This window comes from Streptomyces sp. NPDC046557 (assembly GCF_040645975.1).
GTDB lineage: Bacteria > Actinomycetota > Actinomycetes > Streptomycetales > Streptomycetaceae > Streptomyces.
Genome location: NZ_JBEYZH010000009.1, coordinates 113,734 through 221,309, shown reverse-complemented (window position 1 = coordinate 221,309; position 107,576 = coordinate 113,734). Strand labels below are relative to the sequence as shown.

The 107,576-nt window shown below is 71.8% G+C and carries 100 protein-coding genes and 1 tRNA gene (1 of these 101 running past the window's edge); 36 read left to right on the top strand and 65 right to left on the bottom strand.

Annotated features, from left to right (window positions below; translation table 11 throughout):
• Positions 1 to 100 precede the first annotated feature (100 nt).
• Positions 101 to 847 carry an N-acetyltransferase gene (locus ABZ934_RS19050; protein ID WP_361314319.1) on the bottom strand — a complete coding sequence of 249 codons (747 nt, stop codon included), beginning with the start codon at positions 845 to 847 and terminating at the stop codon, positions 101 to 103.
• A gap of 60 nt (positions 848 to 907) precedes the next feature.
• Entirely contained in the window at positions 908 to 2,353 is a 1,446-nt protein-coding gene (locus ABZ934_RS19045; RefSeq protein ID WP_361314316.1) for a PLP-dependent aminotransferase family protein, read from the bottom strand.
• Here ABZ934_RS19045 and ABZ934_RS19040 point away from each other — a divergent pair.
• On the top strand, positions 2,352 to 3,272 hold the full coding sequence (locus tag ABZ934_RS19040) for a DMT family transporter (RefSeq protein ID WP_361314313.1): 921 nt from the start codon (positions 2,352 to 2,354) through the stop codon (positions 3,270 to 3,272). The genes ABZ934_RS19045 and ABZ934_RS19040 overlap by 2 nt on opposite strands.
• Before the next feature lie 56 nt (positions 3,273 to 3,328).
• Complete coding sequence (locus ABZ934_RS19035; protein WP_190185235.1) at positions 3,329 to 3,526, top strand: DUF1918 domain-containing protein; 198 nt, start codon at positions 3,329 to 3,331, stop codon at positions 3,524 to 3,526.
• A 40-nt stretch (positions 3,527 to 3,566) separates the two neighbouring features.
• Here the strand turns inward: ABZ934_RS19035 and ABZ934_RS19030 are convergent, their stop codons facing one another.
• Positions 3,567 to 4,841: a family 10 glycosylhydrolase gene (locus tag ABZ934_RS19030; RefSeq protein ID WP_361314310.1), complete on the bottom strand. Its 1,275-nt coding sequence runs from the start codon at positions 4,839 to 4,841 to the stop codon at positions 3,567 to 3,569.
• A gap of 154 nt (positions 4,842 to 4,995) precedes the next feature.
• Here ABZ934_RS19030 and ABZ934_RS19025 point away from each other — a divergent pair, with 154 nt between their 5' ends.
• Positions 4,996 to 5,889, top strand: coding sequence for a 3-hydroxybutyryl-CoA dehydrogenase (locus ABZ934_RS19025; protein ID WP_361314308.1), 894 nt, complete (start codon positions 4,996 to 4,998; stop codon positions 5,887 to 5,889).
• Positions 5,890 to 5,958: 69 nt separating this feature from the next.
• On the opposite strand, the gene ABZ934_RS19020 is transcribed toward ABZ934_RS19025, so the two are convergent.
• The 9 genes from ABZ934_RS19020 to infC form a co-directional block, all read right to left on the bottom strand.
• Complete coding sequence (locus tag ABZ934_RS19020) at positions 5,959 to 6,489, bottom strand: NUDIX hydrolase (protein ID WP_361314305.1); 531 nt, start codon at positions 6,487 to 6,489, stop codon at positions 5,959 to 5,961.
• A 52-nt stretch (positions 6,490 to 6,541) separates the two neighbouring features.
• A complete protein-coding gene (locus tag ABZ934_RS19015; protein ID WP_361314302.1) occupies positions 6,542 to 7,879 on the bottom strand; it encodes a transcriptional regulator in 1,338 nt (445 codons plus the stop codon).
• Between the two features lie 939 nt (positions 7,880 to 8,818).
• A complete protein-coding gene (gene pheT / locus ABZ934_RS19010) occupies positions 8,819 to 11,347 on the bottom strand; it encodes a phenylalanine--tRNA ligase subunit beta (RefSeq protein WP_361314299.1) in 2,529 nt (842 codons plus the stop codon).
• Positions 11,347 to 12,498: a phenylalanine--tRNA ligase subunit alpha gene (gene pheS / locus ABZ934_RS19005; protein WP_361314297.1), complete on the bottom strand. Its 1,152-nt coding sequence runs from the start codon at positions 12,496 to 12,498 to the stop codon at positions 11,347 to 11,349. Before pheS ends, pheT begins: the two co-directional genes overlap by 1 nt.
• 141 nt (positions 12,499 to 12,639) lie before the next feature.
• Complete coding sequence (locus ABZ934_RS19000) at positions 12,640 to 13,803, bottom strand: ATP-binding protein (protein WP_361314294.1); 1,164 nt, start codon at positions 13,801 to 13,803, stop codon at positions 12,640 to 12,642.
• 58 nt (positions 13,804 to 13,861) lie between these two features.
• Entirely contained in the window at positions 13,862 to 14,722 is an 861-nt protein-coding gene (locus ABZ934_RS18995) for an RNA methyltransferase (protein WP_361314291.1), read from the bottom strand.
• A 186-nt stretch (positions 14,723 to 14,908) separates the two neighbouring features.
• Positions 14,909 to 15,295: a 50S ribosomal protein L20 gene (gene rplT / locus ABZ934_RS18990; RefSeq protein ID WP_007263143.1), complete on the bottom strand. Its 387-nt coding sequence runs from the start codon at positions 15,293 to 15,295 to the stop codon at positions 14,909 to 14,911.
• Between the two features lie 103 nt (positions 15,296 to 15,398).
• The gene (gene rpmI / locus ABZ934_RS18985; RefSeq protein ID WP_030387121.1) at positions 15,399 to 15,593 is read right to left on the bottom strand and encodes a 50S ribosomal protein L35; all 195 of its coding nucleotides are present in this window, start codon (positions 15,591 to 15,593) and stop codon (positions 15,399 to 15,401) included.
• Positions 15,594 to 15,696: 103 nt separating this feature from the next.
• Positions 15,697 to 16,431 carry a translation initiation factor IF-3 gene (gene infC, locus ABZ934_RS18980; protein WP_361314288.1) on the bottom strand — a complete coding sequence of 245 codons (735 nt, stop codon included), beginning with the start codon at positions 16,429 to 16,431 and terminating at the stop codon, positions 15,697 to 15,699.
• 354 nt (positions 16,432 to 16,785) lie between these two features.
• Between infC and ABZ934_RS18975 the strand changes: the two genes are divergently transcribed.
• The gene (locus ABZ934_RS18975; RefSeq protein ID WP_361314285.1) at positions 16,786 to 17,163 is read left to right on the top strand and encodes a DUF1844 domain-containing protein; all 378 of its coding nucleotides are present in this window, start codon (positions 16,786 to 16,788) and stop codon (positions 17,161 to 17,163) included.
• 99 nt (positions 17,164 to 17,262) lie between these two features.
• On the opposite strand, the gene ABZ934_RS18970 is transcribed toward ABZ934_RS18975, so the two are convergent.
• From ABZ934_RS18970 to ABZ934_RS18960, 3 genes are read right to left on the bottom strand one after another with little or no spacing between them, the layout of a single operon-like run.
• Positions 17,263 to 18,003, bottom strand: coding sequence for an SseB family protein (locus tag ABZ934_RS18970; RefSeq protein WP_361314282.1), 741 nt, complete (start codon positions 18,001 to 18,003; stop codon positions 17,263 to 17,265).
• 2 nt (positions 18,004 to 18,005) lie between these two features.
• Positions 18,006 to 19,184: a type VII secretion-associated serine protease mycosin gene (gene mycP / locus ABZ934_RS18965; protein ID WP_361314279.1), complete on the bottom strand. Its 1,179-nt coding sequence runs from the start codon at positions 19,182 to 19,184 to the stop codon at positions 18,006 to 18,008.
• Positions 19,181 to 19,972 (bottom strand): hypothetical protein, encoded by a 792-nt coding sequence (locus ABZ934_RS18960; protein ID WP_361314276.1) that lies wholly within the window; start codon positions 19,970 to 19,972, stop codon positions 19,181 to 19,183. The genes mycP and ABZ934_RS18960 overlap by 4 nt, the downstream gene beginning before the upstream one ends.
• A gap of 155 nt (positions 19,973 to 20,127) precedes the next feature.
• Between ABZ934_RS18960 and ABZ934_RS18955 the strand changes: the two genes are divergently transcribed.
• The gene (locus ABZ934_RS18955; RefSeq protein WP_361314274.1) at positions 20,128 to 21,321 is read left to right on the top strand and encodes an amino acid deaminase/aldolase; all 1,194 of its coding nucleotides are present in this window, start codon (positions 20,128 to 20,130) and stop codon (positions 21,319 to 21,321) included.
• Positions 21,322 to 21,392: 71 nt separating this feature from the next.
• Positions 21,393 to 21,914 (top strand): FBP domain-containing protein, encoded by a 522-nt coding sequence (locus ABZ934_RS18950; protein WP_361314271.1) that lies wholly within the window; start codon positions 21,393 to 21,395, stop codon positions 21,912 to 21,914.
• Positions 21,915 to 21,923: 9 nt separating this feature from the next.
• Here ABZ934_RS18950 and ABZ934_RS18945 read toward each other — a convergent pair whose 3' ends face one another.
• From ABZ934_RS18945 to ABZ934_RS18930, 4 genes are all read right to left on the bottom strand, one after another.
• On the bottom strand, positions 21,924 to 23,231 hold the full coding sequence (locus ABZ934_RS18945; protein ID WP_361314268.1) for a haloacid dehalogenase-like hydrolase: 1,308 nt from the start codon (positions 23,229 to 23,231) through the stop codon (positions 21,924 to 21,926).
• Between the two features lie 125 nt (positions 23,232 to 23,356).
• Positions 23,357 to 24,142: a 3-oxoacyl-ACP reductase gene (locus ABZ934_RS18940; RefSeq protein WP_361314265.1), complete on the bottom strand. Its 786-nt coding sequence runs from the start codon at positions 24,140 to 24,142 to the stop codon at positions 23,357 to 23,359.
• Positions 24,143 to 24,147: 5 nt separating this feature from the next.
• Complete coding sequence (locus ABZ934_RS18935) at positions 24,148 to 25,518, bottom strand: aldehyde dehydrogenase family protein (protein WP_361314366.1); 1,371 nt, start codon at positions 25,516 to 25,518, stop codon at positions 24,148 to 24,150.
• A gap of 38 nt (positions 25,519 to 25,556) precedes the next feature.
• Entirely contained in the window at positions 25,557 to 26,921 is a 1,365-nt protein-coding gene (locus ABZ934_RS18930; RefSeq protein WP_361314262.1) for a glutamine synthetase family protein, read from the bottom strand.
• Positions 26,922 to 27,007: 86 nt separating this feature from the next.
• On the opposite strand from ABZ934_RS18930, the gene ABZ934_RS18925 reads away from it, so the two are divergent.
• The 3 genes from ABZ934_RS18925 (at position 27,008) to ABZ934_RS18915 (ending at position 30,182) form a co-directional block, all read left to right on the top strand.
• Positions 27,008 to 27,745 (top strand): FCD domain-containing protein, encoded by a 738-nt coding sequence (locus tag ABZ934_RS18925; protein WP_361314364.1) that lies wholly within the window; start codon positions 27,008 to 27,010, stop codon positions 27,743 to 27,745.
• A 191-nt stretch (positions 27,746 to 27,936) separates the two neighbouring features.
• Positions 27,937 to 29,406: an ethanolamine permease gene (gene eat / locus ABZ934_RS18920; protein ID WP_361314259.1), complete on the top strand. Its 1,470-nt coding sequence runs from the start codon at positions 27,937 to 27,939 to the stop codon at positions 29,404 to 29,406.
• A gap of 44 nt (positions 29,407 to 29,450) precedes the next feature.
• Positions 29,451 to 30,182 (top strand): gamma-glutamyl-gamma-aminobutyrate hydrolase family protein, encoded by a 732-nt coding sequence (locus tag ABZ934_RS18915; protein ID WP_361314257.1) that lies wholly within the window; start codon positions 29,451 to 29,453, stop codon positions 30,180 to 30,182.
• A gap of 67 nt (positions 30,183 to 30,249) precedes the next feature.
• Here the strand turns inward: ABZ934_RS18915 and ABZ934_RS18910 are convergent, their stop codons facing one another.
• Together ABZ934_RS18910 and ABZ934_RS18905 are read right to left on the bottom strand one after the other, a co-directional pair.
• Positions 30,250 to 30,441: a DUF1059 domain-containing protein gene (locus ABZ934_RS18910; RefSeq protein ID WP_361314254.1), complete on the bottom strand. Its 192-nt coding sequence runs from the start codon at positions 30,439 to 30,441 to the stop codon at positions 30,250 to 30,252.
• Positions 30,442 to 30,537: 96 nt separating this feature from the next.
• On the bottom strand, positions 30,538 to 31,461 hold the full coding sequence (locus tag ABZ934_RS18905; protein WP_361314251.1) for a LysR family transcriptional regulator: 924 nt from the start codon (positions 31,459 to 31,461) through the stop codon (positions 30,538 to 30,540).
• 70 nt (positions 31,462 to 31,531) lie between these two features.
• Here ABZ934_RS18905 and ABZ934_RS18900 point away from each other — a divergent pair, with 70 nt between their 5' ends.
• Complete coding sequence (locus ABZ934_RS18900; RefSeq protein ID WP_361314249.1) at positions 31,532 to 32,650, top strand: TDT family transporter; 1,119 nt, start codon at positions 31,532 to 31,534, stop codon at positions 32,648 to 32,650.
• On the opposite strand, the gene ABZ934_RS18895 is transcribed toward ABZ934_RS18900, so the two are convergent.
• Together ABZ934_RS18895 and ABZ934_RS18890 are read right to left on the bottom strand one after the other, a co-directional pair.
• Positions 32,647 to 33,375, bottom strand: coding sequence for a helical backbone metal receptor (locus ABZ934_RS18895; protein WP_361314362.1), 729 nt, complete (start codon positions 33,373 to 33,375; stop codon positions 32,647 to 32,649). The two genes, ABZ934_RS18900 and ABZ934_RS18895, sit on opposite strands and share 4 nt — an antisense overlap.
• Positions 33,372 to 33,920 carry an XRE family transcriptional regulator gene (locus tag ABZ934_RS18890; protein ID WP_361314360.1) on the bottom strand — a complete coding sequence of 183 codons (549 nt, stop codon included), beginning with the start codon at positions 33,918 to 33,920 and terminating at the stop codon, positions 33,372 to 33,374. The genes ABZ934_RS18895 and ABZ934_RS18890 overlap by 4 nt, the downstream gene beginning before the upstream one ends.
• 279 nt (positions 33,921 to 34,199) lie before the next feature.
• Between ABZ934_RS18890 and ABZ934_RS18885 the strand changes: the two genes are divergently transcribed.
• The 4 genes from ABZ934_RS18885 to ABZ934_RS18870 all read left to right on the top strand — a co-directional run bounded on the left by ABZ934_RS18885 (position 34,200) and on the right by ABZ934_RS18870 (position 37,489).
• Positions 34,200 to 35,105: a 5'-3' exonuclease gene (locus ABZ934_RS18885; RefSeq protein WP_361314358.1), complete on the top strand. Its 906-nt coding sequence runs from the start codon at positions 34,200 to 34,202 to the stop codon at positions 35,103 to 35,105.
• Between the two features lie 49 nt (positions 35,106 to 35,154).
• A complete protein-coding gene (locus ABZ934_RS18880; protein ID WP_361314246.1) occupies positions 35,155 to 35,991 on the top strand; it encodes a siderophore-interacting protein in 837 nt (278 codons plus the stop codon).
• Between the two features lie 187 nt (positions 35,992 to 36,178).
• Entirely contained in the window at positions 36,179 to 36,496 is a 318-nt protein-coding gene (locus tag ABZ934_RS18875; protein WP_361314244.1) for a hypothetical protein, read from the top strand.
• Between the two features lie 30 nt (positions 36,497 to 36,526).
• Positions 36,527 to 37,489 carry a pseudouridine synthase gene (locus ABZ934_RS18870; protein WP_361314241.1) on the top strand — a complete coding sequence of 321 codons (963 nt, stop codon included), beginning with the start codon at positions 36,527 to 36,529 and terminating at the stop codon, positions 37,487 to 37,489.
• A gap of 31 nt (positions 37,490 to 37,520) precedes the next feature.
• On the opposite strand, the gene ABZ934_RS18865 is transcribed toward ABZ934_RS18870, so the two are convergent.
• From ABZ934_RS18865 to ABZ934_RS18810, 12 genes are all read right to left on the bottom strand, one after another.
• Positions 37,521 to 38,177, bottom strand: coding sequence for a helix-turn-helix domain-containing protein (locus ABZ934_RS18865; protein ID WP_361314238.1), 657 nt, complete (start codon positions 38,175 to 38,177; stop codon positions 37,521 to 37,523).
• 90 nt (positions 38,178 to 38,267) lie between these two features.
• Positions 38,268 to 41,120 (bottom strand): DEAD/DEAH box helicase, encoded by a 2,853-nt coding sequence (locus ABZ934_RS18860; RefSeq protein ID WP_361314234.1) that lies wholly within the window; start codon positions 41,118 to 41,120, stop codon positions 38,268 to 38,270.
• Positions 41,121 to 41,242: 122 nt separating this feature from the next.
• Positions 41,243 to 42,199 (bottom strand): twin-arginine translocase subunit TatC, encoded by a 957-nt coding sequence (tatC, locus tag ABZ934_RS18855; protein ID WP_361314231.1) that lies wholly within the window; start codon positions 42,197 to 42,199, stop codon positions 41,243 to 41,245.
• Between the two features lie 56 nt (positions 42,200 to 42,255).
• Entirely contained in the window at positions 42,256 to 42,549 is a 294-nt protein-coding gene (tatA, locus tag ABZ934_RS18850; protein ID WP_361314229.1) for a Sec-independent protein translocase subunit TatA, read from the bottom strand.
• A 208-nt stretch (positions 42,550 to 42,757) separates the two neighbouring features.
• Positions 42,758 to 42,979, bottom strand: a complete 222-nt coding sequence (locus ABZ934_RS18845; protein WP_361314227.1) for a hypothetical protein — start codon at positions 42,977 to 42,979, stop codon at positions 42,758 to 42,760.
• Between the two features lie 26 nt (positions 42,980 to 43,005).
• Positions 43,006 to 43,239, bottom strand: coding sequence for a hypothetical protein (locus ABZ934_RS18840; protein ID WP_361314224.1), 234 nt, complete (start codon positions 43,237 to 43,239; stop codon positions 43,006 to 43,008).
• Positions 43,240 to 43,247: 8 nt separating this feature from the next.
• On the bottom strand, positions 43,248 to 44,216 hold the full coding sequence (locus ABZ934_RS18835) for a WYL domain-containing protein (RefSeq protein ID WP_136211111.1): 969 nt from the start codon (positions 44,214 to 44,216) through the stop codon (positions 43,248 to 43,250).
• An 87-nt stretch (positions 44,217 to 44,303) separates the two neighbouring features.
• Positions 44,304 to 45,260 (bottom strand): WYL domain-containing protein, encoded by a 957-nt coding sequence (locus ABZ934_RS18830; protein WP_361314222.1) that lies wholly within the window; start codon positions 45,258 to 45,260, stop codon positions 44,304 to 44,306.
• Positions 45,261 to 45,399: 139 nt separating this feature from the next.
• Positions 45,400 to 45,795: an FKBP-type peptidyl-prolyl cis-trans isomerase gene (locus tag ABZ934_RS18825; protein ID WP_361314219.1), complete on the bottom strand. Its 396-nt coding sequence runs from the start codon at positions 45,793 to 45,795 to the stop codon at positions 45,400 to 45,402.
• Between the two features lie 54 nt (positions 45,796 to 45,849).
• Positions 45,850 to 46,791, bottom strand: coding sequence for an FKBP-type peptidyl-prolyl cis-trans isomerase (locus ABZ934_RS18820; RefSeq protein WP_361314218.1), 942 nt, complete (start codon positions 46,789 to 46,791; stop codon positions 45,850 to 45,852).
• A gap of 132 nt (positions 46,792 to 46,923) precedes the next feature.
• Positions 46,924 to 48,285 (bottom strand): Pup--protein ligase, encoded by a 1,362-nt coding sequence (pafA, locus tag ABZ934_RS18815; RefSeq protein WP_136211119.1) that lies wholly within the window; start codon positions 48,283 to 48,285, stop codon positions 46,924 to 46,926.
• Between the two features lie 58 nt (positions 48,286 to 48,343).
• Positions 48,344 to 49,630, bottom strand: a complete 1,287-nt coding sequence (locus ABZ934_RS18810; RefSeq protein ID WP_361314216.1) for an MFS transporter — start codon at positions 49,628 to 49,630, stop codon at positions 48,344 to 48,346.
• A gap of 146 nt (positions 49,631 to 49,776) precedes the next feature.
• Between ABZ934_RS18810 and ABZ934_RS18805 the strand changes: the two genes are divergently transcribed.
• Positions 49,777 to 50,778 carry a LacI family DNA-binding transcriptional regulator gene (locus ABZ934_RS18805; protein ID WP_361314213.1) on the top strand — a complete coding sequence of 334 codons (1,002 nt, stop codon included), beginning with the start codon at positions 49,777 to 49,779 and terminating at the stop codon, positions 50,776 to 50,778.
• A 55-nt stretch (positions 50,779 to 50,833) separates the two neighbouring features.
• Here the strand turns inward: ABZ934_RS18805 and prcA are convergent, their stop codons facing one another.
• From prcA to arc, 6 genes are all read right to left on the bottom strand, one after another.
• Complete coding sequence (gene prcA, locus ABZ934_RS18800; RefSeq protein WP_136211123.1) at positions 50,834 to 51,598, bottom strand: proteasome subunit alpha; 765 nt, start codon at positions 51,596 to 51,598, stop codon at positions 50,834 to 50,836.
• 45 nt (positions 51,599 to 51,643) lie between these two features.
• Complete coding sequence (prcB, locus tag ABZ934_RS18795) at positions 51,644 to 52,483, bottom strand: proteasome subunit beta (RefSeq protein ID WP_361314210.1); 840 nt, start codon at positions 52,481 to 52,483, stop codon at positions 51,644 to 51,646.
• Positions 52,435 to 52,668, bottom strand: a complete 234-nt coding sequence (locus ABZ934_RS18790) for an endonuclease VII domain-containing protein (protein WP_361314355.1) — start codon at positions 52,666 to 52,668, stop codon at positions 52,435 to 52,437. The genes prcB and ABZ934_RS18790 overlap by 49 nt, the downstream gene beginning before the upstream one ends.
• Positions 52,669 to 53,068: 400 nt before the next feature.
• A complete protein-coding gene (locus ABZ934_RS18785; RefSeq protein WP_361314353.1) occupies positions 53,069 to 53,281 on the bottom strand; it encodes a ubiquitin-like protein Pup in 213 nt (70 codons plus the stop codon).
• A 204-nt stretch (positions 53,282 to 53,485) separates the two neighbouring features.
• Complete coding sequence (gene dop / locus ABZ934_RS18780; protein ID WP_361314208.1) at positions 53,486 to 54,997, bottom strand: depupylase/deamidase Dop; 1,512 nt, start codon at positions 54,995 to 54,997, stop codon at positions 53,486 to 53,488.
• A gap of 251 nt (positions 54,998 to 55,248) precedes the next feature.
• Positions 55,249 to 57,015, bottom strand: a complete 1,767-nt coding sequence (gene arc / locus ABZ934_RS18775) for a proteasome ATPase (RefSeq protein ID WP_361314205.1) — start codon at positions 57,013 to 57,015, stop codon at positions 55,249 to 55,251.
• Between the two features lie 264 nt (positions 57,016 to 57,279).
• Between arc and ABZ934_RS18770 the strand changes: the two genes are divergently transcribed.
• Positions 57,280 to 57,609 carry a ferredoxin gene (locus ABZ934_RS18770; protein WP_361314202.1) on the top strand — a complete coding sequence of 110 codons (330 nt, stop codon included), beginning with the start codon at positions 57,280 to 57,282 and terminating at the stop codon, positions 57,607 to 57,609.
• Between the two features lie 4 nt (positions 57,610 to 57,613).
• On the opposite strand, the gene ABZ934_RS18765 is transcribed toward ABZ934_RS18770, so the two are convergent.
• The 3 genes from ABZ934_RS18765 to ABZ934_RS18755 all read right to left on the bottom strand — a co-directional run bounded on the left by ABZ934_RS18765 (position 57,614) and on the right by ABZ934_RS18755 (position 60,868).
• Positions 57,614 to 58,219: a hypothetical protein gene (locus ABZ934_RS18765; RefSeq protein WP_361314199.1), complete on the bottom strand. Its 606-nt coding sequence runs from the start codon at positions 58,217 to 58,219 to the stop codon at positions 57,614 to 57,616.
• A 225-nt stretch (positions 58,220 to 58,444) separates the two neighbouring features.
• On the bottom strand, positions 58,445 to 59,353 hold the full coding sequence (locus ABZ934_RS18760) for a tRNA (adenine-N1)-methyltransferase (protein ID WP_361314196.1): 909 nt from the start codon (positions 59,351 to 59,353) through the stop codon (positions 58,445 to 58,447).
• Between the two features lie 18 nt (positions 59,354 to 59,371).
• A complete protein-coding gene (locus ABZ934_RS18755; RefSeq protein WP_361314194.1) occupies positions 59,372 to 60,868 on the bottom strand; it encodes a site-2 protease family protein in 1,497 nt (498 codons plus the stop codon).
• Between ABZ934_RS18755 and ABZ934_RS18750 the strand changes: the two genes are divergently transcribed.
• Complete coding sequence (locus tag ABZ934_RS18750) at positions 60,867 to 61,667, top strand: RecB family exonuclease (protein WP_361314191.1); 801 nt, start codon at positions 60,867 to 60,869, stop codon at positions 61,665 to 61,667. The two genes, ABZ934_RS18755 and ABZ934_RS18750, sit on opposite strands and share 2 nt — an antisense overlap.
• A 74-nt stretch (positions 61,668 to 61,741) precedes the next feature.
• On the top strand, positions 61,742 to 62,413 hold the full coding sequence (locus ABZ934_RS18745) for a response regulator transcription factor (protein ID WP_361314188.1): 672 nt from the start codon (positions 61,742 to 61,744) through the stop codon (positions 62,411 to 62,413).
• Between the two features lie 92 nt (positions 62,414 to 62,505).
• Here the strand turns inward: ABZ934_RS18745 and ABZ934_RS18740 are convergent, their stop codons facing one another.
• From ABZ934_RS18740 to metH, 4 genes are all read right to left on the bottom strand, one after another.
• A complete protein-coding gene (locus ABZ934_RS18740) occupies positions 62,506 to 64,086 on the bottom strand; it encodes an ABC transporter substrate-binding protein (protein ID WP_361314185.1) in 1,581 nt (526 codons plus the stop codon).
• 71 nt (positions 64,087 to 64,157) lie between these two features.
• Positions 64,158 to 65,762 (bottom strand): ABC transporter substrate-binding protein, encoded by a 1,605-nt coding sequence (locus tag ABZ934_RS18735; RefSeq protein WP_361314182.1) that lies wholly within the window; start codon positions 65,760 to 65,762, stop codon positions 64,158 to 64,160.
• Positions 65,763 to 66,245: 483 nt separating this feature from the next.
• The gene (locus ABZ934_RS18730) at positions 66,246 to 66,947 is read right to left on the bottom strand and encodes an HAD family phosphatase (RefSeq protein WP_361314180.1); all 702 of its coding nucleotides are present in this window, start codon (positions 66,945 to 66,947) and stop codon (positions 66,246 to 66,248) included.
• A 111-nt stretch (positions 66,948 to 67,058) separates the two neighbouring features.
• Positions 67,059 to 70,583 carry a methionine synthase gene (metH, locus tag ABZ934_RS18725; RefSeq protein WP_361314177.1) on the bottom strand — a complete coding sequence of 1,175 codons (3,525 nt, stop codon included), beginning with the start codon at positions 70,581 to 70,583 and terminating at the stop codon, positions 67,059 to 67,061.
• A 263-nt stretch (positions 70,584 to 70,846) separates the two neighbouring features.
• Between metH and ABZ934_RS18720 the strand changes: the two genes are divergently transcribed.
• From ABZ934_RS18720 to ABZ934_RS18700, 5 genes are all read left to right on the top strand, one after another.
• A complete protein-coding gene (locus ABZ934_RS18720; protein ID WP_361314175.1) occupies positions 70,847 to 71,614 on the top strand; it encodes an IclR family transcriptional regulator in 768 nt (255 codons plus the stop codon).
• Positions 71,615 to 71,931: 317 nt separating this feature from the next.
• A complete protein-coding gene (locus tag ABZ934_RS18715; RefSeq protein ID WP_361314172.1) occupies positions 71,932 to 72,714 on the top strand; it encodes an MIP/aquaporin family protein in 783 nt (260 codons plus the stop codon).
• Between the two features lie 74 nt (positions 72,715 to 72,788).
• Positions 72,789 to 74,330: a glycerol kinase GlpK gene (glpK, locus tag ABZ934_RS18710; RefSeq protein ID WP_361314170.1), complete on the top strand. Its 1,542-nt coding sequence runs from the start codon at positions 72,789 to 72,791 to the stop codon at positions 74,328 to 74,330.
• Between the two features lie 39 nt (positions 74,331 to 74,369).
• Positions 74,370 to 75,980 carry a glycerol-3-phosphate dehydrogenase/oxidase gene (locus ABZ934_RS18705; RefSeq protein ID WP_361314167.1) on the top strand — a complete coding sequence of 537 codons (1,611 nt, stop codon included), beginning with the start codon at positions 74,370 to 74,372 and terminating at the stop codon, positions 75,978 to 75,980.
• A 126-nt stretch (positions 75,981 to 76,106) separates the two neighbouring features.
• Positions 76,107 to 77,090, top strand: a complete 984-nt coding sequence (locus ABZ934_RS18700; RefSeq protein WP_361314165.1) for a PAC2 family protein — start codon at positions 76,107 to 76,109, stop codon at positions 77,088 to 77,090.
• Between the two features lie 447 nt (positions 77,091 to 77,537).
• Here the strand turns inward: ABZ934_RS18700 and mshC are convergent, their stop codons facing one another.
• From mshC to ABZ934_RS18680, 4 genes are all read right to left on the bottom strand, one after another.
• Positions 77,538 to 78,767 carry a cysteine--1-D-myo-inosityl 2-amino-2-deoxy-alpha-D-glucopyranoside ligase gene (gene mshC / locus ABZ934_RS18695; protein ID WP_361314162.1) on the bottom strand — a complete coding sequence of 410 codons (1,230 nt, stop codon included), beginning with the start codon at positions 78,765 to 78,767 and terminating at the stop codon, positions 77,538 to 77,540.
• Between the two features lie 120 nt (positions 78,768 to 78,887).
• On the bottom strand, positions 78,888 to 79,682 hold the full coding sequence (locus tag ABZ934_RS18690) for an SCO1664 family protein (protein WP_361314160.1): 795 nt from the start codon (positions 79,680 to 79,682) through the stop codon (positions 78,888 to 78,890).
• A gap of 5 nt (positions 79,683 to 79,687) precedes the next feature.
• On the bottom strand, positions 79,688 to 80,278 hold the full coding sequence (locus ABZ934_RS18685; protein ID WP_361314158.1) for a DUF3090 domain-containing protein: 591 nt from the start codon (positions 80,276 to 80,278) through the stop codon (positions 79,688 to 79,690).
• Positions 80,279 to 80,361: 83 nt separating this feature from the next.
• Positions 80,362 to 81,051 (bottom strand): histidine phosphatase family protein, encoded by a 690-nt coding sequence (locus ABZ934_RS18680; RefSeq protein WP_361314156.1) that lies wholly within the window; start codon positions 81,049 to 81,051, stop codon positions 80,362 to 80,364.
• A gap of 55 nt (positions 81,052 to 81,106) precedes the next feature.
• Between ABZ934_RS18680 and corA the strand changes: the two genes are divergently transcribed.
• Positions 81,107 to 82,108, top strand: a complete 1,002-nt coding sequence (gene corA, locus ABZ934_RS18675; RefSeq protein WP_361314154.1) for a magnesium/cobalt transporter CorA — start codon at positions 81,107 to 81,109, stop codon at positions 82,106 to 82,108.
• A gap of 15 nt (positions 82,109 to 82,123) precedes the next feature.
• On the opposite strand, the gene ABZ934_RS18670 is transcribed toward corA, so the two are convergent.
• Both ABZ934_RS18670 and ABZ934_RS18665 read right to left on the bottom strand, forming a co-directional pair.
• Positions 82,124 to 82,912 (bottom strand): ferritin-like domain-containing protein, encoded by a 789-nt coding sequence (locus tag ABZ934_RS18670; RefSeq protein WP_361314151.1) that lies wholly within the window; start codon positions 82,910 to 82,912, stop codon positions 82,124 to 82,126.
• A gap of 202 nt (positions 82,913 to 83,114) precedes the next feature.
• Entirely contained in the window at positions 83,115 to 84,164 is a 1,050-nt protein-coding gene (locus ABZ934_RS18665; protein ID WP_361314149.1) for an LLM class F420-dependent oxidoreductase, read from the bottom strand.
• A gap of 100 nt (positions 84,165 to 84,264) precedes the next feature.
• Here ABZ934_RS18665 and ABZ934_RS18660 point away from each other — a divergent pair, with 100 nt between their 5' ends.
• The gene (locus ABZ934_RS18660) at positions 84,265 to 85,257 is read left to right on the top strand and encodes an aldo/keto reductase (RefSeq protein ID WP_361314147.1); all 993 of its coding nucleotides are present in this window, start codon (positions 84,265 to 84,267) and stop codon (positions 85,255 to 85,257) included.
• Complete coding sequence (locus ABZ934_RS18655; protein WP_361314145.1) at positions 85,254 to 87,506, top strand: helix-hairpin-helix domain-containing protein; 2,253 nt, start codon at positions 85,254 to 85,256, stop codon at positions 87,504 to 87,506. The genes ABZ934_RS18660 and ABZ934_RS18655 overlap by 4 nt, the downstream gene beginning before the upstream one ends.
• Positions 87,507 to 87,569: 63 nt before the next feature.
• On the opposite strand, the gene ABZ934_RS18650 is transcribed toward ABZ934_RS18655, so the two are convergent.
• Positions 87,570 to 88,232, bottom strand: a complete 663-nt coding sequence (locus ABZ934_RS18650; RefSeq protein WP_361314143.1) for a hypothetical protein — start codon at positions 88,230 to 88,232, stop codon at positions 87,570 to 87,572.
• Positions 88,233 to 88,279: 47 nt separating this feature from the next.
• Between ABZ934_RS18650 and ABZ934_RS18645 the strand changes: the two genes are divergently transcribed.
• Positions 88,280 to 88,468: a DUF5703 family protein gene (locus ABZ934_RS18645; RefSeq protein WP_112452273.1), complete on the top strand. Its 189-nt coding sequence runs from the start codon at positions 88,280 to 88,282 to the stop codon at positions 88,466 to 88,468.
• 72 nt (positions 88,469 to 88,540) lie between these two features.
• Here ABZ934_RS18645 and ABZ934_RS18640 read toward each other — a convergent pair whose 3' ends face one another.
• From ABZ934_RS18640 to ABZ934_RS18630, 3 genes are all read right to left on the bottom strand, one after another.
• Positions 88,541 to 89,317 carry a chaplin family protein gene (locus ABZ934_RS18640; RefSeq protein ID WP_361314140.1) on the bottom strand — a complete coding sequence of 259 codons (777 nt, stop codon included), beginning with the start codon at positions 89,315 to 89,317 and terminating at the stop codon, positions 88,541 to 88,543.
• Positions 89,318 to 89,470: 153 nt separating this feature from the next.
• The gene (chpH, locus tag ABZ934_RS18635; RefSeq protein ID WP_361314137.1) at positions 89,471 to 89,704 is read right to left on the bottom strand and encodes a chaplin ChpH; all 234 of its coding nucleotides are present in this window, start codon (positions 89,702 to 89,704) and stop codon (positions 89,471 to 89,473) included.
• 137 nt (positions 89,705 to 89,841) lie between these two features.
• Positions 89,842 to 91,167, bottom strand: coding sequence for a M20/M25/M40 family metallo-hydrolase (locus ABZ934_RS18630; RefSeq protein WP_361314135.1), 1,326 nt, complete (start codon positions 91,165 to 91,167; stop codon positions 89,842 to 89,844).
• Between the two features lie 165 nt (positions 91,168 to 91,332).
• Here ABZ934_RS18630 and ABZ934_RS18625 point away from each other — a divergent pair.
• A tRNA-Leu gene (locus tag ABZ934_RS18625) sits at positions 91,333 to 91,420 on the top strand.
• A 127-nt stretch (positions 91,421 to 91,547) separates the two neighbouring features.
• Here the strand turns inward: ABZ934_RS18625 and ABZ934_RS18620 are convergent.
• The 4 genes from ABZ934_RS18620 to ABZ934_RS18605 all read right to left on the bottom strand — a co-directional run bounded on the left by ABZ934_RS18620 (position 91,548) and on the right by ABZ934_RS18605 (position 98,583).
• Positions 91,548 to 92,987, bottom strand: a complete 1,440-nt coding sequence (locus tag ABZ934_RS18620; RefSeq protein ID WP_361314132.1) for an amino acid permease — start codon at positions 92,985 to 92,987, stop codon at positions 91,548 to 91,550.
• 219 nt (positions 92,988 to 93,206) lie between these two features.
• Complete coding sequence (locus tag ABZ934_RS18615; RefSeq protein ID WP_361314129.1) at positions 93,207 to 94,751, bottom strand: APC family permease; 1,545 nt, start codon at positions 94,749 to 94,751, stop codon at positions 93,207 to 93,209.
• A gap of 76 nt (positions 94,752 to 94,827) precedes the next feature.
• Complete coding sequence (locus ABZ934_RS18610) at positions 94,828 to 95,775, bottom strand: hypothetical protein (RefSeq protein ID WP_361314127.1); 948 nt, start codon at positions 95,773 to 95,775, stop codon at positions 94,828 to 94,830.
• A gap of 1,152 nt (positions 95,776 to 96,927) precedes the next feature.
• Positions 96,928 to 98,583, bottom strand: coding sequence for an FAD-binding dehydrogenase (locus ABZ934_RS18605; protein ID WP_361314124.1), 1,656 nt, complete (start codon positions 98,581 to 98,583; stop codon positions 96,928 to 96,930).
• A 74-nt stretch (positions 98,584 to 98,657) separates the two neighbouring features.
• On the opposite strand from ABZ934_RS18605, the gene ABZ934_RS18600 reads away from it, so the two are divergent.
• The 7 genes from ABZ934_RS18600 (at position 98,658) to ABZ934_RS18570 (ending at position 103,746) form a co-directional block, all read left to right on the top strand.
• Complete coding sequence (locus ABZ934_RS18600; protein WP_361314122.1) at positions 98,658 to 99,191, top strand: NUDIX domain-containing protein; 534 nt, start codon at positions 98,658 to 98,660, stop codon at positions 99,189 to 99,191.
• A gap of 4 nt (positions 99,192 to 99,195) precedes the next feature.
• A complete protein-coding gene (locus tag ABZ934_RS18595) occupies positions 99,196 to 99,594 on the top strand; it encodes a DUF202 domain-containing protein (protein ID WP_361314120.1) in 399 nt (132 codons plus the stop codon).
• Positions 99,591 to 99,923, top strand: a complete 333-nt coding sequence (locus ABZ934_RS18590) for a DUF202 domain-containing protein (protein ID WP_361314117.1) — start codon at positions 99,591 to 99,593, stop codon at positions 99,921 to 99,923. The genes ABZ934_RS18595 and ABZ934_RS18590 overlap by 4 nt, the downstream gene beginning before the upstream one ends.
• 83 nt (positions 99,924 to 100,006) lie before the next feature.
• Positions 100,007 to 100,303 carry a hypothetical protein gene (locus ABZ934_RS18585; protein WP_361314114.1) on the top strand — a complete coding sequence of 99 codons (297 nt, stop codon included), beginning with the start codon at positions 100,007 to 100,009 and terminating at the stop codon, positions 100,301 to 100,303.
• A gap of 94 nt (positions 100,304 to 100,397) precedes the next feature.
• A complete protein-coding gene (locus ABZ934_RS18580) occupies positions 100,398 to 101,309 on the top strand; it encodes an MBL fold metallo-hydrolase (protein ID WP_361314111.1) in 912 nt (303 codons plus the stop codon).
• A gap of 145 nt (positions 101,310 to 101,454) precedes the next feature.
• The gene (locus ABZ934_RS18575; protein WP_361314109.1) at positions 101,455 to 102,498 is read left to right on the top strand and encodes a phosphotransferase family protein; all 1,044 of its coding nucleotides are present in this window, start codon (positions 101,455 to 101,457) and stop codon (positions 102,496 to 102,498) included.
• A gap of 9 nt (positions 102,499 to 102,507) precedes the next feature.
• Positions 102,508 to 103,746, top strand: a complete 1,239-nt coding sequence (locus ABZ934_RS18570) for an acyl-CoA dehydrogenase family protein (RefSeq protein WP_361314106.1) — start codon at positions 102,508 to 102,510, stop codon at positions 103,744 to 103,746.
• Positions 103,747 to 103,796: 50 nt separating this feature from the next.
• On the opposite strand, the gene ABZ934_RS18565 is transcribed toward ABZ934_RS18570, so the two are convergent.
• From ABZ934_RS18565 to ABZ934_RS18555, 3 genes are all read right to left on the bottom strand, one after another.
• A complete protein-coding gene (locus ABZ934_RS18565; RefSeq protein WP_361314104.1) occupies positions 103,797 to 104,408 on the bottom strand; it encodes a TetR/AcrR family transcriptional regulator in 612 nt (203 codons plus the stop codon).
• Positions 104,409 to 104,470: 62 nt separating this feature from the next.
• Complete coding sequence (locus ABZ934_RS18560) at positions 104,471 to 106,210, bottom strand: AMP-binding protein (protein WP_361314102.1); 1,740 nt, start codon at positions 106,208 to 106,210, stop codon at positions 104,471 to 104,473.
• Positions 106,195 to 106,965, bottom strand: a complete 771-nt coding sequence (locus ABZ934_RS18555) for an SDR family oxidoreductase (RefSeq protein ID WP_361314350.1) — start codon at positions 106,963 to 106,965, stop codon at positions 106,195 to 106,197. The genes ABZ934_RS18560 and ABZ934_RS18555 overlap by 16 nt, the downstream gene beginning before the upstream one ends.
• A 91-nt stretch (positions 106,966 to 107,056) precedes the next feature.
• Between ABZ934_RS18555 and ABZ934_RS18550 the strand changes: the two genes are divergently transcribed.
• A protein-coding gene (locus ABZ934_RS18550) for a DUF1343 domain-containing protein (RefSeq protein WP_361314099.1) crosses the window boundary here: on the top strand, positions 107,057 to 107,576 show its beginning. The gene runs 725 nt beyond the window's last position; 520 of the gene's 1,245 nt are visible here — the first part of the coding sequence; the start codon lies at positions 107,057 to 107,059; its stop codon lies off the right edge, out of view.

Sequence of the window (107,576 nt, the reverse complement as noted above, 5' to 3'; positions counted from 1 at the left end):
GAGCCCGTGTACCCGAGGGCCCGCGCGACGATCCCCAGCTCCAACAGCTCCGGATGTGTCAGCGGGTCGCGGCGCCCGGCAGACCTTCCCGGCCACAGCACTAGAGCGGGTGACGGACCCAGACGTTCGGCTCGACGTAGACCGCGTGGTCATGGTCCGGTGCGCAGTGGACGGGGACGAGTGCTCCGGGTACCCGCACCGGACCCGGCGCGTCGAACGGCAGGCCCGTCCACTCGCGCCACTGCGCCAACGAGCCGCTGATCGTCATGGACAGCGGGGCCACCGAGTCGATGACCGCCCCCGCCCGCACATGGACCCGTAGCCACGGGTCGTACGGGAGCCCGTCCTCCCGGATGCGGAACGCGTACTCCCCCATCGGGGTGTCCGGCTCCGCCGGCTTGCCGTTCGGCCGTACGGGCGCCACCACCTCCGCGAAACCGTGCGCGCGGGCGTTGTCCCGCATCGCCGCGAGCATCCGCCCGGACAGGCCCTCACCCTGCCGGTGGGGGCCGACCGTGATCTCGATGGCGCTGACCGTGTCGGGCTCCACCCCGGCCCGGCGGTCCGCGAAGGCCCACATCAGGACCTGATCCCAGCCGCGCGCGGGCAGCGCCCCGCCGCGGCCGTCCACGTGCAGGGCGAAGGGCACGCTGAACGCCCGGGCAACCACCTCCTCGCCGTCCGTGGCGATGAACACGTACTCCGGCAACTCGGCCACCATCCACGGGTACAGCAGCGCGGAGACGGGGTCGTGGGCGGCAAACGCCGGCCAGGGGTTCTTCATGTCCCAGAGCCGGTCGGCGAGTTCGGGCCGCCGGTCGAGCGTGGTGATCAGGATGCCGGTCATGCCCGGAGGCTAGGACGCGGAGGCGGCGGCCACAATCGCTTTACCGCGCGGGCCCGGCGCTCAGACCTGTCCGCCCAGGCCGCCGCCGCGCAGGCGCCGGGCCGCCTCCGTCAGTTCCGCGGCGGCCGCGACCCCGGCGAAGCTGAGCCGGACGTACGGGCCCGGCGGTTCCGCGCAGAAATACGACCGGCCCGGGGCGACCGCCACCCCGGCCCGCAGGGCGGCCGCGACGAAGGCGGCCTCGTCGGTGCCCTCCCCCGGCCGGACCCACAACTGGTAGCCCCCGCGCGGCAGGTGCGGCACCTCCAGGGCGGGCAGCTCCCGGCGCAGGGCGCCCGCGAGCACCTCCCGCCGGTGGCGCAACTCGGCGGAGACGGCCCGCAGGTGGCGCGGCCAGGCCGGCGCGCCGACCAGTTCCAGGGCCGCCTCCTGGAGCGGCCGGGGCACGAAGAAGCTGTCCACGACCTGGATGGCGCGCAGCCGGTCCAGCACCGGCCCCCGGGCGGCCAGCGCCCCCACCCGCATGCTGGGCGAGGTCACCTTGGTCAGGGACCGCACGTGGACCACCACCCCGTCCTCGTCCTCGGCGGCGAGCGTCGGCGGCAGCGCTCCGGCGTCCTCGTGGGCCAGCGCCCGGGCGTAGTCGTCCTCGACGACGAACGCCCCGGCGGCCCGTGCGATCCGGAGCACCTCGGCGCGCCGCGCCCCCGCCAGCACCGCGCCGGTCGGGTTCTGGAACAGCGGCTGGCATACGAAGACCCGCGCGCCCGTCGCTTCGAAGGCGGCGGCCAGCAGCTCCGGCCGGACCCCGTCGGAATCGACCGGGACGGGTACCGGCCGGCACCCCGAGGCGCGCGCGATCGCCAACATGCCGGGGTAGGTCGGTGACTCCACGAGGATCGGGGCCCCGGGCGGCGCCAGCGCCCGCAGCGCGGTGGTCAGCGCGCTCTGCCCACCGGCGGTGATCAGGACGTCGGCCGTGGTGAGCGCGCGGGTCGCGCCGCCGATCTCGCGGGCGAACCAGTCGCGCAGCTCGGGCAGTCCCTCCACCGGTGTCCGCCCCCACGCGCCGGGCCGCCGCCCGGCCCGGGCCAGGGCAGCCGCCATGGCCCGCTCGGGCTGGAGCGAGGGGTGCAGGTAGCCGCTGTGCAGCTCGATCACCCCGGGCGGCGGCGCCGCCAGCGTCACCAGGACCCCGGACGCGTCGACGGAACGCGGCACGACATCGCCGGCGCCCTCGGCGGTCAGGGCGACCTCCTGCCAGGAGGTGTCCCCGGGCGCGGGGACCGACGTACGGGGCTGCGCGCGGTATACCCCGGCACCGGGCCGGGTGACGACGAGCCCCTCCGCGGCGAGCTGGGCGAGGGCCCGGGAGACGGTGACGGGGCTGACCCGGTAGCGCTCGACCAGGGCCCGACTCGACGGCAGCTTTCCACCTGCCGAGTAGCGGTTCAGCTCGGTCCGGAGAGATTCTGCCAGGGACGCCACACTGCTACGCTCGTACATGACAGCACAGAATAGCGCTACTCTCACCGCCTCGATAGCGGTCCGGAAATCGGCGGACCGGAGATCCGCGAGGGGCGGAACGGCTCTGGCCGCCCTCGGCGTCACCATGTTCTCCCTGACCTTCCCCGGGACCGCCTGGGGCCTGGAGAGCTTCGGCCCGTGGTCGCTCGTGGCCCTGCGCGGCGTCCTCGCGGCCCTGGTGGCGGGCGGCCTCCTGCTCGCCCTTCGGGTCCCGCCGCCCGCGCGGGAGCATTGGTCGGGGCTGCTGGTCGTCGCGGCCGGGGTCGTCGTCGGCTTCCCCCTGCTGACCACCCTCGCGCTGCGGACCTCCACGACCTCGCACGCCGCCGTGGTGGTGGGGCTGCTGCCGCTGACCACGGCGGTGGTGTCCTCGCTGCGCACCGGGGCCCGGCCCTCGGGCCGCTTCTGGGCCGCGGCCGTCGCCGGGGCGCTGGTCGTCCTCGGCTTCACCCTCGGGCAGAGCGGCGGTTCCGTCTCGGCCGGCGACCTGTACCTGTTCGGCGCGCTGCTGGTGTGCGCGGCCGGCTACACGGAGGGCGGACGGCTGGCGCGGGTGCTGCCGGGCTGGCAGGTGATCGGTTGGGCGCTGGTGCTGTGCCTGCCCGTCGGGCTGGTCGGCTCGGCGGTCGGGCTCGCCCACGAGCCGGTGCATCCGACCTGGCACGGGGTGGCCGGGCTCGTCTGGGTGGCGGCGGGGTCGTCCTTCTTCGGCCTGTACGTCTGGTACCGGGGCATGGCGGAGATCGGCGCCGTCCGGGCCAGTCAGCTCCAGCTCGCCCAGCCGCTGCTGACGCTCGTCTGGTCGGTCGCGCTGCTGGGCGAGCGGCTGTCGCCGGCCGCGCCGGTGGCCGCCGGCGCGGTCCTGATCTGCATCGCCGTTACCCAACGGGTCAAATAGGGGCCTACCGGCCTAAACTGCTAGCACGGATCGGACCGCCACCGAGGAGGTCAGCTATGCGCGCGACCGAGGGCGACCAGCTGGTACAGCACGGCAGGATCGTGGGCCAGCACGACAAGGTCGGAGAGATCACGCAGGTCCTGGGAGAGAACGGCACCCCTCCCTACCGGGTCCGCTTCCAGGACGGGCACGAGGCCGTGATGTCCCCGGGCCCCGACTGCGTGGTGAAGCACCCGACCGAATCCCCCCAGTGAATCCTCCTCTTCCTCCGTCTGCGCACGGCCGCAGCCGGGTTCAGCGCGGTGGCACCGGCGTCGGATAGTGATCGGCGACCACCCGTGCCATCGCCCCGTTGGGGTCCGCGACCACCTGCTTGGCCGAGAAGTAGACATGGCCGCGGACCTCGGGGTAGCCCTTGGCGAAGCTCACGTGCCGTGACAGTTCCGCGGGGTCCCTCCAGGCTTCGGTCGTGCTGTCGGCGTCGCAGCGGTACAGCGCCTCCCCCACGTACAGGCTCACTCCCGTCCCCGCCACCGTGCGGGCCCACCAGGGGACGATCTCGGCGTAGTCGGCGCTCGGGTGTCCGAGCTGCCAGTACGCCTGCGGCACGATGTAGTCGATCCAGCGCTCCTTGACCCACTTGCGGGTGTCCGCGTACAGGTCGTCGTACGTCCCCACTCCCGCCCGGGTGCGCGAACCCCGCGGGTCCACGTCGTCGTTGCGCCAGACGGCGAACGGGCTGACGCCGAACCGGACCGCCGGCCGGATGCGGCGCAGCCGCTCGGACATCTCCCGGACCAGGGTGTCCGTGTTGTCGCGGCGCCAGTCCGCGCGGGAGTCGAAGGCGCCGCCGTACTCCTCGAACGCCGCGTCGTCGTCGAAGTCCTCGCCCTCGACGGGATACGGGTAGAAGTAGTCGTCCCAGTGCACCCCGTCCACGGGATAGCGGGCCACGGCGTCGGCCATGGCGTCCTGGACGAATCGCCGCACCTCGGGCATGCCGGGGTTGTAGTACAGCTTTCCGCCGTACGCGACCACCCACTCCGGGTTCCGTCGGGCCGGGTGCGTGTCGGCGAGCCGGTCGGGATCGGTGTGGTTGGCCACCCGGTACGGGTTGAACCAGGCGTGCAGCTCCAGCCCCCGCTCGTGGGCGGCGGCGACCGCCGTACCCAGCGGGTCCCAGCCGGGATCACGGCCCTGCGTCCCGGTCAGCCACTGGGACCAGGGCTCCAGCGGCGAGGGCCACAGCGCGTCGGCCGCCGGCCGGACCTGGAGGACGACGGCGTTCAGCCTGCGTTCGACGGCGGTGTCGAGCAGGGCCAGCAGCTCCGCGCGCTGCCGGTCTGCGGACAACCCGCTCTTCGAAGGCCAGTCGACGTTCTCCACGGAGGCGATCCACATGCCGCGGAACTCGGCGGGGGCGGCGGGGGCGGCGGGCGAGCGCCCGGGACCACCCGTGCGGCGCTCGACCCCGGTCTCCCGCGCGGCCCGCGCGGGGCCCGCCGCGGCTCCGGCGGCCAGTAGGCCCGCCGCTCCGGCCAGTAGCCTGCGTCGTCCGATGTGCGCCATGTGACGGCTCCGTTCCGTTCTGTGACATCGCTCGCGTCCGCCCAGCATGCCCGCCCCGGGCCGTCACCCGGTGGAAGGTCGGGGGTAACGTCGTGGGGCGTGGCGGGCGCCGGACAGCAGTTACCACTGCCGAGGACGGGGGACCCGCCGACGGATGAGCAGCGAAAGGCACGAAGTGACTGACCTCCCTTCCGACATCACTCGAGTCGGCGTAGTGGGCTGTGGCCAGATGGGCGCGGGTATCGCCGAGGTGTGCGCCCGCAGTGGCCTTGAGGTCAAGGTCGCCGAGACCACGGGCGAGGCCCTGGAGATCGGACGTACCCGGCTGTACAACTCCCTGACCAAGGCCGCCGAACGCGGCAAGATCAGCGAGGAGGAGCGGGACGCCACCCTGGCCCGCCTCACCTTCACCACCGACCTCGGCGAGTTCGCCGACCGCGACCTCGTCATCGAGGCCGTCGTCGAGAACGAGCAGGTCAAGACGGAGATCTTCCAGGTCCTGGACCAGGTGATCACCCGCCCGGACGCGATCCTCGCCTCCAACACCTCCTCGATCCCGCTGGTCAAGCTGGCCGTCTCGACCTCGCGGCCCGACCAGGTGATCGGCATCCACTTCTTCAACCCGGCCCCCGTGCAGCAGCTGGTCGAGCTGATCCCCGCGCTGACCACGAGCGACGAGACCGTGAAGCGGGCCGAGGCCCTGGTGCGGGACGTGCTCGGCAAGCACGCGATCCGCGCCCAGGACCGGTCCGGTTTCGTGGTCAACGCGCTGCTCATCCCCTACCTGCTGTCGGCGATCCGGATGTTCGAGTCCGGCATCGCCAGCCGCGAGGACATCGACAACGGCATGGAGCTGGGCTGCGCCCACCCGATGGGCCCGCTGAAGCTGGCGGACCTGATCGGCCTGGACACCGTCGCGTCGGTCGCGGACAGCATGTACGCCGAGTTCAAGGAGCCGCTGTACGCCGCTCCCCCGCTGCTCCAGCGGATGGTCGACGCCGGCCGGCTCGGCCGCAAGACGGGTGCGGGCTTCTACCCGTACGGCTGAACCGGCCGGGACGCACCGCACGGCGCGCCGGGCCCGGGAAGGGCAGGGCGGGGCCGGGCAGGGCCTGGCTCAGCCCACGCGCAGGTGGCGCAGCAGGAGCAGACCGGCCGCCATGTTGGCGGCCGGTATCTCGCCGCGGGCGATCATGTCCGGGATCTGTTTGAGCGGGACCCAGGCGCGGCGCGAGGATTCGAAGTCGTCCTCGGGGTGGCCGGTGTAGGTGGCCCCCTCCGCCCAGTAGAGGTGGTGGCGGGCGTCGGTCAGCCCGTTCGACGGCTCGACCGTCATCAGGTGGTGCAGCGGGCCGGGGCGCCAGCCCGATTCCTCCTCCATCTCGCGGGCGGCGGCGACCGCGATGTCCTCGCCGTCCTCCACCACCCCGGCGGGCAGCTCCCAGCCCCAGCTGTCGGTGATGAAACGGTGGCGCCACAGCAGCAGCACCTCGTTGGCGTCGTTGACGGCCGTGGCCGCGGCGACGGGCCGCAGTCGGATCACGAAGTGGTCCAGGTGCCGCCCGTCGGGGAGTTCCACATCCGCGAGGTTCACATCGAACCAGCGGTTCTTGTACACGGTCTGCTCACTCAGGTTCGTCCACTGCACGGCATTGCCACCTTTCTTCGAACGGGTGGCAATATGGCAGCAGTCGGGGGCGTCACAGGGGAACGCGCAGCGCCCCGTCGATGAGCCGGGCGGTCTCCTCGGCGCCCGCGCAGCCGCTGGCCAACAGCTGTTCCCGGACGGTGCGCAAGCGGTCGCGCAGCCGCAGCGATTCCATCCCCTTGGCCCGCTCGGCCATTTCGGCGGCGGACGCCACCGCCCGGTCCGCCTCCCCTTGGCGCAGCTGGACCTCGCACAACATGGCCAGCCGGTGGACCCGGCCGCGGTCGTGGGCCGGGGTGTCGGCGGCGGTCGCCGCCTGGGCGTGCGCGGCCGCCAGATCGCCCAGGCTGAGCAGTGCCTCCGCCACCTGTACGTTGACCAGCCCGGGCTGTACGTACCCGGTCTCGGCCGGCTCCTTACCCGGTTGGATGCGCTCGGCGGCCCCCTCCGCACGCCGGATGCAGCCCAACGCGGCAGCCGCGTCCCCGAGTCGGGCGTACGCCTTGGCCTGCATCGCGTACAGGTCGGCGGCCAGGGCCGGGGTGGTGTGCCGTCCGGCGGCCCGCAGCGCGGCCTCGGCGAAGGCGACGGCCTGCCGGTGGTCGCGCAGGTGCAGCGACTGGTTGACGAGCAGCGCGATCACGTACGCCCCGAGACCCCGGTCACCGCTGGCCTTCGCGAGCCGCAGCGCCTGGTGGAAGTACCGCTGCGCGAGGCCGTGGGCGTCCGAGTCGTACGCGCAGATCCCCGCCACGGCCACCAGGGAGCCGGTCGCCCGGTGCAGTTGCCGCCCGAGGCCGTCGGGGTAACTCCCGCGCAGCAGGGGCGCGGTCTCGCTCCCGAGGAAGCGCACGATGCGGGCACGGGTGGCGAGGCCGCCGGAGCGGCGGTACATCAGCTCGTAGTGGCAGCGGGCGGCCCGCAGGATCTCGATGTGCTCGGGGCCGACGCGGTGGGGGCCCTCCCGGGACACGTCGCCGTCCTCGGGCGGGTTCTCCCACTCCCAGACCGGGATGACGGCGGGCGTTCCCGTCAGCGCCTCCACCGCCGTCGGCCGGGACCGACCGTGCTCGTCGGCCCGCCAGAGGGCGGCGGCGCGGTCCACGAAGCCGCTGAGCGGGGTCGGGTGGGGCGCGGACCGCCCCGGAGGACCGAGCCCGGCGTCGTCCAATGACACGGGCCGCCGCAGCCGCCCGCCGAGCACCTCGCAGATCAGCTCGGGCACGGCGCCGCGCGGTCGCTGCCCCTTCAACCAACGGGAGACGGCCGTGTGTTCGTAGCGCAGCGCGAGTCCGCGGGACCGGCCCGCCTGGTTCACGTGCGCGGCGAGGCCGGCGTGGGACATTCCCGCCTCGGCGAGGAGGGCGTCGAGCAGGGCATTGGGCTGCATGGGCCCCTCCAACGGCTTGTCCCGCTCAGGCTAGTGGGTGCGCGGTTCGCACGGGGTGTGAACCGAGTACGCGCATAAATGCGATACGCACCCTGCCGCGGGGGTGGTCGGGGGCGCTTCACTTAAGGGCCTCGCCAAGAGGCCGCTCGGGTCGTCGGCTCCCCCTCGTACAGTGCGACGACCCGGCACCGCGCCGCCCGTCCTGTTGTCTGCCCGACACTCCACGGCAGGCGGGCGGCGCGCCGCGGTTCCGCCGCAGCCCGGTTGGTCGCCGGGCCCGCCGGAACCGGGGCGCCGCGCACCGGGCCCTCCCACCGGGACCCGGTGCGCTGCCCCGCCCGGGGGTTGCCCCGGCGGCGAAGCGGCACCCGACCGGGGTGGCCGGGATTGCCCGGCCGGCCGCACCCGTCCCGGGGGCTGGACCACGAAGCCACACCCGTACCGGGGTTGCATGGCGAAGCCTTACCCGCCGGGGCCGGATCGCACAGCCGCACCCGTACCGGCGTTACCCCGCGAAGCCCTACCCGCTCGCGGCGAACCCCCACCCGCCGAGGGCTGGACCGCGCAGCCGTACCCGTACGGGGGTTGCCCCACGAAGCCATACCCACCGGGGCTGAATCACGCAGCCGCACCGCTACCCGGCGTTACTCGCCTTCCGTACCGGGAGCGGGACCACAAAGCCGCACCGCCAGGTCGGTTGCTCCGCACAGCCCCACCCGTCCCGGGGCCGGACCGCACAGCCGTACCCGGCGGGGGCCCCGTCCGGACGAGGCTGATTTCAGCCTCGCCGGCGTTTGAGGCGCGGGGGCGGGGCGGAGCCCCGCGGCACCGGCGGCCCGGGGGCGCTTGCGCGGCGGCGCGGCCGAACAACCCGGCAATGAGTGAGGGGCGCGGCCGGGGAAACCCGGACGCGCCCCTCACCGAAGCCCGCGGCGTCGGTTACGCGCCGCGCAGCACCGCCCCCGTACGCTCGGCGGCCAGCGCCACGGCCGCGTCCCGCGCCGCCGTCGACTCCTCCGCCGTCAGCGTCCGGTCGGCCGCTCGGAAGCGCAGCGCGTACGCCAGGGACTTCTTCCCGGCCCCGACCTGCTCACCGGTGAACACGTCGAACAGCCGCAGCGTTTCCAGGAGTTCGCCCGCACCCTTGCGCAGCGCGTCCTCCACCGCCGAGGCCGGCACGGACGCGTCCACGATCAGCGCGACGTCCTGGGTCGCCACCGGGAAGGTGGAGATCCGCGGCGCCCGCACGGCCTCGCCGCCAGCCGCCGCGAGACGGTCCAGGTCGAGTTCCATCGCACTGGTGCGCGCCGGCAGGCCCATCGCCTTGACCACCCGCGGGTGCAGCTCACCGGCGTGGCCGATGACCGTCTCCACCCCGTCCAGGGTGACGACCAGCTCCGCGCAGCGGCCCGGGTGCCACGGACCGTACCGGCCCTGACGCACCACCAGCTCCACACCGGCCTCGACGGCCAGCGAGCGTGCCGCCTGGACGGCGTCCGCCCAATCGGCGGGGCGGCCCTTGCCCCACCAGCCCGCCTGCTCGCGCGCCCCGGCCAGCACGACCGCGGCGTACCGCGGCTGCTCCGGGAGGGCGGCGTTCAGCGTCGCGATCTCCTCGTCCGTGGGCCGACGGTCGACGGGCAGGCGTACGGCGACGCCCGGCTGCCCGGTGGCCCGGAAGACGGAACCGGTCTCGAAGAGCGCGAGGTCGTGGCTGCCCCGGCTGTCGTTGCGGCGCAGCGCGCCCAGCAGACCGGGCAGCAGCGTCGTGCGCAGCGCCGGCTCCTCGTCGGAGATCGGGTTGACCAGCTTCACGACCTGCCGGGCCGCGTCGTGCTCGGGGAGCTGGAGCTGGTCGAAGACGCCCTCGCCGAGGAACGGGTAGCTGAGCGCCTCGACGTAGCCCGCGCCCGCCAGCGCGCGGCCGACCCGGCGGTGCAGCTGCTGCCGGGCGGTCAGTCCGCGACCGGAGGGCACCTGCGGCAGGGTCGAGGGGAGGTTCCCGTAGCCCTCCAGCCGGATGACCTCTTCGGCGAGGTCGTTGGGCTCGGCGAGGTCGGGGCGCCACGACGGGACGGTGACGACGAGCTCGTCCTGCCCGTACACGTCGCAGCCGATCTCCTGGAGGCGGCGCACGACGGTCTCGCGGCCGTACTCCATGCCCGCCACCCGGTCGGGGTGGTCGGCGCTCATCGCGATGGTGCGCGGGGCGCCCGGCGCGGTGAGTTCGGTGACGCCTGCCTCGGCGGTGCCGCCCGCGAGCAGCACCAGCAGGTCGACGGTCCGCTGCGCGGCCGCGGCGGCGGCCTGCGGGTCGACGCCCCGCTCGAAGCGCTTGGACGCCTCGGAGGACAGTTTGAGGCGGCGGGCGGTGCGCGAGATCGACACGGAGTCGAAGTGCGCGGCCTCGATGACGACGTCCGTGGTGCCCGTGACGGTGCCCGTCTCCGGGTCGACCACGGAGTCGGCGATCTCGGTGTTGGCGCCGCCCATGACACCGGCGAGCCCGATCGGCCCGTTGTTGTCGGTGATCACCAGGTCCTCGGCGTCGAGCGTGCGCTTGACCCCGTCGAGGGTGGTGAACGTCTCGCCCTGTTCGGCGCGGCGGACGCCGATGGCGCCGTCCAGCCGCGAGCGGTCGTACGCGTGCAGCGGCTGACCGAGCTCCAGCATCACGTAGTTGGTGATGTCGACGGCGAGCGAGATCGGGCGCATGCCCGCCTTCTGCAGGCGGCGGGTGAGCCAGATCGGGGAACGCGCCTCCGGGTCGAGACCGGTCACCGTACGGGCGGTGAAGCGGTCACAGCCGGCCGGGTCGTCGATCTTGACGAGGTAGCCGTACGAGTTCGGGGCGGGTACGTCCAGCAGCGCCGGGTCGCGCAGCGGCAGGCCATAGGCGGTGGCGGCCTCGCGGGCCACACCGCGCATCGACATGCAGTAGCCGCGGTCCGGGGTGATGTCGATGTCGAGGACCTCGTCGACGAGCTGGAGCAGCTCGATCGCGTCGGTGCCGACCTCGTGCTCCGGCGGCAGCACGATGATCCCTTGCGTGCCGTCATCGCCCATGCCCAGCTCCTCGCCGGAGCAGATCATGCCGTGGGAGGTCTTGCCGTACGTCTTGCGCGAGGCGATCGCGAAGTCGCCGGGCAGCACCGCGCCGGGCAGCACCACGACGACCTTGTCGCCGACGGAGAAGTTACGTGCGCCGCAGACGATCTCCTGCGGCTCGCCGGTGCCGTTGGCACGGCCCACGTCGACCGTGCAGAAGCGGATCGGCTTGCGGAAGCCCTCCAGCTCCTCGATGGTCAGGACCTGACCGACGACGAGGGGGCCCTTGAGCCCGGCGCCGAGCTGCTCGACGGTCTCGACCTCCAGGCCGGCGTCGACGAGCTTGGCCGCGACGTCGCGACCGGTTTCACCCGCGGGGAGGTCGACGTACTCCCGCAGCCAAGAAAGCGGGACCCGCATCAGATCTCCATCCCGAACGGCCGGGTGAAACGGACGTCACCCTCGACCATGTCTCGCATGTCTTCGACGTTGTGGCGGAACATCAGCATCCGTTCGATGCCGAACCCGAAGGCGAACCCGCTGTACTTCTCCGGGTCCACACCGCAGGCGATGAGCACCTTGGGGTTGACCATGCCGCAGCCGCCCAGCTCGATCCAGCCCTCGCTGGAGCAGGTACGGCAGGGGCGGTCGGGGTTGCCCACCGACTCGCCGCGGCACACGTAGCACTGCATGTCCATCTCGGCGGACGGCTCGGTGAACGGGAAGAAGTGCGGGCGCAGGCGCGTGGTGGTGCCCTCGCCGAACAGCTCCTGGACCATGTGGTCCATGGTGCCCTTGAGGTCCGCCATGGTCAGGCCCTCGTCCACGGCGAGCAGCTCGACCTGGTGGAAGACCGGGGTGTGCGTCGCGTCGAGCTCGTCGGTGCGGTACACCCGGCCCGGGCAGACGATGTATACGGGCGGCTTGCGCTCCAGCAGCGAGCGCGCCTGCACCGGGGAGGTGTGGGTGCGCAGCACGACGCCCGACTCGGTGCCCGAGCCCGCGGCGGAGCCGCTGTCAGACAGGTTTTCGGGCCCGCGGACGAAGAAGGTGTCCTGCATCTGGCGTGCCGGGTGGTCCGGCGTGAAGTTGAGGGCGTCGAAGTTGAACCACTCCGCCTCGACCTCGGGACCCTCCGCGACCTCGTACCCCATGGCCACGAAGATGTCCGCGATGCGGTCCATCAGGGTGGTCAGGGGGTGGCGGGCGCCGGCCGGGACGCGGTCGTGGGGCAGCGTGACGTCCACCGCCTCCTCGACCAGCACCCGCTCGTCGCGCTCGGCTTCGAGCTCGACGGTGCGTGCCCCGAACGCCTTGTTCACGGCTCCGCGGGCCTGGCCGACGCGCTTGCCGGCCTCGGCCTTGGCCTGGGGTGGCAGGGCGCCGATCTCCCGGTTGGCGAGCGCCAGGGGCGAGCGGTCGCCCATGTGCGCGGTCTTCGCCTCACGGAGCTCGTCGAGGTCGCCGGCGGCCGCGAAGGCGGCGAGCGCCTCGTCCCGCATGCGCTCGATCTCTTCCGGTTTCAGTGCCTCGACCTCGACAGGGTCGTACGACTTGTTCGGTGCCGACATCTCTTCCCGTACTTCCGATGGCTGGCTGGTGGTCCCCGTACGACTCGATCGGCACAAGGACACAAAGGTGCCAAAGCACGAGTCTAAAGGTCGTCGGGGGTGGAGGGGCCCGTGGGCCGCCTGGCGAGACGCTCCGCAGGGTTACTGCGTCAGGTAGGCCGGGGCGGCGACGGGCAGGATAAATCGGAACTCGGCGCCGCCGCCGGGGCCGCGGCCGACCGTGATGGTGCCGCCGTGGGCCTCGACGATGCCCTTGACGATGTAGAGGCCGAGGCCGGTGCCGCCGCGTTTGCTGCCCCGCCAGAAGCGGGTGAACACGCGGCCCATCGACTCCTCCGGAATCCCGGGGCCCTCGTCGGTCACGGTGACGGCGGTTCCCTTCTCGGTCTTCCCCGCTGCGTTCGCGAAGGTGGTCGGCGACACGTCGATGGTGACGGTTCCCTCACCGTGCCGCACCGCATTTTCCAGCAGGTTCCCCAGGATCTGGTCGATCTTGTCCGGGTCGGCCCACAGGTCCGGGAGCGGCCGGCTGACCCGTACGAGGAACCGTTCGGGGGCCTGCCCGTTCGCGGTCAACGCCTGGACGTGCCGGCCGACGGCGGTGGCGATGTCCACCGGCTGGCGGCGCACCTCCAGCCGACCGGAGTCGATGCGGGAGATGTCCAGCAGTTCGGCGATGAGCCGGGTGACGCGGTTGGCGTCCGCGTCGACGGTCTCCAGCATCAGCCGCTTCTGGTCGTCGGTGAACCGGTTCCACTTGGCGAGCAGGGTCGCGGTGAAGCCCTTGACGGAGGTCAGCGGGGAACGCAGCTCGTGCGCGACGGTGGCGATCAGCTCGGCGTGGCTGCGCTCGGTGCGCCGTCGTGCCTCGGTGCCGCGCAGGGTGATCACGAGGCGGCGCAGCGGGCCGGTGGGATGGGTGCGCACGTAGCGGGCGGAGACCAGTACCTCCCGGCCGCCCGGCAGCAGCAGGTTCCGCTCGGGCTGCCCGCGCCGGGTGGCCAGGCCGCCGTACGGGTCGGTCAGCGCCCACCAGCGGCGGCCTTCGAGGTCTTCCAGCGGCAGCGCCCGGTCGATCCGGGCGCCGAGCGCCTCGCCGGGCGCGAGGGCGGTGATCCGGGCGGCGGCGGAGTTGAAGCAGATGACCCGGCCGGTGTGGTCGGCGACGACCAGCCCGTCGGGGAGGTCGTCGGCGTCTATGCCGAGGGCTCCGAGATCCGCCGGGGCGGCCTCCGCGGGACCGGTGGGGCGCGGCGGCCCGGCCGCTCCGGCGGCTGCCGCCGAGCTGTTCGTACCGACGCTCATGTCCCCGTCTACCCCACATCTCCGAGTGCCGCGGTGGGCCCCCCGGGCCGTCACATTACTAGCTGGGGGTCACGGAGCGGCACCCTCCGGACGCCCGCTGTGCACGCGCGGACGCGTAGAGGCACACCGCGGCGGCCGTGGCCAGGTTCAAACTCTCCGCCTTGCCGTGGATCGGGACGCGTACGACGGCGTCGGCGAGCGCCCGGGTCTCCTCGGGAAGGCCCCACGCCTCGTTGCCGAAGACCCAGGCGGTGGGGCCGCCCATGGTGCCCGCGTCCAGCTCGGCGTCGAGGTCGTCGGTGCCGGCCCCGTCGGCCGCGAGGATGCGTACGCCGGCGGCCCGCAGCCCCTGTACGGCTTGTTCCACCGGCACCCCGACCGCCACGGGCAGGTGGAAGAGGGAGCCCACGGAGGCCCGTACGGACTTCGGGTTGTAGAGGTCCACGGAGGCGTCGGTCAGCACGACCGCGTCCGCGCCGGCGGCGTCCGCGCAGCGCAGCACCGTACCGGCGTTGCCGGGGTCCCGTACGTGGGCGAGGACGGCGACCAGCTTGGGCCCGGCCTTCAGGATGTCCTCGAACGGCGAGTCGAGGAACCGGCAGACGCCGACGAGACCCTGGGGGGTGACGGTCTGCGAGACCTCGGCGAGCACCTCGTCGCAGGCGTAGTGCACGCGCGCCCCGGCCAGCAGCGCGGCCTCGACGATGTCGGCGTACCGCTCGGCGGCCTCGACGGTGGCGAACAGCTCGATGAGGGTCGAGGCGCCGTCGGGGCCGCGGTGCTCGACGGCCTCGCGGACCGCCTGCGGGCCCTCGGCGATGAACCGGCGCTCCTTGGTGCGGAAGTTGCGCCGCGCCAGGCGCCTGGCGGCGGCCACCCGCGGGGATCGGGGGGAGATCAGCTCGGCGGGGGTGCCCATGGCGTCAGCGGTTCTTTCTCGGGTGTCCTGGGGCCGGCTCCCGCGGGGCCTGACGGCCGCGGGGCCTGGCCGGTCGGAGACGGGCGGGGTCGCGGGCCCCGGCGCGCGGGGCGAAAGCACACGGACCCGCAGGCGAGTCGCCTGCGGGTCCGTGGGTGCCGACTGCGTTACGCGGCCGGCCAGTCCTTAGGCAGCGGCCTTCGGGGCGTTGACGTCGGCCGGGAGGGCCTTCTGCGCGACCTCGACGAGCGCGGCGAACGCGTTGGCGTCGTTGACGGCCAGCTCCGCGAGGATCTTGCGGTCCACCTCGATGTTGGCGGCCTTGAGACCCTGGATGAGGCGGTTGTACGTCATGCCGTTCTGGCGGGCAGCGGCGTTGATGCGCTGGATCCACAGCTGACGGAAGTCGCCCTTGCGCTTCTTGCGGTCGTTGAAGTTGTAGACCAGCGAGTGGGTGACCTGCTCCTTGGCCTTGCGGTACAGGCGCGAACGCTGACCGCGGTAGCCGGAGGCCGCCTCGAGGATCGCCCGGCGCTTCTTGTGGGCGTTTACTGCCCGCTTGACGCGTGCCACTTTTTAACTCCTTGTAGCGGGGCCGTGGGTGTCTTCACACGGCCCGAATTCAGATGGGGTCCCGGTCTCGACGTCCCGCTCCCGGCGAGGGGAGCGGAGGACGTCACTTGCCGAGAAGCTTCTTGATCTTCGCGGCGTCGCCGGGGGCCATCTCCGCGGTGCCGGTCAGGCGGCGGGTGACACGGGACGACTTGTGCTCGAGCAGGTGGCGCTTGCCGGCGCGCTCACGGAGCACCTTGCCGGAGCCGGTGATCTTGAAGCGCTTCTTGGAACCGCTGTGCGTCTTGTTCTTCGGCATAGCGCCGTTATCTCCTCGTCGGTGGCGCTCCCGCCGGTCCTGGGGGACCGGCTGCCGGGAGCGTCATGTTGTGTCGGTGATTCCGAGACGGGCTGCCTCGGGATCAGGCGTCGGCAGATGCCTCGTGGGAGGTGTCCGCCTCGTCGGAGGCGGCCTCGGCGGAGACCTCTGCCTCGTTCGCGTCGGCCTCGACGGCGGTGGGGGCCTCCTCGGAAGCCTCCTCCTCGCCGGCGGGGGCGACACCCTGGCGCTCGGCCTTGCGGGCGGCCTGCGCCTCGCGGGCTTCGGCCATCGCCTCGGTCTTCTTCTTGTGCGGACCGAGAACCATGATCATGTTCCGGCCGTCCTGCTTCGGGCTCGACTCGATGAACCCGAGGTCCTCGACGTCCGAAGCGAGGCGCTGCAGCAGTCGGAAGCCGAGTTCCGGCCGGGACTGCTCGCGACCACGGAACATGATCGTGATCTTGACCTTGTCGCCCTGCTTGAGGAACCGAACGACGTGACCCTTCTTGGTGTCATAGTCGTGCGGGTCGATCTTCGGCCGGAGCTTCATTTCCTTGATGACCGTGTGCGCCTGGTTCTTGCGCGCCTCACGGGCCTTCATGGCCGACTCGTACTTGAACTTGCCGTAGTCCATGAGCTTGCAGACCGGCGGGCGTGCGGACGCCGCGACCTCGACCAGGTCGAGGTCGTACTCCTGCGCGAGCTCAAGCGCCTTGGCAAGCGGCACGATGCCGACCTGCTCGCCGCTGGGACCGACGAGTCGTACCTCGGGAACGCGAATCCGGTCGTTGATGCGGGGCTCGGTGCTGATGGATCCTCCTCGGTAGCACCACACGGCTGCCTGGCAGACAGCCGTTGACGTTGGTGTCGTCAGACCGGCCTCGGCGGGATACGAAAAAAGCCCCGCCGGGACACAGGCAGGGGCTCCAACACAACCGGAGCACCGTCGCGTGCGAACCGCGGGGCGCAAACTCGGGCGGCTTTCCATCGTCCGTACGGAACGATGGATACCGCCTGACCGGTGACCCGCCGCCCCGGAAGGCGGTCAGGTGGGAGAATCGGAGCCTCCACTTGTGGGCCGGGGACATAGTCTCCGGCCGGTCGTAGCCCAATATAGCATTCCGCGCCAGAGCCGCTCACCCGGAGCGGGCGGTCGGGGGCCGGCGCGACCCGGCTTATCGTGTGAAGCATGACTGACGCGACCCCCACCCCCGCCACCGAGGCCGAGACGGCCCCCGACTACGACGCCATGACCCGCGACATCGCGGACGTGCCCGCCGTCGAGGTGATCACCACGGTGGCCGTGCACCTGCTGAGCGCCGCGGCGGTCAACCTGGGCCTGGACAAGCCCGACTCCGAGCACAAGGACCTCGACGAGGCCCGCAAGCTGATCACCGCCCTCGCCGGTCTGGTCACCGCGAGCGCCACCGAGATCAGCTCCTTCCACGCGGCCCCGCTGCGCGACGGCCTCAAGTCGCTCCAGCTCGCCTTCCGCGAGGCGTCGATCGTCCCGGACGAGCCGGGCCAGGGCCCGGGCGAGAAGTTCACGGGCCCCGTGTACGCGTAACACCGCGCGTCCCGACGCCGGAAGGGCCGGGAGCGCCGCACGGCGGCTCTCCCGGCCCTTCCGCGTGTACGGACCCGGGCGGCGAGCCCGGCACGCGCCTCAGCGCGTGAAGAGCGGCTCCCCCGGCGGCGCCGCGGCGGTCGCCGGCAGCAGGGCCAGGTCCAGCCCCCGCACCAACCGGCCGCGCAGGGTCTCGTCGGCCGCGAGCGCCTCGGCGACCCGTCGGGCGGCGGCCGGGCCGCCCTCGTCGGTGGCCGGTACGAGCGCGAGGGTGCCGTCGGAGCCCGCGCCCCCCGGGCCGAGGTGGGCGCGCAGCACGTCCGGCTCCCCCTCCACCGCGGCGCGTACGGCCTCGCGCACGGCGGGGTCCGCCAGCGGGTCGGGGTCCGTACGGCCCTCCGCGAGGGCCAGCAGGGCCGGGCCGGTGAGCTGGTACGGGACGGGACCGGCCAGGTCGACCACGATCGTGTCGGCCTTCTCGTGCGCGGCGGCCGCCAGCGCCTGGTGCAGCGGGACCGCCACCGGCCGGGCCGCCGGGTCCCACAGCGCGAGCGACTCCGTCGAGGTGAAGGCGGGCAGGGCCCGGCGGTCGCCCGCGGTCAGGGTGGGGACGGCCATGTCGCTGGTCTTCTCGCGCCTCAGGCCCGTCTCGGGGTCGGTCTCGACCTCGCCGAGCAGGGCGACGACGGGGACCAGCAGGCGGGCGCCCTTGAGGGCGGCCAGCACCTGCGGTTCGCGCGAGCGGTCCTGCGCCCAGGCGGCCAGGGCCGCGCTCAGCGCGGGATCGGCGGAGCCGTCGTCGTCGGAGAAACCGGGATCGGGGATGTTCTTGTTCGCCACAGTTAACCGACCCTATCCCGCCGCGGGCCGCGCGGACGCCGGGCCAGTACGGCGGCCAGCACCAGCAGCGCCGCACCGGCGACGGCCGCCGCCGGGGCGCCCAGCCGGGGCCGCCGCTGAGGGCGGGCGGCCGGCTCGGGGCCGGGGCCGAAGTAGGGGCGGCCGGCCGCGACGGGCGTGGGCAGCGGGGCCTCGGGGCGGAGCCGGTCCGCGCCTTGGAGCGCGGCGACGGCGTCCACCGTGCCGTACCCGCGGGAGTCGTCGCGGCCGCCCGCCGGGGCGTCCGAGGCGGTGTCCCGGAGCAACTTCTTGATCTGGGCCGGGGACAGGCCGGGATGGGCGGCCTTGACCAGGGCGACCGTTCCGGAGACGAAGGCGGCGGCGGCGCTGGTGCCCCAGCCCTCGTAGTAGCTGCGGTCCGGGTCGGCGCTGACCACGTCGACGCCGGGGGCGCTGACGGTGGCGTACCAGTGGCGGGTGGAGAAGTCCGCCTTGCGGCCCGCCCGGTCGACGGCGGTGACCGCGATCACCCCGGGATAGGCGGCCGGGTAGGAGATGGGGTCGCCGTGTTCGCCGCCGTTGCCCGCCGAGGCGACGACCACCACACCCTTGCCGAGGGCGTACTGGACCGCCTCGTCCTCGGCGCCTTCGTGGTGGGCGGATTCGCTGTCGTCGCCCAGCGAGAGGTTGATGACGTCGGCGCCGTGGTCGGCGGCCCAGCGGATGCCTTCGGCGAGGGCGCCCGACCTGCTGTCGCGGGCCTTGGCCCGGCCGGGGTCGCTCTCCTCCAGGATCACCCGGACCGGAAGGATCTTGGCGCGCGGGGCGACGCCGAGGACGCCCTGGGCGCGGTCGGGGCCGTGGCCGCGCCCGGCGATGAGGGCGGCCATCGCGGTGCCGTGGCGCGCCCACGCGCGGTCGCCCCGGCCGGCGCCCATGCCGACGAGGTCGGCGCCGTCGAGGACCTGACCGGCGAGGTCGGGATGGGTGCCGTCGACCCCGGTGTCCACGACGGCGACCGTGACCCCCTCGCCCTGGGTGGTGCCCCACGCCTCTTCGGCGCGCAGGGTGAGCAGGCCCCACTGGCGGTCGCGGACGGTGTCGGCGGTCGCGGGGTGGGCGCCGGCGGCGGTGACGAGGGCCGCGACGGACAGGGCCGCCGCCGTACGGGTTCGGCTCATCGGTCGGACTCCGGGTCCGTGCGGTGCGACGTCGGCGGGGCGGCGAGGTCCTCGACGGCGCGTTCGAGCCGCCCGGTGACGGCCTTGGCCTCGTGGCCCAGGCCGGCCTGGGCCGGCGCCCCGACGGCGGCGGGCCGGGCGGCCTCCTCGGCCGGCTGGGGCGCGTCCTGGACCCGGCCGTCGGCGAAGGCGGAGACGGCGTAGACGACGGCCGGGGCCCCGACGACGACGCCCGCGGCCCAGGTGGCGCGCTGCGGGTCGGTGAAGCCGTAGGCGGAGGGGGCGGGGAGGCGGCCCCGCAGCCCGTCCATGGTGGCGGAGTCGGCGGTGGTGAAGACCAGGCCGACGCTGACCAGGGAGCTGCGGGTGGCGTCGGTGTAGGTGGCGCGCAGGACGTGGGCGCAGCCGGCGGCGGCCAGGGCGCTGCGCCAGTCCGCGTTGAGGGCGGCGGGGCCGCAGTCGGCGTCGGGGGCGAGGGCGATCCTGGTCCACGTGCGGTCGGCGCCGCCGGGACCGTCACCGGGGCCGTCGAGCACGGGCGGGAAGAGGCGGTCGACGGGGGCGTCGCGCCACAGCGAACCGGCCGCGCGGTAGGCGGCTTCGGCCGGCAGGGGGCGGTGGGCGGCGCGGTGGTCGTTCCAGGCGGTGACGGCGGCCCCGGCGGTGAGGCCGGTGCCGAGGAGCGCGCAGAGCACGGCGGCGGTGATCCGGGCAGGGCCCCGGCGGCCGGTGATCGCCCCCGGTCCGGGTCCGGCGAGGTCCGCGGGCAGCGGTGTAGACGTCGTCATCCGGCGGCTCCGCCCCCCGTTCGTCCGCTGCGGCCTTGTCCGTACTCTACGAGGTCGCGCGGGCCCGCCGGCGGCGTCCCCCGGACGGCGGGACGGTCCAAGGGACCGCGGCGGACCCCTTACCGGTGGGTACACCGGCGTGACAGGCTGCCGCCATGACTTCCGACCGTGCCCGGTACGACGCGGCCACCGCCCACCTCGACGCGCCGCTGGCGATCGTCGACCTGGAGGCGTTCGACGCCAATGCCGACGACCTCGTCCGCCGCGCATGCGGCAAGTCGATCCGCGTGGCCAGCAAGTCCGTGCGGTGCCGGACGCTCCTCGAACGGGTGCTGGGCCGGCCCGGGTTCGCCGGGATCATGTCGTACACCCTCGCGGAGAGCATCTGGCTGGCCCGTTCCGGTTTCGAGGACGTGCTCCTCGCCTATCCCTCCGCCGACCGCGCCGGTTTCGCCGAACTCGCCGGTGACCCGAAGCTCTCCTCGGCCGTCACCGTGATGGTCGACGACCCGGCGCAGTTGGAGCTGATCGACCGCGCCCGTGAGGGCGGCGCCCAGGAGATCCGGGTCTGCCTGGAGTTGGACACCGCCCTGCGTCTGCTCGGCGGCAGGATCCGCGTCGGGGCCCGCCGTTCGCCGCTGCGCGAGCCGGCCCAACTCGCGGCGCTCGCCCGTGCCGTGAGCACCCGACCGGGGTTCCGGGTGGTGGGACTGATGGGCTACGAGGGCCACGTCGCCGGGGTCGGCGACCTCCTCGCGGGGCGCCCCCTGCGCTCACGGGCGATCCGGCTGATGCAGGCCGCGGCGCGCAAGGAGCTCGCCGCCCGCCGGGCCGAGGCGGTGCGGGCGGTGCGGGCCGTCGTCCCGGAGCTGGAGTTCGTCAACGGCGGCGGCACCGGCAGCGTGCAGCAGACCGCCGCCGAGGACGCCGTCACGGAGATCGCCGCCGGTTCGGGGCTCTACGTGCCGCGCCTGTTCGACAACTACACCTCGTTCCGAGGGCGCCCGGCCGCCCTCTTCGCCCAGCCGGTGGTGCGCCGGCCCGGCGTCGGGGTGGTAACGGTGCTGGGCGGCGGCTACCCGGCCTCCGGCGCGGCCGGCCCCGACCGGCTCCCGCAGCCGTACCTGCCGTCGGGACTGCGCTACGACCCGCAGGAGGGCGCGGGCGAGGTGCAGACACCGCTCCTGGGCGGCCCGGCCGACGACCTGCTGATCGGGGACCGGGTCTGGTTCCGCCACGCCAAGGCCGGTGAGCTGTGCGAACGCTTCGACGCGCTGCACCTGGTCGAGGGCGACCGGGTGACGGCCACCGTCCCGACCTACCGGGGCGAGGGCCGCACCTTCCTGTGAGGCGGCGGGGTGAGCGCGGTGGGGTGAATATCGGATGACCGCGGTCCGTACCGGCACGTAACGTGCTTTCCATGGACCCGCTCACCGAACAACAGATCCGTTCGTCCTTCGTGAACTGCAGCAAGGGCGAGGCGGCCCGGCTGAAGCTGCCCCCGGACTTCTCCGAACTGCCCTGGGACGACCTGGACTTCCTCGGCTGGGTGGATCCGGGCGCGCCGCTGCGCGCCCACATCGTGCGGCCCGGGGCCGGCGGTCCTCCGGTCGGCATCACCCTGCGGGTGCCGGGGGCGAACCGGGCGGGCGCGTTCAAGTCCAGCATCTGCCAGATCTGTCTGACCGGGCACGCCTCCTCCGGCGTCGCCCTCCTCGTCGCCCCCCTGGCCGGGGCGCGTGGCCGGGAGGGCAACAGCGTGGGCACCTACCTCTGCGCCGACCTCGCCTGTTCCCTCTACATGCGGGGCAAGCGGCAGCCGAAGCTGCGGACGCGCGGGTACGAGGAGACGCTGTCCCCAGAGGAGCGCGTCGCGCGCGCCGAGGCGAACCTGGACGCCTTCACCGCCAAGGTCACCGGCGTCACGGGTGTCACCGGCTGAGACCTCCGGTCAGAACACCGAGTCCGTCTGGTCCGGGACGACGCTGCCGTCGGCCCGGCGGACGGGGCCAGGCGTGCCGTCATGGCCGATGTACCCGGTCGTCGCGCACGGGTAGGGGTCGCTCTTCGGCTTCTTCGGCTCGATGAACATGGGGTTCACGATCCACGCGCCGTCGCTGTTGTCGTAGGCGCGGCACATCAGTTCGTTCTTGTTCCGGTTCAGCACGAGCCGCAGCGCGGTCGCGTCGCGCAGGAACGATACGTCGGTGTCGGAGTCGCCCGCCGCGAAGACCTGGCGCCGGGCCGCCGGCCGGACCTTCTCGGCGGCGGCTCCGCGTACTCCGAAGACCTCCTGGTTGATCCAGCAGCGCTTGCCGTCGATGTACGGGATCATCGCGTCCGCGCCGTCCCCCACCGACCCGCAGCCCTTGAGGTGGGCGGTGAACCTGCCGTCGGGCGTGGTGGTGTTGCGGATGCCGATGACGTGGTCGGCGGTGACGTCGACGCCCTTCGCCCAGACCTCCACCACGGGCTGGGGCGAGGCGGAGCTGATCCACACGTCGAAGCCGGCCTTCCTGAGCGCGTTGATCAGGTCCCTCTGCTGGTCGTAGTAGCGCACCCAGCCGGTGGCGGTGGCGCTGCCGACCCGCTGGGTGGCGCCGACGGGCGCGGCGAGGTTCTCGGCGCGGGCGGCTGACGCGAAGCCGCGGACCTCGGCGGCGCTCCACCCCCGCGTCAGTTGCGACAGCCAGGCGTAGGCGGGTTCGACCGTGCGGTGGTCCCAGCCGGCGAAGGCGGGGGCGCCTGTCCGGGTGGCCGCGGTGCCGTAGACGGCCAGCACCTCGTCCGCGCAGGCGGTGCCCGCGGGGGTGCCGGTGGGCAGCGGGGCGCCGGGCCGGGCGAGGGGGTCGCAGGCGGCGGCCAGGGCCCGGACGGCGTCCGGGGTGAGGTAGCGGCTGGTGGACGACCAATCGCCGGTGCCGGGCCGGCGGATCTTGCCGTTGCGCAGCAGCCAGTACATCGTGGCGTCCCCGACGTCGTTCTTGACGACGGTGTTGTCCCAGTCGAAGACGGCGACGGGCTTGGCGCGGGCGGCCTGGAGCGGATCGCAGGTCGCGTACCGGTCGATCAACCGCTGGAGCCGCGCCCGGTTGTCCCCGTACCAGCCGGTTCCGAGCTCCGGGGTGGTGCAGCGGGCGCCGGGTGCGGCCTGGGCGGCGGGGACGGTGGCGGCGAGGGCACCGGCGGCCAGCGCGAGGGCGGCGGCCACGGCCTGGAGCCGGCGGGCGCGGGTGGGGCGGGGCACGGGGGTGGTCACGGGGGACGCTCCTGCTCTACGAAGATCACCGGAGGCGGGGGGACGGTGGGGCACGACGGCCGGGCGTCCTGTGACGCCCGGCCGTCGGGGGATCGTGTAGGCCCTGTCGGTGCGCCCGGGGCGTCCTACAGGGGCGTGACGTACGCGCCGGAGATGCCGCCGTCCACGAGGAAGTCGGTGGCGTTGATGAAGGAGGAGTCGTCGCTGGCGAGGAACGCGACGGCGGCGGCGATCTCGGTGGGTTCGGCGAACCGGCCCAGCGGGATGTGTACCAGGCGCCGGGCGGCCCGCTCGGGGTCCTTGGCGAACAGTTCCTGGAGCAGCGGGGTGTTGACGGGTCCCGGGCACAGGGCGTTGACGCGGATGCCCTCGCGGGCGAACTGCACGCCGAGTTCGCGGGACATGGCGAGGACGCCGCCCTTGGACGCGGTGTAGGAGATCTGGGAGGTGGCGGCGCCCATGACGGCCACGAAGGAGGCGGTGTTGATGATGGAGCCGCGGCCCTGGCGCTGCATGTAGGGCAGGGCGGCCTTGCAGCAGAGGTAGACGGAGGTGAGGTTGACGTCCTGGACGCGCTTCCATGCCTCCAGGCCGGTGGTGAGGATGGAGTCGTCGTCCGGCGGGGAGATGCCGGCGTTGTTGAAGGCGATGTCGACGGAGCCGTAGGTGTCGAAGGCGGTCTTGAAGAGGGCTTCGACCTCCTCGGGGCTGGTGACGTCGACCTTGACGAAGGTGCCGCCGACCTCCTCGGCCGCGGCCTTGCCGGCGGTCTCGTCGATGTCGCCGCAGACGACGTCGGCGCCTTCGGAGGCCAGGCGGCGGGCGGTGGCGAGGCCGATGCCGCTGCCGGCGCCGGTGATGACGGCGGTACGGCCGACCAGGCGGCGGCAGATGCTCTCTTCGTGGGACATGCGGTTCAGACCTCCGTGCTGATGAAGACGTTCTTGGTCTCGGTGAATGCGGTCAGGGCGTCGGGTCCGAGCTCCCGGCCGAGACCGGACTGCTTGTAGCCGCCGAAGGGGGTCCAGTAGCGGACGCTGCTGTGGGAGTTGACGGACAGGTTGCCGGCGGCGACGGCGCGCGAGACGCGCAGGGCGCGGCCGATGTCGCGGGTCCAGAGGGAGCCGGAGAGGCCGTAGTCGGTGGCGTTGGCCAGGCGTACGGCGTCCTCCTCGTCCTCGAAGGGCAGGACGACGGCGACCGGGCCGAACACCTCCTCGACGGCCACGGGCGCGGTGGGGGCGACGTCCGTGACGAGGGTGGGCGGGTACCAGAAGCCGGGCCCGTCCGGGGCGGTGCCGCGGGTGGTGGTGAGGTCGTCGGTGACGTAGCCGCGGACGCGTTCCAGTTGGGCGCGCGAGATGAGCGGGCCCATCTGGGTCTTCTCGTCGGCCGGGTCGCCGACGCGCACGTCCTGGAGGGCGGGGGCGAGGAGTTCCAGGAACCTGTCGTAGGCGGAGCGCTGGACGAGGATGCGGGTGCGGGCACAGCAGTCCTGGCCGGTGTTGTCGAGGAAGGCCATGGGGGCGGCGGCCGCCGCGGCCTCGATGTCGGCGTCGGCGAAGACGATGTTGGGACTCTTGCCGCCGAGTTCGAGGGTGACCCGCTTCACCCGGTCGGCGCACTTGGCCATGATCCGCTTGCCGACCGCGGTGGAGCCCGTGAAGACGATCTTCGCGACTCCGGGGTGTTCCACGAGCGCGTCACCGGTGACGGCGCCCGGTCCGGGGAGCACCTGGAACAGGTGCTCGGGGATCCCGGCTTCGAGGGCGAGCTCGGCGAGGCGCAGGGCGGTGAGGGGGGTGGTCTCGGCGGGCTTGAGAAGGACGGCGTTGCCGGCGGCGAGGGCCGGGGCCAAGGCCCAGGCGGCGATCGGCATGGGGAAGTTCCAGGGCGCGATCACGCCGATGACGCCGAGGGGTTCGAGGAAGGTGACGTCGATGCCGCCGGCGACCGGGATCTGTCGGCCGGAGAGCCGTTCGACTCCCCCGGCCGCGAAGTCGAGGAGGTCGCGTACGTTGCCCGCCTCCCAGCGGGCGTTGCCGATGGTGTGACCGGCTTCGCGGACCTCCAACAGGGCGAGTTCCTCGAGGTGTCCGTCCACCACCGCGGCGAAGCGGCGCAGCAGCCTGGCGCGGTCGGCGGGGGCCGCGGCCGCCCAGCCGCGCTGCGCGGCGGCGGCTCTGGCGACGGCGGCGTCGACGTCGTCCCGTGTGGCGGTCGGGACGGTGGCGACGAGTTCCTCGGTGGCCGGGTTCAGGACGCGCAGGGCGGAGGGGGCCGGCAGATCGGACACGTGGTGCCTCACAGACTTCTCCAAGGGGGTTACAGGCGTTCGAAGGAGCGGCGCAGTTCCCAGTCGGTGACCGCCGAGTCGTAGGCGTCGAGTTCGACGCGGGCCATGTTGCGGTAGTGGGCGACGACCTCGGGACCGAAGGCGGCCTTGGCGATCTCGCTGTTCTCCCAGAGTTCCGCGGCCTCGCGCAGCGTGCTCGGGACGTGGGCGAAGTCGGCGGTGTAGGCGTTGCCGGTGCAGGGCTCCGGCGGTTCGAGGCGGTTCTCGATGCCGTAGAGCCCGGCGGCGACGAGTCCGGCGACGGCGAGGTAGGGGTTGACGTCGCCGCCGGGGAGGCGGTTCTCGAAGCGGGTGGAGCGGCCGTGGCCGACCACGCGCAGGGCGCAGGTCCGGTTGTCCACGCCCCAGGCGACGGCGGTCGGGGCGAAGGATCCGGGCCGGAAACGCTTGTACGAGTTGATGTTCGGGGCGTAGAGAAGGGAGAAGTCGCGCAGCGCGGCGAGTTGGCCGGCCAGGAAGTGGCGCATCACCGGGGACATGCCGCCGGGGCCGTCCCCGGCCATCGCGTTGTGGCCGTCGGCGTTGGTGAGCGAGAGGTGGATGTGGCAGGAGTTGCCCTCGCGCTCGTCGTACTTGGCCATGAAGGTGAGCGAGACGCCTTCTTGGGCGGCGATCTCCTTGGCGCCCGTCTTGTAGACGGAGTGCTGGTCGCAGGTGGTGAGCGCGTCGTCGTAGCGGAAGACGATCTCGTGTTGGCCGAGGTTGCACTCGCCCTTGGCGGACTCGACGACCAGGCCGGCGGCCTGCATCTCGTTGCGGATGCGGCGCAGCAGGGGCTCGATGCGACCGGTGCCGAGGACGGAGTAGTCGATGTTGTACTGGTTGGCGGGGGTCAGGTCGCGGTAGCCGGAGTTCCACGCCTGTTCGTAGGTGTCCTTGAACACCATGAACTCCAGCTCGGTGCCGACCATCGCGGTGTAGCCGTGTTCGGCGAGGCGCTCCAGTTGGCGGCGCAGGATCTGTCGGGGCGCGGCGACGACGGGCGTGCCGTCGTTCCAGGCGAGGTCGGCGAGGACGAAGGCGCTGCCGGGGTTCCACGGGATGCGGCGCAGGGTGGCGAGGTCGGGGTGCATGGCGAAGTCGCCGTAGCCGCGGTCCCAGGAGGACATCTCGTAGCCGTCGACGGTGTTCATCTCGGTGTCGACGGCGAGCAGGTAGTTGCAGCCCTCGGTGCCGTGGGCGAGGACTTCGTCGAGGAAGAACTGTGCGGCGAACCGCTTGCCCTGGAGGCGCCCTTGCATGTCGGGGAAGGCCAGGACGACTGTGTCGATCTCGCCGCCGGCGACCAGGGAGCGGAGCTCCTCGGGCGCGAGCGGGGGCTTGCGGTCTACCACTGGAATCTCTCCTTCGGTGAGCCGAGTGGGCCTAAGGTATTGAACAGAACCATTGCTTGGGAAGGGGTGGAGGCCAGATGACCGACATGGCGAGTGAGGGCGACGCGATCGCGCGGCTGAATCCCGTGCTGCGACAGGTGCGGGCGGGCAACGGTTTCGAGGAGGCACTGGAGCAGATCCTCCAGGTGGTCCGGCTGGGACTGGTACCTGGCGGGGAACGGCTGCCGCCCGAGCGGGAGTTGGCGGAGCGGATGGGCATCAGCCGGGTCACGCTGCGCGAGGTGCTGAAGGTACTCCAGGACCAGGGCCTGGTGGAGGCACGGCGCGGCCGGTACGGCGGAACGTTTGTGCTGGCCCGCCCCGACACGCCGGCCGACGGCGCCGAGCGGGAGTTGCGGCGCCGGGTCGCGGGGGTGGACATCGAGGACGCGCTGCGGTTCCGCGAGGTCCTGGAGGTGGGCGCGGCGGGCCTGTGCGCCTCGCACGGACTCACCGAGGAGGGCACGGAACGGCTGCTGGGCGCCCTCGCCGCCACCCACGACGCCCCGCTCCAGGACTACCGCCGCCAGGACACCCTCTTCCACCTCACCCTGTGCGAACTGGCCGGTTCCCCCACCCTGACGGCCCAGTACGCGGCCGTCAGGGCCACCGTCAACGACCTGCTGGACTGCATCCCGCTGCTGGTGCGCAACCTGGAGCACTCCCAGCAGCAGCACACCGCGCTCGTCGAGGCGGTGCTGGAGCGGGACGCGGAATCGGCCCGGGAGACGATGCGCGAGCACTGCTGCGGCACGGCCGCGCTGCTGCGCGGTTTCCTGGCGTGAACCGCCCCGGGCGGCCGATTCGCCCGGCATGAACCCTCCCGGGCGGCGCCGGGCCGAGAGGGTTTCGTAACCCCCGTTTAACGCGTGGGTCTTGCGCGCTCCACCCGCGTGACGCAAAGGTACGCCCAACAACCATTGCCCGCGTCACTCCCCTCATCCGTTGCACCACCTTGCCCCAGGCAGGAGCGCACATGGCCGACGACATCGAGGCCCGGCTGACCGCCGCGCCCGGACCCACCAAGGCCCCGGAGGCCGGCGACTCGTACTTGGAACGCCGCACGCTGCGCCGCGGCAGCGCCGGCTGGCTGCTGCTCACCGGCCTCGGGGTCGCCTACGTCGTCTCCGGCGACTTCTCCGGCTGGAACGTCGGCCTCGCCCAGGGCGGGTTCGGCGGCCTCGCCATCGCGACCGCCCTGATGGGCGCGATGTACGCCTGCCTGGTGTTCTCGCTCGCGGAGCTGTCCGCCATCCTGCCGACGGCCGGCGGCGGTTACGGCTTCGCCCGCCGGGCACTGGGCACCTGGGGCGGATTCCTCACCGGTACGGCCATCCTCATCGAATACATCCTGGCGCCCGCCGCGATCTCCATCTTCATCGGCGACTACGTCGAGTCGCTGCACCTCTTCGGCCTCACCTCCGGGTGGCCCGTCTACCTCGCCTGCTTCGCGGTGTTCATCGGCATCCACCTGTGGGGCGTGGGCGAGGCCCTGCGCTTCTCGCTCGTCGTCACCGCCGTCGCCGTGCTCGCGCTCCTCGTCTTCGCGCTGGGCGCCTTCACCGAGTTCGACCCGTCCCGCCTCGACGACATCGCCGTCGACACCACGGCCGCCGGCGCGAGTTCGTGGCTGCCGCTCGGTTTCCTCGGCATCTGGGCCGCGTTCCCCTTCGGCATGTGGTTCTTCCTGGGGGTGGAGGGCGTACCGCTGGCGGCCGAGGAGGCCAAGGACCCTGTGCGCTCGATGCCCCGCGCACTGTCGATCTCCATGGGCATCCTCGTCCTGCTGGCCCTCATGACGTTCCTGGCCTCCACCGGCACCCGCGGCGCGGACGCCCTCAAGGACGCGGGCAACCCGCTGGTCGTCGCGCTGGAGGGCGATGCGCGGCTGTCCTGGCTGAAGACCTTCGTCAACTACGCCGGTCTCGCCGGGCTCGTGGCCTCCTTCTTCTCGCTCATCTACGCGGGCTCCCGCCAACTCTTCGCCCTCTCCCGGGCCGGCTACCTGCCGCGCTTCCTGTCCCTCACCTCCAAGCGCAAGGCCCCCTACCTGGGCCTGTTGATACCCGGCGCGATCGGTTTCGCGCTGGCCGCCGCCACCGGGAACGGCCCGCGCATGCTGAACATCGCGGTGTTCGGCGCGACCATCTCGTACGCCCTGATGGCCCTGTCCCACATCGTGCTGCGGCGCCGCGAGCCGGGCCTGGAGCGCCCGTACCGCACGCCGGGCGGCGCCGTCACCTCCTCGGTGGCCTTCGTCCTGGCCCTCTCCGCGCTGGTCGCCACCTTCCTGGTGGACCAGGACGCGGCGTTCATCGCGCTGGCCGTCTACGCCGTCGCCCTCGCCTACTTCGCCTTCTACAGCCGCCACCGCCTGGTCGCCTCCGCGCCCGAGGAGGAGTTCGCGGCGCTGGCCGAAGCCGAGGCGGAATTGACCCGCGACTGAAATCCTGACGCTGACCCGGATCCCGTCCACCCGGAGGTAGAACCGTGCCCAGGCCGCTCATCGGCATCACCACCTATGTGGAGGAGTCCACCCGCTACGGCGTGTGGGACCTCGCGACGTCCCTCGTCCCCTCCGGGTACCACGAACTCGTTCAGGCGGCGGGCGGCGCGGCCGTCCTGCTGCCCCCGGACGAACCCTCCCGGGCGGGCGAGGTACTGAGCCGGGTGGACGGGCTGGTCATCGCCGGCGGCCCCGACGTGGACCCGGTGCACTACGGCGCCGTGCGCGATCCCCGTACGGGCGCACCCGCGACGGTCCGCGACACCTGGGAGCTCGCGCTCATCAGGGCCGCCCTGGAGTCCGGCGCCCCGCTGCTCGGCATCTGCCGGGGCATGCAGGCCCTGAACGTGGCCCTGGGCGGCACGCTGATCCAGCACATCGACGGCCATGTGCACACCCCCGGCGTGACGTCCTGGCACCCGGTCCGCCCGGTCGACGGCACCCGCTACGCGGCGCTGGTCCCGGAGGAGGCGGACGTCCCGACCTACCACCACCAGGCGGTGGACCGGCTGGGCGAGGGGCTCGTCGTCTCGGCGCACGCGCTGGACGGCACGATCGAGGCCGTCGAACTCACGGACCCGGACCGTTGGGTGGTGGGCGTCCAGTGGCACCCGGAGCGGGACAAGGACACCCGGGTGATGGCGGCACTGGTGGACGCGGCGGCGGAGTTCAACCTCACGACGCCCGGCGCGACCCTGGCCCCCGCCGCCCTGTAGGGACGGGCCGGGCGGCAGCCCGGGCTCGCACCCGGGCCCGCCTACCCGGCCCTCGTCGCCTGACGGCTCAGGCGTGCTGCGGGACCTCGTCCTTCATGGCCGCCTTGAGCTGCTCGCGCAGCTCCGCGCTCGCCGTGTGCCCGTGCACGGACACGGCATGCTCCTCCGCGGCGCGGACCAGTTCCGCCTCCTCACCCGACATGAAGAGGCTGCAATTCGATTCACTCGGGAATTCGCGGCAGTCGATCATCTTGCGCATCACGCGCCTCCTCGGATCCGACTGCCTCCATTGTCCGCCCGTACCGTCACCGCGGCGAACCCGGCCCGCCCGGCCGGCTGGACCGGCGCCGGCCGGTCAGGCACGGGCCCGGGTCAACGACAGCAGGTCGCGGGCCGGACCGGCCGGGCGGGCGCCCGTCGGCCAGACGGCCCGCAGCGCCCGCGCCAGCCCGGCCCCGACGACGGGTACCTCCACCAGCCGCCGGGAGCCCAGCTCGTCCCCCACCACCAGTTCCGACAGCACGCACGGCCCCGCCCCGCTGAGCGCCGCCGACTTCACCGCGGTGGTGGACGCCAGCTCCAGCAGCGGCTGCGCCAGCCCCCCGGACGCGGCCAGCGCCGCGTCCAGCACCTGCCGGGTCCCCGACCCCTGCTCGCGCAGGATCAGCGGGGTCGCCGCCAGCTCCGCGGCCGCCACCCCGCGCGAGCGCCGCGCCCAGGGGTGCCCCGGCGCCACCGCCACCACGAGCCGGTCCTGCGCGATCACCACCGAGTCCAGTCCGTCCGGTACGGAGAGCCCCTCCACGAAGCCCAGGTCCGCCTCGTGCGCGAGGACCAGCTCGGCGACCAGCGCCGAGTTCCCCGCGTGCAGGGACACCGCCGTGCCCGGCCGCTGCCCCCGCAGCGCGATCAGCCACCCCGGCAGCAGGTACTCCGCGATGGTCATGCTGGCCGCGACCCGCAGCCGCGAGTCCCGCCGCCCCCGCAGCGCCTGCGCGCCCACGTCGAACGCCTCGGCCGCCTCCACCACCCGCCGGGCCCAGTCCGTGACCAGGGCGCCCTCCGCCGTCAGCGTCGACCCGCGCGGCGAGCGGTCCACCAGCGCCACCCCGAGCCGGGTCTCCATCGCCCGGATCCGGCTGCTCGCCGCCGGCTGGGTGATGCCCAGCCGCCGGGCCGCTCCGCTCAGACTGCCGACCCGCGCGACCGCGAGCAGCAGCTCCAGCGCGCCCAGGTCCGGCACGCGGTGCGCCAGCGGCACCCACTCCTCGTTACCCATAAATGCAGTTTATGCCCTCATACGAAACCTCCCTCTGCCGCCGGGCGCGCCCGGACGCGACGCTGGGTCCATGGCCACCACCCTCGTGCGACCCCGCACCACCACCGCACCCGCGCCCCGGGCCCACAAGGCACCCGCGCTCCGGAACCTCGGGCCCAACTGGTACGCCTCCGTGATGGGCACGGCGATCGTCGCCAACGCGGGCGCCACCCTCCCCCTCCAGCTCCCGGGCCGGCTCGTGGCCTGCCGGCTCGTCTGGGCGCTGTCCGCCGCGGCCCTCGCCGTCCTGCTGGCCGCCCGCGCCGGGCACTGGCTGCACCACCGCGACCAGGCGCACGCCCACCTCCTCGACCCCGCCGTCGCACCCTTCTACGGCTGTCTGGCCATGGCCCTGCTGGCCGTCGGCGGCGGCACCCTGATCGTCGGCAAGGACGTCATCGGCACCCCCGCGGCCGTCGCCGCCGACGCCGTGCTCTACACCGCCGGGACCGCGATCGGCCTGCTGATGGCCGTACTGATCCCGTACCTGATGGTGGTGCGGCACAAGGTCGAGCCCGCGCAGGCCACCCCCGTATGGCTGCTGCCCCTGGTCTCCCCCATGGTCTCCGCCGCCCTCGGCCCCCTGCTCATCCCCCACCTGCCCGCCGGCCAGGCCCGCGAAGGGATGCTGCTGGCCTGCTACGCCCTGTTCGGCGTCAGTCTGCTGGCCACCCTGCTGATGCTGCCCCTGGTCTTCGGCCGCCTGATCGTGAGCGGGCCGCTGCCCCTGGCACTGACACCCACCCTGTTCCTGGTCCTCGGCCCCCTCGGCCAGTCGACCACCGCCGTGAACCAGCTCGCCGACATGGCCCCCCGGTCGATCGGCGCCCCCTACGCGGACGCGTTCGGCGCCTTCGCGGTGGTGTACGGGGTGCCCGTGATGGGATTCGCCCTGCTGTGGCTGGCCCTCGCCGCCGCGATGCTGGTCCGGGCCGCCCGGGGCGGCATGGGGTTCGCGATGACCTGGTGGGCGCTGACCTTCCCCGTCGGCACCTGTGTCACCGGAGCCACCGGCCTGGCCCACCACACCGGCCTCGCCGCCTTCTCCTGGCTGGCCTGCGCCCTGTACCTCACCCTGCTCGCCACCTGGCTCCTGGCTGCCGGCCACACCCTGCGCGGCCTGTTCGCCGGTCGGCTGCCGCCCCGCTAACGGGCGGCCCGCAGGGCCCGCGCCAGCACCGCCGGAGCCTCCCGCAGCGAGGGCCCGTACCAGGTCAGGTGCCGGCCGCTGACGAGCGCGGCCGGCAAGCCCGGGAACGCCTCGGGGCCATCCCCGGCGGTGAACCGGTACGGCTCGTCCGGCAGGACCACCAGGTCGCAGCCGGCCGCCCGCGCCTCGGCCGGGGACACCCGCGGATAGCGCTCGGCATGCCCGGCGAGGACGTTGCGGACACCCAGCCGGGCCAGTACGTCCCCGGCGAAGGTCTCGCGGCCCAACACCATCCACGGCCGCCGCCACACCGGTATCACCGCACGCAGCGGGCCCAGGGGTTCCACCGCCGCCCACGCCTTCCCGGCGTCCGTGAGCCAGCCCGGCCGCGCGAGCCCGAGCGCCCCGACCAGCAACCGTTCCAGTTCGCCGAACGCCTGCGGCAGCGAGCGGACCTCGGTGACCAGCAGCGGCACCCCGGCCGCCCGCAGGGCCGCCAGGTCCAGGGCCCGGTTCTCCTCCTCGTTGGCGACGACCAGGTCCGGGCGCAGCCCGATGATCGCCGGCACGTCGGGGTTCTTCGTCCCGCCGACGCGCACCGCTCCGCCCAGGTCTCCTGGATGCGTGCACCAGTCGGTGACCCCGACGAGCCGGCCCGGAGCACTCACCGCCACGGCCTCGGTCAGCGACGGCACCAGCGAGACGATCCGCCGCACGCCGCTCAGTGTTCCGGGGAGGGCGGCTCGGACGTCGCGTGGATGTGCTCCCCGACCGCCACCACCAGGATGCGGGTGTCCTCGCTCACGGCCCGCCAGCGGTGCCGTACCCCACCGGACAGGAACAGCGCGTCGCCGTTCTCCAGCCGGTACGCCCGCCCCTCGGCCTCCACCTGGCAGGCGCCCGCGACCACGTACATCAGCTCGTCGTTGCGGTGCTGGTACTCGCGGCCCGCGTCCTGGTCTCCGCTGAACTCCAGGGCGTGCAGTTGGTGGTGTCCGCGTACGAGGGGACGCACGCCGGGGGCGGGCGTCAGGCCGGAGTCGTCCCCGGCGCGCACGAGGTCCACCGTGCGCGCGGTGTCGGAGGCGGCCAGCAGTTCGACGGCCGTGGTCTCCAGCGCGTCAGCGACCCTTTCCAGGGACCGCATGCTGGGCCGGGCCCGCTCGTTCTCTATCTGGCTCAGGAAGGGGACGGACAGTCCGCTGCGCGCCGAGACGACGGCGAGGGTCAGGTGGAGCGCGCGGCGCCGCTTGCGCACGGCGACGCCCACCCGGAGCGGTTGCTCCTTGGCGTCCTTCTCCTTCTCGTCCCTGCCGTCCGTGCCGATCTTGCCGTCCCTGCCGTCCCTGCCGTCCCTGCCGTCCTTATCGTTCATGTCGGGGCTGCCCTCCCCTAATCCACTCGTCGCACATCGGTGTGCTGTAAGCACCTTACGCAGCAACCGCCCCCGGATTCGCGTTCACGGCAGGACCGACCGCCGCCGGCGGCCGGCGTCGACGGCCGGCGGGGCGGCTGCGGCATCATCGTCAGCGTGACGACACGACGCCTGATGCTCCTGGACACCGCCTCCCTCTACTTCCGCGCGTACTTCGGCGTGCCGGACTCCGTGAAGGCCCCGGACGGCACGCCGGTCAACGCCGTGCGCGGCCTGCTCGACTTCATCGGGCGGCTGGTCCAGGACCACCACCCGGACGACCTCGTGGCCTGCATGGACGCCGACTGGCGGCCCCGGTGGCGAGTGGAGCTCATCCCGTCCTACAAGGCGCACCGAGTGGCCGCGGAGACGGCGAACGGCCCCGACGTCGAGGAGACGCCGGACACCCTGACCCCGCAGGTGCCGATCATCGAGGCGGCACTGGACGCGTTCGGCATCGCCCGGGTGGGCGTCGCCGGGTACGAGGCGGACGATGTCATCGGGACCCTCACCGCCCGGGCCACGGGCCCGGTGGACATCGTCACGGGCGACCGGGACCTGTTCCAGCTGATCGACGACGAACGGCGACGACGGGTCCTGTACCCGCTCAAGGGCGTCGGCTCGCTCCAGGTGACGGACGAGGCATGGCTGCGGGGAAAGTACGGGGTGGACGGCCCCGGCTACGCCGACCTGGCGCTGCTGCGCGGGGACCCGAGCGACGGCCTGCCGGGCGTCCCCGGCATCGGCGAGAAGACTGCGGCGAAGCTGCTGGACGCGTTCGGCGGCCTGGACGGGATCATCGCGGCGATCGACGACCCCGGGTCGAAGCTGACGCCGACCCAGCGCAAGCGGCTGGACGAGTCCCGGCCGTACCTGGCGGTGGCGCCGAAGGTGGTCAAGGTCGCCTCGGACGTCCCGCTGCCCCCCTTCGACCCGGCCCTTCCGGCGGCTCCGGCCAGTCCCGAGATGGTCGAGGCGCTGGCGCGCCGGTGGGGTCTGGGCGGAGCCGTGGCCCGGCTGAGCAGCGCGCTGCGCCACTGAGGTGCTAACTTAGGGGAACCTAAGTTTCTGGGGAGTCAGGGGAGAAGCCGTGGCAGAGGGACGCGCTCGTACAGTCGGCACCGCCGTCGTCGTACGCACCGAGCGGCTCACGCCGCACATGGTGCGCGTGGTGCTGGGCGGTGCCGGCCTGGCCGGCTTCGACGCGGGCGAGTTCACCGACCACTACGTGAAGCTGCTCTTCGCCCCCGAGGGCGTCCGCTACGCGTCGCCCTGGGACCTGGACCGGATCCGCGCCGAGCACCCGCGCGAGGAGTGGCCGCGCCAGCGCGCGTACACGGTGCGCGGTTGGGACCCGGTGCACCGGGAGCTGGCCCTCGACTTCGTGGTACACGGGGACGAGGGGCTGGCCGGCCCGTGGGCCGCCGCCGTCCAGCCGGGCGAGGAGGTACGTTTCCTCGGCCCCGGCGGCGCCTACGCCCCCTCCCCGACCGCGGGCTGGCACCTGCTCGCGGGCGACGAGAGCGCGCTGCCGGCGATCGGCGCGGCGATGGAGCGGATGCCGACGGGCGCGGTGGTGCACGCGTTCGTGGAGATCGACGGCCCCGCCGACGAGCAGAAGATCGCCACCCCGGACGGTGTCGTCCCGGTCTGGCTCCACCGCGGCGACCGCCCGATCGGCGAGGCGCTGCTGGAGGCGGTCTCGGCGCTGGAGTTCCCCTCCCGCGACGTCCACGCCTTCGTCCACGGCGAGGCGGGCTTCGTCAAGGACCTCCGCCACCACCTCCGCGTCACCCGCGGCATCCCCCGCGAGCGCCTCTCCATCTCGGGCTACTGGCGCCTGGGCCAAACGGACGAAGCCTGGCGCGCGATCAAGCGCGACTGGAACGCCAAGGTCGAAGCCGAACAAGAACCCGCCGCGGCCTGACGGGCCAACCCAACCCCGCCGGACAAACCCAATCCCGCCGGCGTTTGAGGCGCGGGGTCCGGGGCGGAGCACCGAAAACCCGGCGCAGCCGGGGCCGCGCAGCGCAGCGGCGCCGCATCCGCACACCGCCCCGCGGCGCCGCCCCGGCCCACAGGCGGAGTCACCCGCCCGGCGGGACACTGACCCCATGCGTACCCTCCACGCACTCGCCACCGCCGGGGCCGGGGCCGCCCTCCTCGCCGCGGCGACCGCCACCGCGCCCGCCCCACCCCCGACCCCCCACCCCCTCCTCACCGACGCCGCCGTCGACAAGGCCGTCGCCCGCCTCGACGCCACCGACCTCCTCGAAGACCTCGGCTACGACCAGACATACGTCCTGGACCACCTGCGCCTGGAGACCCGGGGTGAGAACGCCGTCGGCCGCACGGGCGCCGTCTTCGCCGACGGCACGCTGCGCATCGAGTACCTGGACACCACCCACCTGGGGACCTTCACCCGACAGTAGCCGCGCCCGCAGGGCCTACGCTGGACCCCGATGAGACGCAGATCCTCCATCCCGCCCGCACCCCTGCCCCAGCGGGCCGGCATCGACCCGGTCCGCCTGCGGCTGCCCCCCGACCCGGACGGGCTGTGGCCCGACCTCGGCGCCTACCTCACCGCCCGCTACGCCGGCACCCGCGGCGCCGAGTCGATGGCGCGGCTGCTGGAGTCGGGCCGGGTCCTCGGCCCCGGCGGACGCGTCCTGCGCCCGCGGGACCCGTACGAGCCGGGCGCATTCCTGTGGTTTCACCGGGACATGCCTGCCGAGCCTGTCGTGCCGTTCCCGATCCGGGTCGTCCACCGCGACGCGCACCTCCTGGTGGTGGACAAGCCGCACTTCCTGGCCACCACCCCGCGCGGCACCCACGTCTTCCAGACCGCCCTGGCGCGGCTGCGCGTCGAACTGGACCTGCCCGCCCTCAGCCCGGCTCACCGCCTCGACCGGATGACCGCCGGACTGGTGATGTTCAGCGTCCGCCCCGAGGACCGCGGCGCCTACCAGTCGCTGTTCGAGCAGCGGAAGGTGTTCAAGGAGTACGAGGCCGTCGCGCGGCACGACCCCGGGGTCCGCCTTCCGCGCACGGTGCGCAGCCACATCGAGAAGGTCCGCGGCGAGATGGCGGCGGTGGAGGTCCCGGGCGCCGCACCCAATGCCGAGAGCGTCGTGGAGCTCGTCGCCACAAGCGGAGCGCTGGGCCGCTACCGGCTGACCCCGCGCACGGGGCGCACCCATCAGCTGCGGGTGCACATGAACGGTTTGGGCCTGCCGATCCTGGGCGACCCCGTCTACCCCGTGGTCGCCGCGGCCGCGGACCCGGCCGACTACCGGCGCCCGCTCCAACTCCTGGCCCGCACGCTCGCGTTCACCGATCCGGTGACCGGGATCGCCCACCGCCTGGAGAGCGGTCTGACCTTGCGGGCCTGGGACGACCTGCCCGGCTGGGAGGCCGGCCCCTGAGCCACACGGGCGCCCACGGGCCCCGAGGGACTCACGCTTTCTCCGTGACCCCGGCGACCCGCAACGCCGCGTCCGCGGCGGCCTCCGCGAAGGCCGCGACCGGTCGCGCCGGGTCGGAACGGTGGATGAGCATGACCCCCTCCACGAGGCCGAAGACGAGGTCGTTGCGCAGGGCCAACCCGGCCTCGTCACCGGCCAGTTCCGCCCCGACCGAGGTGGCGCGCAGCAACTGCCGGTAGGAGTCGCGCAGTTCCCGGCGCATCCGGTGGAACTGGGCGAACCGCGCCCCGCCCACTTCGGGCAAGAGGTAGAGCGCGCCCAGGTTGTACGGGCCTCCGCACAGCAGCAGCACGTCGGAACGGCACAGCTCCCACAGCCGCCGCGCGGCGGGCCGTACGGTATCGGCCACCAGTCGGCGGGCCAGCGTCAGCGAGGGCGCGACCGTGGACTCCAGTAGTTCGGCGAGGAGTTCCTCCTTGCCGCGGAAGTAGTGGTACATCGTCGCCTGGCGCATTCCCGCGCGTTCGGCGACGTTGCGCGTGGTGGTCGCCGCGTACCCGTGCACCGTGAACAACTCGGCCGCCGCGCAGAGGAGTTCCTCGCGCGGCGGCCGGTCGCCGTGCCGTCTCGCCTGGTCGGCGCGTGGCCGACCGACCCGTCTCGGCCCTTCGTCCGTTGCCCCACTCATGTGCCGATCGTCGCACAGGACACGTCGGATCGATCATGGCAAGAGATGAGATCCGGCCTCCCCGCCTCTCGGAGGAAGACCCAAATCCGCTTAGCCGACGGAGCTGTAGGCCACCACACCGCGCAGCAGGGCGTCCACGGCCTTCCGGGCATTTCGCGCCACCGTGCTGCCGCCCTGGGACGACGGCGGCGCGGACGACGACGGCGCCGCCGCCGCGATCTGCCCGAGCACGTCGATGACCTGCTTGCACCAGCGCACGAAGTCGCCCGCGGGCATCTCCGCTTCGCGCAGCACCTCGTCCAGGCTCTTGCCGGACGCCCACTGGTAGGCGGCCCACGCGAAGCCGAGGTCCGGCTCGCGCTGGCCCACGCCCTCCGCCTGGTTGATGCGGTGCTCCTCCTCCAGCGCGTCGAGCCGACCCCAGATCCGGACCATCTCGCCCAGAGCCGCCTTCGCCGCGCCGCCCGGCACCTTGGGCGCCACCGCGTCGTCGGACTGGCGCGCCTCGAACACCAAAGCCGAGACGCAGGCGGCCAGTTCGGCCGGACCCAGGCCCTCCCAGACGCCCTCGCGCAGGCACTCGGACGCCAGCAGGTCCAGCTCCCCGTACAGCCGGGCGAGCCGCTTGCCGTGCACGGTGACCTCGTCCTCGCGCAGGTAGTCCAGCTCGGTCAGCAGGGCGTGGATCCGGTCGAAGGTGCGGGCGATGGTGTTCGTCCGCCCCTCGATGCGCCGCTCCAGTTGCACGGTGTCCCGCTTGAGCCGGTGGTAGCGCTCCCCCCAACGGGCGTGGTCCTCGCGCTCGTCACAGCCGTGGCAGGGGTGCGCCCGCAGCTCGGCGCGCAGCCGGGCGATCTCGCGGTCGTCGGCGGCGGCGGCCCGGCCGCGCCCGCGCCGTTCGGGGACTATGTGCCCGGCCTTGGCCCGCAGCGCCGACGCCAGGTCCCGACGGGACTGCGGCGAGCGCGGGTTGAAGGTCTTCGGGATCCGCATCCGGTCGATCGCCTCCACCGGGACCGGGAAGTCGATCGCCGCGAGCCGCTTGACCTGCCGTTCCACGGTGAGCACCAGCGGGCGCGGCCCCTCGGTGTACTCGTATCCGCGGTGCCCGTTGGAGCGCCCGGCCGGCATGCCCGGGTCCAGGACGAGGGCTAGCCCGGCGAACTTGCCGGTCGGCACGTGGATGACATCGCCCGGCTTGAGCTTCTCCAGCGAGTCGGCCGCCTGCACGCGGCGCTGCGCCGCGCCCTGCTTGGCCAGCTCCGTCTCGCGGTCCTTGAGGTCGCGGCGCAGCCGCGCGTACTCCTCGAAGTCGCCGAGGTGGCAGGTCATGCCCTCCCGGTAGCCGTCCAGGCCCTCCTCGTTGCGCTGCACCTGCCGGGAGATCCCGACGACCGAGCGGTCGGCCTGGAACTGCGCGAAAGAGGTCTCCAGCAGCTCGCGCGAACGGTGGCGCCCGAACTGCTGCACCAGGTTCACGGCCATGTTGTAGGAGGGTTTGAAGCTGGAGCGCAGCGGATAGGTCCGGGTGCCCGCGAGCCCGGCGAGCGCCACCGGGTCCATGCCGCGCTGCCACAGCACCACCGCGTGGCCCTCGACGTCGATGCCGCGCCGCCCGGCCCGGCCGGTGAGCTGCGTGTACTCGCCGGGGGTGATGTCGGCGTGCTGCTCGCCGTTCCACTTGACGAGCTTCTCCAGGATCACCGTGCGCGCGGGCATGTTGATGCCGAGCGCGAGGGTCTCGGTGGCGAAGACGGCCTTGACCAGGCCGCGGACGAACAGCTCCTCCACGACCTCCTTGAAGGTCGGCAGCATCCCGGCGTGGTGCGCGGCGATGCCCCGCTCCAGCCCTTCGAGCCATTCGTAGTACCCGAGGACGTGGAGGTCCTCGGTGGGGATGGACGCGGTCCGTTCCTCGACGATCTCCCGGACCCGCAGTCGGGCGCTGTCGTCGTTGAGCCGCAACCCGGCGTACAGGCACTGCTGGACGGCAGCCTCGCAGCCGGCGCGGCTGAAGATGAAGTTGATGGCGGGGAGGAGGTCCTCGTTGTCGAGGCGGGCGATGACCTCGGGCCGGCTGGGGGTCCAGATCCGGCCGCGGGAACGCCGCTCGCGCTCGCGGTCGGCCTCGCGGACCATCTTGCCGCGCCGCCGCTCCTTCGGGTTGTAGGTGCGGCTGTTCTCCTCCCGCGCCAGGCGCAGCAGGTCGGGGTTGACCTCGCGGCGGGCGGAGCCGCGGCCGCCGTGGTCGGACTCCTCCTCGAAGAGGTCGTAGACCTTGCGGCCGGCCATGACGTGCTGCCACAGCGGTACGGGCCGCTCCTCGGAGACGATCACCTCGGTGTCCCCGCGCACGGTGTCGAGCCAGTCGCCGAACTCCTCGGCGTTGGAGACGGTGGCGGAGAGCGAAACCAGCGTCACCGACTCCGGGAGGTGGATGATCACCTCTTCCCAGACGGCGCCGCGGAACCGGTCGGAGAGGTAGTGCACCTCGTCCATGACCACGTAGCCGAGGCCGAGGAGGGACCGGGAGCCCGCGTAGAGCATGTTGCGGAGCACCTCGGTGGTCATCACGACCACCGGCGCCTCGGAGTTGACGCTGTTGTCGCCGGTCAGCAGGCCGACCTTCTCGGCGCCGTAGCGCTTGACGAGGTCGGCGTACTTCTGGTTCGACAGCGCCTTGATCGGCGTGGTGTAGAAGCACTTGCGGCCCTGCCGCAGGGCGAGGTGCACGGCGAACTCGCCGACGATCGTCTTGCCGGAACCGGTCGGGGCGGCGACGAGGACGCCCTTGCCCGCCTCCAGGGCCCGGCATGCCTCGACCTGGTACGGATCCAGGCCGAATTCGTACATCTCGCGGAAGGGAGCCAGGGCGGTGGCCTCTTCGGCGGCGCGGATCCGGGCAGCGGCGTACCGCTGCGCGGGTGAGAGTTCTTCGGTCATCTTGTCTTCGAGCCTACCCGCCGCCTGTGACAACAGTCGGATCTTTACCGGGAGCCTGATGACCTGCGCGACGACCGGCGCGACGAACCGGCCCGGCGGCCGGGACCGCCGGGTCGGGACCCTCAGGTCACGTCGTCGTAGCCGTTGATCCGTTCACGCCCGCCGTCGTCCTGAGCCGGCAGGGCCGAGGGTGCCGGGGCCGACTCCACCGCGCCGATCGGCGCGGGCGTCAGGTCCAGGGCGGACGCCTCGTCGTCGTCGAGGTCGGCGTCGGGGTTGCGGCGCTTGCGCCTTCGGTCGTTGATCAGGCACAGGCCGAGCGCGATGAAGTACAGGGCGATGATCGGGGCCGCCAGCGACATCATCGTGAGCGGGTCACCCGTGGGCGTCGCGAACGCCGCGAAGATCGTGATGCCGAGCACCATGATCCGCCACCAGCTCGCCAGCCGCTTGGCGGTGAGCACACCGGTGAAGTTCAGCAGGATCAGCAGCAGCGGCAGCTCGAAGGCGAGACCGAACACGACGACCATGCGCGTGACCAGGTCGAGGTAGTCGTCGACCGGCAGCAGGTTGCGCGCGTTGTCCGGCGTGAACTCCAGCAGGATCATCGCGGTCTGCGGGAGGATCTTGTACGCGAGGACGGCGCCGGCGGCGAACAGCGGCGCTCCGGCCCCGACGAAGCCGATGGCGTACTTCTTCTCGTGGCTGTGCAGACCGGGGGCGACGAAGGCCCACAGCTGGTAGAGCCACACCGGAGCGGAGAGCACCACGCCGGCGGTGAGCGAGACCTTCAGGGCGATCGAGAACGGCGCGATGAGGCCGTTCACGGTCATGTCGGCGCAGGGACGGCCGTTGCGCTGCGAGACCACCCCGTTGGTGCAGCCCACGGAGTCCAACATCGGCTTGAGCATGAAGTCGATGAGGTCCTTGTAGAAGAAGGCCGCCACCACGGTGATCACGAGGATCGCCAGGACCGACTTCATCAAGCGGTTTCTCAGCTCACGCAGGTGCTCGACAAGGGGCATCCGCCCTTCGGCGTCCTTGTTCGCTTGACCCTGCTTGCGGGCAGACTTGAGCAACCCACGTCCCTTGTCTCGTTGCAGATGACTGGCGTGACCGGTAAGGCCGCAGGCGATCAGCCCTGCGTGGTGCGGTTCGGCTCGCCGACCGGACGGGCGCTGGTCACGTCACCGGGCGACGCCTGGATCGTGCGCGGCGCGACCGGCTGCTGCGGGGCCTGGTCGGCGACGGGGGCGGCGGCGGCATCCTCGGCCAGGCCGTCCTGCTTCATCGCCTTGGCCTCGCTCTTGAGAATGCGGGCCGACTTGCCAAGGGAACGCGCCATGTCGGGGAGCTTCTTCGCACCGAACAGCAGGAAGATCACGGCGATGATCAGGAGGAGTTCAAGAGGCTTCAGGTTGCCGATCATGGGCTGACTTCCTTCTCACCGAAACGGCTGGTTGGGGTGGCGGGCGGTCCGGGCCGAAGATCCCGTCACCGCTCCTGCATGGATCGTAACCCCCGGGGGTTAACGCCAGGCAATCACCCGGGCTCCTCCCCGCCTCCTCGGCGGGACGGGCCCGAGTCCGGTCAGGGGATGGTACGACCCCGTACGCCAGGTTTCTACGAGGGTACGCCTACCGGCTCGCGGCCCGGCCGGCCCGGGCCAGGTCCGACGCGGCCCGCTCCAGATCACCGGCGGCCCGCTCCAGGTCGCCCGCGGCCCCGGTGACCCGGCGGCTCGCCTCGGCCACCTGCGCCGACAGCCGCCGCACCGCCAGGAAGACCCGCACGGCCGGCACCGCCAGCACGACGAGACCGAGGAAACCCAGGGCAATCGCGAACATCGGCCACATCATGGGAGGAGCCTAGCGCCGACACCGCCTCAGACGCTGCGCAGGGTGCTCACACCGCCGCCCGTCAGCAGCTCCACTATCCGTTCCCCGGCGGGCTTGCGCACCTGCGCCCCGCACTGGGGGCAGGTGAACGAGTAGAAGGTGCTGCGGCGGCTGCCGCCGATCGCCAGGCGCAGGGCGCCCGCCGCGAGCTCGAAACGCCCCCGGCACTGCGGACACCCCGCCTTGAAGGTGACCGGAGTGCCCCCCGATGATGACGGCATCGCTCCCCCTAGCCCTGTTCCCCGTATCCCGCGAGTGCCGCTCGTGCGGCGCTGCGCGCGCTCTCCGCCAGCTCCGGAGGCGACACGATCCGCCCCTCCCGGCCCAGCCGCAGCGCGAGCCGACGCAGCGACGCCGGGTCCGGGCTGCGCAGCGTGATCCGCAGACCGCCCCCGGCCAGCTCCTCGGCGCTGTCGTGCGGGTAGTACTCGGCGACCCAGCGCCCGCCGGGACCGACCTCGACCACGACCTCCGGGTCCTCGGCGGCCGGCTGCACCAGCCCCTCGGACAGGTCGCGCGGCTCGATCGCGGGCGGCTCGGCCCGCTCGTCCAGCAGCCGGATCTCCGCGACCCGGTCCAGCCGGAAGGTGCGCCGGGCCTCGGAGAGGTGGCACCACCCCTCCATGTACGTGTGGCCCACCGCGAACAGCCGGATCGGGTCGACCTTCCGCTCGGTCAGCTCGTCCCGCGCCGGCGAGTAGTAGCGCAGCCACAGCCTGCGGCGCTCCGCGATGGCCCGGTCGACGTCCGCGAAGACCCCGCCCTCCGACTCGAACGTCACCGACAGGCGGGAGCTCGCGCCCGCCGCCTCGCCGGCGGCCGCCTCCAGCTTCGCGGTGGCCCGCAGCAGGGCGTCGCGGTCGCTCTCGCGCAGCCCGGGCAAGGTCGCCACCGCGCGGGCGGCGACCAGCAGCGCGGTCGCCTCGTCGGCGGCCAACCGCAACGGCTCCGCCGTCGACTCCCCCGACGCGTCGGGATTGCGCCACCAGATGCGCTCCCCGTCGGTGTCGATGTCGAGCAGGTCACCGCCCCGGAAGCTCGTCCCGCACATGGGCAGCACGTCGAGGTCCGAGATCAGCTCGTCCTCGGTGATCCCGAAGGCGCGCGCGACGTCCGCGACGTGCGCCCCGGGGCGTTCGCGCAGATACGTCACCAAGGACAGCATCCGGCGGGTCTGGTCAATGGCGTTCGCAGCCATGCTGGTACGTCTCCCCCTCAGGGCGTGCGTTCATGACATCCGAGCGGTACGGATTTCCCCGGCGCGGCCGCTCCCCGCCGCGGCCGGTCAGCCGAGCGCGACGGCGCGCAGCCGGTCCATCACGTCGGCCCGCAGATCGGCGGGCTCCACCACCACCACGTCCGGGCCGAACTCCACGAGCCAGGCGTCCAGGCCGTGCCCGTACGGGATCTCCAGCTCGTCCCAGCCGTCGTCGCCCTCCTTGACGGAGCCGGCCTTGGCCCGCAGCGGGTACCCGGACCCGGCCCGCAGCCGGATCCTCGCGGTGCGGTCCGCGCTCTCCCCGGCCCAGCTCGCCACGGTCTCCCGCACCGTCACCACGTCCGGTACCGGCGCGGTGTACCTGCCCGCCCGCGAGCGGACCTTGCCGGTGATCCGCGACAGCCGGAACACCCGCTCCGCCTCCCGGTCGCGGTCGAAACCGGCCAGGTACCAGTGACCTCGCCAGCACTCCAGCGCCCACGGCTCGACCTGCCGGGTCTCGGGGTGGGCGGCGGTTGACTTGCGGTAGTCGAACACCACCGGCCGCCGGTCCCGACAGGCCAGCATCAACGGCTCGAAGGCCGCCTCGTGGACCGGGATGCGCGGCTCGATCGCGCTGTGCTGGCCCTCGTACGGGTCGCCGGCCTCCGGCATCCCGCCCGCGCGCAGCTTCTGCAGCGCCCCGCTGGCGGCGCCCGCCAGCCGGGCCTGCTGCCACACCTTGGCCGCCAGCCCCAGGGCGGCGGCCTCCTCGGCGTCCAGCGAGACGGGTGGCAGCCGGTTGCTGTCCCGGCGGGCCAGGTAGCCGGTCTCGCCCTCCAGGTTCTCCACCGTCTCGATCACCAGACCGAGCTCCCGCAGGTCGTCCTTGTCCCGCTCGAACATGCGGTTGAAGGACTCGTCGTTCCCCGCTTCCAGGTACGCCTCGATGGAACCCCGCAGCTCACGCTTGCTCAGCGGCCTACGGGTCCCCAGCAGACACAACGCCAGGTTCATCAGCCGCTCGGCCTTGGCAATCGCCATCGACGCCCTTCCGCCCTTCCCCACGTACACCCGCCGGCGTACAGACCCGTGACCGTTGACCGTACCGCCCCGAAGGGCCCCGGCAAAAGCGAGGGCCCCCGCCTCACGGCGGGGGCCCACAGCTGTGACGCGAGGTCGATCAGGCGGCCATCAGGTCACAGACGAAGATCAGCGTCTCGCCCGGGGCGATCACGCCGCCGCCCGCGCCACGGTCACCGTACGCGAGGTCAGCGGGGATCGTGATCTTGCGACGGCCGCCGACCTTCATGCCCTGGACACCCTGGTCCCAGCCCTTGATGACCTGGCCGACCCCCAGTTGGAAGTCCAGCGGCGCGCCGCGGTTCCAGGAGGCGTCGAACTCCTCGCCGGTCGAGAACGCCACACCCACGTAGTGGACCTTGACGAACGCGCCGACCTTGGCCTCGGCGCCGTCGCCCACCCAGATGTCCTCGACCACGAGGTCGGTCGGGGCGGGGCCCTCGGGGAAGTCGATCTCGGGCTTCTCGAGCTTGTCGCTCACGGAACTGCTCCTCATACGAACCAACAGGGGGCGCCTCCCGGCCGCGGCCGGGGGAAACCGGAACCAGTGTTACATCACCGAGAGGATGTCGAGGCTGAACACCAGGGTCGAATTGGCCGGGATCGTCCCCTGCTCCTTGTCACCGAACGCCTGGTCCGGCGGGATCACCAGCAGAATGCGGCTGCCCGCCTTCTTGCCCAGGATGCCGTCCTTGAGACCCTTGACCGACAGATCCGACAGCGGCCACGTCACCACCGTGTCGGTGGCGTAGGTGCTCTCGAAGGTCTTGTCGTCCTTCCAGGTCTTGCCGTTGAACTTCACGATGACCGTGTCGGTGTCCTTCACGACGGGGCCGTCGCCCTCCAGGACGTAGTTCGACACCAGCTTCGTCGGCACGGCACCGTCCTTCGGGACGGTCACGGAGACTTCCTTGCCGTCCGTGTTCGTACCGACCTTCGGCAGGTCCTTGTCGTCCTGCGCCACTTCCTTGCCCGTCGCGGACACCGGGACGCTAGCGCCCTTGACGATGTCCACCACGAACACGAGCGTGGCGTTCGGCTTGATCTTGTCGCCCGAACCCTGCGCCCCGTAACCCAGGTCCGGCGGGATCACCAGCTCGACCCGGCTGCCGACCTTCTGACCTTGCAGACCCTGGTCCCAGCCCTTGATGACCTGGCCCGCGCCGAGCGTCACATCGAAGGTCTTGCCCTTGCTGAAGCTCTCGTCGAAGGGCTCCTTGCCGTCCCACACCTGGCCGTAGTAATTGACCTGGGCGACGTCCTTGGCCTTCAACACCGGGCCCTTGCCCTCGCTGACGACCACCACCTTCAATTGCTTCGGCGGGTCACCCTTCCCCTTCGACAGGGTCGGCTTCTCCCCGAACGCGGCGCCCTTCGTGATCGCGGGCACCCCGTTCTTCATCTGGGCGGAATCGGAGCCGCTGTCGTCACCGCAGGCTGCCGTCGTCAGCAGCAGAAGGGGTACGACCAGCAGGCCGGCAAGTCGGCGCACGTGTTCCTCAGATCTCAGACGGCAACGCGGTCGCCCGCCACTCTAAGGCGTGGACGGGGCCCCGTACGAGACGCGTACGGGGCCCCGGCCAAGATCAGCGAGATGTCACACTTTGCCGCCATCCACCGGCAGCTACATACCGGCGATCAGCTTCTCCACCCGATCGTCCACCGAACGGAACGGGTCCTTGCACAGCACCGTGCGCTGAGCCTGGTCGTTCAACTTCAGGTGCACCCAGTCGACGGTGAAATCCCGCCGCTGCTCCTGCGCCCGACGGATGAAATCGCCGCGCAAGCGCGCCCTCGTCGTCTGCGGGGGCACCGACTTGCCCTCGAAGATCTTGAGGTCGTTGCAGATCCGAGCCGCCTGCCCCTTGCGCTCCAGCAGGTAGTACAACCCGCGCCGACGGTGGATGTCGTGGTACGCGAGGTCTATCTGCGCGACCCGCGGATTGGACATCGTCATGTTGTGCTTGCCCCGGTACCGCTCGATCAGCTGGTACTTCATGACCCAGTCGATCTCGGTCCCGATCCGGTCCAGGTCCTCCGCCTCGATCGCGTCGAGGGTACGACCCCACAGCTCCAGCACCTGCTCCACGACACCCGTACGGATCCCCCGCCGCTCGGCGAAGTCCAGGGCCTTGTCGTAGTACTCGCGCTGGATCTCCAGGGCCGACGCCTCACGTCCACTGGCCAGGCGCACCTTGCGCTGACCGGTGATGTCGTGGCTGACCTCACGGATCGCCCGGATCGGGTTCTCCAAGGTCAGGTCCCGCATCACGGTCCCCGCTTCGATCATCCGCAGCACCAGGTCCGTGGCACCCACCTTGAGCAGCATGGTCGTCTCGGACATGTTCGAGTCCCCGACGATCACGTGCAGCCGGCGGTAGCGCTCCGCGTCCGCGTGCGGCTCGTCCCGCGTGTTGATGATCGGCCGCGACCGGGTCGTGGCGGAGCTGACGCCCTCCCAGATGTGCTCCGCGCGCTGACTCACGCAGTAGACCGCGCCCCGAGGCGTCTGCAGGACCTTGCCCGCACCACAGATCAGCTGGCGCGTGACGAGGAACGGAATCAGGATGTCCGCCAAGCGGGAGAATTCACCGTGCCGAGCCACCAGGTAGTTCTCGTGGCAGCCGTACGAATTGCCCGCCGAGTCGGTGTTGTTCTTGAAGAGGTAGACATCGCCCGCGATCCCCTCCTCGTGCAGGCGACGTTCGGCATCGACGAGCAAACCTTCGAGAATGCGCTCGCCGGCCTTGTCGTGAGTGACCAGTTCGGTCAGGTTGTCGCATTCGGGAGTTGCATATTCCGGATGCGAACCCACGTCGAGGTACAGGCGGGCGCCGTTCCGCAGGAAGACATTGCTGCTGCGGCCCCATGACACAACACGGCGGAAGAGGTAGCGCGCCACTTCGTCAGGTGACAGTCGGCGCTGTCCCCTGAACGTGCACGTGACGCCGTACTCGTTCTCCAGCCCGAAAATGCGGCGGTCCATGACTGAACATTACGCCTTCTGCCCTCTTCTGAAACCGGGTTCGAGAGCGGGGTTCCGATCAGTTTCCCGCGAAGGGCTCCGACACGCCGTCCGCACGAGCCGCGCCGGCCTGCCCCGGCACCCGTCCCGCACCCTCCACGACGGACCCCGCCACCGCCCGACCCCGCCCCGCCGAAGCCAACACCCGCTGAGTGGCCATCAGCACCAGCAACGCCGCGCCACCCGCCACGCTCGCCACAGCGAAACCCGCCGCCGTACCACCCAGTTCCACCGCCGGCCCCGCCGCCGCCGTCCCGATCGCCGCCCCCACCCCGAAGAAGGTCACCAACCACGAGAACGCCTCCGTCACCGTCCCCTCCGGAGCGTGCCGGTCCACCACGATGAACGCACACGCGATCGCCGGCGCCAGGAACACCCCCGCCAACGCCGTCAGCGCCGTCATGGCCACCGCCCCCGGCACCCACATCAACGGCAGGTAACACACCGCCAGCAACGCCACCAACAGCCGCAGCCGCCGCTCCGGCGCCCCCGTCCACTGCCGGGCCCCGTACAGCACCCCGCCGACCAGCGCCCCCAACCCCAGAGCCGCCATCAACCGGCCGTACACCGCCTGGCCACCATGACCGTCCGCGTACGCCACACCCGCCACCGTGATCGACCCCAACGCCGTACCCACGAAGAAGAACGCCCCCAGCAGCGCCAACAGACCCCGCGACCGCAACGCGCCGAGCCAATGCGCCTCGCGCGGAGCCGAACGCCACGCCCGCGAAGGCTCCGACACCACCACCGACAGGGCGCCCAGCACTCCGATCGCGTTCAGCAGCACCAAGGCCACCGCCGGATCCCACAGCGACACGAACAACGTCACCAGCAGCGGACCGACCGTGAACATCACCTCCTGGGCCACCGCGTCCATCGCGTACGCCGCATGGACCCGCTCCTCCTTGCCCCCCAGCACCGACGGCCAGAGCGCCCGCAGGCCCCCCTCCAGCGGCGGCGTGAACAACCCCGCCACCACCACCGCCGCATACGCCGCCGCCACCGACCCCGTCCCCACGAACGCCAACCACACCATCCCCAGCGCCGACACCACCGCCGCCGGCAACTGCACCCGCGGCTGCCCGTACACGTCCACCGCCCGACCCAGCAACGGCTGCCCCACCGCGTTCGCCACCCCGTACACGGCCGCCAACGCCCCCGCCAGGCTGTAACCGCCCCCCTCCGACCGCGTGAACAACACGATCGCGATCGGCGCCGTCGCGTTCGGCAACCGCCCTATCAGCGTCCCCACCAGCAGCCTCGCGGCATGCCGGGTTTTGAGCAGCTCCGCATAACCCGCGGCCATGTCCGCCCCTTCCTGCCCGGATCAAGCCGGAGTAATACGTATAACGTGACCCGCCATACGTACCATGGCCACAACCCGCCAGTCCAGACGACCCCACCACCACCCGACCCCACACCCCCCGTGACCTCGGACAACAGGAGCCCAGCGTGACGAGACCCACCAGCCGGGACGTCGCCACCGCCGCCGGGGTCTCCCAAGCCACCGTCTCCCTCGTCCTCGGCGACAAATGGCGCGGCCGCGTCTCCGAACGCACCGCCGCCCTCGTCCGCGAAACCGCCACCCACATCGGCTACCGCCCCAACCTCGCCGCCCGCAACCTCCGCCTCGGCAGCACCCGCACCGCCCTCCTCGTCGTCCCCGCCCTCACCAACGAATTCTTCGCCCGCGTCTACACCGGCGCCGCCCAAGTCGCCGCCGAACACGGCTTCGGCGTCGTCCTCTACCCCTCCCCCGACGGCACCGGCCCCGCCCGCGACCCCTTCGCCTCCGCCCGCGCCGCCCTCGACGGCGTCATCGCCTCCTCCATGGCCGCCGACGCCCTCGACGCCATCGGCGGCAACAGCCTCCCCCTCGTCATGCTCGACAGCGACCCCACCGCCCACACCGCCGCCGCCCACGTCAACCTCGACATGGCCGACGGCATGCGCCAAACCGCCCGACACCTCCTCGCCCTCGGCCACCGCCGCTTCCTCCACCTCGCCTCCGCCGTCGACTCCTGGACCTTCCACATCCGCGCCCGCGCCCTCGCCGACCTCCTCGAAGCCCCCACCGAGCTGCGCACCGTACGCGCCCCCCTCACCGTCACCGGCGCCCGCACCGCACTCGAAGCCGCCCTCACCACCCCCGGCAGCACCCGCCCCACCGCCGTCATCTGCGACGACGACATCCTCGCCGCCGGCGCCTGCAAAGCCGCCCGCCGCCTCGGCCTGCGCGTCCCCGACGACCTCTCCGTCACCGGCTTCGACGACCTCGCCCTCGCCACCGCCGTCGAACCCGAACTCACCACCGTCCGTCTCCCCGCCGAACACGTCGGCCGCCAAGGCATGACCGCACTCCTCGCCGTCCTCGACGGCACCGACTGGTCCGCCCCCGACATCCCCGTCGAGCTCGTCGTCCGCGACTCCTCCGGCCCCGCCCCCCGAGCCTGAACACGACGAAGCCCCGGCCCGCCGCTAACGGCAGACCGGGGCTCCCCCGAGCGCACTACTCCGCGTCGTCCTCAGGACCCTCGTCGTTCGACACCGCGTCGGCCTGCGCCGCCGCCGGCACGTCCGCCTCCAACAAGCGCGCCAACTGCCGACCCCGGATCCGCTTGAACTTCCGCTGCTGCGGCCGCGTACGGTCCAACACCGCGACCTCCAAGCGCTCCGCCGGAATCGACTTGTCCGCACCGTTCGCCTGACTGGACAGCGCCTGCACCGCCAGCTTCAACGCCTCGGACAACGTCATCCCGTCCTGGTGCCGCTGGTCCAGGAACGTACTGATCTGCTCGGCATTGCCACCGACCGCGACCGAACCGTGCTCGTCCACGATCGAACCGTCATGCGGCAACCGATAGATCTGATCCCCAGCGGCCGTCGCACCGACCTCCGCCACCACCAACTCCACCTCGTACGGCTTCTCACCCGCACTGGAGAAAATGGTGCCCAACGTCTGCGCGTACACGTTCGCCAACCCACGCGCCGTCACGTCATCACGGTCATAGGTGTACCCACGCAGATCCGCGTACCGCACACCACCGATCCGCAGGTTCTCGTACTCGTTGTACTTGCCGGCGGCCGCGAAGCCGATCCGGTCATAGATCTCGCTGAACTTGTGCAGCGCACGGGACGGGTTCTCCCCGACGAACACGATGCCGTCGGCATACTGCAACACGACAAGGCTGCGACCGCGGGCGATGCCCTTCCGGGCGTATTCCGCCCGGTCGGCCATGGCCTGCTGGGGTGACACATAGAACGGAGTCGACACCGGCTGTCCGTCCCTTTCTTCCGGTTCCTACGGGGCGACGGATGATCAGAGCAAGGCGGCGCGCGGGCCGTCCGGCTGCTCCAGCCGACGGTTGGTGACCGTACGGGCGATTTCCTGCGACTCGTCGTCGCTCAGCCTGCGGAAACCCTCATCGGTAATGACGGTGACGATGGGATAGATGTGACGGTAGAGGTCCGGCCCACCCGTCGCCGAGTCGTCATCGGCGGCGTCGTACAGCGCCTGCACGACCAGCGTGGTGGCCTGCTCCTCCGTCAGGTCGGGACGGTACAGCTTCTTCATCGAACCCTTGGCGAAGATCGAGCCCGAACCGGTCGCGGCGAAGCCGTGCTCCTCGGAACGGCCGCCGGTCACGTCGTAGGAGAAGATCCGACCCTTCTCCTTGGCCTCGTCGTACCCCGCGAACAGCGGCACGACCGCCAGCCCCTGCATCGCCATCCCCAGGTTGCTCCGGATCATGGTGGACAGCCGATTCGCCTTGCCCTCCAGCGAAAGGGTCGCCCCCTCCACCTTCTCGAAGTGCTCCAGCTCCAGCTGGAACAGCTTCACCATCTCCACGGCGAGACCGGCCGTGCCGGCGATGCCCACCGCGGAGTACTCGTCGGCCGGGAACACCTTCTCGATGTCCCGCTGCGCGATCATGTTCCCCATGGTCGCCCGCCGGTCACCGGCGAGCACGACCCCGCCGGGGAAGGTGGCGGCCACGATGGTCGTCCCGTGCGGCGCCTCGATGACGCCCTCGGGCAGCTTCCGGTTGCCCGGCAGCATCTCGGGCGAGTGCGCCCCCAGGAAGTCCATGAAGGACGAGGACCCCGGCGTCAGGAAGGCTGCCGGTAGACGCCCTGTGCCGCGATTGTTGGCTTCCACGCGTGTCCCTCCAGGTATGAGATGGCCCGACGCAGAGTGTCGGGATCGTCTCCCAACTTGCCGATGGCCGAATTGCAGTTGAAGCACAGTACGCCTCGGACCCTACCCGTCTCGTGACAGTGATCCACATGCACGGCCGGAGCCTTTAGACAGATGCAGCAGAGACCGTCTTGCGCGGCGATCATTTCGTCCCGCTCAGTCTCGGTCATGCCGTACGCGCGCTTGAGGTGGCCCGCACGACCCTGAATGGCCCGGCAAGCCTTGCAGCGGGTGGATAGGCCGTCCGACGCGGATGCGTTTTTGTGCCGTTCACTGTGCGGCTTGACCTCCCCGCACAGCCGGCAGAGCTTCCACCCCACCGGGACCTCCACCTTCTCTTTGACGACCTGCCGATCGCCGCTTGGCGGCGTCGGTAGTGCTGGGCGTCGTAGGCGGCTACGCATTCTCGGCACCGCGACTGGAGGCCGTCTCCGCGTGCGATCTGAGGCGAATCCGCTCAGTGGCACGTCCCGGCTGCAGCCGCGACACCACTTCGTCCCCTTGGACATGTGGCCCAGGCTGGCGGATTCGCCTCAGATTCGAAGGCTATTCGCCGCCTTTTTGTACGAAACTCCGAACGAAATCCTCGGCGTTCTCCTCGAGTACATCGTCAATCTCGTCAAGTACGGAGTCGACGTCGTCGGAGAGCTTCTCCTGGCGCTCCTTGAGGTCGGTCGATTCCTCGACCGCCGCCTCCTCGACCTCCTCGGTCGAGCGCGTCGCCTTCTGCTGTCCGCCGCCGGTGTCCTTGGTCCCCATGTCTACCTCACCCCGCTCGGTTCGCACGCTCACGTCGAGAGATCCCGGACCGGGACCCCTCCCAAGATCAGACCCTATGTCGGACCCTACAAGGAGGGTCCGACATTCGTCCCCGCACTTTCATAACGTCCGGGTGTTCCCATGATTCCCAGACCGGGCCCCTTTCAGGCCCCGCCGGGGGCCCGGAAAGGGGGCGGGCCGGGATCAGCGGCCCGACAGCACCCGTACCAGGTCCTCCGCCGTGCGGCAGCGGTCCAGGAGCTCCTTCACGTGTGCCCGCGTCCCCCGCAGGGGCTCCAGCGTGGGCACGCGCTGGAGGGAGTCGTGGCCCGGGAGGTCGAAGATCACCGAGTCCCAGGAGGCCGCGGCGACGTCGTCCGCGTACTGCTCCAGGCATCGGCCCCGGAAGTAGGCCCGGGTGTCCTCCGGGGGCTTGCCCTCGGCCCGCTCCACCGCCGGCTCCTCCAGCAGCCGCTTCATCTTGCCGCGGGCCACGAGGCGGTTGTAGAGGCCCTTCTCGGGGCGGACGTCGGCGTACTGGAGGTCCACCAGGTGCAGCCGCGCCGCATCCCAGTCGAGTCCGTCGCGCCTGCGGTAGCCCTCCAGCAGCTCCCGTTTCGCGATCCAGTCCAGCTCCCCCGACAGGCTCATGGGATCGGTCTCCAGCCGGCCAAGGACGTCCTCCCACCGAGTGAGGACGTCCTTGGTCTGCTCGTCCGCGTCGGTCCCGAACCGCTCGTCGACGTACTTGCGGGCCAGCTCGAAGTACTCCATCTGCAGTTGCACGGCGGTGAGCGTGCGGCCGCTGCGCAGCGTGATGAGGTGCTGGAGGTCTGGGTCGTGGGAGACCTGGTGGAGGGTGCGTACGGGCTGGTCGACGGCGAGGTCGACGTTGATGAATCCGTCCTCGATCATGGACAGGACCAGGGCGGTCGTGCCCAGTTTCAGGTAGGTGGAGATCTCGGAGAGGTTGGCGTCGCCGATGATCACGTGGAGGCGGCGGTACTTCTCCGCGTCGGAGTGGGGTTCGTCGCGGGTGTTGATGATGGGGCGCTTGAGGGTGGTCTCCAGGCCGACCTCGACTTCGAAGTAGTCGGCGCGCTGGCTGATCTGGAAGCCGTGGTCGCGGCCGTCCTGGCCGATGCCGACGCGTCCGGCGCCGGTGACGACCTGGCGGGAGACGAAGAAGGGGGTCAGGTGTCGCACGATGTCGGAGAAGGGGGTTTCCCGCTTCATCAGGTAGTTCTCGTGCGTGCCGTAGGAAGCGCCCTTGTTGTCCGTGTTGTTCTTGTAGAGGTGGATGGGCTGGGCGCCGGGGAGCTGGGCGGCGCGTTCGGCGGCCTCGGCCATGATCCGTTCGCCGGCTTTGTCCCAGAGGACGGCGTCGAGCGGGTTGGTGATCTCGGGGGAGCTGTATTCGGGGTGCGCGTGGTCGACGTAGAGGCGGGCGCCGTTGGTGAGGATCACGTTGGCGAGGCCGATGTCCTCGTCGGTGAGCTGGCTGTTGTCGGCGGCCTCGCGGGCGAGGTCGAAGCCGCGGGCGTCCCGCAGCGGGTTCTCCTCCTCGAAGTCCCAGCGGGCTCGGCGCGCCCGGTGCATCGCCGCCGCGTAGGCGTTGACGATCTGGGACGAGGTGAGCATGGCATTGGCGTTCGGGTGTCCCGGGACGGAGATCCCGTACTCCGTCTCGATCCCCATTACTCGCCGTACGGTCATGCGGCCCTCCTTGCCCGGCGGCGCTCCCGTTCGGGAGCGGCGCTCAAGTACCGCTGGTGCTCCGATGCGTCGTGTGCGGCGTCCGTCCCCGCACTGCGCGACCTGCGGTACGGAAGAGCCTAGAACCACTCCGCGCTGGTGGGGAGATCATTTCGGTCATTGAATTTGTCCTGCCACCGGCTGGAAAAGCAGTCGGTAAAGCGGTCGGCTGCGGGTGCCCCCGGTGGGGCACCCGCAGCCGCCCCGCTTTGTCAGAGGTACTGACCGGTGTTTGCCACCGTGTCGATGGAGCGGCCGGTGTCCGCGCCTTGCTTTCCGGTGACGAGGGTGCGGATGAATACGATCCGCTCGCCCTTCTTTCCGGAGATTCGGGCCCAGTCGTCCGGGTTGGTGGTGTTGGGCAGGTCCTCGTTCTCCTTGAACTCGTCCACGCAGGCCTGGAGGAGGTGGGCGACCCTCAGGCCCTTCTGGTTGTGTTCGAGGAATGCCTTGATCGCCATCTTCTTGGCCCGGTCCACGATGTTCTGGATCATGGCTCCGGAGTTGAAGTCCTTGAAATAGAGGACTTCCTTGTCGCCGTTGGCGTACGTGACCTCGAGGAAGCGGTTCTCCTCGCTTTCGGCGTACATCTGCTCGACGACGGTCTGGATCATGCTGTGGACGGTGCCGGCGGTGGAGCCCTGGTGTTCGGACAGGTCGTCCGCGTGCAGGGGCAGCGATGCCTTGAGGTACTTGGCGAAGATGTCCTTCGCGGCCTCGGCGTCCGGGCGCTCGATCTTGATCTTCACGTCGAGGCGGCCGGGGCGCAGAATGGCCGGGTCGATCATGTCCTCGCGGTTGGAGGCGCCGATGACGATGACGTTCTCCAGCCCTTCCACGCCGTCGATCTCGGCGAGGAGCTGGGGGACGATGGTGTTCTCCACGTCCGAGCTGACGCCGGATCCGCGGGTGCGGAAGAGGGATTCCATCTCGTCGAAGAAGACGATGACGGGGGTGCCTTCGCTCGCCTTCTCGCGGGCACGTTGGAAGACGAGGCGGATGTGCCGCTCGGTCTCGCCGACGTACTTGTTGAGGAGTTCGGGGCCCTTGATGTTGAGGAAGTAGGACTTGCCGGTGGGGCGGCCGGTGACTTCGGCGACCTTCTTGGCAAGGGAGTTGGCGACGGCCTTGGCGATGAGCGTCTTGCCGCAGCCGGGGGGGCCGTAGAGCAGGATGCCCTTCGGCGGGCGCAGTTCGTGCTCTTTGAAGAGGTCGGGGTAGAGGTAGGGGAGTTCGACGGCGTCGCGGATCAGTTCGATCTGGTCGCCCAGGCCGCCGATCTTGTCGTAGTCGATGTCGGGGACCTCTTCGAGGACGAGGTCTTCGACCTCGCTCTTGGGGACCACTTCGTAGACGTAGCCGGAGCGGGGTTCGAGGAGCAGGGCGTCGCCGGGGCGGATGGTGATGTCCAGGAGCGGCTCGGCGAGCCTCACCACCCGTTCCTCGTCAGTGTGCCCGATGACCAGGGCGCGCTCGCCGTCCTCGAGGATTTCCTTGAGGGTGACGATGTCCCCGGCGCGCTCGAATTCCATGGCCTCGACCACGTTGAGCGCTTCGTTGAGCATGACCTCCTGGCCGCGCCGGAGCTCTTCCGGGTCGACGCTGGGGCTCACGTTCACGCGGAGTTTTCGCCCTCCGGTGAAGATGTCGACGGTGCCGTCCTCGTTGGCTTGCAGGAAGACGCCGAAGCCGGCCGGCGGCTGTGCGAGCCGGTCGACTTCCTCCTTGAGGGCCACGATCTGGTCGCGGGCTTCACGGAGGGTGTTCGCCAGTCGTTCGTTCTGTGCGGAGACGCCGGCCAGATTCGTCTGGAGCTCGACGATCCGCTCTTCGAGAATCCTCGTGTGACGCGGAGAGTCGGCGAGCTTGCGTCGCAGGACGGCGATTTCCTGCTCGAGATAGGCAACCTGGCCGGCGGGGTCCTCGGACCCTCGCCCGGGCCGGATGCCGCGGTTGATGTCGTCGTCGTGGGCTGCCACGGTCCTCACCTCCTCCAAGGGGAGCTGGACGCTTCCTGACCCTACCTGGGCTGGTGGTGATTGAAACCCCTAGATCACAAAGACGGTAGGGGTGTGTCCGATCTTCACCCTTGCGTACTCCCTCTCGCCAAGGAAATACCCACCCAGGAGCATCGGAAAGCAGCCGGTTGTAAGGTCGAAGCGTTCAACACCCGTCACGGCCCGCGCGACTTGTCGCGAGTTGTGACCGGGGTGGATCACTCAGTGCAGGGAACGGCAGGAGATATGACCGTGCAGCAGGAGGCAACGTCCGACCGGGCCGCGGGTGCCGGCGACGCCGAGGCGTCGCTGGAGGTGTGGATCGACCAGGACCTGTGCACCGGCGACGGGATCTGCGTGCAGTACGCCCCGGAGGTGTTCGAGCTGGACATCGATGGTTTGGCGTATGTGAAGAGCGCGGAGGACGAGCTCCTCCAGGCGCCGGGGGCGACGACTCCGGTTCCGCTGACGTTGCTGCGGGACGTGGTCGATTCGGCGAAGGAGTGCCCGGGTGACTGCATTCACGTTCGCCGTGTTTCGGACAGGGTCGAGGTGTACGGCCCTGACGCGGAGTGACGGTTCACACGTTCCCGGGGCGTGGGTCGGTAAGCTCTTGGCGGAATTTTCCGCCGGTCCAGCGCCACTTGGCGAGCTGTTCGACGTCGGGGCTGTAGCGCGGGACCGACGGTGAGGAGTACCCGAGGAGACGTGCTGTCACGGTGCGGTCACTGATGGTGAGGTCGGTGGCGGTCTGTCGTCGGGCGGTTTCGAGCAGGGTGGCGACCACGCGGGGCGGGGCGCCCGGGGTCTTGTCCCGGGTGAGGACGTAGATGGCGTGAGGCGGGGTGCCGGAGCCCGCGTCGCAGCGGACGGCGGCCACGGTTTCGGGGATGCCGTCGCCGTCGAGGTCGCCTTGGGCGGTGGCGGTGACGGCCTGGGGGATGCCCTTGCAGTCCAGCGGGTAGGTGACGGCGTGTGCGTCGGGGGCGGCGGCCGGGGCGGCCGCGGGGGCCGCTGCGGCGGTGGCGGTGACCGAGGCCCCGGTCGCGGGCTCCGGCTGGAGGAGGCCCGCGCCGGCTATGACGGCGGCCATGGCGGTGGCCGTGGCGACCCAGTGGATGGGTCTGGCGTCACCGTGGGCCAGGGTGTCCAGTGCGAGGGCCGGCTCGGTGGGGCTGTGCAGCACGCGGGGTGTCTCCTGTGCGAAGGGTGACGCGGTGCCAGCATCGTGCCACACCTCACACCGGGGTGGAACGGGTGGGTCCGGCCGGGTGTCGGCGGCGTCCGGTCCTGTCGACCCCGTCAACGAAAAGGCGCTGTGGCGCAGTTCCCGTTTCGGTGGGGGAACTGCGCCACAGCGCTTTCGTGTTGGGGTCCGTGCCGGGTGGGCGCGGCCGGGCGGGCCGGCGGGTCAGGCGCTCTCGCCGCCGCGGCTCTGGCTGCCCGGGCCGTCGTAGTCCTCGCCGTAGGCGCCCTTGGAGGGGCGGCGGCGGCGCATGGGGGGTTCGACGCCGTCCGCGAGGCGGCGGGCGGTGACGAGGAAGCCGGTGTGGCCGATCATCCGGTGGTCCGGGCGGACGGCGAGGCCCTCGACGTGCCAGTTGCGGATCATGGATTCCCAGGGCTGCGGTTCGGCGTAGCAGCCGAACTCGCGGATGGACTCGACGGTGCGCGAGAGCTGGGTGGTGGTGGCCACGTAGCAGCAGAGGATGCCGCCGGGGACCAGGGCCTTGGAGACGGCCTCCAGGCATTCCCAGGGGGCGAGCATGTCGAGGATGACGCGGTCGACGTCGGTGTCGGACAGGTTGTCCTGGAGGTCGCCGACCGTGAGCTGCCACGCGGGGTGGGGACCGCCGAAGTAGCGCTCGACGTTGGCGGTCGCGATCTCGGCGAAGTCCGCGCGGCGCTCGTAGCTGTGGAGCATGCCCTGGTCGCCGATGGCGCGCAGCAGGAAGCTGCTCAGGGAGCCGGAGCCGACTCCGGCTTCCACGACGCGGGCGCCGGGGAAGATGTCGGCGAAGGCCAGGATCTGGCCGGCGTCCTTGGGGTAGACCACGGCGGCACCGCGGGGCATGGACAGGACATAGTCGGGGAGCAGGGGGCGCAGCGCGAGGTACGCGACGTTTCCCGTGGTACGGACAACACTGCCCTCGGGAGCACCGATCAGCTCGTCGTGCGGGAAGGAACCCTTGTGGGTGTGGAAATTCTTCCCGGCTTCGAGCGTGAAGGTGTAGTGGCGGCCCTTGGGGTCGGTGAGCTGAACCTGGTCCCCGACCTCGAAGGGCCCGCGTCGGCGGGCGGCACCGGTCGGTTCGGACATGTGACCAGTGTATTGGCTTCAGGACTGGGGCCGCGCCATGGCCTTCACGAAGGCTTTTTCGACGTCCGTGGTGGACAGGACGCCGTAGATCCGGCCGCCGGCTTCGAGGACGAGGTATTCGGTGGCGGGGGTGGCGCGCAGGTGGTCGAGGAGGTCTTCGCCGGTGAGGTCGGCGGAGACCTTCATGCCGTCGGTGAGGTCTTGGGAGAGGGTGCTGACGGCGATCCAGGGGCGGCGGTGTTCGGGGACGGAGGCGATGGCGGTTTCGCGGACGATGGCGGTGGGGTCGCCTTCGCCGTCGACGATGACGAGGGCGCGGGCGCCGGCTTCGTTGGCGCGGCGGAGGGCCTCGGAGAGGGGGGTGGCGTTGTCGACGGGGATGGCGCGGCGGGTGAGGGCGCGGGCTTGGAGTTCGGGGAGGTGCTGGCGCAGGCGGGCCATGCGGAGGCTGTTGCCGGCGCCGGTCCAGATGATGGCGGCGAGGATCGCGGCGAGGAGGGCGTCCATGACGGTGTCCATGCCGCCGATTTCCTGGCTTCGGTTGCCGAGGAGGCCGGTCTGGGTGACCAGGGGCAGGCCGATGAGGACGGTGACGGCGAGGGCCCGGCCGACCCAGGCGGCGGCGACGGTGCCGGTCATGGGTTTTCCGGTGATGCCCCAGATGACGGCGCGGAGCATGCGGCCGCCGTCGAGGGGGAGGCCGGGGAGCAGGTTGAAGGCGGCGACGAGCAGGTTGGAGATCATGAGGCCGGCGAGGAGGACGCCGGGGACGGTGGGGGCGTCGACGGCTTCCATGCCGAGGTAGAAGGCGCCGGCGAGGACGAGGGAGAGGAGGGGGCCCACGGAGGCGAGGACGAATTCGCGGGTGGGGGTCTCGGCTTCCTTCTCGATCTCGGAGACTCCGCCGAAGAACTGGAGCCGGATGCGGCGTACGGGGAGGCGGAAGCGCAGGGCGGCGACGGTGTGGGCGAGTTCGTGGACGAGTACGGAGGCGTAGAAGGCGACGGCGAAGAAGAGGGAGACGAGGTAGCGGGCGGGTCCGAGTTCGGGCAGGACGCGGTCGAGCTGGTTGCCGAAGACCCAGGTGATGAGGGCGGCGACGAGGAACCAGCTGGGCGAGACGTAGACGGGTACGCCGAAGGGGCGGCCCATGAGGAGTCCGCCGCCCGGGTCGGAGCGCTTGTGCGGGCGCTCGCCGGTTTCGTCGGTGTCTGGCACGGCTGTCCTTCGTTCGGTGCTGTGTGGTGGGGCGGTTCCGCCGGTGGGGGGGCGTGGGGTTGCGCGGGTGGGTCGTGGGGCGGTAGCGCGGTGTGATGCTCTGATCATGCAGTGCGAGGGGCTCGGAGTCGATGGTATGCGCGTGCTGTCGGTGGCGGGTCGTAGGGTTTTACACATGACGACGAGTCCCGGTCCTGTTCCTGGTGTGGCCGCCGCCGATGCCGACGCCGCGCCCGATGGGCCGGCGGGGGCGGTGCGGCCTGCTTCGCTGTCCCCTTCGCGGGCCGGTGATTTCATGCGGTGTCCGCTGCTGTACCGGTTCCGGGTGATCGACAAGCTGCCGGAGAAGCCGAGCGCGGCGGCGACGCGGGGGACGCTGGTGCACGCGGTGCTGGAGCGGTTGTTCGATCATCCCGCGCACGAGCGGACGGCGCCGCGGGCGAAGGCGTTGATCCCGGCGCAGTGGGACCGGCTGCTGGAGGCGAAGCCGGAGCTGACGGAGCTGTTCCCGGCGGGGGACGAGGGCGAGGGCCTGGCGCGTTGGTTGACGGAGGCCGAGGCGCTGGTGGAGCGATGGTTCACGTTGGAGGACCCGACGCGGCTGGAGCCGGTGGAGCGGGAGTTCTTCGTGGAGACGGAGCTGGAGTCGGGGCTGCGGTTGCGCGGGATCATCGACCGGGTGGATGTGGCGCCGACGGGCGAGGTCCGGATCGTCGACTACAAGACGGGCAAGGCGCCGCGCTCGGAGTACGCGGAGGGCGCGCTGTTCCAGATGAAGTTCTACGCGCTGGTGGTGTGGCGGCTGAAGGGGGTGGTGCCGCGGCGGCTGCAGTTGGTGTATCTGGGCAGTGGGGACGTGCTGACGTACGACCCGGTGGTGGCGGACCTGGAGCGGGTGGAGCGCAAACTGCTGGCGTTGTGGGACGCGATCGTGGAGGCGACGGAGTCGGGGGTGTGGCTGCCGCGGCCCACGAAGCTGTGCGGCTGGTGTGATCATCAGGCGGTGTGTCCGGAGTTCGGTGGGACTCCCCCGGTGTATCCGTTGGAGATCGTTTCGCGGCGGGATACGGAGGGGACGGGGTCCGGGGCGTCCTGATCGTCGGGTCAGGGCAGAATGGGCGGCGCCCGTCGAAGCCGCCGTTCCGAGATGTCGAAGATGAGGTACCCCCTGTGGCGATCCGCGTCCTGTTGGTCGATGACCAGCCGCTGTTGCGCACCGGCTTCCGGATGATCTTGGAGGCGGAGTCGGATCTGGCGGTGGTGGGTGAGGCCGGGGACGGTCTCCAGGCGCTGGACCAGGTGCGTGCGCTGCAGCCCGATGTGGTGCTGATGGACATCCGGATGCCGCGGATGGACGGGGTGGAGGCGACGCGGCAGATCACCGGGCCGGGGCGGGACGGGCCGGCGAAGGTGTTGGTGCTGACCACGTTCGATCTCGACGAGTACGTGGTGGAGGCGCTGCGGGCGGGGGCGAGCGGGTTCCTGCTGAAGGACGCTCCCGCGAACGAGCTGGTGCAGGCGATCCGGGTGGTGGCGGGCGGCGAGGCGATGTTGGCGCCGAGCATCACGCGGCGGCTGCTGGACAAGTACGCGGGGCACTTGCCGTCGGGCGGGGAGGCCGTCCCGGACGCCTTGGGCACGCTGACGGAGCGCGAGGTGGAGGTGCTGAAGCTGGTGGCGCGGGGCCTGTCGAACGCGGAGATCGCGGCGGACCTGTTCGTGAGCGAGACCACCGTGAAGACGCATGTGGGGCACGTGTTGACGAAGCTGGGCCTGCGCGACCGGGTCCAGGCCGCCGTGTACGCGTACGAGAGCGGCCTGGTCCGCCCGGGCGCCCAGTAGTCCGGGCGCGTCGGCGGTCCGGCGCGGCGAGGTAGCGGGGACGACGACGGGCCGGCAACCGCGTGACGCGGTTGCCGGCCCGTCGGTGTACGTCAGCCCTTGCTGATCTCCCAGAAGCGGAAGACGGTCGAGGCGTCGAGCGACCACTGGAGGCCGGTCACGTTCTGGCGGGTGACGGCGTACTGCTTGCCCTGCCAGAGCGGGAGCAGCGGGATCTCGTCGGCGACGATGTCCTGGAGCCGGGTGAAGTCGGTGGTGGCGGCGGTGCGGTCGGACTTGGCGGAGGTCGAGGGGATGATGGTCCCGCTGATCTCCTTGTTGTCGTAGTTGTTGTGCAGGACGTTGTCCGGGCCGAAGAACGGCTGGGTGAAGTTGTCGGCGTCCGGGTAGTCGGGCACCCAGCCCTTCACGTAGACGCCGTACTTGCCGGCTTCGATGTCCTTCTCGTACTGCTCGAACTCGACGGACTTGACGTCGACGTCGAAGAGGCCGCTCTCGTTGAGCTGCTTGGCGATGAGTTGGAGTTCCTGGTCGGTGGCCGGCCCGTAGCGGGTGGGCGTCGAGTTCAGGGTGAGCTTCACCTTGTTGGTGAGGTTGGCGGCGCGCAGGACGCTCTTGGCCTTCTCCACCTGGGGGCTGCCGCCGTAGCGGTCGAAGAAGGCGGTGTTGTGGGAGGCGATGCCGGCGGGGACGACGGAGTACAGGGACGTGGCGGTGCCGTCGTAGACCTCCTTGATGATCGCTTCGCGGTCGACGAGGTAGGCGATGGCCTTGCGGACGGGGAGCTTTCCGGCGACCGGGTCGTTCATGTTGAAGACCAGGTGCTGGACTTCGGCGCCGGTGCCCTGGACGACTTCGACCTTCTGCTCGCCCGTGTTGTGGGCGAGGGTGGCGATGTCCTTGGCGGCGAGGCCGCGGAAGGCGAAGTCGACGTCGCCGCTTTCGAGGACCTTCTTGAGGGCGGCCTGGTCGTCGTTGAAGAACTTCATGGTCACGCCGGTGTTCTTCGGCTTGGCCTTGCCGCTGTAGGAGTCGTTGACCGAGAAGTTGGCGCTCTTGTCGCTGATGGAGTCCAGCTTGTAGACGCCGGAGCCGATGGCCTTGCCGTCGGTGCGGAGCTTGTCGGCCGGGTACTGGGTGTGGTCGACGATGGCGCCGGCGCCTGCCGCGATCTTGCTGGGGAAGGTCGCGTCGGAGGTCTTGAGGCGGAAGACGACGGTCTTCTCGTCGGGCGTCTCGATGCCGGCGATCGACGAGAGCATGACGGCCGGGCCGTTGGCGTCATTGATCTTGAGGGTGCGCTCGAAGGAGAACTTGACGTCCTTGGAGGTGAGGCTGTCGCCGTTGCTGAACTTGAGTCCGGCGCGCAGGACGCACTTGTAGACCTTGCTGTCGGCGCCTTCGAAGCCGCAGGTCTGGGCGGCGTCGGGTTCGGGGGTGGTGCCGCCCTTGGGGAAGGTCAGCAGCGACTGGAAGACGTTGTTGAAGAGGAGCCAGGAACCCGGGTCGTAGCCCGACGCGGGGTCGGTGGACTTCACCTTGTCGGATATTCCCATGACAACGCCCTTGCCGCTGCCTGCGGCAGAGCCATCCTGCGACCCGCAACCGCTGAGCAGCGCGGCGGCGGTTGCGGCGCCGAGCGGGGCTGCCAACCACTGGTTACGTCTCATCACGCGAACGTCCTTCACAGTCGTACTGTTCCGTTGCGCCGGCCCGCGACACCCGCTGCCGGCTGGTGCCTTGCTCAGCCGCCGACGCCGCGGCCGAGTTCCCACAGTTGGAGGTCGGAGATGGCGTTGACCGACCACTCCGCCCCGGTGATCTCCTCGCGTGCGGCGACGTACTGCTTGCCCTGCCACAGGGGCAGGACGGGGACGTCGTCGGCGACGATGTCCTGCATCTCCGTGATCGCGGGTACGGCGACCGTGCGGTCGGCCGCGCGCCGGGATTCGGGGATCAGCCTGGTGCGTACGGCGGCGTTGGCGTACGGGGTGCCCAGGAAGTTGTCCTGCTCCAGGAACGGGGCGAGGAAGTTGTCGGCGTCCGGGTAGTCGGGGAACCAGCCGAGCCCGTAGGCGGCGTAGTCGCCCTTCTTCTGCGCGGGCCGGTAGTCGGCCCAGTCGTTGCCCTGGACGGTGATGTCGAAGAGCTGGGTCGAGTTCAGCTGGGTCTTGAGTTCGTCGAACTCGGCGGCGGTGCCGTCCCCGTAGTGGTCGGTGGTGTAGTTGAGGGTGAGCTTGACGGGCGTCTTGATCCCGGCGGTCCTCAACAGGTCGGCGGCCTTGGCGGTGTTGGCCTCGCCGTACTTGTTGAAGAAGGAGTTCACGTGTCCGGTGACGGTGGTGGGGACCAGCGAGTACAGGGGCTGGGCGGCCTTGCCGTAGACCTTGGAGATCAGGGCGTCGCGGTCGACGGCGGCGGCGAGGGCCTGGCGGACGGCCTTGTCCTTGACGACGGGGGCGTCGGTGTTGAAGCCGAGGTAGCGGATTTCCAGGCCGGGCAGCGGTACCAGCTTGACGCCCTTGGGCGGCTTCGCGGAGAGATCGGTGATCTGGGCGGGCGACAGGGTGCGGGAGACCATCTGGACGGAGCCGTCGCGCAGGGCCTTGCCCATGCTGTCGGAGTCGGCGAAGGAGCGCAGCTCGACCTTGTCGTTCCGGAGCTTGATGTCGCCCTGGTAGTGCGGGTTCTTGGTGAAGACCGCGCGGACGAGCTGGTTGCCCTTGACTTCGGCCTTCATCGTGTACGGGCCGGAGCCGTCGACGGCGAAGCCGGGGCGGAGCTTCTTCGCGTCGTAGTCCTTGGCGCTGACGATGCCGGCGGCCGGGGTGGACAGCTTGTACGGGAAGGTCGCGTCGGCGGTCTTGAGGTGGAATACGACGGTGTCGGCGCTCTTGGCCTCGACGGTGTCGATGGTGGAGAGCAGCGAGGAGGGACCGTTCTCGGCCTTGATGGCGAGGACTCGGTCGATGGAGAACTTGACGTCCTTGGCCGTCAGCGGGTCACCGCTCGCGAAGGTGAGTCCGGGGCGCAGGGTGCAGCGGTAGCTTTCGTTGCCGCTGTCGGTGAAGCGGCAGTCGGAGGCCGCTTCGGGGACGGGTCGGCCGCCGCCGCGGGGGGTGTGCATCAGCGTCTGGACGGTCTGGCGCAGGACGTTCCAGGCGCCGGCGTCGTAGGCGTAGGCGGGGTCGAAGGGTGCGGGGGCGTAGTCGGCGGCTTCGAACCGGTCGGTGGTGCCGACGACGATCGCCCCGGATCCCGCTCCTCCTCCGCTCGCGCTGCCGCATGCGGACAGCGCGGGGGTGAGCAGGCCGATCGCGGCCGTCAACACCATGGTCTTGCGGTTCATGCTGGAAGTACTCCCTCACCCGGCACTTGCTTCAAAGCGGCGTAGAGGGCACTTCGCGACGGTCGCCCGTTCAGGGCGGAACGATCGGGCCGGTGTGTGACGATCGGTCCACGCGGTACCGGCACGGGGGTGTGTCTCCGGTACTGCTGAGGTGCGGCGAGGTGCCCGGCGTCGACATTAGTGGCCTGGGACGGGATGGCTGGAACTGGCAGGAGTTGGGGCGTAACCGGACGGTTATGGGCGCGGACTGACCGTTCATCGCAGAGTGGGCGCAGAGGGGGTCAGGAGCTGATCAATCCGGACACAAGGGAACGGTTCCGGGCGTGTGGGAGGTCCCGGCGCGGTTCCGTCGGGTGACCAAGCTCACCTGCCGCAACTGGCCGCACGGGGATGGAATTTCGGCCTCCGCAGCGCCGGGCGGAAGATTCTCCCGCCGGTTCCCGGCAGTGCCCCCCCCTGCTGTTCGGTACGCAGTGTGCGCGTTCAGTTCAGGGGAGTGATGAGCGAGCGCAGGAACGCGAGGTCCACTTCCTCCAGGGAGCGGACGATGGTGCGGCCGGGGGCGGCGGGGATCATGCCCACGGAGGGCACGGCGACGACCCGGCAGCCGGCGGCCTCGGCGGCGGCGACGCCGGTGGCGGTGTCCTCGATCACGGCGCAGCGCGAGGGATGCGCTCCGAGGGTTTGGGCGGCGATCAGGTAGGGGTCGGGGTGCGGCTTGGTCCGGGGCACCTCGTCGCCGGCGACCGTCATGGTGAAGCGGTCGCGGCCGAGGGTGAGCAGGACCTGGTCGATGACGCGACGGTGGGAGGCGGAGACGAGGGCGGTGGGCACGTTGTGCCGGGCCAGTTCGGCCAGCAGTCGCTCGGCGCCGGGCATCAGGGGCACCTGGTCGGCGATGCGGGCCTCGAAGCGTTCGTTGAGGAGCACGCTGAGTTCGGCGAGGCCGATGGCGGCGCCGGTGGACTCGATCAGGAAGGCGGCGCTGCGGCTCATGGGGCCGCCGACGACGATGTCCCGCCAGGTCTGCTCCAGCCGGTGGCCGAGCTCGCCGAAGATCTCCTCTTCGATCTCCCACCAGAAGCCCTCGGTGTCGATCAGGGTGCCGTCCATGTCCAGCAGTACCGCCTGCAGGGCCGGGCCGTCGGTCGTACGGGTGACGGCGGCTGGAACGGTGCTGGTCATGCGCACACCTCTCACGGGGGACGAGAAGGCCGGTCACCTCGCTTCCCGGGGCGTGCCCGGGAGAACAGGTGACCGGCCTGTATGGGACCGACCAGTGTACGCCGGTCTGCGTCAGCGTGCGTTGAAATACTTCGCTTCGGGGTGGTGGATCACGATGGCGTCGGTGGACTGCTCCGGGTGGAGCTGGAACTCCTCGGAGAGGTGGACGCCGATGCGCTCCGGCCGGAGCATGTCGGCGATCTTGGCGCGGTCCTCCAGGTCGGGGCAGGCGCCGTAGCCCAGCGAGAAGCGCGCGCCGCGGTACTTCAGGTCGAACATGTCCTCGACCTTGGCGGAGTCCTCGGCGCCGAATCCGAGCTCGGCGCGGACGCGGGCGTGCCAGTACTCAGCGAGGGCCTCGGCGAGCTGGACGGACAGGCCGTGCAGTTCCAGGTATTCGCGGTAGGAGTCGGACTCGAACAGCTTGGCGGTGGCCTCGCCGATCTTCGAGCCGACGGTGACGACCTGGAGGCCGACGACGTCGGTCTCGCCGGATTCCTCGGGCCGGAAGAAGTCGGCGAGGCACAGGCGCCGGCCGCGGCGCTGGCGCGGGAAGGTGAAGCGGGTCCGCTCGTTGCCCTGCTCGTCCAGGATGATCAGGTCGTCGCCCTTGGAGACGCAGGGGAAGTAGCCGTAGACGACGGCCGCTTCGAGCAGGTTCTCGGTGTGCAGCTTCTCCAGGAGACCGCGCAACCGGGGCCGGCCCTCGGCCTCCACGAGCTCCTCGTAGGTGGCTCCGCCGGCGCGGGCCTGCTTGAGGCCCCACTGGCCCTTGAACAGGGCGCCCTCGTCCAGCCAGGAGGCGTAGTCCTTGAGCGGGATGCCCTTGACGACACGGGTGCCCCAGAACGGCGGGGTGGGGACCGGGTTGTCGACGGCGACGTCGGAGCGGCCGCCCGGCTCCTCGGGCTCCTCCTCCCGGAGCACCGGGGTGTCCCGCTTGGCGACGCGGCGCTGCTTGAGGGGCGGCAGTTCCGCGCCGGGGACGCCGCGCTTGACGGCGATCAGGGCGTCCATCAGGCGCAGGCCCTCGAAGGCGTCGCGGGCGTAGCGGACCTCGCCCTCGTAGATCTCGTGGAGGTCCTGCTCGACGTAGGCGCGGGTCAGGGCGGCGCCTCCCAGGATGACCGGGTAGTCGGCGGCCAGCTTGCGCTGGTTGAGCTCCTCCAGGTTCTCCTTCATGATCACGGTGGATTTCACGAGGAGGCCGGACATGCCGATCACGTCGGCCCTGTGTTCCTGGGCGGCTTCCAGGATCGCGGAGACGGGCTGCTTGATGCCGATGTTGACGACGTCGTAGCCGTTGTTCGTGAGGATGATGTCGACGAGGTTCTTGCCGATGTCGTGGACGTCGCCGCGGACGGTGGCCAGCACGATGGTGCCCTTGCCGACTGCCTCTTCGCCGTCAGCGACTTTCTCCATGTGCGGTTCGAGGTAGGCGACGGCGGTCTTCATGACCTCGGCGGACTGCAGGACGAAGGGCAGCTGCATCTGGCCGGAGCCGAACAGCTCGCCGACGACCTTCATGCCCTCCAGCAGGGTGTCGTTGACGATGTCCAGGGCCGGGCGGGTCGCGAGCGCCTCGTCGAGGTCGGCCTCCAGGCCGTTCTTCTCCCCGTCGATGATCCGGCGCTGGAGGCGTTCGTCCAGCGGCAGCGCGAGGAGTTCCTCGGCGCGGCCGTCCTTCATCGACTTGGTGTTGACGCCCTCGAACAGCGCCATCAGCTTCTGCAACGGGTCGTAGTCCTCGGCGCGCCGGTCGTAGATCAGGTCCAGGGCCGTCTGGACCTGCTCGTCGTCGAAACGGGCGATCGGCAGGATCTTCGAGGCGTGCACGATCGCCGAGTCCAGGCCCGCCTTCACGCACTCGTCGAGGAAGACGGAGTTCAAAAGGACGCGGGCCGCCGGGTTCAGGCCGAAGGAGATGTTCGACAGGCCGAGGGTGGTCTGCACGTCGGGGTGGCGGCGCTTGAGCTCGCGGATCGCCTCGATCGTGGCGATGCCGTCGCCTCGGGACTCCTCCTGGCCGGTGCAGATGGTGAAGGTGAGGGTGTCGATGAGGATGTCCGACTCGTGGATGCCCCAGTTGCCGGTCAGGTCGGCGATGAGCCGCTCTGCGATGGCCACCTTGTGCTCGACGGTGCGGGCCTGGCCCTCCTCGTCGATGGTCAACGCGATCAACGCCGCACCGTGCTCGCGCGCCAGGGCGGTCACCTTCGCGAAACGCGATTCCGGGCCGTCGCCGTCCTCGTAGTTCACCGAGTTGATGACGGCGCGGCCACCCAGCTTCTCCAGGCCGGCCTGGAGGACGGGAACCTCGGTGGAGTCCAGGACGATCGGCAGCGTCGAGGCCGTCGCGAAGCGGCCGGCGAGTTCCTTCATGTCGGCCACCCCGTCCCGGCCCACGTAGTCGACGCACAGGTCGAGCATGTGCGCGCCCTCACGGATCTGGTCGCGGGCCATCTCCACGCAGTCGTCCCAACGGGCCTCCAGCATCGCCTCGCGGAACTTCTTCGACCCGTTGGCGTTGGTCCGCTCACCGATCGCCATGTACGAGGTGTCCTGGCGGAACGGCACCGTCTGGTACAGCGACGACGCGCCCGGCTCGGGCTGCGGCCGGCGCTCCGCCGGGGCGAGGTCGCGGACGCGTTCCACGACCTGGCGCAGGTGCTCGGGCGTGGTGCCGCAGCAGCCGCCGACCAGGGACAGGCCGTACTCGCGCACGAACGTCTCCTGCGCGTCGGCGAGCTCGGGCGCGGAGAGCGGGTAGTGGGCGCCGTTCTTGCCCAGCACCGGCAGGCCGGCGTTCGGCATGCACGACAACGGGATCCGCGCGTTGCGGGCCAGGTAGCGCAGGTGCTCGCTCATCTCGGCCGGCCCCGTCGCGCAGTTCAGGCCGATCATGTCGATCCCGAGCGGCTCCAGCGCGGTCAGCGCGGCGCCGATCTCGGAGCCCAGCAGCATGGTGCCGGTGGTCTCGACGGTGACGGAACAGATCAGCGGCACGGACACGCCCAGGGCCTCCATCGCGCGGCGGGCGCCGATGATCGAGGACTTGGTCTGGAGGAGGTCCTGGGTGGTCTCCACCAGCAGCGCGTCCGCGCCGCCGGTGATCAGGCCCTCGGCGTTGATCTGGTAGGCGTCGCGGATCGTCGCGTAGTCGATGTGGCCGAGCGTCGGCAGCTTGGTGCCGGGGCCCATGGAGCCCAGCACCCAGCGCTGCAGGCCGGTGGAGGCGGTGAACTCGTCGGCGACCTCGCGGGCGATGCGGGCACCGGACTCCGACAGCTCGAAGTTGCGCCCGGGAATGTCGTACTCGGCCAACGCCGCGAAGTTCGCCCCGAACGTGTTGGTCTCCACGCAGTCGACGCCGGCCGCGAAGTACTCCCGGTGCACGTTTGCCACGATGTCGGGGCGCGTCACGTTGAGGACCTCGTTGCAGCCTTCCAACTGCTGGAAGTCCTCCATCGTCGGGTCCTGTGCCTGGAGCATGGTTCCCATGGCTCCGTCGGCGACGACCACACGGGTCGCGAGCGCCTCTCGGAGGGCATCGGCCCGGGTCTGGGTGTCTGCGGGCGGGTTCGGCAACGAGGCCATGGTCAAGCTCCCTGGGATGCGACGGCTGTCGGCTTTGCGCCCTCGCTGTGTCAAGGGCGCACGCGGTCAGCGTAACCGTGTGCACCGGGACCCGGTGGGGCTGTCCCACGTGGCGGACTGCATTCTTTGGCCTGGCTCCGCCGGGGCTCCAAGGGTGGTGGGCGGCACGTCGACGACCCGAAGAGTTTCCCCGAGCATGCACAAGGTCGACATCGGCCGATAGTGTTCAGCATTGTCGAACTACGTCAGCAGGAGGCTGCACGATGGCACGGAACATCCAGTCGCTCGAACGAGCCGCTGCGATGCTGCGGCTCCTGGCGGGCGGCGAACGCCGGCTGGGCCTGTCGGACGTGGCCGGTGCGCTGGGGCTCGCCAAGGGGACGGCGCACGGCATCCTGCGCACCCTCCAGGCGGAGGGCTTCGTGGAGCAGGACCCGGCCTCCGGCCGCTATCAGCTGGGCGCGGAGTTGCTGCGCCTGGGCAACAGCTACCTGGACGTGCACGAGCTGCGGGCCCGGGCGCTGGTGTGGACGGACGACCTGGCTCGGGCGAGCGGCGAGAGCGTGTACGTGGGGGTGCTCCACAAGAGCGGGGTGCTGATCATGCACCACGTGTTCCGGCCGGACGACAGCCGCCAGGTGCTGGAGGTGGGGGCCATGCAGCCGCTGCACTCCACGGCCCTGGGCAAGGTGCTGTCGGCGTTCGACCCGGTGGCGCACACGGAGGCGGTCGAGGTGGAGCGGGAGGCGTTCACGCCCCGTACGGTCACCGACGCGGCCGGCTTCGAGGAGATCCTGGACCTGACCCGGGCGCGCGGCTGGGCCTCCGACGTGGAGGAGACGTGGGAGGGCATCGCCTCGGTGGCCGCCCCGATCCACGACCGGCGGCGGATGCCCGTCGGCGCGGTGGCGCTGGCCGGGGCCGTGGAGCGGGTGTGCGGGGACGGCGGGGAGCCGCGGGCGAGTCTGGTCGCGTCGGTGCGCGACTGTGCGCGGTCGGTTTCGCGCGACCTCGGCGCGGGCCGGTTCTGACCTTGCTTTGAGTGCACCCAGGACCACATTGGTCGTTATCTGGGTGCATTTGGCGTTTTTTCGATCATGAGTTGGCCGAATTTGGGCGATCACACCGAGCGGTAACGATCCGGATCTGTGACCCGCCCAACCCTTGACGCGTTCTTCACCAGGGCGGAAAACTGCCGTTCATCGGTCGGCATTGTCGAACACCTACCGGCAATACGCGTTAGGGTGTGACGAGGCCAAGGACCGGTGTAGCACTCACCGAGTGCGGTGGACCACCGGAGGGACCCGGTGTCCGCCCACCCCCTGGACGTAAGACAAAGGAGTCGCGGGTGTCCAGCTCCGACATCTTCATCGGCGAGACCATCGGTACCGCCCTGCTCACCCTGCTCGGCGGTGGCGTCTGCGCCGCCGTCACGCTCAAGAGCTCCAAGGCCCGCAACGCGGGATGGCTCGCGATCACCTTCGGCTGGGGTTTCGCCGTCATGATCGCCGCATACGTCTCCGCGCCCCTGTCCGGCGCGCACCTCAACCCCGCGGTCACCGTCGGCATAGCCGTCAAGACCGGCGAGTGGGGCGACGTGCCGGTCTACCTCGCGGGCCAGCTGCTCGGCGCCATGATCGGCGCGGTGCTGATGTGGGCCACGTACTACGGACAGTTCCTCGCCCACCTGGCGGACCCGGAGCACATCCGTGACGCCAAGCTCGGCCCCGAGGACCCGCACCCGCACGACGTGGCCGGCCCGGTGCTCGGGATCTTCTCCACCGGACCCGAGATCCGCAACGTCGTCCAGAACCTGCTCACCGAGATCATCGGCACCGCCGTCCTGATCCTGGCGATCCTCACCCAGGGCCTCCAGGACGACGGCAAGGGTCTCGGTGTCATCGGTGTCCTGATCACCTCCTTCGTGGTCGTCGGTATCGGCCTCTCCCTCGGCGGCCCGACCGGCTACGCCATCAACCCGGTGCGCGACCTCGGCCCCCGCATCGTCCACGCCCTGCTGCCGCTGCCCAACAAGGGCGGCTCGGACTGGGGATACTCCTGGATCCCGGTCGTCGGCCCGCTCGTCGGTGCCGTCGTCGCCGGTGGTCTGTACAACATCGCGTTCGTCTGATCAGCATCGGCACGTATCGCAAGATCCGCACCGCCCCCTGATTCCGCCAACCAGAGCCGCCAGGAGCAGCCACCATGACCAGCAGCACCGGCCCCTTCATCGCCGCGATCGACCAGGGCACCACGTCCTCCCGCTGCATCGTCTTCGACCGCGACGGCCGCATCGTCGCCGTCGACCAGAAGGAGCACGAGCAGATCTTCCCGAAGCCGGGCTGGGTCGAGCACGACGCCACCGAGATCTGGACCAACGTCCAGGAGGTCGTCGCGGGGGCCATCGCCAAGGCGGGCCAGGACATTCCGGGCTTCACGTCGGCCGACGTGAAGGCCGTCGGCATCACCAACCAGCGCGAGACCACCCTCCTGTGGGACAAGAACACCGGCGAGCCGGTACACAACGCGCTGGTCTGGCAGGACACCCGCACCGACACCCTGTGCAAGGAGCTCGGCCGCAACGTCGGCCAGGACCGCTTCCGCCGCGAGACGGGCCTGCCGCTCGCCTCGTACTTCGCGGGCCCCAAGGTCCGCTGGCTGCTCGACAACGTCGAAGGCCTGCGCGAGCGCGCCGAGGCCGGCGACATCCTCTTCGGCACCATGGACTCCTGGGTCATCTGGAACCTGACCGGTGGCACCGAGGGCGGTGTGCACGTCACCGACGTCACCAACGCCTCGCGCACCATGTTGATGAACCTCCACACCCGCGAGTGGGACGAGCGGATCGCCGAGTCGATGGAGGTCCCGCTCAACGTCCTCCCCGAGATCCGGTCCTCCGCCGAGGTCTACGGCCACGTCAAGGAGGGCGTGCTCGCCGGTGTCCCGGTCGCCTCGGCGCTCGGTGACCAGCAGGCCGCCCTGTTCGGCCAGACCTGCTTCTCCGAGGGCGAGGCGAAGTCCACGTACGGCACCGGCACGTTCATGCTGATGAACACCGGCGACAAGATCATCAACTCCTACAGCGGCCTGCTGACCACGGTCGGCTACCAGATCGGCGACGAGAAGCCGGTCTACGCCCTGGAGGGCTCCATCGCCGTCACCGGCTCGCTCGTCCAGTGGATGCGCGACCAGATGGGCCTGATCAAGTCGGCCGCCGAGATCGAGACGCTGGCCTCTTCCGTCGAGGACAACGGCGGCGCCTACTTCGTGCCCGCCTTCTCCGGCCTGTTCGCCCCGTACTGGCGCTCCGACGCCCGCGGTGTGATCACCGGCCTCACCCGGTACGTCACCAAGGCGCACATCGCCCGTGCCGTACTGGAGGCCACCGCCTGGCAGACCCGCGAGATCACCGACGCCATGACCAAGGACTCGGGCGTCGAGCTCGCGGCCCTCAAGGTCGACGGCGGCATGACCTCCAACAACCTGCTGATGCAGACGCTCTCGGACTTCCTGGACGCCCCCGTGGTGCGCCCGATGGTCGCCGAGACCACCTGCCTCGGCGCCGCCTACGCCGCCGGCCTGGCCGTCGGCTTCTGGCCCGACACCGACGCCCTGCGCGCCAACTGGCGCCGCGCGGCGGAGTGGACCCCGCGGATGCCCGCCGAGCAGCGGGACCGCGAGTACAAGAACTGGCTCAAGGCCGTCGAGCGGTCCATGGGCTGGATCGACGACGAAGACGCCAGCTGACCGCATTCAGCTGAGTCAATCGACGAGGAGCTAAGAGATATGAGCACCCTGCAGAGCGTTCCCGCACTGGGTTCGCACCCGACCGCCGGCTCCAACGCGAGCCGCGCCGAGACCCGTGAGCAGCTGGCGAAGGCCACGTACGACCTGCTGGTCATCGGCGGTGGAATCCTGGGCACGTCCGTGGCCTGGCACGCCGCGCAGTCGGGTCTGCGGGTTGCCATGGTGGACGCCGGCGACTTCGCCGGCGCCACCTCCTCGGCGTCCTCCAAGCTGGTCCACGGCGGCTTGCGCTACCTGCAGACCGGCGCGGTCAAGCTGGTCGCGGAGAACCACCACGAGCGCCGGGTCCTGGCCAAGGACGTGGCCCCGCACCTGGTCAACCCGCTCACCTTCTACCTTCCGGTCTACAAGGGCGGCCCGGTCGGCGCCGCGAAGCTGGGCGCGGGCGTCTTCGCGTACTCCGCCCTGTCGGCCTTCGGCGACGGCATCGGCAAGGTGATATCGCCGGCCCGCGCCGTCGCCGACAACCCCGGTCTGAAGACCGACAACCTGAAGGCCGTCGCGGTCTACTACGACCACCAGATGAACGACTCCCGCGTCGCCGTGATGACGGTGCGCGCGGCCGTCGAGTCGGGCGCGGTCGTCCTGAACCACGCCGAGGTCACCGGCCTGCGCATGACGCGCGGCCGGGTCAGCGGCGCCGAGCTCAAGGACCGCCTCGACGGCACCGAGTTCGGGGTCGACGCGCGCGTCGTGCTCAACGCCACCGGCCCGTGGGTGGACCACCTGCGGCGCATGGAAGACAAGCACGCGATGCCGTCGATCCGCCTGTCCAAGGGCGCGCACATCGTCATGAAGCGCAAGTCGCCGTGGAAGGCCGCCATGGCCACCCCGATCGACAAGTACCGCATCACCTTCGCCCTGCCGTGGGAGGACCAGCTCCTGCTGGGCACGACCGACGAGGTCTACGAGGGCGACCCGGCGGACGTGCGCGCCACCGAGGCCGACATCCGGCAGATCCTGGACGAGGCGGCGTTCTCCGTGAAGGACGCGGACCTGGACCGCTCGCTGATGACCTACGCCTTCGCGGGCCTGCGGGTGCTGCCCGGCGGCCCCGGCGGCGTCGAGAAGGCCAAGCGCGAGACGGTCGTCTCCGAGGGCGCGGGCGGCATGCTGTCGGTGGCCGGCGGCAAGTGGACGACGTACCGCCACATCGGCCGGGTGGTCATGGACAAGCTGGCCAAGCTGCCCGGTAGCCCGCTGACCGAGGACATGGAGCCGGTGAAGTCCCTGGTGCGCCGGGTCCCGCTGCCCGGTGTCGCCAACCCGAACGCGGTCGCGCACCGGCTGCTGGTGGACCGGGAGCCCGGGACGCGGATGGACCCGCTGACCGCCCGGCACCTGGCCTCGCACTACGGCTCGCTGGCCTTCGACATCGCCCGGCTGGCGAACGAGGACCCGGCGCTGGCCGAGCGGATCCACCCGGACGGACCGGAGATCTGGGCGCAGGTCGCGTACGCCCGTGACAACGAGTGGGCCGAGACGGTCGACGACGTGCTGCGCCGGCGCACGACGGTGACGGTCCGCGGCCTGGACAACGCCGAGGTGCGCTCCCGCGTCGAGGAGATGCTGGACGGCGGCAAGGCGTAGCCGTCGCCGCGGCGGGAAGTGGGGCGGTTCCGGAGGGAACCGCCCCTCTGTCGTGGGCTGTGGCCGGCGTCCCTCCAAGGCTTAGGCTGACCCACGTACGCAAGGGAACTTCGGAAGGAGACCTGGGTGATCGAGCTTGAGGGCGTGCCCGAGCTGATCGACCCGGTCATGGTGGCCGCGTTCGAGGGCTGGAACGACGCGGGTGACGCCGCCTCCGGTGCTGTCACGCACCTGGACCGGGAGTGGAAGGGCGAGGTCTTCGCGGCTCTGGACGCCGAGGACTACTACGACTTCCAGGTCAACCGGCCGACGGTGTGGCTGGAGAACGGGGTTCGGAAGATCACCTGGCCGACGACCAGGCTTTCGGTGGTCCGGATCGGCGGTGCGAAGCCGCGCGACCTGGTGCTGGTGCGCGGCATCGAACCGTCCATGCGCTGGCGCTCGTTCTGCAACGAGATCCTCGCGTTCGCGCACGAGCTGGGCGTGGAGATGGTGGTCATCCTGGGCGCCCTGTTGGGGGACACCCCGCACACCCGGCCGGTCCCGGTGAGCGGGGTGACGTCGGACGCGGACCTGGCGCGGACGATGGACCTGGAGGAGACGAAGTACGAGGGCCCGACCGGGATCGTGGGCGTGCTCCAGGAGGCGTGTACGCACGCGGGCGTCCCGGCGGTGTCGCTGTGGGCGGCGGTGCCGCACTACGTGTCGCAACCGCCGAACCCGAAGGCGACGCTGGCGCTGCTGAACCGGCTGGAGGACCTGCTCGACATCCGCATCCCGCTGGGCGAACTGCCGGAGGACGCGCGGGCGTGGCAGTTGGGCGTGGACCAACTGGCCGCCGAGGACAGCGAGGTGGCGGAGTACGTGCAGACGCTGGAGGAGGCGCGGGACACGGCCGACCTCCCCGAGGCGTCGGGGGACGCGATCGCCCGCGAGTTCGAGCGGTACCTGCGGCGCCGGGACCCTTCCGCGACCGCGGAGCCGGGTGACGGGTCGTACCTGCGGGACACCTCCAGCGGCCGCACGAAGCCGCGACTGCGGCCGGACCCGGAGCCCCCGGAGGACCCTCCGGCGGCGCCGCCGGAGGAGGACACGCCCCCGGAGGCATGACCCGCCGCCAAAACCAGCCCCGCCGGTGACGCGCGGCCCCGGCAGACCGAGCCACGCCGGCGTTTGGGGCGAGAGCCGAACCCCGCCCCGCCGGGGGCCGGGTACCGCCAAACCCGGCCCCGCCAGGGGGCGGCGCACCGGCAAACCGAGCCCCGCGATGCGGACGAGGTACCGGCAAAACCAGCCCCACCGGCATCTGAGGCACCGGCAAAACCAGCCCCGCCGGCGTCTGAGGCACCGGCAAAACCAGCCCCGCCGGCGTTTGAGGCGCGGGGTGTGGGGCGGAGCCCCACAAAGCCCGGGCGCAGCCCGGGGCCGCTCGCGCGAGCCGCGGCCGACGGAGCCGACAACAACGCCGGACCGGCCGCTTGTGCGGCCGGTCCGGCGTTGTCGGCTCACTCCCGCCGCGTCCGGGCCGAGGCGGCGCCCCGACGACGACGGCGCGGCTTACAGGGCCACGCCCAGCAGCGCGTCCACCGTGCGGGAGACCAGCCCGGGGGCCGACTCGTCGTCTCCGTCGGAGGCGATCTGCGCCTCGACCCACCGGTCGACGGCCGCCAGCGCGGCCGGGGCGTCCAGGTCGTTCGCCAGGGCCTCGCGAACCTCCTCGACCAGGGCGTCCGCCGGGATCCCGTCCGGACGGGACACGGCGGCGCGCCAGCGCTCCAGGCGGCCCACCGCCTCCTCCAGGACGGCGTCGGTCCACTCCCAGTCGGCGCGGTAGTGGTGCGACAGCAGCGCGAGCCGGATCGCGGCCGGGTCGACGCCCGCCCGGCGCAGCGCGGAGACGAAGACCAGATTGCCCTTGGACTTGGACATCTTCTGCCCGTCGAGCGCGACCATGCCGGCGTGCACGTACGCCTTGGCCATCGGGAACTCGCCGGTCAGCACCTGGGCGTGCGAGGCGCCCATCTCGTGGTGCGGGAAGGCCAGGTCGGAGCCGCCGCCCTGGATGTCGAAGCCCATGCCCAGGTGGTCCAGGGCGATGGCCACGCACTCGATGTGCCAGCCCGGCCGGCCGCGGCCCAAGGAGCCGCCGTCCCAGCTCGGCTCGCCCGGCCGCGCGGCCATCCACAGCATCGGGTCCAGCGGGTTCTTCTTGCCCGGGCGCTCGGGGTCGCCACCGCGCTCCGCGGACAGCAGGCGCATGGCCTCGGCGTCCAGGTTCGAGACACCGCCGAAGTGCGGGTCGGACTCCACCGAGAAGTAGACGTCGCCTTCGAGCTCGTAGGCGGCGCCCGCGTCCCGCAGCCGCTCGACGAGCGGCACGATGCCGGGTATGGCCTCGACGGCGCCGATGTACTGCCGGGGCGGCAGGATCCGCAGGGCGGTCATGTCCTCGCGGAAGAGGGCCGTCTCGCGTTCGGCGAGTTCGGTCCAGTCGTGGCCGTCGCGCTGTGCCCGCTCCAGCAGCGGGTCGTCGACGTCGGTGACGTTCTGGACGTAGTGGACCTGCCGCTTGGTGTCGAGCCACACACGCTGCACCAGGTCGAACGCGTTGTAGGTGGCCGCGTGACCGATGTGGGTGGCGTCGTACGGCGTGATGCCGCAGACGTAGATACGGGCGACGGGACCGGGGTCGAGGGTGACCGTCCCCTGGGTCGCGGTGTCGTGGATCTGGAGGTCGCGGCCCTTGCCAGGCAGGGCGGGGACCTCAGAAGCGGGCCAGGCATGCATGCTTCGAGCCTAACCGGACGGATGTTCCGTCATCGAACCGGACCAGCACTGTTGGCTTGATCGCCACCCTTGCGGTCTGGCCGGTTCTGTGCGTGGGGCCATGGGCGGCGCGCGGGCGGCTCAGACCGGCGGCCAGGGGATGGCGGGCCACTGCCCCGACGGGCGGGGATGCGTCCCCTCGCGCAGCAGGAGGTCCACCCGGGCCCGTACGGCGGCCAGCTCATCGGCGGTGATCAGTTCCGCCAGCCGGGTGGCGAGGGGGCCTCCGTCGGCCAGCTGGGAGGCGAGGGAGGTCAGTACGGTCCGGGCCTCGCCGGTCAGGGGCTCTCCGGCCCAGCCCCACAGCAGGGTGCGCAGCTTGTCGTCGGCGTGGAAGGTCACTCCGTGGTCGATGCCGTAGAGCCGGCCGTCGGGGGCGGGCAGCAGGTGCCCGCCCTTGCGGTCGGCGTTGTTGATGACGGCGTCCAGGACGGCGAGCCGGCGCAGCCTCGGGTCGTCGGCGTGCACGAGCAGGGCGGTCCGCCCCTCCCCCACCTCGGCGAGCGCGACCGGCTTCCAGCCCTCCCCGGCCTCGTCGCCCTCGACGAGCGCCAGCAGCTCCGCCTCGGGGGCCTCGCCGGCGTCGATCCACCGCTGGACCATGCCCTCGCCATAAGGCCCCTCGCGCAGCACCGTCTCGGGTACCAGCCCCCACCCCGTGGCCTCGGACACCAGGTAGGCGGCGCGCTCGCGCTGGGCGAGGTTGCCGTCGGGGAAGTCCCACAACGGCCGCTCGCCCTTGACGGGCTTGTAGACGCATTCGGCGCTGACGCCCTCGTACGTCACGGTGCAGAGCAGGACGGCGTTGGACGCCTCCGCGATCCGGCCCCTTACGGTGAGCTCGCCTTTGGCGAGGAGTTCCTCGGTCGGGTTCACGACGCTCACACCTGGCGCCGGTAGCCGTTCTGGCGGGGACACACGTGCCCTTCGGGGTCGAGCGGCAGGCTGCACAGCGGGCACGGCGGCCGGCCGGCGTTGACGACGTCCAGGGCCCGCTTGGCGAAGGCGCGGGCCTGGGCGCCGGAGAGGCGCACGCGCAGCATCGGGGGGCCGTTCTCCTCGTCCTGGAGCAGGCGTTCCTCGGCTTCGGCGAGGTCCTCGTCAGAATCGGCGTCGAGTTCCACGAGCGCCTGCGCCTCGACGATCATCCGCTGTTCTTCGCCGTCCCAGGCCAGGGCCATGGTGCCGACGCGGAACTCCTCCTCGACGGGGACGTCGAGCGGGGCGGTGTCGGCGGCCTCGGTGGAGGCGACGGCGGGCACCGGGGCGTTGCCCCCGGTGCGCCGTACGACCTCGTCGAGCAGCTCGTCCATCCGCTCGGCCAGCGCCGCGACCTGGGTCTTCTCCAGGGAGACGCTGGTGACGCGGGTGCCGGAGGAAGCCTGGAGGAAGAACGTACGGCGTCCAGGCAGACCGACCGTACCGGCCACGAAGCGGTCCGGCGGGTCGTAAAGGAACACCTGACGGGGCACGTCCAGTCTCCAAGTGTCGGTTGCAGGGGCGGGGCGTGGGCGGGCAGCCTGTGTCGGCCCGTCCACCCTACTGCGCCGTTCGATCAGGCCGCGCCCGCGCCGCCGCCCACGACGGCGTCCCCGCCGTCTTCGGGCGATTTGCGCGGCACGAGGGCGGCGAAGTCCCCGGTGTCGCCGAGGCGGAACAGGAACGGGCGGGTCGGGGTGTAGCGGATGGCGGTGACGGAGCAGGGGTCGACGTGGATCCGTTGGAAGAGGTCGAGGTGCATGCCGAGGGCGTCCGCGACGAGCGACTTGATGATGTCGCCGTGCGAGCACATGAGGAAGACGGCGTCGGCGCCGTGCTGCTCCTCGATCCGCGCGTTCCACTCCCGTACGGCGTCCACGGCGCGGGCCTGCATGGCGCGCATGCTCTCGCCGCCGGGGAAGGCGGCGGCGGAGGGGTGCTGCTGGACGATCTTCATCAGGGGTTCGTCGGCGAGTTCGGATAGTTTGCGCCCGGACCAGTCGCCGTAGTGGCACTCGCCGATCCGCTCGTCGGTGTGCAGCTCCAGCCCGGGGCGGGCGGCCAGCAGCGGGGCGAGGGTTTCCCGGCAGCGCTGGAGCGGGCTGCTGACGACGGCGGCGAGCGGCACCCCGTCGAGGCGCCCGGGCAGTGCGGCGGCCTGTTCGGCGCCGCGTTCGTCGAGGCTCACTCCCGGGGTCCATCCGGCGAGCAAGCCCGCGGTGTTGGCGGTGGACCGCCCGTGCCGTACGAGGATCAGCGTGGCCATGGGGCCACCCTAAGGGCTGGTGGCGGTGTGCGGGACGGGGGCGGGTCAAGGGAGAATGCCCGGCGTGATAGTCGACTGCGCGATGTACCGGGACGGCCGCCGCTCCGAGGCCCCCGAGGATTTCTCGGATGCCCTCGACGAGGCGCGGGCGACGGGTGACGCCTTCCTGTGGATCGGGATGCACGAGCCCACGGAGGACGAATTCGAGCACGTCAGCCGGGAGTTCGGGCTGCACAAGCTGGCGGTGGAGGACGCGCTGACCGCGCATCAGCGCCCGAAGCTGGAGGTCTACGACGATTCGCTCTTCGTCGTCCTCAAGCCGGTCCTGTACGACGACGACACCGACACGGTGACCACGGGCGAGCTGATGGTGTTCATCGGCGACTCCTTCGTGGTCACGGTCCGGCACGGCGAGGGGGCCGCGCTGGCCGCCGTGCGCCATCGCCTGGAGCAGGATCCCGAGGTGCTGCGGCACGGGCCGACGGCGGTGCTGTACGCGATCTCCGACGCGGTGGTGGACCACTACATCGAGGTGGCGGCGGAGCTGCAGGCGGACTTGGAGGAGCTGGAGGCCGAGGTTTTCGCGCCGAACGCCTCTGACAGCCGGCACACGAAGACCACGGCCGCCCGGATCTACGGCTTCAAACGGCAGGTGCTGGAGTTCCGCCGGGCCACCAGCCCGCTGCTCGGGCCGATGGACCGGCTCGCCTTCGGCAACGTGCCGTTCGTGCACGAGCGCTCGCAGCCCTTCTTCCGCGATGTCGCCGATCACCTGACCAAGGCGAACGAGTACATCGAGGGACTGGACCGGCTGCTGTCGGACGCCTTGTCGGCGCACCTGGCGCAGATGGGCGTCCGGCAGAACGACGACATGCGCAAGATCTCCGCGTGGGCTGCGATGGCGGCCGTCCCGACGATGGTGGCGGGGATCTACGGGATGAACTTCGACCACATGCCGGAACTCCGGCAGGGCTGGGGCTATCCGGCGGTGCTGGTGGTCATGGTGGCCGCTTGCCTCGGGCTGCACCGGCTGTTCAAGCGCCGCGGCTGGCTGTAGGGGTGTCCGGGGCGGTCAGGCGTAGCCGGCGGTGGCCGTCGGTACGCCGCCCAGCGCGTCGCGCCGCCGGGGCATGCGCAGGCTGACCATCCGGTGCCAGCCGCTGAACCGCTCGTAGGCGTACACCCCGCGGATTCCGGCCGCGAGGGTGGCCGCCTTGGGCCCGGGCCAGCGCAGCAGCCGTCCCATGTGGTCCATGACGGCGAGGCTCACGTCCCGGTAGACGGCGATCTCGGCGAGGGCGCTGTCGCGGAGCACCCGCTGGATGGTGCGGCCGTGGCCGGCGCGGACGAGGGCCAGCAGTTCCTCGTGGCAGTAGGCGAGGTGGTTGTCCTCGTCGTGGCTGATCATGCGGATGGCCTTGCCGACCTCGGGGTGGTCCCCGAAGTGCCTGAGCAGCATGTCCATCTGGTCGGCGGCACGCTGTTCGGTGACGCGGCTGTGCGCGAGGTAGACGACGATGTCCTCCTCGGTCAGCGGCTCGTCGCGGCGCAGCTTGTCGTGCGCGAGGCCGATGCCCCGGCGTTCCAGCAGCATCGTGTAGTCCGTCTCGGGCGGGACCGGGACGGCCGGCAGCCCCCGCTTGCGCAGCAGGGCCCTGAAGATGCGTCCGTGCTTGTCCTCGTCGGCGCCGTGCCGGGTGATCTTGGGCGCGAGGTGGCGCATGCCGTCGGGCACGAGGGCGGCGATCCGGCCGTTCTCCCAGCCGCCCTGGGATTCCCCGCTGGCGGCGATGGAACAGAACAGCTGGAAGGAGTCGTCGTTGTCGACGATCTCCTGGAACAGGCTGCGGGCAGAGGACATGTTCCGAGTCAAGGACGGATGTGGTGACCGGGCAACCGATACGTGAGGGGACTCGGCCGAATGAACGAAGTGAAGGCGGTGGCCCCAGGGCGTAACCCCGGGGCCGCCGCGCGCGTTGTTGGCTGTGTCGGCCGTGGCGGGGAAGACCCCCCGAGCCCCCACCACGGCCGCGGGGCGCTCCTCAGGCGCCGCGGGGCGTTCCTCAGGCCAGACCGGCGTGTTCCAGGGCCTCGACGCCGGCCCGCAGGGCGGTGACCCGCTCGTCGAGGGTGAACCCGGCCGGGGCGAGCGTCAGGGTGGTGACCCCGGCGTCGGCGTAAGCGCGCATCCCGTCCGCGATCCGCTCCACGGAGCCGAGCAGGGTCGTCGAGTCGATCAGCGAGTGCGGGACCGCGGCGGCGGCGCCCGACTTGTCGCCGCCCAGGTACTTGGCCTGGATCTCGGCGGCCTCCTTCTCGTACCCCATGCGCTGGGCGAGCTGGTTGTAGAAGTTCTGCTTCGGGCTGCCCATCCCGCCGACGTACAGGGCTGTGTAGGGGCGGAACGTGTCCGCGAGGGCGTTGACGTCGTCGCCGACCGCGAGCGGGACGGTCGGGCAGACGTCGAACCCGTCCATCGTCAGCCCGGCCTTCTCGCGGCCCGCCCGGATGTGGCGCAGGGCGGTCTCCTCCAGGTGCTCGGCCGCCGGGAAGATCAGCAGCGCCCCGTCGGCGATCTCGCCGGTCTGCTCCAGGTTCTTCGGCCCGATGGCGGCGATGTAGAGCGGGATGTGTTCGCGCTCGGGGTGGACCGTGAGCTTGATCGGCTTGCCGGGGCCGCCGGGAAGCGGGAGGGTCCAGTGCTGCCCCTCGTAGGAGAGGCGCTCACGGCTCATGGCCTTGCGGACGATCTCCACGTACTCGCGGGTCCGGGCGAGCGGCTTGTCGAACTTCACGCCGTACCAGCCTTCGGACACCTGCGGTCCGGAGACACCGAGGCCGAGCCGGAAGCGACCCTTGGTCAGGGAGTCGAGGGTGGCGGCGGTCATGGCCGTCATCGCGGGCTGGCGGGCCGGGATCTGGAAGATCGCCGAGCCGACGTCGATGCGCTCGGTCTGGGCGGCGACCCAGGCCAGCACGGTGGCGGCGTCGGAGCCGTACGCCTCGGCGGCCCAGCAGACGTCGTAGCCGAGGCGGTCGGCCTCCTGGGCGACGGCGAGGTTGTCGCCGTCCATGCCCGCACCCCAGTAACCGAGATTGATGCCGAGCCGCATGAGTCGTCCCCTTACCGGTTTACCGATCAGTAACGTAGGTCTGCGGGGACTGTAGCGCGCCCCGGTCGTCGGCGGCAGTGCCCCAGTAGTCTCAGCGCTCATGGAGCAGAGGCATCTCGGCCGCACCGGCCTGCGCGTGTCCCGGATCGGCCTCGGCACCCTGACCTGGGGACGGTCCGCGGAGGGACCGGACGAGGCGGGCGCCGCAGAGCAGTTGAAGACCTTCTGGGAGGCGGGCGGCACGCTCGTCGACACCGCCGACGTGTACGGGGGCGGGGAGGCGGAGTACCTCCTCGGGCGACTGGTCGACAAGCTGGTGCCGCGCCGGGAACTGGTGATCGCGACGAAGTCGGGTTCCGTCCGGGACCCGGACCGGCGGTGCGACGCCTCGCGCGGGCACCTGCTTGCGGCGCTGGACGAGTCCCTGGCCCGGCTGGGAACCGACTACGTCGATCTGTGGCAGGTGCACGCCTTCGACCCGCACACCCCGCTGGAGGAGACCCTCCAGGCGCTGGACCTGGCGGTCGCCGCCGGCCGGGCCCGGTACGCGGGGGTGACGGGGTTCAGCGGCTGGCAACTGGCGAAGGCCGCGACCTGGCAGCTCGCGGCGCCCGGCACCCGCACCCGGCTCGCCTCCACGCAGATGGAGTACTCGCTGCTCCAGCGGGGCGTGGAGCGGGAGGTGCTGCCGGCCGCGCTGGACCTCGGCGTGGGGTTGCTGCCGTCCTCGCCGCTGGGGCGCGGGGTACTGACGGGGAAGTACCGCGCCGGGACCCCGGCGGACTCGCGGGCCGCGTCGCAGACCATGGCGGCCTTCGTGGACCCGTACCTGGACGAGGCGTCGGGCCGGATCGTGGACGCGGTGGCGACGGCCGCGCACGGGCTGGCGGTGACCCCTCTCCAGGTGGCGCTGGCGTGGGTGCGGGACCGGCCGGGGGTGGTCGCGCCGATCGTCGGCGCGCGTACGGCGGCGCAGCTCGGGGCGGCGCTGTCGGTGGAGGCCCTTAGTCTTCCGGAGGAGATCTGCCGGGCGCTGGACGACGTGTCGGCGCCCGTGCACCGCTACCCCGATCAGGACTGGAGCACGCTGTGAGTACCGAGCCCGCCGCCACCGCCGACGCGGACGAACCGGAGACCCCCGGCCCGGAGGCCGGGGCGGTCGAGGGCACGCGTGCCCCTGAGCCTTCCGGCGGGGAACCCGCACAGCGGGCGTCGGACACCTCCGCCGGCGAGTCCGGCCCGGGCCCGGAGGACGACGCGGGCGCGGACGGAGGGGAGTCCGACGCCCCAGGGGACGCGGACGGGACGACGGCCGAGGAGGACGGGACGACGGCCGAGGGTGCCAAGCCCGAGCTGACCGAGGCCCAGGCCGAGCTGGCCGCGCAGCGGATCGAGCGGGAGCGGATCGCCCGGCGCAAGGCGGAGCGAGAGGCACCGGTCGAGGCGGGCGCGAAGCTCAGCGGCACGGCCGCCGATCTTCTCGCGGCGGTCCGGGCGGTCGAGAGCGGCGCCAAACCCCCCGCCGCGTACTTCGACGACGCCCCGGCCGCGCCGCGCAAGGCCGCCACCCCCACTCCCCCGCAGCAGCCCCGCGCACCCGCGCCGGCCGCCGCGCCCGGCGACATCGAGGGCGTACGGGCGGTGCTGGCCCGGGGCGGCGCCCCCGAGGCGCTGGCCGGGACGGCGGCCTCCGCGCTCGGCGAGGGGGCCGCCCAACAGCTCACCGAGAACCCCTGGCGGCTGCTGGCCGTGGCCGGGGTACGCCCCACCCAGGCCGACGGCTTCGCCCGCGCCCTGCTGGGAGCCGGGGCCGGCCCCGGGGACGAACGCCGCGGCGGCGCCCTGGTCGGCTGGCTGCTGACGCAGGCCGCGCTCAAGGGGCACACCGCACTGGAGGCCCCGGTCCTGGAGAAGGCGCTGGCCCAGTACGGCGTACCGGACCCGGCCGGAGCCCTGGAACAGGCCATCGGCGAGGGCGCCGTGCTGGTCTTCCACGAACCGTCGGCCGACGCCGGGTCCGCCGACTCCGAGAAGGCCGTGGGGTCCGGGCAGGCCGCGGAAGGCGACCAGGACGGGCATGACGAGCATGACGAGCAGCCCGGCACGGTCCTGGTGGGGCTGGAGGGCCACGCGCTGGCCGAGGAGAGCCTGGCCGACGGGCTGGCCCGCCTGGCCACCACCTTCGCCGGCCCCGCCGACTGGGAGGCGGAGGCCGCGGCCGGCGGCGTCGGCGCCGAGCTGGTCCGGGCCGTCTCCGGCCACGGCGTGGTCACCCACACCGGAGGCGAGGCCGCCCGCACCGAACCGCGGGCCCTGCTGGAGGCCGCCCGCCGGCTCGGCCTGCGGGCCGCTCTGGCCGCGCACACCCCGGCGGAAGGCGCCGTCACCGTCGCCGGTCTGCTCGACGGGAGCGAGGGGCCCGGGCGGGATGCTGACGGACAGTTCGCGCTGGACCTGCTCATCGTCCTCGACGCGCCCCAGTTGGACGTGGAAAGCGCGGCCGCGCTGGTGGAGTCGCTGCCGGACGGGGCCCGCCTGGTGCTGTCCGGGGATCCCGGCGTGCTCGCTTCCGCGGGGCCCGGCCGGGTGTTCGCCGATGTGCTGGCGGCCAAGACGTACCCGCGGATCGTCTCCCGCGTCCCGGACCCGGGACCACTGGGCGAGCTGGTGTCCGGCATCGGCGTCGGGGAGTTGAACCAGGTCGACGCCCCCGGCAAGGAGGTCGTCATCGTGCCGGTGCGGGAGGCGGGCGAGGCCGTCCACCGCACGGTCCAGCTGGTGGCCGAGTCCGTGCCGCGCGCCTTCGGGATTCCGGCGCGGGACGTACTGGTGATCACCCCCGGCCACGGCGGTTCGGCGGGGACCCGGGCACTGAACGCGGCCCTCAAGGAGCGGCTGAACCCCGGCCCGGGCCGCTTCGGCGGCTTCGACCCCGGGGACCAGGTGGTGTACGTGGCCGCGCCCGGCCGGGCCCTGCCGGCCCGGATGGTGTCGGCCGACGCGCAGGGGCTGCACCTGGAGGCGGCGGGCGCGCGGATCGTCGTACCGAAGGAGCGGGTGGAGTCGGCGGTGCGCCACGGCTGGGCCGTGACCGGGCACCAGGCCGTAGGGCTGCGCCGGCCGGCGGTCGTCGTGGTGCTGCCCGGCGACGCGGCGGACGCGTTGTCCCGGGACTGGGTGTATACGGCGTTCGGCCGCGCCGAGCGGCACCTCTCGGTGGTGCACGGAGTCGACCAGGCGCTGCCGCGCGCGGTGGCCGGGGTACCGCCCAAGCCGCGCACGACACGTCTGACGGGTCTGTTGCGGGCCCTCGCGGCGGCCGCCGGGGAACAGCCTCGGTAACGGGCGTGGTGACCGGATGGGCCCCCGGCCGCCGGGGACGGGGGCCCATTCCGTCAAGGGCGATCAGGCCGGGGTGAGCCCCGGGGCCGCGGCCCCGTCGGTCGCGTCGTCGTCCTCGAACTCGTCCGGCTCCTCGTCGAAGACGGAACTCACGTCGAACCGGTGCAGTACGTTCTGCGCGTCGGCGTGCTCGAAGGGCGAGTCGAGCCACTCCCCCGGTTCCGCGACCTCCTCCGCGGCGGCGATCCACAGCGTGGAGTCGCCCTCCTCCAGGCCGAACTCGCGGTAGCGGGAATGGATCTCGTCGGGCTCGTACTCCCCGAAGAGGACGCCCAGCGCTCCGGCGGTGCCGCCGTCCTCGACGGGCTCGGCGTCAGGGTCGTGCGCGGCCACGCGGTCGGCCTGGGCGATCAGACGCTGTGGTTCGACCACCGCGTAGTCGCGGCGGATGAGCACGCTGAACGCGGCGGGCTCGGCGGGCCCGGTGTACGGAACGCCGTCCTCGGGGGTGGGGATCTCGAAGGGAGTGACCTCGTCGTAGCGGTCGTAGAGCAGTTCGTCGTACTCGTCGGCGGCGGAGGCGAGCTCGTTGAACGCGGCGTAGACGGCCGGGTCGTCGTCCCCGATCCTGCTCTCGACCGCGGCGAGGTGACGGTCGAGCGCGGCCTTGACCGCCTCGGCGGCGGCGCGTACCTCGGCAACAGTGGGCAGAGCGGCATCAGACATAGTGCAGACGCTATCCGTAGCGGGCCTCTGCCCGCACAATAGATGCGATGCCGGAATACGAATTTGTCGACCTGTACGTGCCCCGAGGGGTGCCCCGCCAGGAGACGACTCGCCTGTTGACCGACCACGCCGAGTACGGGCACTGGGAGCTCGACCGGCTGACGCTGCTCCGGGACGGCAGTCGCCGCGTGCGATTGCGCCGCCGGATCATCCGTCAGGTCCGCGCCACGTGGTGACGCGGGCCCCCGGCGGGGGGCCCGCGTCAAAGGTAGCCGTGTGCCGTGCGGGCCGGCCGTTCGTCCGTGCCGTCAGGCGGCGTTGCGGGCGCGCCGGTAGAGCACGCTGCCCGCGAGCAGCAGGCCGCCGGCGAGCGGCAGGCCGGCCGTCAGGACGTCACCGGACCCGGTGGCCGCGAGCCCCCCACCATGGCCCTGGCCGGGCGCCGCGGGGTTCCCGGGGTTCCCGGGAGTCCCGGGGTTGCCGGGCGTGCCCGGGTGGCCCGGGGTGCCGGGCGTACCCGGGTGGCCCGGGGTGCCGGGGTTGCCCGGGTGCCCCGGAGTCCCGGGGTTGCCCGGGTGCCCCGGGGTGCCGGGGTTGCCCGGGTGCCCCGGAGTCCCGGGGTTCCCCGGGTGCCCCGGAGTCCCGGGATGACCCGGGTGGCCCGGGTGGTCGTCGTCGCACGGCTCGTCGGGGTGGCCGGGGTTGCCCGGGTGGCCCGGCGTTCCGGGGTTGCCCGGGTGGCCCGGCGTTCCGGGGTTGCCCGGGTGGCCCGGCGTTCCGGGGTTGCCCGGGTGGCCCGGGTGGCCCGGGTGGTCGGGCTGCGTCGGGCCGCCCGCGTTGACGCAGCGGTTGCCGAAGGCCGGATTGAGGCCCCCGATCACGGTGACCGTGTTGCCGCAGGCGTTCACCGGGACGTCCACGGGCGCCTGCACGTTGTTGCCGGACAGCACGCCCGGCGAGTTCACGGCGTGTCCCGCCGCCCCGGCGTCCGCGTGCGCGTAGCCACCGCCGAGCGCCAGCGCGCCCCCAGCGGCCGCCACGGTGATCAGGGTCTTCCTGGTGATTTGTACTACGGGTCGTCGCATCTGTACTCGTCCCCATGCTGTGTACGTTCGGTCGGCGTACAGGCCGTACACGCTCCCCCGCCCGCGACGCCGAATAGAAAGAAGAAGCGGGCCCGAAAGCCCGGCAGCCCCGGAACGCTGGAGTGCGTTCCGGGGCCAAGCACTTCAGACGCGTCAGCCGTTGACGCAGGTGTTGCCGAAGGCCGGGTTCAGCAGGCCGATCACGTTGACGGTGTTACCGCACACGTTGACCGGGACGTGGATCGGGACCTGAACGACGTTGCCCGACAGGACGCCGGGGGAGCCGATGGCCGCACCCTGGGCGCCCGCGTCGGCGGCGGCCATGCCCGCACCCGCGAGAACCAGACCACCGGTAGCAGCCGCAGCGGCGACAACCTTCTTGAGCATTGTTCCTCCTAGTAGGCAAGTGCGGTCCCAGCCGCGGACCGCACCACCTGTAACGAGGAGGGATCACCAGGGCTACGAGCGTATGAGCGCATTCACTCTTCTCAGTGGAATCCGCACACCTTCGCGATTCCAGGGCGTTAGGCGTTGTCGATGAATCGGTCCAGTACGCGAACACCGAACTTCAGCCCGTCCACCGGGACCCGCTCGTCCACTCCGTGGAACATGCCCGCGAAGTCCAGCTCGGGCGGCAGTTGGAGCGGCGCGAAGCCGAAGCAGCGGATGCCCAGGTCGTCGAAGGACTTGGCGTCCGTGCCGCCCGAGAGCATGTAGGGGACCGCTCGGGCGATCGGGTCCTCCGCCGTGAGCGCGCCCTGCATCGCGTCGACGAGCTTCCCGTCGAAGTCGGTCTCCAGGGCCTTGTCGGCGTGCACGTCCTCGCGCTTCACGCGCGGGCCGAGGATGCGGTCGAGGTCGGCGAAGAACTCGTCCTCGTAGCCCGGCAGGAAACGACCGTCGACGTGCGCGGTGGCCTGGCCGGGGATGACGTTGACCTTGTAGCCGGCGCCCAGCATCGTCGGGGCGGCCGAGTTGCGCAGCGTCGCGCCCACCATCTTGGCGATGCCGCCGAGCTTGGCGAGCGTGGCGTCCATGTCGTCGGGGTCGAGCGGGGTTCCGAGGGCGTCCGAGAGTTCGTCGAGGAAGGATCGAACGGTCTTGGTCACCCGGACCGGCCACTGGTGGCGTCCGAGTCGGCCCACGGCCTCGCACAGTTCGGTGATCGCGTTGTCGTTGTTGGTCATGGAGCCGTGACCGGCGGTGCCGTCCACCGTGAGCCGCATCCAGTGCATGCCCTTCTGGGCGGTCTCCACCAGGTAGAGGCGGAGGTTCTCGTTGACGGTGAACGAGAAACCGCCGACCTCGCCGATGGCCTCGGTGACGCCCTCGAAGAGGCCGGGGTGCTTGTCGACGAGGTGCCGGGCCCCGTAGACGCCGCCCGCCTCCTCGTCGGCGAGGAAGGCGAGGACGATGTCGCGCGGGGGCTTGCGGCCACTGCGCATGCGGTCGCGGACGACGGCCAGCGTCATCGCGTCCATGTCCTTCATGTCGACTGCGCCGCGCCCCCACAGGCACCCGTCGGCGATCTCACCGGCGAAGGGGTCGTACGTCCAGTCGGCGGCATTGGCGGGAACCACGTCGGTGTGCCCGTGGATCAGCAGCGCCGGACGCGAGGGGTCCTCCCCCTCGATGCGGGCGACCGTCGAGGCCCGTCCCTTGTGCGACTCGAAGATCTGCGGCTCCAGCCCGACCTCGGCCAGCTTCTCCGCGACCCACTCGGCCGCCTTGCGCTCGCCGGGGCCCGAGTGGTCCCCGTAGTTGCTGGTGTCGATCCGGATGAGGTCCCGGCAGAGGTCGACGACCTCGTCCTCACCGGAGACGGTCCTGCCCGCGCTCGACTCGCTCACGTGTTCCTCCCACTGATCGGTACCGAATGCCTCCCCCATCCTCCCGCCCCGGGCCGCCGTCCCCAAGGGCGTTCCCCGGTCACCGGGGGTGTGATCGAGGGCCCCGGAATGTTTGGTAATGTTTTCCACGTCGGAACGGCCGCAGGGCCGCGAGACAGACACCTTGTCCGGGTGGCGGAATGGCAGACGCGCTAGCTTGAGGTGCTAGTGCCCTTTATCGGGCGTGGGGGTTCAAGTCCCCCCTCGGACACCAGCGAGAAGACCCCACGTCATGTGGGGTCTTCTGCGTTTCCGGGCCGATCGGGCGCGGGGCCGGTCCGTCGCCCCCCGGAACGCGGAAGGACCCCGCCTCGGCGGGGTCCTTCGTCGTGGCGGGGTGGTCAGTCGCGCGCGGCGGCGATCGCGGCGACGCGGCCGCGGACCAGGAACCAGCCGCCCACGAGGGCCGCGGCGATGGCCGGTACGAAGAGGACCGTGGTGCGGCCCACTCCGCCGTCGCACCACATCAGGACGAGCACGGTGAGCAGGAACGCCAGCGTGACGATCTGGGTGTACGGGGCCCAGGGCAGCCGGTAGGCGGGGCGCTCCACGCGGCCCTGCTTGGCCCGGCGCCAGAAGTGCAGCGAACAGAGCATGACCATCGCCCAGGTGCCGAGGATGCCGAGGGAGGCGAAGTTGAGGACGATCTCGAACGCGTCCTTCGGCATGTAGGCGTTCAGGGCGACGCCGGCGACGCCGAAGGCGGCGGTGAACAGGACACCGCCGTAGGGGACCTTGCCCTTGTTCATCAGGCCGGTGAACTTGGGCGCGGAGCCGGACATGGCCATCGAGCGCAGGATGCGGCCGGTGGAGTAGAGGCCGGAGTTGAGGCTGGAGAGCGCGGCGGTCAGGACGACCAGGTTCATGACGCCGGCGGCGCCGGGGATGCCGAGCTTGTCGAAGACGGTGACGAACGGGCTCTGGTCGGCCGAGTACGCGGTGTACGGGAGCAGCAGCGCGAGCAGGACGACGGAGCCGACGTAGAAAAGGCCCACGCGCCACATGATCGAGTTGATCGCCTTCGGCATGATCTTCTCGGGGTTCTCGGTCTCGCCGGCGGCTACCCCGCACAGCTCGACGGAGGCGTAGGCGAAGACCACGCCCTGGATGACCAGGAGCATCGGGAGCATGCCGACGGGGAAGATCCCGCCGTTGTCGGTGATCGAGGACAGGCCCGGGGTGTGGCCGTCGATGGGGTGGCCGGTGGCGACGAGGTAGATCCCGACGGCCAGGAACACGACCAGGGCGGCGACCTTGACCAGGGAGAACCAGAATTCCATCTCGCCGAAGTACTTCACCGAGATCAGGTTCGCGGTGAGGACGACGGCGAGGGCGATGAAGGCGAGCACCCACTGGGGGACATCGGTGAACATCGCCCAGAAGTGGGCGTAGGTGGCGGCGGCGGTGATGTCGGCGACCGTGGTGGTCGACCAGTTCAGGAAGTAGAGCCAGCCGGCCGCGTAGGCGCCCTTCTCGCCCATGAACTCGCGCGCGTAGCTGACGAAGGCGCCGGAGGACGGGCGGTAGAGAACCAGCTCGCCGAGGGCCCGGACGACGAAGAAGGCGAAGATCCCGCACACCGCGTAGGCGATCGCGAGGGAGGGTCCGGCGCCGGCGAGCCGGCCTCCGGCGCCGAGGAACAGGCCGGTGCCTATCGCCCCGCCGATCGCGATCATGTTGATGTGGCGGGACTTGAGGTCCTTGCTGTAGCCCTCGTCGCCGGCGTCGACGTGCGGGGAAGACGGCGGGCTGGGGGCCTTGGCCAAGGTGCTGTCACTCATGGGATGACTTCGCCTTCGTGGGTGGGACAGGCAGGTCCCGGCCGCCACGCAGGGGAGCTGGGTGGTCTCACCTGTGCCGCGGTCCGGAGGGTTGGTGGCCCCAGGAGACCATGAGGCTCGGCTGCCCGCCAAAAACACGTTCATGTGCGCCGAAGCCCCCGGCGACCATGGAAAGGGGTGCCGGGGGCTTCGTAGGCGCTCGAAAGGGGTGTGCCTCGGTCAGGCGCGCGGGGCGGACTCCGCCGCCTGGTCGAGGCGGAACGCCTCGTTGCCCAGCCCGATCCGGGCGTGCGCCTCGGGGCGGCGGGAGCGCAGCAGCAGGCCGTGTACCAGGCCGGCGAGCGCGGCGACGGCGATGATGCCGGGCAGCACCCAGCTGAGGGCGGAGCCCTCCTCCGCGCCGACCAGGACCGTGAAGTCCTTGACGGTGTAGACCGCGATGAACAGCAGGGCGAGGCCCGCGGCGCCGGCCGCGACGAGCCGCCAGACCTGGGCGCCGGCCGTCCCCCGGCGGACGAAGAAGGCGATCACGGCGAAGGAGGCCGCGGCCATGAGGAGGGTCACGCCGAGGGCGCCGACGCTGCCCATCCAGGTGAACAGGTGCAGGACGGGTGCGGTCGGGTCGCCGGCCGGCTTGTCGTCGGTCACCGCGAAGGCGAGGACGACGACGGCGGCGATGCCGGTCTGCAGGAGCGAGCCGGTGGCGGGGGCGCCGGTGCCGGCGTTGGTGCGGCCGAAGGGGGCCGGGAGGAGGCCCTCGCGGCCCATGGCGAAGGCGTAGCGGGCGACCACGTTGTGGAAGCTGAGCATGGCCGCGAACATGCCGGTGACGAACAGGACGTGCAGGACGTCGGTGAAGGCGGTGCCGAGGCGGCTCTCGGTGAGCTGGAAGAGCAGGCCGGGGCCCGCTTCGGCGGACGCCTTGACGACGTCGCCGGGTCCGGTGGCGACGGTGAGTGCCCAGGCGCTGAGCGCGAAGAAGAGGGCGACGAAGCCGACGGCGAGGAACATGACGCGGGAGACGACGATGTGCGGCTTGCTGGTCTCCTCGGCGTAGACCGGGGACTGCTCGAAGCCGACGAAGGCGGCGATGCAGAAGCACAGGGCGGTGCCGAGGCCGGCTCCGCCGAGCGTCGAGGGGTCGAAGGCGTGCAGCGAGAGCCCTTCGGGGCCGGGCTTGCCGAGGGCTGCGAGGTCGAAGACGACGACGAGGACGCATTCGATGAGGAGCAGGACGCCGAGCACCTTGGCGTTGAGGTCGATCTTCAGCCAGCCGAGCGCGCCGGTCGCCGCGACCGCGATCATGGCCGGGACCCACCAGGCGAGCTCGACGTCGAGGTAGGTGGCGAAGAGGCCGGAGATCTCGAAGCCGAGGATGCCGTAGACACCGACCTGCATGGCGCTGTACGCGATGAGGGCGACGAAGGAGGCCGCCGAGCCGGCGGTGGGGCCCAGACCGCGGGCGATGTACGCGTAGAAGGCACCGGCGTTGTGGACGTGACGGCTCATCTCGGCGTAGCCGACGCTGAACAAGGCGAGTACGGCGCCGAGGACTACGTACAGCAGTGGCTGGCCGACGATCCCCATGACGCCGAAGATCGTGGGCATGACGCCGGCGACGACCATCAGGGGCGCGCTGGCGGCGAGCACGGAGAGCAGCAGGCCGGCGGTGCCGAGCCGGTCGGCGCGCAGGGCCCGGTCCTGGCCCTTGTACGTCCGTATCTCGGACGCGTCGGTGAGCGTGGTGGATCTGCCCGTCGGCATGGCGGGTGTCCTTTCGGGAAGTGCGGTGGCGTCGGGGACGCCGGGGGACGTCGGGGACCGGGGGATCCCCGAGGGGTCAAGCGGTGCCGAGCGCGGCGCTGCGCGCGGCGAGGAATGCCTTGTGCGGGTCGAGGTCGGGGTAGGACCAGGGGGCGCGGGTGGCGTGGCTGCCGATGCGGTGGAAGAGGGCGGCGGCCTCGGCGGGGCGGCCTTCGCAGAGCTTGGCGTGGGCCAGGAAGTTGAGGTCGACCCGGTTGCGGGGGTGGTCCTCGCGCTCCCATTCCAGCCACCAGTCGAAGGCCGAGCGGAGCACTTGGCGGGCCCGGCGGCCGGACCAGTGCGCGGCGGCCGCCTCGGGGCTGCGGCCGTGGATCGCGGCGAGGACGCGGTAGCGCTCGGCGTGTGCGATGACGGGGAGCACGGCGAGCGGTGAGTCGGCCGGGGACTCCTCGGCGGCCCAGGCGGCGAAGTCGTAGACCTCGTGGAGCGGGTCGTGCCCGGCGGCGGGGTTGCGTTCGGCGAGCTTGGCGACCATGAGGTGGTGGGCGTGGTGGTGCTCGCGGTGGCGGGCCCGCACCTGGTCGAAGTGGCGGCTGAACTCTTCTTCGGTGCCGAAGGCGCGGGAGAGGAGGAGCAGGCCGAGCCAGGGCGTGGGGTCGGCGGGGAGCAGCGCGGCGGCCCGGCGGCATGCCTCGTCGGCGGCCTCGGGCGCGCCCTTGCGGCGCAGGGCGGTGAACACGGCGGCGCAGGCGAGGAGGGTGGCGGCGTCGGCGCTCTCGGGTTCGGCGAGCAGCCATTCGCGGGCCCAGGCGGTGGCGGCCGGGGTCTGGGCGAGGACGACGACGCGGTGGCCGCGGCGGTCCCAGTCGTCGCCGGTGGCGACCAGGAGGGAGCGGGCCTTGGCCCACCGGCCCTGGGTGAACTGGGCGCGGACGTCGACGAGTTCGGCGTCGCAGAGGGCGGGGTCGAAGAGCTGGGCGTCCCGCTTGCGGGCGCGGCCGAGGGGCGGCGGAGGCGGGGACATCCGCGGGTTCCCTCCTGGACACGGACGCGGGTGGACGGCGTGCGGGCAGCACGCGCGGGGACGGTTCGGGGTGGTGCCGGTGATGCGGTGGGCCTGAAGTGGCCCGGGTGGTGCGGTTGGTGTGGGTGGTGCGGCTGGATCGCGCCGGTCGACGACCGGATGATCACGCACAGCAAACCGGTGAGCACAGCTCCGCGTCAAGGTCCAGCCCGGGGCGTGGCGGGTTTCAAGTGCATGGCACCAGGGGAGAGTTGAGGCGCTTGTTCCGGTTTGACCGTACCGTCGCGGCGTCGGCCGGGGGCCGTCCGCGATGGCCCCTCGGCGACCGGCGACGCTCCTTCCGGGGGCCGGTCCGCTCTGCCCGGGCCGCGCCGCGAGGGGGCTGCGGCGGGTGCGGCGACCTGCGCGAAGACCGTGGCGGCGCGAACGCGGTACGCGTGGCGACCGCGAGGCCCGGCGCCGCCCGCGGCGGCCCCACAGACGCCGGGAGCGGGCCCGGCCGGCTGTCCGGGGGCTGTCGTCGAGGTGACGGGCGCGGAAGCGCCGGGGCCGCCTGGCGCGGGCCCGGGCGGCGCGCCGGCGAAAGGAAGCGTCCGAGGGTCAGTGGCCGAATGGCGATCCCGGGTCGGCGCGGTGCCTCTCGGGCCCCTGCGCGGTCCGGGCGGGCGGTGCGGCAGCGCGTCGGTTCGCGAAGCCCCTCGCCCGGGGTCATGCGGGAACTGCCGTACGGGCTTTCCCGTACGGGCGGTGCTGCACGGGCCGCCATCCCCGGGTGGGCACTCCGGTACGGACGGTGCCGCGCGGGCGGTCGGCGTGCGGGCCGCGGGGCGGCTGTACGCCAAGTGCGCCGCCTGGGGCACCCGTGCCGACCTGCCCCACGGGCGCCCCGCGCGGGCACTCCCGGTACGGGCGGTGCCGCGCGGGCGATCACCGTACGGGAGCGCGGCGATGGGCGGTAGGGCGTCGGTACGCGGAGTGCCTCGCCCGGGTACCCGTGCGGGGGCGGCCGTACGGGCCGTGGCGGTACGGGTGATACCGGGCGGGCATCCCCGTACAGGCGCCCGGGCACGGGCATTCCCGCGTCGGCCCTCCCCGTACGGGCCCTCCCGGTCGGCGGCGCAGGGGGCGCCTGGGAGGGAAGGCGCGGGGCGGTCAGGCCACCGCCTTGGCCGCGGCGCGGCCCGCCGCGCGGCCCGAGAAGACGCAGCCGCCGAGGAAGGTGCCTTCCAGGGCGCGGTAGCCATGGACTCCGCCGCCCCCGAAGCCCGCCGCCTCGCCGGCCGCGTACACGCCGGGGAGCGGCTCGCCGGCGGCGGTCAGCACCCGGGAGGACAGGTCGGTCTCCAGGCCGCCGAGGGACTTGCGGGTCAGGACGGACAGCCGGACGGCGATCAGCGGGCCGGCCTTCGGGTCCAGGATGCGGTGCGGCGCGGCGGTGCGGATCAGCCGGTCGCCGAGGTACTTGCGCGCTCCGTGGATCGCGGTCACCTGGGCGTCCTTGGAGAACGGGTTGGCCATCTCCCGGTCGCGGGCCACGACCGCCTCGTGGACGGTCGCCTCGTCCAGCAGGTTCTCCTTGGTGACGGCGTTCATGCCGCGCACCAGCGAGGCGAGGTCCCGCTCCACGACGAAGTCCGCACCGCGGTCCATGAACGCCTTGACCGGGCCGGGCACGGCCTGTCGGGCGCGGTCTATGACGTCGCGGACCGACTTGCCCGTGAGGTCGGGGTTCTGTTCCGAGCCGGAGAGGCCGAATTCCTTGCCGATGATGCGCTGGTTGAGCACGAACCAGGTGTGGTCGTGGCCGGTCTTCATGATGTGGTCGAGGGTGCCGAGCGTGTCGAAGCCCGGGAAGAGCGGAACGGGCAGCCGTTTGCCGGTGGCGTCGAGCCAGAGCGAGGACGGTCCGGGCAGGATGCGGATGCCGTGCCGGGCCCAGATCGGATCCCAGTTCTCGATGCCCTCGGTGTAGTGCCACATCCGGTCCTTGTTGATGTGGCTGGCCCCGGCTTCCTCGGCGATGCCGAGCATGAGGCCGTCGACGTGGGCCGGGACCCCGGACAGCATCCGCTCGGGCGGGGTGCCGAGGCGCTCCGGCCACTGGGCGCGGACGAGGTCGTGGTTGCCGCCGATGCCGCCGCTGGTGACGATCACCGCTTGGGCGCGCAGCGAGAAGGTGCCGATGCTCTCCCGGCCGCTCGCGGAGCCCCGTACGGCGTCGGAGGGTTCCAGGATCTCGCCGCTGACCGTGTCCACCGCGCCGGCCGTGCGGGAGAGGCCGGTGACGCGGTGGCGGAACCGCAGTTCGACCAGGCCGCCGGCCACGCCGGCGCGGACCCGGCGTTCGAACGGGGCCACCAGGCCGGGGCCGGTGCCCCAGGTGATGTGGAAGCGGGGCACGGAGTTTCCGTGGCCGCCGGCGTCGTAGCCGCCGCGTTCGGCCCAGCCGACGACGGGGAAGAAACGGACGCCCTGGGCGTGCAGCCAGGGCCGCTTCTCCCCGGCCGCGAAGTCGACGTACGCCTCGGCCCAGCGGCGCGGCCAGGCGTCCTCCTCGCGGTCGAAGCCGGCGGTGCCGAGCCAGTCCTGGAGGGCGAGGTCGCGGCTGTCCTTGATCCGCATCCGGCGCTGTTCGGGCGAGTCGACGAAGAACATGCCGCCGAAGGACCAGTGCGCCTGGCCGCCGATCGATTGTTCGGGCTCCTGGTCGAGCAGGATGACCTTGCGGCCCGCGTCGACGAGCTCGGCGGTGGCCACGAGACCCGCGAGTCCGGCTCCGATCACGATCACGTCTGCGTCGTACGTCATGGGCTGCCCGTCCTTGGTCGGTGGTGGGGCAGATCCTTTGCTACGGACCGGTAACCCGTCAACAGAGGTGTTGGATGGATCGTGTGAGCGCTGCCGATGAGGTACTGGACGTGGTGGACCGGGACGACCGGGTGACGGGGCGGGCGCCGCGCGGTGAGGTGTACGCGCGCGGCCTGATCCACCGGTGCGTGTTCGTGCGGGCCCGGGACGCGGCGGGGCGGGTCTTCGTGCACCGCAGGACCGCCTCCAAGCTGGTCTTCCCCTCGCACTACGACATGTTCGTGGGCGGGGTGCTGGGTGCCGGGGAGGACTACGCGCGGGCGGCGCTGCGCGAGGCGGAGGAGGAGTTGGGGGTGCGGGGGCTGGAGCAGCCGCGGCCGCTGTTCAAATTCCTCTACGAGGGGCCGGGCGGCGCCTGGTGGTCGTATGTGCACGAGGTGCGGTGTGAGCTGCCGGTGCGTCCGCAGGAGTCCGAGGTGGCCTGGCACACGTGGCTGTCGGAGGACGAACTGGCGGAGCGGGTGGCGGAGGGCGCCTGGGCGTGGGTGCCGGACGGGCTGGAGGCGTACCGGCGGCTGCGCGCGCGAGGGGCGGCGCCAGTAGATTGACCGGGTGATCGACTTGGTCAAGGACGTGCGCCTCTGGTTTGCCCCCCAGCGGTTGAAGGACGAGGGCGAGACCCCGGACTACCGGTTCTCGCTGGCCAACGAGCGGACGTTCCTGGCCTGGATCCGGACCGCGCTGGCACTGGTGGGCGCCGGGTTCGCGGTGGACCAGTTCCTGCCGGACCTGCGGTGGGGGGTGCGGGTCGGGATGGCCTTCGCGCTGCTGGCGGTGGGGGCGGCCTGTGCGCTGCGGGCGGTGAACCACTGGATGCGGTGCGAGCGGGCGATGCGGCGGGGCGTGGACCTGCCGGTGTCCCGGTTCCCGCTGGTGATGGGCCTGGGGGTGGGGCTGGTCGCGGGGGCGATGGTGGTGGTCGTCCTGCTGGGCCTGACGAACGGGCGGTGAGGGCGGTGCCGGGGCCGGGGCCGGACGAGGGGCGGGACGCGGGGCTCCAGCCGGAACGGACCCGGCTGGCGTGGCGGCGTACGACGCTGGCCTGTTCGGTGGCGGCGCTCCTCGCGCTGCGCCAGGCGCTGCGCGGATCGGGTGCGCCCCTGGAGGTGGGCGGGGCGGCCGTGATCGTACTGGTGTGGCTGGCGTTCCTGGGGGTGGCGCACCGGCGGATCCGGGAGTTGGAGGCGCGCCGTCCGCCGGTGCTGGCGCCGCGGGTGGCGTTGGGGGCGGTGTTGTGCGTGGTGGCGCTGGCGGCGTTCGCCGCGACGGTGATCACCTGATCGGACGGTCGGATGATCCGCCTTCTCCGCGCCATCGGGGACGCGCCGGACATATGGGGATGATCCGCACTAACGTCGGGGCCATGACGACCCTCCACCAGGAACACCCCCTGCACGAGCACGCACACGGCCCCGACTGCGGCCACCCCCGCGTGCTCCACGGCGACCACGTCGACTACGCGCACGACGGCCATCTGCACCGGGAGCACTCGGGGCACTGGGACGAGTGCGAGACCCGGGGACACACGGCGCACGAGGACCACGGACACGAGCACGGCCCCGCGTGCGGACACGAGAGCGTGCCCCACGGCGACCACGTCGACTACCTGCACGACGGGCACCGGCACGCCGAGCACGAGGGCCACTACGACGACCACTGACCCGGCCGTCGGCAGGTAGACCCCGCCCTCCCCCGGCGCCGCGACGGCCGGCAGGATGCTGATTTGCTGTCAAGCGACCCCGGGGGAAGCACGCATGACCATCGATGAGCCGTACCTCGTCCAGCCGGCGCCCGGCGTGTACGCCTACGTGCAGCCGGACGGCGGCTGGTGTCTCAACAACGCCGGGTTCGTCAGCGACGGCGGCCGGACGCTGCTCATCGACACCGCCGCCACCGAGCGCCGGGCGCTGGCCCTGCGGGACGCGGTCGTGGCGGCCGGCGTACCGCTGCCGCGGACCGTGGTGAACACCCACCACCACGGCGACCACACCTACGGCAACGGCGTGTTCACCCCCGAGGCGCTGGTCCTGGGGCACGACAACGCGCGCTCCGAGCAGCTCGCGGCCGGGCACCAGCTGGAGATGATCTGGCCCGCGACCGATTTCGGCGCCATAGAGATCACCGCCCCCTCCCTCACGTACAGCGACCGGATGATCCTGCACGTCGGGGAGACCGAGGTCCGGGTCATCCACCCGGGCGTCGCGCACACCACCGGGGACTCGATCGTCTGGCTGCCCCGGCAGCGGGTCGTCTTCACGGGGGACCTGGTCTTCGCGGAGGGCACCCCGTTCCTCGCGATGGGCTCGCTGGCTGGGTCCCTGCGGGCGCTGGAGCTGCTGCGCTCGCTGGGAGCGGAGACCGTCGTACCGGGCCACGGGCCGCTGACGGACGCGTCGGCGTACGACGCCACCGAGCGGTACCTGCGCCACGTCGTCGAACTCGCCCGGGAGGGACGGGCGAAGGGACTGACCCCGTTGGAGGTGGCGCGGGAGGCCGAGCTGGGCGAGTTCGCCGCCTGGCGGGAGAGCGAGCGGTTGGTGGCGAACCTGCACCGGGCCTACGCGGAGTTGGCCGGGGAGCCCGAGGGGGCGCCGTTGGACATCCTGGCCGTGCTGAAGGACATGACCGTGATGAACGGCGGGACGCCGATACTCTGCCACGCCTGAAGCGGCCTGACGCGCGGGCCGCGGGGGTGTCCGGGGCCCGCGCCGCGCCATTTCCCGACCCGGGACACTGGACGGCATACCGACTGGTCGGCATGATGGCTCCCGTCCGTCCCACCGTCGTCCACTCCGCACGGAGGTGCGCCCCATGACCTCAGCACCCGCCCCGCCGCCGGCCGGCCCACGGGGCCTCGACCTGGACCGGCTGCGCGGCCACCTCGACGTGGCGCGCCCCGGGCTCGTGGCCGGGCAGCTGAGCGGCCGACTGATCGAGGGCGGCCGGTCGAACCTCACGTACGTGATCACCGACGGGTCCGCCCGCTGGGTCGTGCGGCGCCCGCCGCTCGGCCACGTCCTGGCCACCGCGCACGACATGCGGCGCGAACACCGGGTGATCCGGGCCCTGCACGGGACGGCCGTGCCGGTGCCCGAACCGGTGCTGTTGTGCGAGGACGAGGCGGTGCTCGGGGCGCCGTTCTACGTCATGGAGTACGTGGACGGGGTCCCCTACCGGACGGCCGACCAGCTCGCCGCCCTCGGACCCGAGCGCACCCGCCGGGCCGTCCTCGGCCTGGTGGACACCCTCGTCGACCTGCACGCGGTGGACCCGGAGGCGGTGGGTCTGGGCGACTTCGGCCGCCCCGAGGGCTTCCTCGACCGGCAGCTGCGCCGCTGGGGCAAGCAGCTCGCGGCCTCCCGGGGCCGGGACCTCTCCGGGATCGACGAACTGCACGGCGCGCTCGGCCGGGCCCTGCCCGACTCCCCCGCCCCCACCGTGGTGCACGGCGACTTCCGGCTCGACAACGTGCTGATCGGCGGCCCCGACGACACCATCCGGGCGGTGCTGGACTGGGAGATGTCCACGCTCGGCGACCCGTTGACCGACCTCGGGCTGCTCGCCATGTACAGCGCCGACCTCGGGCTGACCGACTCCCCCGTCAGCACGACGAGCGGCGCGCCCGGCCATCCCTCGCCCGCCGAGCTGATCGAGCGCTACGCCACCCGCTCGGGCCGGGACACCGGGGCGATCTCCTGGTACACGGCGTTCGCGTGGTTCAAGCTCGCGGTGATCCTGGAGGGCATCCACTACCGCTTCACGCTCGGCCAGACCGTCGGCGCGGGCTTCGACCGGATCGGCGAACTCGTCCCGGTCTTCATCGAACACGGCCTGAACACCCTCCAGGAAGGCTGAGGCACCCGCATGGACTTCGCATTCGACGCCCGTACCGAGGAACTCCGCGCACGGCTCTCCACGTTCATGGAGGAGTACGTCTACCCGGCGGAACCCGTCGCCGCCGAGCAGCGCGCACGGCTGGCCTCGCCCTGGGACACCCCGGCCGTCTTCGGTGAACTGAAGGCCGAGGCGCGCCGTCAGGGCCTGTGGAACCTCTTCTTCGTAGACCAGCACGGCACGCCCGGCGTGCGGTACGGCGCCGGACTGACCAACCTCCAGTACGCCCCGCTGGCGGAGATCACCGGCCGCAGCCCGCACCTGGCGCCGATGGCGACCAACTGCGCCGCCCCCGACACCGGCAACATGGAGCTGCTCGCGCAGTTCGCGAGCGAGGAGCAGAGGAAGCAGTGGCTGGAGCCGCTGCTGGCCGGGGAGATCCGGTCGGCCTTCGCGATGACCGAGCCCGAGGTGGCCTCCTCGGACGCGACCAACGTGGAGACCCGCATCGAGCGTTCCGCGGGGGGAGACGAGTACGTCGTCACCGGCCGCAAGTGGTACATCTCGGGTGCCATGAACCCGGACTGCAAGGTCTTCATCGTCATGGGCAAGACCGACCCGGACGGCGCCGACCCGCGCCGCCAGCAGTCGATGATCCTGGTGCCGCGGGACACGCCGGGCGTGCAGGTCCGGCGCGCGATGCGGGTGTACGGGTACGAGGACCACGACCACGGTGGTCACGCCGAGGTCGTCTTCGACGGAGCCCGGGTCCCGGCGGCGAACCTGATCGGCGAGGAGGGGTCCGGCTTCGCGATCGCCCAGGCGCGGCTCGGGCCGGGCCGGATCCACCACTGCATGCGGCTGATCGGCATGGCGGAGCGGGCGATCGAGCTGATGTGCCGGCGCGCGATCGGCCGGACCGCCTTCGGCAAGGAACTGGCCGCACAAGGCGTCGTGCAGAACTGGATCGCGGACGCCCGGGTCACCGTCGAGCAACTGCGCCTGCTGGTCCTCAAGACGGCCTGGCTCATGGACACGGTCGGCAACCGGGGGGCGCACACCGAGATCCAGGCCATCAAGATCGCGACCCCGCGCGCGGTGGTGCGCATCCTGGACGACGCGGTGCAGTTGCACGGCGCGGGCGGGGTGAGCCAGGACTTCCCGCTGGCCGAACTGTGGGCGGCGGCGCGAACCCTGCGGTTGGCGGACGGCCCGGACGAGGTGCACCAGCGCTCGCTGGCGCACCGGGAGCTGAAGCGGTACCGCTGAGCGAGCGCGGTACCGCCGGACTCCTGCGGGCTCGTACGGGCCCCTCCGGGTCAGGGGCGCAGCGCGCGCAGCAGCAGGTCGGCCAGGTGATCGGCGACCTGCTGCGGCGTGAGCGGGCCGTCGGCGCGGTACCAGGTGGACAGGTGGTGCACGGACCCGAAGTGGTAGTCCACCACCAGATCGGCGGGCGTGGCGTCGGAGAACACGCCCGCGCGCTGGCCCTCTTCGACGAGCGCGCGGAAGCGCTCGTGGTAGCGCCGGCGCTCGGCCCGCACCTGCTTGAACTTCTCCGGACTCAGCTGGTGCATGGAACGGAAGAAGATCGCCGCGTCGTCCAGGTTCTCGATGGTGGTGACGACCACGTCGGCGGCGGCGGCGCGCAACCGTTCCTCGACCGGCGCGTCGGAATCGGCCACCACGTCGAGGCGCTGCTGCTGGAGCCGCAGCATGCGCGCGTACACCTCGTGCAGCAGGTCGTCCTTGGAACCGAAGTAGTGGTAGAGCGCGCCCTTGGTGACCCCGGCCGCCTCGACGATCTCCTGGACGGAGGTGCGGTCGTAGCCGCGTTCGGCGAACAGCCGGGTGGCGACGGCCAGCAGCCGTTGCGGCACCGGGGTCTCCCGGGCGGCGCCCTCCGGCTCCGTGGTGGTTCTGGCGGCCATGGCGCTCGCCTTCCTCTCTGTTCCCTCGCCCGTCGGGGCGTGGTGCGACCGTCCGACTGTTTTCAGCCGCGTTCGCGCAGTTCCCGTCGCAGGATCTTGCCACTGGTCGTCTTCGGAAGGACAGGCAGGATCTCCACTTGGCGCGGGTACTTGTATGCGGCGATGCGTTCGGCGCAGTACGCGGACAGTTCCTCGGGCTCGGCCGAGGCGCCGGGCCGCAGGCTGACGTACGCCTTGACGCTCTCCCCGCGGTAGGGGTCGGGGACGCCGACCACGGCCGCCTCGCGTACGGCGGGGTGGGTGTAGAGCACGTCCTCCACCTCGCGCGGCCATACCTTGAAGCCGGACGCGTTGATCATGTCCTTCTTGCGGTCGACGACGTAGAGCCAGCCGTCGCGGTCCATGAACCCGACGTCCCCGGTGCGCAGTTCGCCGTCGGGGAACGCCTTCGCGGTGTCGTCGGGCAGGTTCCAGTAGCCGGGTACGACCTGGGGGCCGCGGACGGCTATCTCGCCGGTCTCGCCGAAGGGGACTTCGACCCCCTGCTCGTCGAGGATGCGCACGACGGTGTCGGCGCCCGGGACGCCGACCGACAGGGTGCCGGAGACGGGGTCGACCGGGGCTTCCAGGTGGGGCGGTACGGAGGCGCAGGGGGCGGTGCACTCGGTGAGCCCGTAGCCGTTGCGCAGGTAGAAGCCGAAGTCGGCGCGCAGGCGTTCGACGAGCGCGGGCGGGAGCGGCGCGCCGCCGGAGGAGAGCACCCGGAAGGAGGCGAAGTGGTCTGGGGTGGCGGCGGGGTGGGCGGCGAGGGCCATGAAGGCGGTGGCCGGCCCGACGGCGTAGGCGGGGCGGTGTTCGAGGAATGCGTCGAGGACGACGCCGGCGTCGAAGCGGTGGGCCACGACGAGGGTGCCCGCGTTGACGACGCACGCGGCCAGTTCGCAGACGATGCCGGTGATGTGGAAGAGCGGGGCGAGCGCGAAGTAACCGGCGCCTTCGGGGACGGGATGGCCGGTGACCTGGCGGACGGCGTTGTGGGTGAGGGCGCCGTGCGGGTTCATGGCGCCCTTGGGCCGGCCGGAGGTGCCGGAGGTGTAGCTGATGAGGGCCGTGTCGGCGGCGGTGAGGTCGGGGTCGGGCGGGGCCGGGCGGCCCCGGCGGGCGACGGTGGTGAGGTCGGCGACGTCCTGTTCCCGGCCGGCGCCGGCCGGGGCGGGCGCGTGCGGGTGGCCTTGGCGCGGGACCGTGGGGAGGGCGGTCGTCCCCGGCCGGCGGCCGGGCGTGAGGACCCGTACGTCGTCACGGGTCTGGAAGTCGGTGTCGTGCGCGGTGAGGGTGGTGTGTACGGCGCTCCCCCGGGCGGCTTCGCGCAGGTACGCCGGCCAGGCGCGGGCGTCGCAGATCAGCGCGCCGGCCCCGGAGTCGCGCAGGATGTGCCCGACCTCCCCCGCCTTGTACATGGGGTTGAGCGGGACGACGACCGCCCCGGCCTTCCAGGCGGCCAGTACGGCGAGCACGAAGTGCGGGGTGTTCTGGAGCATGACCGCGACCCGGTCGCCGCGGCGGATGCCGCGGTCGGCCAGGTGTCCGGCGACCGAGTCGGAGAGCGCGTCGGTCTCGGCGTAGGTGAGCCGGCCGTCGAAGTAGGCGAGCGCGGGGCGGCCGGGGGCGCGGGCGACGGCCGCGCGGAAGGCGTGCAGCACGCTGGGCGGGGGTGTGACGGGGGCCCGTTGGGCGGCGGTGAGGCGGCCCAGCCAGGGCCGGTCGGCGTAGCGGGGGCTCGCGGTCACCGGGCCTCCCACTTCTGCTGGAGGTGGTTCATGCCGGACAGCCAGCGGTCGGGGTCGGTGGCGCGGGCCGCGTGGAAGTCGGCCACCTCCGGGTGCGGGAGGATCAAGAACCGGCCTTTCTCCATGCCGTCGAACAGGGCGTCCGCGACCGCTTCCGGCTCGATCGCGGTCGGCGCCAGGACGAGCTCGCCCGCCGATCCCGCGGCGGTCAGCATGTCCGTGCGCACGCCCTGCGGACAGATCGCGTGGACCTGGACTCCGCGGTGGCGGTAGGTCAGCGAGAGCCATTCGGCGAAGGCGAGGGCGCCGTGCTTGGTGACACTGTACGGGGCCGCCCCGATCATGGTCAGCAGTCCGGCGGCGGAGACGGTGGAGACGAAGCGCCCGCTGCCGCGCTCCAGCCACTGCGGCAGCAGGGAGCGGGCCGCGCGGACGTGGGCCATGACGTTGACGTCCCAGGCGGCCTCCCAGACTCCTTCGTCGACGAGGGCGTCGCCGCCCGAGGCGAGCCCGGCGTTTGCGCAGTAGACGTCGACCGTGCCGCCGAGGGCCTCGCGGGCCCGCTCCACGACGGCCGAGGCGTCGCCGGGGACCGCGATCGCGCGGGCGCCGATCCCCTCGGCCACGGCGGCGGCCTTCGCCGGGTCGAGGTCGTTGACCACGACGGTGGCCCCCTCGGCGGCGAAACGCCGGGCGAGAGCCGCCCCGATGCCGCCGCCCGCGCCGGTGACGACGACTCGCTGGTCCTGGTACGCGCTCACGGGAATGCCTTTCGCCGCTGCCGGGGTATCGCCGATCCCGGCAGACTAACCAGTCGGTATGTCGAATCGGAAGGGGGCCTCGGCCTAGCTTGTGCGGATGACGCTGTCACGACGCGGAGTGCTGGGACTGGCGGGCGCCGTGGGAACGGCGGGGGTCACGGTGACGGCGGGGAGCGCGGTCGCCGCGCCGGGGCGGGTGCGTACGGGGTTCGAGCGGCTCGCGGCCGACGGCTACCGGGCGCTCGCGGGGCAGCGGATCGGGGTCGTCACCAACCCGACGGGTCTCACCGCGGACGCCCGCCACCTCGTGGATGTCCTGCGCGGCGACGAGCGGGTCGACCTGGTCGCCGTGTTCGGGCCCGAGCACGGCTTCCGCGGGACGGCGCAGGCGGGTGGTTCCGAGGGCTCCGCACGGGACCCGGCCACCGGACTGCCCGTGTACGACACGTACGGCAAGAGCGGTCAGGCCCTCGCGGACGTGTTCACGGCGGCCGGGATCGACACGGTCGTCTTCGACATCCAAGACGTGGGCGCGCGGTTCTACACGTACATCTGGACCCTGTACGACTGCATGCGCGCCGCCGCGCTCGCCGACAAGGCGGTGGTGGTGCTGGACC

What these genes read in the sequence shown, in the direction of transcription:
- ABZ934_RS19030 (WP_361314310.1), bottom strand. Translation starts at nt 4,841, where the DNA reads ATGGCGCACATCGGACGACGCAGGCTACTGGCCGGAGCGGCGGGCCTA.
- ABZ934_RS18900 (WP_361314249.1), top strand. Translation starts at nt 31,532, where the DNA reads ATGGCCACCACCCTCGTGCGACCCCGCACCACCACCGCACCCGCGCCC.
- ABZ934_RS18885 (WP_361314358.1), top strand. Translation starts at nt 34,200, where the DNA reads ATGCTCCTGGACACCGCCTCCCTCTACTTCCGCGCGTACTTCGGCGTG.
- dop (WP_361314208.1), bottom strand. Translation starts at nt 54,997, where the DNA reads ATGACCGTACGGCGAGTAATGGGGATCGAGACGGAGTACGGGATCTCC.
- corA (WP_361314154.1), top strand. Translation starts at nt 81,107, where the DNA reads ATGCCCGGCGTGATAGTCGACTGCGCGATGTACCGGGACGGCCGCCGC.
- ABZ934_RS18645 (WP_112452273.1), top strand. Translation starts at nt 88,280, where the DNA reads ATGCCGGAATACGAATTTGTCGACCTGTACGTGCCCCGAGGGGTGCCC.
- ABZ934_RS19045 (WP_361314316.1), bottom strand. Translation starts at nt 2,353, where the DNA reads ATGTACGAGCGTAGCAGTGTGGCGTCCCTGGCAGAATCTCTCCGGACC.
- ABZ934_RS18670 (WP_361314151.1), bottom strand. Translation starts at nt 82,912, where the DNA reads ATGTCCTCTGCCCGCAGCCTGTTCCAGGAGATCGTCGACAACGACGAC.
- metH (WP_361314177.1), bottom strand. Translation starts at nt 70,583, where the DNA reads ATGGCCTCGTTGCCGAACCCGCCCGCAGACACCCAGACCCGGGCCGAT.
- ABZ934_RS18585 (WP_361314114.1), top strand. Translation starts at nt 100,007, where the DNA reads ATGACGACCCTCCACCAGGAACACCCCCTGCACGAGCACGCACACGGC.
- ABZ934_RS18845 (WP_361314227.1), bottom strand. Translation starts at nt 42,979, where the DNA reads ATGATGTGGCCGATGTTCGCGATTGCCCTGGGTTTCCTCGGTCTCGTC.
- ABZ934_RS18835 (WP_136211111.1), bottom strand. Translation starts at nt 44,216, where the DNA reads ATGGCTGCGAACGCCATTGACCAGACCCGCCGGATGCTGTCCTTGGTG.
- pafA (WP_136211119.1), bottom strand. Translation starts at nt 48,285, where the DNA reads ATGGACCGCCGCATTTTCGGGCTGGAGAACGAGTACGGCGTCACGTGC.
- ABZ934_RS19035 (WP_190185235.1), top strand. Translation starts at nt 3,329, where the DNA reads ATGCGCGCGACCGAGGGCGACCAGCTGGTACAGCACGGCAGGATCGTG.
- mycP (WP_361314279.1), bottom strand. Translation starts at nt 19,184, where the DNA reads ATGAGCCGAACCCGTACGGCGGCGGCCCTGTCCGTCGCGGCCCTCGTC.
- ABZ934_RS18860 (WP_361314234.1), bottom strand. Translation starts at nt 41,120, where the DNA reads ATGACCGAAGAACTCTCACCCGCGCAGCGGTACGCCGCTGCCCGGATC.
- ABZ934_RS18605 (WP_361314124.1), bottom strand. Translation starts at nt 98,583, where the DNA reads ATGACGTACGACGCAGACGTGATCGTGATCGGAGCCGGACTCGCGGGT.
- ABZ934_RS18870 (WP_361314241.1), top strand. Translation starts at nt 36,527, where the DNA reads ATGAGACGCAGATCCTCCATCCCGCCCGCACCCCTGCCCCAGCGGGCC.
- ABZ934_RS18615 (WP_361314129.1), bottom strand. Translation starts at nt 94,751, where the DNA reads ATGCCGACGGGCAGATCCACCACGCTCACCGACGCGTCCGAGATACGG.
- rpmI (WP_030387121.1), bottom strand. Translation starts at nt 15,593, where the DNA reads ATGCCGAAGAACAAGACGCACAGCGGTTCCAAGAAGCGCTTCAAGATC.
- ABZ934_RS18905 (WP_361314251.1), bottom strand. Translation starts at nt 31,461, where the DNA reads ATGGGTAACGAGGAGTGGGTGCCGCTGGCGCACCGCGTGCCGGACCTG.
- ABZ934_RS18760 (WP_361314196.1), bottom strand. Translation starts at nt 59,353, where the DNA reads ATGTCCGAACCGACCGGTGCCGCCCGCCGACGCGGGCCCTTCGAGGTC.
- ABZ934_RS18825 (WP_361314219.1), bottom strand. Translation starts at nt 45,795, where the DNA reads ATGAGGAGCAGTTCCGTGAGCGACAAGCTCGAGAAGCCCGAGATCGAC.
- ABZ934_RS18950 (WP_361314271.1), top strand. Translation starts at nt 21,393, where the DNA reads ATGGACCCGCTCACCGAACAACAGATCCGTTCGTCCTTCGTGAACTGC.
- ABZ934_RS18565 (WP_361314104.1), bottom strand. Translation starts at nt 104,408, where the DNA reads ATGGCCGCCAGAACCACCACGGAGCCGGAGGGCGCCGCCCGGGAGACC.
- ABZ934_RS18940 (WP_361314265.1), bottom strand. Translation starts at nt 24,142, where the DNA reads ATGTCCCACGAAGAGAGCATCTGCCGCCGCCTGGTCGGCCGTACCGCC.
- ABZ934_RS18580 (WP_361314111.1), top strand. Translation starts at nt 100,398, where the DNA reads ATGACCATCGATGAGCCGTACCTCGTCCAGCCGGCGCCCGGCGTGTAC.
- ABZ934_RS19000 (WP_361314294.1), bottom strand. Translation starts at nt 13,803, where the DNA reads ATGAGCGTCGGTACGAACAGCTCGGCGGCAGCCGCCGGAGCGGCCGGG.
- ABZ934_RS18735 (WP_361314182.1), bottom strand. Translation starts at nt 65,762, where the DNA reads ATGAACCGCAAGACCATGGTGTTGACGGCCGCGATCGGCCTGCTCACC.
- ABZ934_RS19050 (WP_361314319.1), bottom strand. Translation starts at nt 847, where the DNA reads ATGACCGGCATCCTGATCACCACGCTCGACCGGCGGCCCGAACTCGCC.
- ABZ934_RS18610 (WP_361314127.1), bottom strand. Translation starts at nt 95,775, where the DNA reads ATGTCCCCGCCTCCGCCGCCCCTCGGCCGCGCCCGCAAGCGGGACGCC.
- ABZ934_RS18925 (WP_361314364.1), top strand. Translation starts at nt 27,008, where the DNA reads ATGGCGAGTGAGGGCGACGCGATCGCGCGGCTGAATCCCGTGCTGCGA.
- ABZ934_RS18960 (WP_361314276.1), bottom strand. Translation starts at nt 19,972, where the DNA reads ATGACGACGTCTACACCGCTGCCCGCGGACCTCGCCGGACCCGGACCG.
- tatA (WP_361314229.1), bottom strand. Translation starts at nt 42,549, where the DNA reads ATGATCGGCAACCTGAAGCCTCTTGAACTCCTCCTGATCATCGCCGTG.
- ABZ934_RS18910 (WP_361314254.1), bottom strand. Translation starts at nt 30,441, where the DNA reads ATGCGCAAGATGATCGACTGCCGCGAATTCCCGAGTGAATCGAATTGC.
- ABZ934_RS18755 (WP_361314194.1), bottom strand. Translation starts at nt 60,868, where the DNA reads ATGAAATCACCGGCCCGCGAAGGGGACAGCGAAGCAGGCCGCACCGCC.
- pheT (WP_361314299.1), bottom strand. Translation starts at nt 11,347, where the DNA reads ATGCGGGTCCCGCTTTCTTGGCTGCGGGAGTACGTCGACCTCCCCGCG.
- pheS (WP_361314297.1), bottom strand. Translation starts at nt 12,498, where the DNA reads ATGTCGGCACCGAACAAGTCGTACGACCCTGTCGAGGTCGAGGCACTG.
- chpH (WP_361314137.1), bottom strand. Translation starts at nt 89,704, where the DNA reads ATGCTCAAGAAGGTTGTCGCCGCTGCGGCTGCTACCGGTGGTCTGGTT.
- eat (WP_361314259.1), top strand. Translation starts at nt 27,937, where the DNA reads ATGGCCGACGACATCGAGGCCCGGCTGACCGCCGCGCCCGGACCCACC.
- ABZ934_RS18785 (WP_361314353.1), bottom strand. Translation starts at nt 53,281, where the DNA reads ATGGGGACCAAGGACACCGGCGGCGGACAGCAGAAGGCGACGCGCTCG.
- ABZ934_RS18995 (WP_361314291.1), bottom strand. Translation starts at nt 14,722, where the DNA reads ATGGGCACCCCCGCCGAGCTGATCTCCCCCCGATCCCCGCGGGTGGCC.
- ABZ934_RS18790 (WP_361314355.1), bottom strand. Translation starts at nt 52,668, where the DNA reads ATGATCGCCGCGCAAGACGGTCTCTGCTGCATCTGTCTAAAGGCTCCG.
- ABZ934_RS18660 (WP_361314147.1), top strand. Translation starts at nt 84,265, where the DNA reads ATGGAGCAGAGGCATCTCGGCCGCACCGGCCTGCGCGTGTCCCGGATC.
- ABZ934_RS18730 (WP_361314180.1), bottom strand. Translation starts at nt 66,947, where the DNA reads ATGACCAGCACCGTTCCAGCCGCCGTCACCCGTACGACCGACGGCCCG.
- mshC (WP_361314162.1), bottom strand. Translation starts at nt 78,767, where the DNA reads ATGCATGCCTGGCCCGCTTCTGAGGTCCCCGCCCTGCCTGGCAAGGGC.
- ABZ934_RS18640 (WP_361314140.1), bottom strand. Translation starts at nt 89,317, where the DNA reads ATGCGACGACCCGTAGTACAAATCACCAGGAAGACCCTGATCACCGTG.
- ABZ934_RS18875 (WP_361314244.1), top strand. Translation starts at nt 36,179, where the DNA reads ATGCGTACCCTCCACGCACTCGCCACCGCCGGGGCCGGGGCCGCCCTC.
- ABZ934_RS18865 (WP_361314238.1), bottom strand. Translation starts at nt 38,177, where the DNA reads ATGAGTGGGGCAACGGACGAAGGGCCGAGACGGGTCGGTCGGCCACGC.
- ABZ934_RS18750 (WP_361314191.1), top strand. Translation starts at nt 60,867, where the DNA reads ATGCGGTGTCCGCTGCTGTACCGGTTCCGGGTGATCGACAAGCTGCCG.
- ABZ934_RS18810 (WP_361314216.1), bottom strand. Translation starts at nt 49,630, where the DNA reads ATGGCCGCGGGTTATGCGGAGCTGCTCAAAACCCGGCATGCCGCGAGG.
- ABZ934_RS18620 (WP_361314132.1), bottom strand. Translation starts at nt 92,987, where the DNA reads ATGAGTGACAGCACCTTGGCCAAGGCCCCCAGCCCGCCGTCTTCCCCG.
- ABZ934_RS18600 (WP_361314122.1), top strand. Translation starts at nt 98,658, where the DNA reads ATGGATCGTGTGAGCGCTGCCGATGAGGTACTGGACGTGGTGGACCGG.
- ABZ934_RS18720 (WP_361314175.1), top strand. Translation starts at nt 70,847, where the DNA reads ATGGCACGGAACATCCAGTCGCTCGAACGAGCCGCTGCGATGCTGCGG.
- ABZ934_RS18830 (WP_361314222.1), bottom strand. Translation starts at nt 45,260, where the DNA reads ATGGCGATTGCCAAGGCCGAGCGGCTGATGAACCTGGCGTTGTGTCTG.
- ABZ934_RS19025 (WP_361314308.1), top strand. Translation starts at nt 4,996, where the DNA reads ATGAGCAGCGAAAGGCACGAAGTGACTGACCTCCCTTCCGACATCACT.
- ABZ934_RS19015 (WP_361314302.1), bottom strand. Translation starts at nt 7,879, where the DNA reads ATGCAGCCCAATGCCCTGCTCGACGCCCTCCTCGCCGAGGCGGGAATG.
- ABZ934_RS18955 (WP_361314274.1), top strand. Translation starts at nt 20,128, where the DNA reads ATGACTTCCGACCGTGCCCGGTACGACGCGGCCACCGCCCACCTCGAC.
- glpK (WP_361314170.1), top strand. Translation starts at nt 72,789, where the DNA reads ATGACCAGCAGCACCGGCCCCTTCATCGCCGCGATCGACCAGGGCACC.
- ABZ934_RS19040 (WP_361314313.1), top strand. Translation starts at nt 2,352, where the DNA reads ATGACAGCACAGAATAGCGCTACTCTCACCGCCTCGATAGCGGTCCGG.
- ABZ934_RS18770 (WP_361314202.1), top strand. Translation starts at nt 57,280, where the DNA reads ATGACCGTGCAGCAGGAGGCAACGTCCGACCGGGCCGCGGGTGCCGGC.
- ABZ934_RS18680 (WP_361314156.1), bottom strand. Translation starts at nt 81,051, where the DNA reads ATGGCCACGCTGATCCTCGTACGGCACGGGCGGTCCACCGCCAACACC.
- ABZ934_RS18975 (WP_361314285.1), top strand. Translation starts at nt 16,786, where the DNA reads ATGACTGACGCGACCCCCACCCCCGCCACCGAGGCCGAGACGGCCCCC.
- ABZ934_RS18705 (WP_361314167.1), top strand. Translation starts at nt 74,370, where the DNA reads ATGAGCACCCTGCAGAGCGTTCCCGCACTGGGTTCGCACCCGACCGCC.
- ABZ934_RS18575 (WP_361314109.1), top strand. Translation starts at nt 101,455, where the DNA reads ATGACCTCAGCACCCGCCCCGCCGCCGGCCGGCCCACGGGGCCTCGAC.
- ABZ934_RS18840 (WP_361314224.1), bottom strand. Translation starts at nt 43,239, where the DNA reads ATGCCGTCATCATCGGGGGGCACTCCGGTCACCTTCAAGGCGGGGTGT.
- ABZ934_RS18650 (WP_361314143.1), bottom strand. Translation starts at nt 88,232, where the DNA reads ATGTCTGATGCCGCTCTGCCCACTGTTGCCGAGGTACGCGCCGCCGCC.
- ABZ934_RS18665 (WP_361314149.1), bottom strand. Translation starts at nt 84,164, where the DNA reads ATGCGGCTCGGCATCAATCTCGGTTACTGGGGTGCGGGCATGGACGGC.
- ABZ934_RS18570 (WP_361314106.1), top strand. Translation starts at nt 102,508, where the DNA reads ATGGACTTCGCATTCGACGCCCGTACCGAGGAACTCCGCGCACGGCTC.